A 115,343-nucleotide genomic window follows, 5' to 3' on the forward strand; every position below is an offset into this window, starting at 1 on the left:
GTCCAGCTTCAGACCGTGGGGTTTGGCCAGGCGATGGGAAATCAGGTGAAGTTTGAGGTATACCTCGGGCGTGCTGGATGCAGTGTCATCGGTTTCCAGCAGTGTCACCACCACAGGGCGGTGGCTGCCTGCTGCCTGCTTCGCGAGCCCGGCCTGATCATTCTGGCCGCTTTCTGCGAGGGCGGCCGATAGCTCGGATAACTGCGCGGCCGTAGCCTGAAACGCCTGATTGCCACCCTTGTAATCCAGTATATTACGCGCTGCCTCTGCCAGACTTGCCTCAGGCTTCAGCACCGGCTGCTGGTAGTATACTTCCAGCCATTCGCCCTGTTTGTTCTGGGTTCCGATACCAATTCCGAATGCAAAACTCATAGCCGGGGTTGCTCCTCAATCGTTAGATAAATATGGGTCTGTTTTTGATGGCAATTTGGTCTGCGGCAGGCTGCTTCAGAAGCGCTTTGCCCATTCGTCAGCGTTAAAACCCACCAGTATGTCATCGCTTTGTTCAACCACCGGCCGTTTGATAATGGACGGGTTATCGAGCATCACGTCATGGGCCGACTGGGGATTCATGGTATCACGAACCTCGTCGGGCAATTTGCGCCAGGTGGTGCCACGACGATTGAGTAACGTTTCCCATCCGACCGCGCGTTCCCAGCGTTCGAGCAATTCGGCGGTCAGGCCGTCTTTTTTGAAATCGTGGAAGTCATAGGCTACGCCGGACTCATCCAGCCATTGACGGGCTTTTTTCACGGTGTCGCAATTTTTGATGCCGTACAGTTTCATGACCGTTCAAACCCTTTCACAAACGTTACGATGCGGTGGGCGGCTTCGACACACTCTTCCAGCGGCGCCACCAGGGCCATTCTCACCCGGTTCTCGCCGGGGTTGTAGCCAGCTACCGAGCGTGAGAGATAACGCCCGGGGAGCACATGGACATTCTGTTGTGCGGACAGCTCCCTGGCGAAGGTTTCATCGTCTATACCCGGGGTTTCTGGCCAGAGATAAAAGCCTGCGTCCGGAAAATCCACGTTCATAACCTGCTGAAGAATGGGAACCACGGCCTCGAATTTTGCACGATAGGCTGCTCGATTTTCACGAACGTGGTCCTCGTCCTGCCAGGCAGCAATGCTGGCCAACTGATGCTGAACCGGCATAGCGGAGCCATGATAGGTGCGATAGCGCAGGTAGTCTTTCAAAATACCGGCGTCTCCGGCCACAAAACCGGAACGCATGCCAGGCAGGTTGCTGCGCTTGGACAGGCTATGAAAAACGATGCAGCGCGCGTAGTCGTCCCTGCCAAGGGCAGCGCAGGCCTGCAGCAGGCCCTCTGGCGGGCGGCTCTCGTCTGGATACAGTTCCGAGTAGCATTCATCGGAGGCGACCACGAAGTCGTGCCGGTCCGCGAGGTCGATCACTTGGGCCAGGGTTTCCCGGGAAATAACCGCGCCACTAGGATTGCCCGGTGAGCACAGAAACAGGATCTGACAGTCTTTCCAGACTGGTTCCGGCACAGCGCCAAAATCCGGCACGAAGCCATTGCTGCCGTCACAGGCAAGGTAATGAGGTGTTGCGCCGGCGAGCAGGGCGGCGCCTTCGTATATCTGATAAAACGGGTTAGGGCTGACGACAACCGCGGGTTTGGTGTTATCTATCAACGCCTGAACCAGCGAAAAGATGCCTTCGCGAGTGCCGTTCACCGGCACCACATGAGCTTCCGCTGTCAGTGTGCCAGCGGTCAGCTTGAAGCGACCTGTGGCCCAGTTTGCGATAGTCTCTCGCAGTTCGGGCATGCCGCCGGTGGTGGGGTAGTTCGCGAGCCGGTCGAGATTCTCCGCAATCACCTGTTTAACGAAAGCCGGTGACGGGTGCTTGGGTTCGCCAATACCCAGTGAAATCGCTGACAAATCTTGCCGCGGCACAACACCGGCTTTGAGTTTTGCCAGCTTCTCAAATGGATAGGGATGAAGGCGGGACAGATTCGGGTTCATTGGGTATCGTCCAGCATGGTGCATAAATCCTGTTGCAGTGCCTGGCAAATTGCCGGATCACTGATCGCGTCGCCGTGCTCGTCGGTAACAAAGAAGACGTCTTCCACGCGTTCGCCAAGGGTGGCGATTTTAGCATTGGTCAGCTTGACCCGGTGCTCGAGCAATACCCGGCCGACTCTCGCCAGCAGGCCGGGCCGATCCGGGGTGACGACCTCAATGACGGTGCGCTGGTTGTAGGTATCATTGGAGAGGGTCACCTCAGTCGGGAACGCAAAATGCTTCAGCTGTCTGGGCGTTCGCCGATGAATGATGTCCGGATAATCATCCGGATCATCCAGTTCCTCAATCAGTCGTTTTCGGACGCGGTCTTTGCGGTCTGGGTCATTGCCCAGAGGCTGGCCCTGTTCATCCAGCACCACATAGGCACTGATGGAGTAGGGGCCTTCGCTTGAACTGATGCGGGCGTCGACGATGTTCAGGTTCAGTTGCTCAAGCACTGCAGTCGTTGCGGCGAACAGTGCTACCCGGTCTTTGACGTAGATTATGATCTGGGAATAGCCGTCTGACGGCCCCCCTCTGGTGTCGCGGATCAGTACCAGAGGGTCCGGGTCATTGCCATGGCGAATGATCGCAGCCGTTTGCCAGGCGATATCAACGGTGGAGTCCTGCAGGAAGTATTCCTCATCCAGGGTGTCCCACACATTATCAATCTGCTCGTCGCTCATGTTCTGGGCATGCAGGATTTCCCGAGCCTCAGACTGGGTCGCACGGACCCACTCCTGGCGATCAACCGGTGTTTCGGTGCCACGACGCAAAGCCAGTTTGGTTTCGATGTAAAGCTGCCTCAGCAGCGATGCGCGCCAGGTGTTCCAGAGTTTTGGGTTGGTCGCGCTGATATCGCACACGGTCATCACGTAGAGGTAGTCCAGGTGCACATGACTGGGGACCGCACGGGCAAACTCGTGAATGATGTCCGGGTCTGAAATGTCCTTGCGTTGCGCCGTCATTGACATCAGCAGATGATTTTCCACCAGCCACGCAATCAGTTGGGTGTCGCGGGCGCTAAGGTGGTGACGCTTGCAGAACGCTTCAGCATCCACTGCCCCCAACTCCGAGTGGTCACCGCCTCGTCCCTTGGCCACGTCGTGATAAATACCGGCGATGTAGAGCACTTCCAGTTTCGGCAGGCGATGAATCAGGCGTGAAGCGAGCGGGAAGTCGTTGCGTGCTTCCTGGGTACCAAGCCGGACCATATTCCGGATCACCCGCAAGGTATGGGCGTCGACGGTGTATATATGGAACAGGTCGTATTGCATCTGCCCGATGATGTCGCCGAACTCGGGCAGGTAGCGACCCAGTACATTGTACTTCTTCATGTGCGACAGGGTCTGGTCCAGTTCATGGGGCGTTTTCAGCAACTCCATAAACAATGAGGTGACAGCCAGATCGGAGCGGAACGCGTCGTCAATGAGATGGCGGTGAGCCCGCAGCGAACGGATGGTCGTTGCCCGGATTCCCTTGATCTCCGGGTGCTGGGCCATCAACACAAAAATTTCCAGGATCGCATAGGGCGCGTAGGCGAAAACCTGATTATTGACCGCCTCTATATAGTTGTTGCGGGTCTGAAACCGCTTGTTCAGGGGACGGATGTCTTCCTGGCCTTCGGTGTCCAGAATCGCCTCGTCGTAATACTGAAGAATGACGTCGGCCAGCTCGGCGAGTGAGAGCACGGTGCGGTAATAGGCCTGCATCATCAGCTCAACACCGAGACGCTTGCCTTCATCCTTATATCCCAGCATTTGTGCCAGGGCGCGCTGATGATCGAACAGCAGGCGGTTTTCGTTCCGGTCAGCAATCAATTGCAGCCCGTAGCGAAGCTGCCAGAGAAAGGTCTCGCCCTGGAGCAAGATCTGGTATTCCTCTTCCGTCAGAATGCTGAAACGGGTGAGATCCGCAATGCTTTGCAGGCCAAAGTGGCGCTTGGTAATCCAGCCGATGGTCTGGATGTCTCTCAGTGCACCGGGCGAGCCTTTAACGTTAGGTTCCAGGTTATATTCGGTGTCGCCGTATTTCTGATGTCGCCGCTTCTGTTCTTCACGTTTGGCGATAAAGTAATCCCGGTCGGTGCTGACACTGTCACCGTAGACAGCTTCGCTCAGGGTCGCCCGAAGTTCATCAGGGCCTGCAATAGTGCGGGTTTCCAATAGATTGGTGAGGATAGTGACATCCTCACGGGCGGCCTGTTTGCTCTCTGCGATACTACGGACGCTGTGCCCGATATCGAGCCTTAAATCCCAAAGCAGGGTGACAAAGGCGCTCAGGTCTTCCTGCCAAACTTCGCGGACCCCGTCCCGGGTCAGGATCAGTAAGTCGATATCAGAATGGGGGTGCAGCTCTCCGCGGCCATAGCCACCCACCGCGACCAGCGAGATATCGCCCAACTCAGCAAACGGATATCGGGACCAGACCAAGCGCAATACCTGATCCACTGTGTCAGCCCGGCGACGCACCAAATCCCGCACGTCAGCCCCCTGCTTAAAGGCCTCTGCATCCGCGGTGTATGCCGCTTGCAGCAGTTCCCTTGCAGCTACAATGGGCGACAACTCACTGCGGATGCGGGACTCCAGGGCGGCTTCGGTCACTAGAACGACTCTTCTGAGCGTTTTGTCAGCACTTCATAGCCGTCTGCAGTTACAAGGATGGTGTGCTCCCACTGGGCAGACAATTTGTGATCCTTGGTGACTACCGTCCAGTCATCCGGCAACAATTTACAGTCTTTTTTGCCCTGGTTGATCATTGGCTCGATGGTGAAGGTCATGCCTTCTTTCAGTTCAAGACCGGTGCCGGGGCGACCGTAATGCATGACCTGAGGCTCCTCGTGGAAGACCCGGCCAATGCCGTGGCCGCAATACTCCCGGACCACGGAATATCGGTTCTTCTCGGCATGCTGTTGGATAACATGGCCGATATCGCCCAGGCGGGCACCGGGTTTGACTAACTCCATACCTTTATAGAGGCATTCCTGGGTAATGCGTACCAGTCGTTCCGCTGCGATCTTGGGCTCGCCGACCAAGAACATCTTGCTGGTGTCGCCGTGGTATTCATCTTTTATCACGGTCACATCAATGTTGAGAATGTCGCCGCTTTTGAGGGTTTTTTTCTCACTGGGGATGCCGTGACAGATAACATGGTTCACGGAAGTACAGATTGACTTCGGAAACCCCTTGTAGTTCAGCGGGGCCGGAATGGCCTGCTGGACATTGACAATGTAGTCGTGACAGATGCGGTCGAGTTCTTCTGTGGTCACGCCGACCTTCACATGCTCGCCAATCATCTCGAGCACCTCAGCGGCCAGGCGACCGGCAACGCGCATTTTCTCTATCTCTTCCGGGGTCTTGATCGATACCTGCATGGGAAATCCCGTTGACTTGAATCAGTCGCTCATTTTAGGGGGCAGGCGGCTGAGGTACAAGGACCATGTAGGTGGAGCCATAGGGATAGCCGGCAATGGGCGCACTGCTAAAAAATCTGGCGCTCACGCGGGCAAATATGGTATAAACGCGCCCGCCGAGCTGTGATCTTCCGGTCACGCTCAGGCAAATTCGCACATGCGTCGACACGTTGTCCCAGGGTGCCTGGTTTCCATTGAAGTGGAGAAAGGTTGGGGCAATTGGACGTGTGGAGGACTAACCCGAAGCTAAAAAGGTAAATATCATGGCTCAGGTAAATATGCGTGACCTGCTCAAGGCAGGTGCTCACTTCGGTCACCAGACCCGTTACTGGAACCCGAAAATGTCGAAGTTCATCTTCGGCGCCCGCAACAAGATTCACATCATCAACCTTGAACAGACCGTTCCTGCGTTTAACGACGCCCTGGATTTTGTTCAGAAGCTGGCTAACAGCAAGAACAAGGTTCTCTTCGTCGGCACCAAGCGTGCAGCAGCGAAAGTTATCAAGGAAGAAGCAGACCGTGCTGGCCAGCCTTATGTAAACCACCGCTGGCTGGGTGGCATGCTGACCAACTACAAAACGATTCGCCAGTCCATTCGTCGCTACCGTGAGCTGGAAGCTCAGAGCCAGGACGGTACCTTCGACAAGCTGACCAAGAAAGAAGCGCTCGAGCGTACCCGTGAAATGGACAAGCTTGAGCGCAGCATTGGCGGTATCAAGGATATGGGCGGCCTGCCTGACGCATTGTTCGTTATCGACGTTGACCACGAGCGGATCGCGATCAAGGAAGCCAACAAGCTGGGCATCCCGGTTATCGGTATTGTTGATACCAACAGTGATCCGGACGGTGTTGATTACGTTATCCCGGGCAATGACGATGCTATCCGCGCGATCCAGATCTACGTCAAAGCTGTGGCCGATACCTGCATTGAAGCATCAACTGCTGGCACCGGCGCTGATGAATTCGTTGAAGTCAGCGAAGACGTTGAAGGTGCAGCGCCTGCAGCCGAGTAAGGCTTGCGGCTTGATACTGCATTGAGCGTTGTTAGCTGATTCTGTTTCAGCGCCAGAGAGGGGGCTCAGGGGTATTCTCCGGTCCCCCTTTCTTTAAGCAGATAATCATTAAAGGTTGTGCTGGCTTCGCGCCGGTGCAGATTCCAGATTTCTGAAATAAGAGGATTGAACATGGCTGCAATTACCGCTGCAATGGTCAAAGAGCTGCGTGATCGTACCGGTCTTGGCATGATGGAGTGCAAAAAGGCACTGGTCGAGAGCGAAGGCGATGTCGACGCAGCAATCGAAAACATGCGTAAGTCTTCCGGTCTCAAGGCCGCCAAGAAAGCAGGCCGTACTGCCGCTGAAGGCGTTGCCCTGGTGAAAGTGTCTGATGACAATACCCGCGCATTCGTTCTTGAAGTGAACTCCGAGACTGACTTCGTTGCCCGTGACGACAACTTCATGGGCTTCGTGCGCGAAGTGCTGGACGTGGCTTTCAATAACGACGAGACCGATGTTGCCAAGCTGATGGCTGGCGACCTTGAAGGCAAGCGTGAAGCACTGGTCCAGAAAATCGGCGAAAACATCACCGTGCGTCGTGTTATCAAAGTCGAGGGCGCCGTTGTTGATGGCTACGTGCACAGCAACAACAAGATTGCCTCCGTGGTGGCTCTGACGGCTGGTGATTCCGAAGTTGCCCGTGATATCGCCATGCACGTCGCGGCGGTTAACCCGCGTGTCGCCCGTGGTGAAGATATGCCCCAGGAAGAAGTCGAGCAGGAAAAGGACATCATTCGAGCCCAGCCCGACATGGCTGGCAAGCCGCCGGAAATTGTCGAGAAGATGATGGCCGGTCGGATTGCCAAGTTCCTGAAGGAAATCAGCCTGGTTGACCAGCCGTTCGTCAAGAACCCGGAGCAGACCGTGGGCGCTCTCGTCAAGAGCAACGGCGGCGAGCTGTCCAGCTTCGTGCGTATTGAAGTTGGCGAAGGTATTGAGCGGGAAGAGGTGGATTTTGCAGCTGAGGTTGCAGCCGCAGCCGGTTCCAGCAAGTCCTGATCTGCCTGGTTGGCTGGTATTGCATCACTTTCTGCCAGCCAATATTGTCTGCCACGTGAGTTGGGGCTTCCCGGTTTTCGTGGCGGGCTCGTATCTGAGATAGCCCTTTTGCCGTGAGCAGGTTGAGGGGGATGTCAGATACCGGCCCGGCCTGACGGAGAGAGGTTTTCCCCGTTCGGCCTGCCCACTGAGTCATTGTCCGTCAGGACACCATGAACAAAGGGGACGCAGCATCATGCCAAAGCAGTCAGGAACCCAGCCCAGATACAAACGTGTTCTGCTCAAGCTCAGCGGTGAAGCGCTGATGGGAGAGCATGATTTCGGAATTGACCCCAAAGTACTTGACCGGATGGCGCTTGAAATTGGCGCATTGATCGGTATCGGCGTCCAGGTCGGCCTGGTCATCGGTGGCGGTAATCTGTTCCGGGGTGCCGCCCTGAATGCCGCAGGTATGGATCGGGTCACCGGAGACCATATGGGTATGCTGGCTACTGTGATGAACGGTCTGGCCATGCGGGACGCCCTTGAGCGATCCAATATTCGTACCCGTGTTATGTCGGCTATTCCCATGAGTGGTGTGGTTGAACATTATGACCGTCGCCGCGCTCTGCGTGACCTGAAAGACGGCGATGTGGTTATTTTCTGCGCTGGCACGGGCAACCCGTTCTTTACGACCGATTCTGCAGCATGCCTTCGCGGTATCGAAATAGAAGCGGATGTGGTACTGAAGGCAACCAAGGTAGACGGTGTATACTCAGCGGACCCGGTAAAAGATCCGTCGGCAGAAAAGTATGATCGCCTGACGTATGACGAGGTGCTGGATAAGAAGCTTGGCGTTATGGACCTGACCGCCATTTGCTTGTGTCGTGACCAGGGCATGCCAGTGCGCGTATTCAATATGAACAAACCCGGAGTTTTGACCCGCATCGTAGTCGGTGAAAATGAAGGCACCCTTATAGAGGGTGACGACAACCCCGAGAGCTGAGGTGCAAACAGGCACCCGGCAGCAACGTTGAGTGGACGAATCGAGGACATTGAAGTGATTGACGACATCAAGGCAGACGCCGAAAAGAAGATGAAAAAAAGCCTGGAAGCCCTGACATCGGCTTTCAACAAAATCCGTACCGGTCGGGCGCATCCGTCCATTCTTGACAGCGTTATGGTCAATTATTACGGGCAGGAGACGCCGCTCAAGCAGATTGCCAGCGTGAACGTTGAAGACAATCGTACCCTGGCGGTTTCAGCGTGGGAAAAGAACCTCATGCCGGTTATCGAGAAGGCCATCATGGCGTCGGATCTGGGTCTGAATCCGTCCAATAATGGCGACATTATCCGCATACCGATGCCCATGCTGACCGAAGAAACCCGTAAAGACATGGTCAAACAGGCCCGTGCGGATGCTGAGCATGGGAAAGTCAGCGTACGTAATGCCCGCCGTGACGCAAACAGTGATATTAAAGATCTGCTGAAAGAAAAAGAGATCACTGAAGACGACGAACGCAGCGCAGAGAGCGATATCCAGAAGCTGACGGATCGCCACATTGCGGAAATCGACAAAATGCTCAAAGCCAAGGAAGAGGACCTGATGGAGGTATAACCTCGCAGGTTGCTTTCGTTTATATATCAGCCGGTGGTTACAGAGCGTATTGGCTGATCAGGGGATGGCATGACGGAAAGTGTATCCGCCGAGGTCTCGGTTAATGCAGATAACCGGCCCAGGCACGTAGCAATTATTATGGATGGCAACAACCGGTGGGCGAAGTCCCATCGGTTAGCTGGGGTCGCTGGCCACAAGGCGGGCGTCAATTCCGTCAGGGCCGTGGTAGAAGCCTGCGCGCGCGAAGGTGTCGAGGTGCTGACCCTGTTCGCATTTTCCAGTGAGAACTGGCGCCGCCCGGAGGAAGAAGTCTCCGCGTTGATGAGGCTGTTTCTGTTTGCCCTCGAACGCGAGGTCAAGAAGCTTCATCGCAACAATATCCGTCTGCGAATCATTGGTGACCGTTCTGCCTTCAGCCCCACTCTGCAAGAGCGCATGGTGCAAGCCGAGGAGCTGACCCGAGACAATACCCTGATGACCCTGGTGATTGCCGCTAATTACGGTGGTCAGTGGGACATTACCCAGGCAACACGCCAGGTGGCGGCCAAAGTCCAGGCGGGTATCCTGACCCCTTCAGATATTACTGACGCCACCTTGCAAGCACATCTGTCCATTGGCGACCTTCCCATGCCTGACCTGATGATCCGAACAGCCGGTGAACAGCGCGTCAGCAATTTCCTGCTGTGGCACCTGGCTTATACCGAGCTGTATTTTTCCGACGTATACTGGCCAGATTTCCGCGAACCGCAGATGCTAGAGGCATTTCGGGCTTACGCTGGCCGACAGCGGCGGTTTGGTCAGACAGATGATCAGATCCAGAGCCGACGCGCCCAACAATAACGACAAGAAAGAGCGAAACCCTGTGCTCAAAATCCGCATCATTACTGCCCTGATTCTTGCCCCTCTTGCGATTGTGGGTATTTTCTTCCTGCCACCTTTAGGTTTTGCACTGTTTACCGGCGTCGTTATCTCCATCGGTGCCTGGGAATGGGCAAACATGGCCGGGCTCACCAGCCAGGCCGCACGGGTAGTCTACGGGGTGTTTGTGGCACTGGTACTCTATACCCTGATTCAGACAGCGGCGCTTAACGTGCTTTGGCTGGCTTTGGTATGGTGGCTAGCGTGCTTCTGGCTGATTTCCCGCTATCCCCGTAATACTGATCTCTGGCAGGCGGTGCCGCTTCGCGCGATTATGGGTTTGCTGGTCCTGGTGCCAGCCTGGGTGGGCCTTAATCACATGCGAACCGGGTCCTTTCAGTTCGGCGATGTATCAAATAATCTCTTGATGATTCTTTATGTGTTCTGTGTGGTGTGGGTGGCTGATATCGGAGCGTATTTCGCCGGTCGTGCGTTTGGCAAGGCGAAGCTGGCGCCTCTTGTCAGCCCTGGCAAATCCTGGGCAGGGGTGTGGGGTGGCCTGGTCGCTGTGGCAGCGTTGGCCGTTGTTGTCAGCTTACTGGTTGATGCCACCGTGCAGAACACGCTGCTACTATTGGTGGCCAGCCTTGTGACAGGAGCTGTGTCAGTGTTGGGAGACCTGCTGGAAAGCATGATGAAGCGTTTCCGCGGCATTAAGGACAGCAGTCAGCTGCTGCCTGGGCACGGTGGCATCATGGACCGCATTGACAGCCTTACCGCGGCCATTCCGGTTTTCGCATTGTTGGTCACCCAATTGGGTTGGCTGGCGGCAGGCAAGATTTGATGCGCCATTTAACCATTCTCGGAGCTACTGGCTCGATAGGCCTCAATACGCTTGATGTAGTTCGACGTCACCCGGATCGGTTTTCGGTCTATGCCCTGACGGCCAACGCCAGTGTCGGCGAGATGACGAACCTCTGTCTTGAATTTCGGCCCCGGGTTGCCGTGATGGCAGATAAGTCCGCGGCGGATGAGCTTACAAACGCGCTCTCTTCAGAAACCGATATTGAGGTGCGTGGCGGCAGTGATGCTCTGTGTGATGTGGCCGAGGCCTCCGGCGCCGATACCATTATGGCTGCCATCGTGGGTTCCGCTGGTTTGCCTCCGACGCTGGCAGCGGTAAGAGCAGGCAAGCGAGTGCTGCTTGCCAACAAGGAAGCTCTGGTCATGTCTGGCCAGCTCTTCATGGATGCGGTGGTCGAGTCCGGGGCTGAATTACTGCCTATCGACAGCGAGCACAACGCGATTTTTCAATGTCTTCCGCCCGCGACGGCCCGGGATGCCCGGGCCTCCGGAGTGCGCCGTATACTGCTGACGGCCTCCGGCGGGCCGTTCCGGACATACAGTGCTGAGGCCATGCGCCATGTTTCGCCGCAGCAGGCTTGTGCTCATCCGAACTGGTCGATGGGGCAGAAGATTTCGGTGGATTCAGCCACGCTGATGAACAAAGGCCTTGAGATGATTGAAGCCTGTTGGTTGTTCAATACACAACCTTCGGCTATCGAGGTGCATGTGCACCCCGAGAGCATCATTCATTCCATGGTAGAGTATCTTGACGGCTCCGTTCTGGCGCAGCTTGGCAGCCCGGATATGCGAACACCCATCGCCAATGGCCTGGCCTGGCCGGAGCGAATTGAGGCTGGTGTGGCTCCGCTGGATTTGTTTGCCTTGGGCAAGTTTCATTTTGAGCGGCCGGATCTCATACGCTTCCCCTGTCTGAGATTGGCCGCTGAAGCTTTTGAGGCGGGCGGTACGGCGCCAGCGGTGCTTAATGCCGCCAATGAGGAGGCGGTCGCAGCCTTTCTTGCCGGTAACCTGTGTTTTTCAGATATCGCCGTTATCATAGAGAAGACTCTGGCGGCCGTTGATGTGGTGCCAGCAGATGATTTTGACACCATTTTTGCCAAAGACCGGCAGGCGCGACTATTTGCCCTTAAACAGATCGAACAGGGCGTCGCCTGATATGAGAGTACTATTGAGAGCACTATGCAGCTGATTCAAACGATTCTTGCCCTGATTGTGACCCTTGGCATTCTGGTCACTATTCACGAGTTCGGCCATTTCTGGGTCGCTCGGCGCTGTGGGGTTAAGGTTCTCCGTTTTTCCGTCGGCTTTGGTAAACCTCTGTTTTCCTGGTATGACAGTAAAGGCACTGAATTTGCCGTGGCGGCCATTCCCCTCGGCGGTTACGTCAAAATGCTTGACGAACGGGAAGGACCCGTACCAGAAGATCAGCGTCATGAAGCTTTTACATCGAAACTGCCGAGCCGTCGTATCGCCATTGCAGCGGCTGGCCCCGCCGCGAACTTTATTTTCGCAATATTCGCCTACTGGCTCTTGGGTGTGGTCGGCTTTACCACGCTGGCTCCCGTGGTCGGAGAAGTCCGTGAAGATTCCATCGCCAGTCAGATGGGGTTGTCAGAAGGCATGGAAATCTATGCCATCGACGGTCATGAAGTGAATTCCTGGCGGGAAATCAACATGCGCCTGCTGGAGCGGGCCGGTGAGCATGGTGAGGTCGCTTTCAGTGTGGGAAACCAGGGTGCCCGGCAAGCCCTGACCGGTAATCTCGGTGGCTGGCGCCTGAGTGATGACAGCCCTAATCCCGTGGAGCTCTTTGGTCTGCAACCCTGGCGTCCGGCAGTGCCAGCCGTGCTGGGTGAAATCGTCAGTGGCGGCAGGGCTGAAGCGGCGGGTTTGCAGGAAGGAGATCGCGTCACAGCGGTCGATGGGGAACCGGTTGCGGACTGGTTCGCATTGGTGAAATACATTCAGGGAGCACCGGAACAAACCCTGACACTGTCTGTTTCCCGTCAGGATACAGTCATATCTGTCCCGGTCACGCCCGCCATACGCGAGGGTGAGAACGGCGAGTCTTCTGGCTTCGTGGGCGCCGGTGTCAGTCAGGTTGGCTGGCCCGATGATATGCTTCGCGATGTGAGCTACGGCCCTCTGGCGGCGATCCCTAATGCAATTTCTGAAACCTGGGCCGACACCCGTCTGACGTTTGTAGCTATACACAAGATGCTTACAGGCCTTTTGTCACCGTCAAATTTGAGTGGCCCTATCACGATTGCCCGGGTGGCAGAAGCGAGCGTGAGTTCGGGTTTTGAAGACTTTGTTCGCTTTCTAGCTTACCTGAGTGTGAGCCTGGGGGTGCTGAACCTGCTGCCAATACCGGTTCTTGACGGCGGCCATATTGTTTATTACACGATCGAAGCTATTCGCCGTAAGCCGCTCTCAGAGCAGGTTCAGGCCTTTGGTTTACGTATCGGCATGGCAATGATTCTCACTTTAATGGTGTTTGCTCTTTACAACGACCTGATGCGGTTGTGAGAATTGCCACCTTCCTACGCGCATTAACAGGCGAATTAACTGAATGAGACGTCCTCTGATAGGCATCGTGTTTGGCTTGCTGGCAACGGTTTGGGTTGTCCAGCCGGCCTCCGCCGATGAGTTTGTGGTTACCGACATAGAAGTGGAAGGCTTACAGCGGGTCTCCGCTGGTAGTGTGTTTTCCGCTTTTCCTGTTGATATTGGTGAATCGCTCAACGAACTGGAACTTGCCGACGCTATCCGAACACTATTCCGTACCGGCCTGTTTACCGACGTAGAAGCCAGTCGGGACGAGGGCGTGCTTATATTGGATGTGCGGGAGCGCCCCGCTATCAGCTCCATTGAAATTGAGGGCAACAAGGCTATCGATACCGATATGCTGACGGATGCGCTCAACAGTGCAGGTTTGCAGGAGGGGCAGGTATTTCGCCGGGCTACTCTTGAGCGCCTGGAACTTGAAATCCTGCGCTCGTACGTAGGCCAGGGTCGTTACAATGCCCGCGTCAAGGCGACAGCGGAAGATCTGCCGAGAAATCGTGTCGCCGTCCGGCTTGATATCAATGAAGGCGATGTCGCCGCCATCAAGCACATAAACATCATTGGCAACGACGCTTTCAGCGACGAAGAACTGCTTGACCTGTTCGAGTTGCAGACCAGCAGTCTTTGGGCCTCCCTGACAAATTCGGACAAATATGCCCGGGAGCGTCTGAGCGGAGATCTTGAAACTTTGCGCTCATATTATCTTGATCGCGGTTACCTTGATTTCAGTGTCGAATCCAGTCAGGTCTCAATTTCTCCGGACAAACGCCAAGTATTCATAGCGCTTGCGGTTAATGAAGGGCCTCAGTATACGATCTCCGACATCAATCTCCGTGGTGAACTGATTGTCGAGGAAGAAGAACTTCGAAAGCTGATACAGATCGAAGCAGGCGATATTTTCTCCCGTGGCCAGGTTACCAGCACATCTGAGCTGCTATCTCGTCGTCTTGGTAGTGAGGGCTACACCTTTGCCAATGTGAACGCGGTGCCGGAAACCGGTGCAGGCAATACTGCCTCGGTTACCTTCTTCGTAGAGCCTGGCAAGCGCGCCTATGTACGCCGCGTCAACTTCGAGGGCAATGTCTCAACTCGGGATGAAGTGCTTCGTCAGGAAATGACTCAAATGGAAGGCGGTGTAGCCTCCACGGATCGAATCGAGTTTTCCAAGACCCGGCTGGAGCGCCTCGGCTATTTCCAGACGGTGGATGTCGAAACCGTTCCCGTAGCGGGCACTGACGATATGGTCGACGTGAACTATTCCGTGGTCGAGCAGCCGACAGGCAGCCTGTCAGCGTCGGTCGGTTTCTCCCAGGTATCCGGTGTGATCCTCGGAGCCAATATCTCTGAGAACAACTTCTTTGGTAGCGGCAAGCGGGTATCCATCGGGGCCAATTTCAGCGATTCGATCAAGAGCGCCAACTTTTCCTACACCAATCCCTACTACACGGTTGATGGGGTCAGTCGTGGTTTCAGTCTGTTTGCCCGCGAAACCGACTTTGAAGAACAGGACATCTCGTCTTTCCTGTTAGATGAATATGGCGGCCGCCTGACATTCGGTTATCCTATCGACAACGTCACCCGATTGAATTTCGGGGTAGGGTACACGCTCTCCAAGATCAAGGCTGGCGCCTTTACCTCACTGGAGATACTCGATTTCATCGAGAATGAGGGCGACAGCTTTAACAACTACTTCCTCAATGGCTCCTGGCGTCGTAGCACGCTGAATCGGGGCGTGCTGCCGAGCGATGGCTATAGTCTCAGTCTTTCTGCAGACGTAGCGGTGCCGGGCAGTGATTTGACCTACTACAAGATCAACCAACGGGCAGAAATTTATCAGCCACTGAACGATAACCAGACCTGGGTACTCCGGGCCCGAGGTGATCTTGGCTTCGGAGGCGGCTACGGTGATCGCGATGTGATGCCGTTTTTTGAGCACTTTTTTGCGGGTGGTTACGGTTCTGTTCGTGGGTTCCGGGCGAATTCGCTTGGCCCGCTTGCGACCAACAGCCCGAATGATTTTTCCGACCCTGACCCGTTCGGGGGTAGTATCCTTACCGAGGGCAGTCTGGAGCTGATTTTCCCGACACCCTTTGCGGGCGATACCCGGTCCATGAGGACAGCGTTCTTCCTGGATGCTGGGCAGGTATTTGACCCGGAGAGGGATTTTGATCCTGATGTCGGTGAAGTCCGTTTCTCGGTCGGTATCGGCTTCCAGTGGATTACTGCAGTGGGCCCGCTGGCGTTCAGTCTGGCGCAGCCACTGAATGATAAGGGTGACGACGACACCCAGATATTCCAGTTCTCACTAGGTCAGAGTTTCTAGTTGCTATCAGGCGTACTGATTAACCAATAATTTTATAATAGGGAGATCCGAGCGATGAACAAACTGCGAATATTGGCTGCAATAATGACTATGTTATGTGTAACGCCAGCCTTTGCTGACACTCGTATTGGCGTGGTAGACCTTCGCCAGGCGTTATTCTCGTCAACCGATGCGCAAGCATTCAGTGCGCAGCTACAGAAAGATTTTGCTGACGAAGAGTCGAACGTTCGCACCGCTCAGGATAAAGCCAGGCAGCTTAAAGAGCGGCTCGAGAAAGACGGTGCGATGATGAACGAATCCGAGCGCGCGAAGCTTGGCTCAGAGTTTCAGGAAAAGGTGCAAGAATTCAACTTGCTCAAGCAGCGTCTCGACTCAACGGTAGCCGGTCGAAAACAGAACTTTTTGGAAAGTGCGCGACCAGAAGTGGATGCAGCGGTAAAGGAACTGCTTGAAGAAAACGATCTTGACCTCATTCTGCCGAGCGAAGCGGTTGTGTATGCGAAACCGGACATGGATCTGACGTCTGAGCTGCTAGAGAAACTGAATCAGTAATGATGTCCGGTGTCCAGGCGCTTCGTTTGATGTCTAGCCAGCCAGTATGAAAGGGAGCATTCAATGAAATCGAGTTCCTTTATGCTGGGAGATATCGCTAAAGCGCTCGGTGCTGAACTGCAGGGGGACCCCAGTACCGAGATTACCGGCCTGGCGACCCTTCAGGCGGCGCAGCAGGGGCAGCTGTCATTCCTTTCCAATCCGTCCTATGCCCGTTTCCTTTCCGATACCAAAGCGTCGGCCGTAATCGTCTCGCCAGCGATGGCGGAGCATTGTCCGACCAATGTCCTGTTACTGGCGAACCCTTATCTTGGCTATGCTCACCTCAGCCATTGGTTTGATCCGTCGCCGGTTAACGAACCAGGTATTCACCCAAGTGCAGTGGTCGATCCGTCGGCTTCGATACCTGAATCTGCTGCAATCGGTCCGCTGGTGGTTATTGAACAGGGTGTGGTTGTTGGTGAGCATGTGGTCATTGGCCCTGGGTCGGTGATTGGTGCTCGCTCTCGTATCGGCGATGGTTCTCATCTTCGTGCCCGGGTTACGTTGGCTCATGACATTGTGATGGGCGCCCGCTGCCATATTCTGAGCGGAGCGGTGATCGGCTCGGACGGCTTTGGTTTTGCCAATGAGAAAGGCGTCTGGCACCGTATTGCCCAGATTGGTCGAGTGGTGCTGGGAGATGATGTAGAAGTCGGAGCCAATACCACCATTGACCGGGGTGCGCTGGATGACACACTCATTGGTAACGGCGTCAAGCTGGATAATCTCATTCAGATCGCCCACAACGTCACCATCGGTGATCATTCGGCCATGGCTGCATTCGTTGGTATCGCGGGCAGTACCAAAATTGGCCGACACTGTGTATTCGGCGGTGCTTCTGGCGTAGCCGGTCATTTAGTGATCGGTGACCAGGTGCAACTTACTGGTATGACGCTGGTAACCGGGCACATTCCCGAGCCGGGCGTATATTCTTCTGGCACCAGTGCTGATACCAATAGGCAATGGCGTAAAAATGCAGTTCGTTTCCGTCAGCTTGATGCTTTGGCACGCAGGCTAAAAGAACTGGAAAAGAAAATAGAGGGCTGAGGCCAAACCTGATGATGTATATCGAAGAAATTATGGAATTTTTGCCACACCGCTACCCGTTTCTGTTGGTAGATCGGGTGCTGGAAGTGGAGAAAGGGAAGTCGATTGTCGGCTACAAAAACGTGTCGATTAACGAGGATTTCTTTAACGGGCATTTCCCGGGCAAGCCCATCATGCCGGGCGTTCTGATAGTAGAGGCTATGGCCCAGCTTTCGGGGATTCTCGGGTTTGTGACGGTTGACAGGAAGCCATCCGACGGCGTGATACACTATCTCGCTGGGTCCAGTAAGGTGCGGTTCAAACGCCCCGTAGTGCCCGGAGATCAGTTGATCCTCGAGTCCCGGTTTGTCTCCGGCAAGCACGGTATCTGGAAATTTGACTGCCGTGCCCTGGTAGATGACAAAGTAGCGTGTGTGGCAGAAGTGATGACCGCTGAGCGAGGCGTTTGATGGCGACACAAGACTGGTCGGGAGTCCATCCTCAGGCTATTGTTGACCCGTCTGCGAAGTTGGCAGACAACGTCACCGTGGGCCCCTGGAGCTACATTGGTGCGAATGTGGAAATTGGCGAGGGCACGGAAATCATGTCCCACGTCGTGATTAAAGGTCCGACCGTGATCGGACGGAATAATCGCATATTCCAGTTTTCGAGTGTTGGTGAGGAATGTCAGGACAAAAAATACGCGGGTGAACCGACCCGATTGATTATTGGCGATAACAACACCATCCGGGAAAGCTGCACGATTCATCGCGGCACCACCCAGGACCGTGGTGAAACCCGCATTGGCAGTGGCAATTTGCTAATGGCTTATGTGCATGTGGCTCACGACTGTGTGATTGGTAACAACACCATTCTGGCGAACTGCGCGACATTAGCTGGCCATGTGGAAGTGGGGGATTGGGCCATCCTGGGCGGTGGCACTATGGTTCACCAGTTCTGTCATATCGGTACGCACAGCATGAGTGCCGGTGGCAGCATTGTGCTGAAGGATATTCCCGCTTACGTTATGGCCAGTGGCCAGTCTGCATCGCCTCATGGCATTAACGTTGAAGGGCTCAAACGCCGTGGTTTTGGCAAAGAGTTCCTGCTTACCCTGCGTAGAGCCTACAAGGTTATTTACCGCCAGGGCCTGACGACCGAACAAGCCATGGAAGAACTTGAAAAGGCCTATGGCGACGTTGCTGACATTAAACCGTTGATCGACTCTCTCGGTAGAGCGGATCGGGGCATCGTCAGGTAGTGTCAGAATCCGAGCTGATTCCCGATGTTGTCAGCGACCGTAAGCTAACCATTGGTATTGTTGCTGGCGAAGCCTCCGGCGATATTCTGGGGGCCGGGCTAATCCGCTCACTCAGGCTGCGTTATCCCAACGCCCATTTCGCGGGTATTGGTGGGGAAGAAATGCAAGCTGAAGGCTTTCACTCCCTGGTTCCGATGGAGCGTCTCTCGGTGATGGGCCTGGTCGAGGTGCTGGGTCGCATTCGTGAACTGTTTGATATTCGCCATCGCTTACTGGAATACTTTCTGGCGACACCCCCCGCGGTCGTGATTGGCATTGACTCCCCGGATTTCACCCTTGGGTTGGAGCGCCGCTGCCGGGATACCGGCATCCCGACCGCCCATTACGTCAGCCCGTCAGTGTGGGCGTGGCGCCAGAAACGCATCTTCAAAATTGCCAAATCCGTTGATCTGATGCTCACTCTGTTTCCGTTCGAGGCCCGCTTTTACGAAGAGCATAACGTGCCGGTCGCGTTTGTCGGACATCCGTTGGCGGATCGCATTCCCCTTGAACCGGACACCCAGGCAGCGCGCCGGGCGCTTGAGCTCGACAACGAGGCACCGGTACTGGCGATACTGCCTGGCAGCCGACACGGAGAGATTGAACGTCTGGGTACTTTATTTCTGGAAACCGCCCGCTGGATCCAGACCCGACGTCCAGACCTTCAACTGGTGATTCCCTGCGTAAATCGCGAACGTCAGAAGCAGATCAGGGAACTGGTTGATACCCTTGCCGTAGAGTTGCCTGTCACTGTGGTGTTGGGCCGCTCGCGGGAAGTCATGTGTGCCGCGGATGTGGTATTGTTGGCTTCGGGTACGGCAACCCTCGAAGCCATGTTGCTTAAAAAGCCAATGGTAGTAGGGTACCGATTAACAGGAATCAGCCATGCCATCTTGTCGCGAATGATCAAAATCCCCCACATTGCCCTACCGAACCTGCTTGCCCGGGAAGCCCTGGTGCCAGAGCTTTTGCAGGACGACGCAAGGCCTGAAACATTAGGCGCCGCAGTGCTGGAGCGGCTAGAGGACAACGCTGAGCGAACGCGGCTTAAACTGGCTTTTACCGACCTGCATCATCAGTTGAGACAGAATGCCGATGAAAGGGCGGCTACTGCCATCAGCGAGCTGGTCGAGCGAAGGTTGGCGCAATGACCAGGAACACGCTAAAGACTACGAAGATCAAGACTGTGCTGCCGCCCTTTGTCAGTCGTTACCAGGGCTGGAAAGTAGCCGGTGTCGATGAGGTGGGTCGCGGACCTTTGGTGGGCGCCGTGGTAACGGCTGCGGTCATTCTGGACCCTGAGCGCCCGATCTCCGGGCTGGCGGATTCAAAGAAGCTCAGTGAGAAACGCCGAGAAGCCCTCTTCGACCAGATTATTGAACACGCAGCGGCCTGGAGCCTTGGTCGATGTGAAGCAGATGAAATTGACCGCCTGAACATCTTTCAGGCAACCATGGTGGCTATGAAGCGCGCGGTGTCGGGCCTTGCGATTGCACCCGAACATGTACTGGTGGATGGCAACCGCTGCCCCCGTTGGTCCTGGGCTTCAGAAGCTGTGGTTAAAGGGGACAGCCGGGTTGAAGCCATCAGCGCGGCTTCGATCATTGCCAAAGTCACCCGGGATCGTGAGATGTTGGCGCTCGAAGCGGAATACCCAGGCTACGGCTTTGCACAACACAAGGGTTATCCAACGCCCGTCCATCTGGCGGCGTTGCATGAACTGGGCGCCACGCCCCACCACCGACGATCTTTCCGGCCGGTGCAAGAGGTAATCGACCGCATGGAGATCAACCCAGGGTCAGTGGCTAAGGATTTAATCTTTTCTACCGATCTGTTTGCGGATAGTGATTGACAAAATCGCGGGCAATCCTTAGTATACGCGCACGTTGATCAGGGGCAATTTGAGAAGCCTCGGTAAACATCCAGTTTAGTAATAGTAAAAAGTTTGTTGCGGGGTGGAGCAGTCTGGTAGCTCGTCGGGCTCATAACCCGAAGGTCGTAGGTTCGAATCCTGCCCCCGCTACCATATTTGAGAAAGGCAGATCAGTTTACTGGTCTGCCTTTTTTGCGTTGGGGTCACGATAAGCGACAGTGGCGTTTTTGGTCTTCTCTGTGTCGTAATGGTTCACCCCGGCCATCGCAAACCCAGCCACATTAATGCTATCGACAAACCCGGTAGGGGGAGATAGCAATGGACGTTAAATTCGAACAGGCACTTCTGAATTATCCGCAACAACGGGCGAGTGCAGCTCGCCACCCAGACAGCGTCGACCAGTCTGATCGCCGCGTTCCCATTAACCTGCGCCAGTCTGGTCCGACCCCGGTGGAAATGCTGATTTCCACACGGGTCCGCAAGTCGCCTTACTGGCACCTTGCCTATGAGGCGGGCTGCTGGCGGGCCACCGTTTACAACCGTATGTATCACCCCAGAGGTTATGTCCGCCCGGAGGACGGCGGCGCCATGGTGGAGTATGAGTCTCTGATAAACGACGTCACCATGTGGAACGTGGCGGTTGAGCGCCAGATTCAGATCAAGGGGCCGGATGCCGAACGCTTCGTGAACTACGTGATTACCCGGGATGCCACCAAAATAAAACCCATGCGGGGCAAATACGTGATCCTGTGCAACGAGGATGGCGGCATTCTCAACGATCCAGTGCTCTTGCGGATTGCTGAGGATGAGTTCTGGTTCTCACTTTCCGACAGTGATCTGGAGCTCTGGCTCCGGGGCGTGAATATCGGTATGGGCTTCAACGTCAGTATCGCCGAGATCGATGTGGCCCCGGTACAGATTCAGGGGCCCAAGTCTGAAGCCCTGATGATTGACTTGTTCGGCGAGCGAGTGAAGGACATCCCCTTCTATGGACTGATGACCGGTCAGGTTGCCGGGCACGATGTTATCGTTTCCCAGACCGGGTTTACCGGTGAAAAAGGCTATGAAATTTACCTGAGGGAAGCGACAAAGTACGCCGAGGATCTCTGGTACACGGTGCTTGCGGCAGGCGAGCGCCACAACCTGCGGGTGATAGCCCCAGCGCACCATCGTCGGATTGCTGCTGGCATTCTCTCCTGGGGCCAGGACATGGATCAGGAAACGCTTCCGTTCCAGTGCAATCTGGCCTATCAGGTACCGCGCAATAAAGAGGCGGATTACGTCGGCAAGCAGTCCCTGGAGAAAGTGCGTGAGCAGCTTGACGCAGGTCATCCACCCTTTAGTCACATCATGGTAGGTATCCGCTTCGGCGGGGGCAAAGTGATCGATTACGCTAATGACTTCTGGCTGATTAGCGGACCTGACGGCGGGGACCCTCAGGGTTATGTCACCTCGCCCTGGTACTCTCCGGAACTGGAAACCAACATCGCACTCGCTTATGTGCCTTTTGAGCTGCGCAGTCTTGGCACCCGCCTTACCGTGCACCTACCGGCAGAGTATGTCGCTGCCGATGGCGCAACGGCGGTGGCCGCTGAAGTGGCAGAAGTGCCCTTCCGGGTGTCGGTGAATCCTAATGCCCGCGAGCGGGCCCGGGCAAAGGGTATCGATTTCGCTGACTAGCGAGGGGCATTGGTTTATGAATCTGGTGAACGAAACGAAAATGTTCGCTCCACATGACGATGAGGCGGACGCCCGCTTGCAGGCGTTGGTGCGTTCCGCTTCAGTTGAAGCGACCCCCCGCCAGATACTGGCACCGGACCACATGCTGGACCTGTTGCCGTTGGGTACCTCTGTGTATGTGCCGTTTCTGCCGAAAGGGCAGTTCGTGGAGACGTTGGCAGCCTGTCGGCATCTTCTGGATGCCGGTATGCAGCCGGTACCCCATGTGCCAGCCCGCATGGCGCAGAGCCGGGCGCAACTCCGGGACTGGCTGGTCGGGTTACAGGAGAGCGGTGTGGACCGACTATTGCTGATCGCCGGTGACAGTGATTCCATCGCTGGTCCCTTTCCCGATACGCTCGCGGTGCTTGAGTCCGGTCTTCTGGCTCAGTTCCGGTTTCATGGTATTGGTGTTGCTGCCCACCCGGACGGCCACCCCATGGCGGACCGGGCAACCCTGACTGAGGCTCTGGGTATCAAGCGGGAATACGCCCGCATCATCGCCACACGGCTATGGGTGGTTACCCAGTTCACCTTTGAGGCCCATGTGGTGACGGAATGGTTGCAAAGCCTGGGCGACATTCTGGAAGAGGTACCGGTATACATTGGGGTAGCAGGTCCGACCCGGGTGAAAGCCCTAATAGCATACGCAGTACAGTGCGGGGTGGGTACTTCGGCCCGCCTGATGCTGCGTCGCCCCGGTAGTGCAAAACTGCTGCGTGCCTGGACCCCTGACGACATGGTCCGGGCCCTCGTCCGGTATTGTCTGGACCATCCGGATACCTTACTCCGGGGTATTCACCTATTTCCATTTGGCGGCCTGCGCCAGTCTGCGCAATGGCTTCAGCAGTACAGCGGATCCCTGGCGGATCAGAGGGGGCAGTCCCATGAATCTTCGGTACAGTGAGCTAAAATACGCAACGCATGTTCCGGTCGGGTTTCTGCCGCCGGGATCGCCAGACATCGAGATTGCCCGGTCTGTTCAGCCCCTGTCCATCCTGTTGCTCGCCCAGCAGCGGTTCGGCCTGCCGCCCGAGAGTTTGGTACCCTTTGGCCATTATAAGGCCAAGCTGGATATGGCGTATGTGGACACGTCCGAGACCGCGCCTCGCGGCAAGCTGGTTCTCGTCACCGCCATCACTCCAACCCCGGCGGGTGAGGGCAAGACCACCACCAGCGTCGGGCTTAACGATGGCCTGAACCGTCTTGGTGTGCGCTCGTCCGTATGTTTGCGGGAACCGTCCCTGGGGCCCTGTTTCGGTATGAAGGGCGGCGCCGCTGGGGGTGGTCGAGCCCAGGTGATTCCAATGGAAGACATCAACCTGCATTTCAATGGGGACTTCCATGCCATCACCACGGCCCACAACCTGCTGGCGTCTCTGATCGACAATCATATCCATTGGGGTAATGAAACTGGCCTCGACCCGCGCTGCATAAGTTGGCGACGGGTCATGGATTTGACCGATCGCTCCCTGCGCAACCTGGTGTGTGGTCTTGGCGGCGCTGCCCACGGAGTTCCCCGGGAAACGGGCTTCGACATTACCGTCTCCTCCGAAATTATGGCCATTTTGTGTCTGGCAGACGGGCGTGCGGAGCTGAAACAACGGCTGGGTAACATTATCGTTGGGCGACGCACCGATATGACGCCGGTTACTGTTCGTGACCTTGGAATGGAAGGCTCGTTGACGGTGTTGCTGAAAGAGGCGTTGCAGCCGAACCTGGTGCAGAGCCTTGAACACAATCCGGTTTTTATCCACGGTGGCCCCTTTGCCAATATCGCCCATGGTTGCAGTTCCGTGACGGCTACCCGTGCCGCCCTGGCACTAAACGATGTGGTGGTTACCGAAGCCGGATTCGGGGCCGATCTAGGGGCGGAAAAGTTCATTGATATCAAATGCCGTCACACCGGTTTGAGGCCTGACGCGGCTGTGGTTGTCTGTACTATCCGCGCGCTCAAAATGCAGGGCGGCGTGCCCCGCAGCCAGCTTGCCGTGCCTGAATTGGCAGCGCTGCGTCAAGGCGCCGCCAACCTGGAGCGGCATATACGCAACCTGCAGCAATTTGGCCTGACCCCGGTAGTCTGCATCAACCGGTTTCCGGACGATACCGAAGAGGAGCTCGCGCTCGTGCAGTCCATCAGTGAGGAGCTGGGGGTCAGGGCTGTATCGGCAGACCACTGGGCAAGGGGGGGCGAGGGCGCCACCGAGCTAGCGCAAGCGGTTCTCGACCAGCTCGATAAGGGCACGCCGGTGATAAAATTGCTGTATGAGGACAGCATGCCGCTGGCCGACAAGATCCATACTGTCGCCACCCGGATATACCATGCCGGCAGTGTGGAGTTCACGCCATTGGCCAAACGACAGATCCAGGACTACGAGAGCCTGGGGTTCGGTCATCTACCGGTCTGTATTGCCAAGACTCAGTACAGTTTCTCTGCGGATGCGTCGCTTCGGGGCGCTCCCTCCGGTCATATGCTACCGGTGAGGGAAGTGAGACTGGCAGCTGGCGCCGGGTTTGTGGTTGCGGTGTGCGGTGACATCATGACCATGCCGGGCCTTCCGCGGCATCCCGCTGCACTGGATATTGCGCTGGATGAAAATGGCCTGGTGGTTGGATTAACCTGATGCGGTTTCTTCGCCTACGGCAGTGCTTTCACCGACGGCAATGCTTTCAAAAGTACCATAAGTCGGTTCGCCACGCGCCCGTCTGAGCGCCTGCAACGACGAGGAATTCAGACTCTGCATGGCGGCCGCCGGAGTGTCGGCCGGAGCGTCCGGTGTGCCGGCTGTTATGCGTTCGTATTTGGGTGCTCGTCCCATGGTTTTGCGGTAACAGCGGCTGAAATGAGTAGCCGAGACAAAGCCGCACATGGAAGCAATTTCCACGATCGAGCAGGAGGTTTGTTTGAGCAGCCGGCGGGCGCGGTTCAGGCGCACCCTGAGATAATATCGAGAGGGTGTACAGCCCAGGTGTTTCAGGAACAAACGTTCAAGCTGCCGACGTGAAATACCGGTCAGCGCTGCCAGCTCTTGCAGCTCAATGGGCTCCTCAATATTGGCTTCCATCAACTGGGCAGTCTCGGCGAGTTTGGGCTGGGCGCATACCAATTGTGGACGCATGGGCATGGGCTGTTGTTCGCGCTCTTCTCTCACCCGGTCACAGACAAACATGTGGGAAATCCCATTGCTCAGCTCCTGGCCATGTCGGCGAGCGAGGAAACTGAGCATCATGTGCATGGGTACGGTGCCGCCGGTGCAGGTCATCCGCTCCCGTCCTACAGTAAACAGCCGATTGTTGGACTGGACTCTGGGGAAACCTTCTTGCATCGCTTCGAGACATTCCCAGTGGGCACTGCAGGAATGGCCATCCAGCAGCCCCGCACTGGCCAGGACGTACGGCCCGGTGCAGACTGCCCCCAGCACCACATGCCTGCGATCCATTTGTTTCAGCCAGTTGACTTCCTTGCGGGAGAAACTATGAACGACATCTACGCCCGCGACGACAATGACCAGATCAAAAGTGTTTACGTCGTGGAGAGAGGCATCCGGCAGCAGGGTAATGCCGTCGCTGGCCCGGGCGGGTTCGCCCTCAGCGGTAAGCAGTTTCCAGGAGTAGAGTTCGGAGCCAGCCAGTTGGTTGGCCATCCGCAGGGGCTCAACGGCTGTCGCCAGCGCGATCAGGGTAAAGTTGTCGATCAGCAGAAATCCTACCCGGTAGGGCTGATGGGTCGGCCTGTTTGCATGCGTGTCTGTGCCATTGGTCACGATATCACCCCTCTGAGCCGCCTCCTTCTAAACATTAGTTCTTGTTCTTTGTTTGTTCAATAAGTGATCAGTTCCGATATGACCCATATGCGCCTTGTCAGGACTTGACGCGGTCATTGTCCGGGTCAAACAATGCCCGGTAGCCCACCGCCTCAATGCGAATGGCGTAATGCTCCTGGAAGTATTCCAGCGTCAGTTCCCGGCCTTCCTGAGCATACTCCACCGGGATGTATCCCAGCAGGATGACCTTGCCCACTGAAGGCCCCCAGGCCACGCTGGAGTTGTAGGATCGGCGTCCGTGGCTGTCTACCAGAACGTCGCCGGTTTGCGGGTCCAGAATGGGCCACTGACCTACCGGATAACGCAGCACGCCGTTGGCGTCGCGGTGGTCGGTCATGGTCATGGTACACAGGTATGCAGCCTGGCGAGTGCGCTCCCGTTGTTCCAGGTATGCAGCCTTGCCGTGGAAATCTGCTTCTTTGACCTTGGGCCGCTGCAATCCGGCTTCGTAAAGGTTGTATTCAGTTTCCAGGTCAACATTCTGCAGGCGCAGGCTCTTCTCCAGGCGCCGGGTGTTGGCGTAGGTCTCAATACCCACCGGGGTAACGCCCGCCTCGTAGAACAGGTCCCAGAGCCGTAGGCCATAACTGAACGGGAAGTAAAGCTCCCAGCCTTGTTCGCCCACGTAAGATATCCGGAACGCCCAGACCGAGATGCCCTGAATGTTGATCTCCCGGGCAGTGGCAAAGGAGAAGTTCTCCGCCGAAAGTTGCTCCGGGTCGGGGATGAATTGCGCCAGGGTTTCTCGCGCCTTCGGCCCCCAAAGCCCCAGGGTGGCCAACTCGTCGGTGCGGTCCTGTAAGCGGATATTGTCCAGGCCCTTGGCCTGGGCGATGCGTCTGATCCAGCAATGGTCCCGGTGGCCGGTGTCGCCGCCGCAGATCACGCGATAGTCTTTGTCGCCCAGCCGGATGATCGTCAGATCCGAGCGGATACCGCCGCGGGCATCGAGGAAGTGGGTGTAGACGCCTTTGCCGTGGGGAGTGGTGCCGCCAACTTTGGCCACCGAAAGGTATTCCAGCAGCGCTTCCGCGTCGGTGCCGGAGATATCGAAGATGGCGAAGTGGGAGAGGTTGATCATACCCACGGATTCACTCATCTCCAGCTGCTCGGCGTTGGAGACTTCCCAGAAATGCCGGGCGTCCCACTCATGTTCCCGTACCGGGATACGGTCGCGGTATTTCGCCAACAGGGTGGCCTCGTTGGCGGCATAGCCGTGGGCGCGTTCCCAGCCTGCGGCCTCCATGAAGTAGCCTCCTAGCTCGACTTCCCGCAGGTAGAACGGGCTGGTTCGCATTCTGCGACCCGTCATGTAGGGCTCCCGTGGATGAACCGCCGGGGTGTAGATTTTCTTGGCGGTTTCATAGCAGCGGTTATAGACATAGTCTGGCGTTTTCTGCAGTGGGTAGTGGCGGGCGATATCAATGCTGTGAGGGTCCATCTCCGGCGAGCCATGGGTCATCCAGTCCGCCAGTATCTTGCCCGCGCCGGGCCCATCCTTGACCCAAACCGCTTCGCAGAACCACAGGTTGCGCACTTCCGGGGATTCCCCCATCAGTGAGCCACCATCGGGTGTTACCGACAGCAGGCCGTTGAAGGAATGCTTTTCCTCCCAGCCCAGCTCGCCCAGGATCGGGGTCATTTCAATGGCCTTTTCGTAGGCGTCCATGACCTGATCCAGAGAAAGCTCCCGCATGGACGGCGACATCCGCGCTTCGCCGGGCTCGGCAATGGCGCCGGGGAACACCAGCCGTGGATTTTCGGCCTCGTAGTAGCCCCATTCAACACGGCCACCTTCGGGGGTGGTGGGGTCGCCGGTGTCCCGTACGTAGGCGGAGTTGCCCTGGTCGCGGAACAGCGGATAGACGATCTGCTTGCCGGTGCCGGCCAGTTCGTCGTAGGGGCCGAAAAATAGCAGGGGGTGCTCCAGTGGCATCAGCGGCAGAGGGGAGTTGGCGGTGTTGGCCATCAACGGGCCCCAGATGCCCATGGAGAGCACCACGTACTCGGTTTCAATGTAGCCCTTGGAGGTTTCCACGCCGCGCACCTTGCCATCCTGGACGTCGATACGAATGGCCGGCGTGTAGGCAAAGGCCTGCAGCTTGCCGGTGGCTACTGCTTCTTCCACCAGGTCGCCGGCCACTTTCTGGGAGCGGGGCACCACTAAACCGGCGTCCGGGTCCCACATGGCACCCTGGATCCGGGTTTCATCCAGTAGTGGAAACAGTTCCTTCGCCTGCTTGGGCGAAATCATGCTGACATTGGTGCCAAACGCTTTTCCGGAACCCACCTTGCGGCGGAGTTCGTCCATACGCTCGTCGTCATCAATTCGGGCCACCTCCATGCCACCGCATTTCACATAGTTGCCGCGCTTCTCATAGAACGCCTGGCTGTACTTGGTCGTGTAGATGTTCAACTTGTCATGGGAGGTGGTAAAGCAGAAGTCCGAGGCGTGGGAGGTGGAGCCGATGTCGGTGGGAATCGCGGACTTTTCCAGCCCTACGATGTCATCCCAGCCCTGCTCGATCAGGTGGTGGGCTACCGAGGACCCAACAATACCGCCCTGGCCAATGATTACGACTTTCGCACGTTTCGGTAGTTGTGCCATCTTGCGCCCCTATCTACACAATGAACGCCCGCTTGCTCCGGCTTGCCGGGCACGGCTTTGCTCTAATGTGGCGCTGATCGGGCACGGCTGATAAATCCAATACGACATCGAGCCGTCCAAAAACGGCACGGTTGCCAGCGGGAGTCAGCGGGCTTCATACCGCTGGCTTGCAACGGATCAGATCGTTCTGGATACTTTCGGCCAGACGGCTCATTCACATACTAAAAAAGGAAGCCACGTGCCGAAGTTTCTACATACCGCAGACTGGCAGATGGGGCGCGTGTTCAGCCGGTTCGACACCGATGACGGCGCAGCCTTGGCCGAAGCCCGGTACGCGAGCATCGAACGACTGGCGGAACTTGCGACCGAGCAGGGCTGTGACGCGGTATTGGTAGCGGGTGACGTGTTCGACGCCCAGATGGTGTCAGACCGGACCATACGGCGGGTGTTTAATGCCATGGTTGGTTTTACGGGCCCCTGGGTTCTGTTACCCGGCAACCATGATGCGGCGCTGGTGGAAAGTGTGTGGACCCGGGCGCAGCGACTTAAAGCTGTACCCACTAATGTTTTGCTGGCCCTTGAGAGCGGCATTCTTTCGTTGGCAGAGCAGGGCATCGCCGTTCTGGCAGCACCTTTAACCCAGCGGCATACCTACAGTGACCTGACCGAAGCTTTCGATGCCATGTTAACGCCTGCCGGCCTTATTCGCGTGGGGCTGGCCCATGGCAGCGTGCTGGGCATCTTGCCGGATGAAATCGATGCCACCAACCCCATTGCGCCAGACCGAGCCGAGCGGGCGAACCTGGATTACCTGGCTCTGGGCGACTGGCACGGAGTGAAAGAAGTGAACGAGCGCACCTGGTATAGCGGCACACCCGAGCCCGAGAGATTCCGTAATAACGAAGCAGGGTATGCGCTGGTGGTGGAGATTTCCGAGTCGGGCGCGCAACCCGGTGTGACTCGTCACGACACGGCAAAGTACCGCTGGCACCAATGGCGCGAGCAGCTTTCGGTGGCATCAGACCTCGATGAGTTGCTGAAACGTCTGGAGCAGCTGCCAGAAGACTCGGTGATCGATTGTCGCCTTGAGGGTACGATAACCCTGGCGAATGACCAGCGCCTGACGGAGGCCCTGTCTATCGCTGGGGCCCGGTACCGAAGCGTGTCGTGTGATCGCGCTGGTTTGCAACTGGAACCCACTGACGAAGACATTGCCGCCCTCCATGCCGACGGGTACCTGGGTGAAGCTATTAATGATCTGAGAGCCTTGCAAAGGGATGAGAGTCAAACCGAAGCGCGTGACGCTCTGGGCATTCTGGCCCGACTGCTAAAAAACAGGAGCGCGTATGGGGCCACCGATAAACCGCCTGGCCCTGCAGACCGTGGAACCGCAAACGGGCAGGCCGGCCAATGAAACTCCAATGCGTCCGCATCGAGCAGCTCCGTCAGTTCAGGAACAGTCTTGCCCTGGATAACCTGAAGCCGGGGATTAATCTTATTCATGGCCCCAACGAATCCGGTAAGAGCACCCTGGTACGGGCAATTCGCGCTGTATTCTTTGAACGTTATCGCTCCAATGCGGTTGAAGATCTGCGCCCTTGGGGAGATTCTGGCGCAGCTCCCACAGTGGAACTTACGTTTGAGCACGGTCAGCAGCAATGGCGACTGACGAAGCAGTTTCTCCAGCGTAAGCGCTGTGATCTTCAGATTGGATCAGACAGCTTCAGCGGTGAAGATGCGGAAGAAAAACTGGCAGACCTGCTGGGTTATCAGTTCGCCAGAAAAGGCGCCAGCAAAGCCGAACATTGGGGTATACCTGGCCTGCTGTGGGTGGAGCAAGGTACCGGGCAGGATATTGAACTCGCTGTTGGCAATGCCAGTGACCATTTGCAATCTGCCCTGAACAATCTGGTCGGCGAAGTCGCCAGCAGTGGCGGTGATGAGGTGATCCAAGCCATCGAACAGCAACGCGCCGAGTTGCTTACCGCCACGGGTAAACCGCGGGGCGATTACGCACAGCTGGACCGGAATCGGCAAAACCTGGAGGCCCAACTGCTCGAACTCAACGAGCGGATTGAGCGCTACCAGTCTCTGGTGGACCGATTGGGAACGCTGCGGGAGGCGCACAGGCTGGCCGAGCAAGAGCGTCCCTGGGACGAGGCCCGGAATAACCTGAAACTTGCTCAAGCTCGCTATCAGGAAATTGAGACGTTGCAGCTACAGCAACAGCGGGACCGCGAAACCCTCAGCAGTATCGAACAAAAGCTCGACCTGCTGATGCGCAACAGACAGCAGTTTCAGGACCAGCGGCTGAAACTCGACCACCGGCAAACCGACTATCAGAATGCCGAGCGCATTCTGGAGCAGGCGCAGTCTCTTACTCCAGCGTTGAAAGCTGTAGTCGAGGACACGCGCAAGCAATACGAGGTCGCCAGACAGGATGTCGATAAAGCCCGCCAACAGGACCTGCGCAAGCGCCTGGTGCGGGATCTGACCCAGCTTGAGAATGATCTCAAAGCACTGGAAACCAATGTCGTCAAAGCTACCGCGTATCAAGCACAACTCGATGAAGCCAGGCAAGCCAAACAGCAGAACTGGATCGACAAAACAGCCGTTCAACAGCTGCAGAAAATCCAGCGCGCCTTGGAAGAAGAATTAATCCGTTCCGAGGGCATTGCGACCCGGCTAAGCTGGCGTTTGGAGTCAGGTAAGAGCTTGCAACTGAATGGGAAAACCGTTGACGGAGAAGGGACCGAACAGCTTCTGAATGACAGCTTTCTGGAGATTCCCGGTGTTGGAGCCCTGGGCATCACCCCCGGCGGTGAAGACCTGGGTCGTGTTCGACGCCAGATAGAGCGCCACAGAAAAGATCTGCAGGATCAACTCGTCAGCCTGGGTGTCGACTCCCTGGCAGTAGGGGAGTCACGGCTGAATCGATATCAGGAAGCCAGCGCCCAGGTTGAACGGTTAGAGGAATTGGTCAAGTCCGTCGCACCCAACGGCATTAACCGCCTCAGCAGCCGACAGACCGAAGTCAGTTCAGAGCTGACCAACCGACGAAAGGACTTGCAGACCATGGTTGAGCCAGGGGTAAATGAAGCCCCTGAAAGTCTGCCGGTTGCCGAGGCAGATCTTGCCGGTGCCGACCAACGGTTGAATGATGCTGAACAGACTTTCCGTGAACATCAAACCGGAATTCTTAAAGCCAACCATGCCCGCGACAGCGCAAAACAGGAATGGGAGCAGCTCAAAGCAGAGCTCACAGGCCCTGAGCGACAGCGGCAACAAGGCGAGTTGGATCGGAGCATAACCGAGGAACAGCACCGCCAGCAGGTTCTGGAAAGCACATTAGTGCAGCGCAAGACTTCCATCGACGAAGCCCGGCCGGAGCTGTTAAAGCAGGATATGATCCGGTTCCAGGCCACCATTGAACAACTGGAAAGTGAACACAACGGCCGCGCCCTGGAAATCCGGGAATTGCGGGGTCGCCTGGAAGCCTGGGGTGCTGAAGGCCTGGAGGAGCAGCGTAACGAACAGGCTGCAGAGCTTGAACATGCGACTCGACGCTATAACGAATTGTACCGCCGCGCCCAGGCACTGGACCTGCTGCTCAATCTGTTGCAAACCAAGCGACAGGCATTGACCAAACGTCTGCAGGCACCGCTACAGAAACACCTGGACTACTACCTGAGCGTTCTGTTCCCACAGGCCAGGCTGGAGGTTAACGAAAAGCTCATTCCTGACACCTTCTCAAGAGGCAAAGAGCTCGGCCAGGTCACTGAACTCAGCTTCGGCGCCCGGGAGCAAATGGGTCTTATAAGCCGCCTGGCCTATGCAGACCTGTTAAAAGACGCGGGCAGGCCAACCCTCATTATGCTCGATGACACCCTCGTTCACAGCGACGCCGCTCGCCTGGTTGGCATGAAACGAATTCTCTTTGATGCCTCCCAGCGACACCAGATACTACTGTTCACTTGCCATCCAGATAACTGGCGGGATCTGGGAGTGGAGGCCCGAGATATGGAAGCCTTGAAAGCCAGGGCCAGGGCTACATGAATGGCTGGTAAGGAGCGTGCTTGCGTGAATTCGCGTGTGGTCAAAGCGCTTTTCGCCAATGTTTTACGCGAACCTGTTTTTTTATCGCCTCAATAATTTCGTCCAGCAGTTTGATCAATTCTTCGTTTGTCACTTCATCTGCGTCCTGATGTTCAGGATTCGGCAGGAAAACGTTCACGATGTCTTCTATAAAAGCATGGTTCCGGGTGGAGGCAAGGTCATCCAGAATCTGGTGGATAACGTCTGCCACAATGTCCCCTACGGCTTCTTCGAGCGTCTCCTGAATGGTTGGCCCAACCACCGGCAGGAAGCGAAGCCGGGAGAGCTCGGTATTCTGCTTCAGAGAATTATCCACGCGGTTCTCGAGATAACTGCGCAGAGCACCGCGGTTGGGCACGTACCCTTCTTCCGCGGCTTGCGCTACACGGGCAGATATCCAGTCAGAGATCATTTCCCGACGCGGGTAGAGGATTTTGTTCTGTATACGGTCGAACAGCGGTGAGCCCTGGTTGATTTCATTCTGGGCGCCGGACAACACCTTGATCACGATGCGATCCGAAAGCTCTTCCAAAAAAGCTTCGTAGTAGAAGTTGATGAATCGGAACACCCGGGTTTTAGTGACATCGATAATATTGTACTTGTGCAGCCGGTAGATAATTGAAATAACCCGTAACACCCGCAGGAAACGGAAGCCGCCGGTTGGGATGCAGCCCACCAGGTCGTACCAGTGAATGAACGGATAGAAATACCAACGTGCGTAAACCTTTGTGATGATAGCGCTGGTCCAGCGCACAACGAATTCGGTGAGGAAAATGCCCACAAAGATAAGATCGTAGAAGATGAAGTTCTTGTGGATCGGATCGTAGGCCTCTTTGAAGGGCCCCACATGGGCTCCGAGAAAATTCTGGATGGCCTCAAAACTGTAGATAGAATCAAAAATGATCAGTGCAAGATTGAAGATCAAAAGCCCAAGCATCAGAAAATCAATAATGAGCCACACCACCTGATGACTCGATTTAAGGTTTGCGCGATTGAGAGTGAACATCCAGGGCCTTATTGTCGTTCTCTTGGATTGATGAATCAGCTGCCATTTCAGACCTCTAGCCTAGCTCATTTCTGCTCCGCAAACGACTTGCCGGGCAACCTTCGGGCTATGATCAGGAATTGAGTCTGCCGCTACCGCTCTTGTTGAGACGTTGTGATGATCAAGTTGCCAGTCTGTTTTTACACTATTGGCGTAAAGTGCAAATGGCTCGGTCGGTCTGGTCAACAGCGCACCAAACTTGCCATGGATTAACCTGGCCGGTTACCGGTAAACTCAAACGCTCTCTATCACGGAGTCCCTAACGGTCCGCGTGCTTGATGATTATTTGTGGGTATTTTTTTCGTCGCTATTTTTGGTTACCCGGTGTTTTTTGGCTCAGTCTTCCCGTCATGGCGGCAGGGCAGGTCGAGGTGCGCGTTGAGGGTGACTTTCCTGCGCTACAACAAAACGCCGAGGCGTTCATTGGTGAGGTTGAGGGTCGCAGTGCCAGCAGCCTCCGCCGTTACGCCCCAACGGTGACTGAACAGGTCCGCCAGTCACTGAAGGCTCTGGGTTATTATCGTCCCCAGATTGACTGGCAACTGATCGACGACGAACTGCCACGGCTGGAACTAACCGTCGTGCCGGGGGAGCCGGTACGGATTAGTACCAGTGATATTCGCATCCTCGGGCCTGCAGCATCTGATAAAGAGTTTGGAGAATTGCAGACCACTCGTCTGAAAAAGGGCGAGATACTTAACCACTCCCACTACGAAAGCCTTAAATCCAGCATCCAGAATAGGGCCCTACGGCTTGGCTATTTCGAGGGCAACTTCACCGAACAGAAGCTGCAGGTAAATCCTGAAGAGGGCACCGTTGCTGTCGGACTGATATACGAAAGCGGTCCTCGTTATCGTCTCGGTGGAGTCCGGTTTGAAGAAGGGCACGGTTTTGAAGACCAGTTGCTTCAGCGTTTCGTGATTTTCGAGCCTGGCTCGCTCTATCACGCGGATAAACTGGCGAGGCTGAACGGTGATCTGTCAAATAGCGGTTATTTCTCGCAGGTTCTGGTTGATGCCCGACCCGACTCCGCTGCCGAGCGGGAAATTCCGGTGGTGGTCCGTCTGACTCGCCGTGATCCTCGCTCTGTGGCGGCGGGTATCGGTTTCTCAACGGATGTCGGGCCGCGATTACGGGGCACGTGGACTGAACACTGGACCAACCCGATGGGGCATCGCCGAGGGGCGGAGACCGAATTGTCTGCGCTACGGCAAAGCCTGAGTACCTGGTACGAGCTACCGCTCGATCCTCCGATGACTGATTCGATTCGGCTGACGGCGGGCTATCAGCGGGAAGATATCGAAGATGTGGAATCCGAGCGTCTGACCTTTGGTCAGCAATGGCAACACGCCCTCGATGACGGTTGGCAGCGGATACTTTCGGTACGTTGGGAAGGAGAACGGTATAAAATTGGCGAGGATGACAGAGAAACCAGTAATCTCCTGTTGCCAGGGGTCGGTTTTTCCAAGCTCAGCGCGGATTCGCCCCTCGACCCCTCTCGTGGATACCGTCTTCAGGTCGATGTTGTCGGGGCGCACAGAAGCGTACTTTCAGACGCCGATATCCTGCAGGTTACCGGATTGGCGAGGGGTCTGATTACGGTCGGGAATGGGCACCGGTTTTTAGGTCGTCTGCAGGTGGGAGGCATTGCTACAAACCAGTTTTCAGATGTGCCGCCCTCGCTTCGGTTTTTCGCCGGTGGCGATCAGAGTGTGCGGGGCTATGGTTATGAGACGCTGTCCCCGGAAGACGAGAACGGCGCCACGGTGGGTGGTCGCTATCTGATTGCGGCGGGTGTTGAGTACCAGTTTCCTTTGACTGACAGTTGGCGGTTGGCGGCCTTTGTGGATGAGGGCAACTCTGTGAATGATGTATCGGACCCTCTGGCCACCGGTGTGGGTGTAGGGGTTCGCTGGATCAGCCCGGTCGGGCCGATCCGGTTTGATGTTGCCAAGGGGCTGGACGATGAACTTGGCGGTGGGTGGCGTTTGCACTTCTCGATGGGGCCGGAACTATGAGCCGGAAACGTGTCATTGTGCGGAGGCTATTAATTGCCCTGGCGATTGTTATTCTGGTGCCTGTGCTGCTGGTCGCCGGGATATTGCTGGCACTACGGTCTGAAACAGGTACCGCCTGGGTCATTGAGCAGGTGCCAGGGTTGGAGGTTGACGCCGGACAAGGTTCGCTGTTTGGTGTCTGGCAGGCAGATTCATTGCGATGGCAGGGCTACGGCGTCCGGCTGGTGTTAGTCGCCCCCTATATCGACTGGTCTCCCGGGTGTTTATGGCGCAAAACGCTTTGTCTCGACACCCTTCGGGTGAGCGATATCGACGTCAAAACTCAACCCGGGGAGGACAGTGGAGAAAGTGCCGGTATTAACCTTCCTGCGGTAATTCTGCCGATTAATCTGGAGATCGGAAAGGTTGATCTCGGGTCTTTTAATCTCAATAACGGGCTGATCTGGGATACCTTGACCCTGAGCGCCAAAGCAGCGGGCGCAGATCTTGAGATAGAAGAGTTGTATGTGCGGCGGGACACGCTGAATGTCACAGTCTCCGGGCGCATTGATACCCGGGGTGACTGGCCGGTAGCGCTGAATGTACAGACTATGCTGCCGCCTCCGGAGGGCGAGAATTGGGACGTAGGCATGGTGCTCAGCGGCAGTGTCCGGGACCTCCTCGTGCGAGGCCAGAGCAGAGGTTATCTTGACGCGCGGTTTGACGGCGGGTTGGCCCCCCTGAATCCCGACCTGCCAGCACGTCTGAACCTGAGAGCCGAGGAATTCCTTGCGCTCGACAGCATACCTCCCACCCTGACTTTAAAAAACTGGCGGCTGGCTCTTGAAGGTAGTCTGGCCAATGGTTTCGATATTGATACCTCTGCATTGCTACCTGGCGCCCGTGGGGAAATTGACCTGGCTCTGAAAGGTCGGGTGACAACTGAACGGGCGACGGGCCTGACACTGACCTTGGCTGCACCTTACCATCGGGAAGGCGCAGCCAGCGAGTTAGCCGTAACGGGGACGGTGGATTGGTCAGGTCCATTAGAGGCGACCGCAGAGCTCGGTCTTCAATATTTCCCGTGGTATGACCTGCTCCCCGATCTGGAGCCCCTGCCGGTTAGTCTGAACACGCTTGACGCCCAGGCTACCTACATCGATGGCGACTACGAGGCCACTCTCTCTGCCGGGGTTGGTGGTCCTCTTGGAGATACGTCGTTGCAGGCTGACGTCAAAGGAGATCTGAAGCGTGTTCGGATAAATAACCTGATTGTAGACACCGGCGCCGGTGGCCTGAAAGGTGACGCAAAGGTCGCGTTTGCTGAACAGATCGCCTGGGATGCCCAGCTTGAACTCGATCAGTTGAACCCGGGTTACTGGGTGCCGGAACTGGAGGCCAGCCTGAGTGGCCCGGTTTCGACGGCTGGCCGACTGAATGAAGAGGGTTTTCCGGAGGCTACTGCGAACGTCGATATTTCGGGCAGTTGGCAATCCAATGACACTCGCATTCGGGGCGATCTGGAATCCGCCAACCAACAATGGAATGTCCGGGATCTGGAGGTCTCGGTAGGGGAAAATACGGTCAAGGGCTCCGGCCGATGGGCAGAGTCGTTGGCGGCGAGTGTCACCCTCGACTTGCCACGCTTGGGCGCCTTCATGCCAGGCTTGTCCGGCGCTCTGAAGGGCAACATTGAGGCCTCGGGACAGCCGGATAGCCCAGTTGGCACGGTTCAGTTAGAGGGGACCAAACTGGCGTGGGAGGAGTTGGTGACGATTGATTCCCTGGCTCTGAACGGTCAGTTGCAGGAAGGCCTGAAGGTCAATGGAGAGGTCGAAGTCCGGGGTCTCGAAGCCAGTGGCCAGACGGTTTTAGAACTGGAGGTTGACGTAACGGGTACCGTCGAAAATCACGACGTGCGCTTTGGAGCAACCACCGACGAACTGGCTGCCAGCCTGGGTTTTGCCGGCGGCTGGCAGGATGGCTGGGATGGCATGCTGGCCTCCGCACGTATCGAGCTGATACAACAGAATCAGACCTGGACGCTTGCTGATCCCGCCACCCTTGTGTATCAGTCGAGCGGTGAGCTCCGCATGGGTCAACACTGCTTCGAATGGCAAACGAGTTCCCTGTGTGCCAGTGAGCAGGTTCTGATGCCCATGCCGGAACTGAATTACAAGATCAGTCGGTTCCCCACCGCCGCCCTTGCCCAGTTGATGCCGGAAGGCTTGCGCTGGGACGCTGAAATCAACGGAGACGTCGTCCTGGTGATGGACGAGGCGGGTCCGGATGGTCGCATACATCTGGATGCCGGGCCGGGCACTGTCGAAGTGCTGGCGAGAGACGAATGGCAGTCCCTGCCATACGATGAGCTAACCACCTCCCTGGTTCTCAAACCCGAAAGTGCGGAGCTGGCACTTGCGCTGGCTGGCCCTGGCCTGGGCGGATTAACTCTGGAGATGGTTCTGGATCCGTCCCAGGAGTCGCTGCCGGTAGAGGGCCAATATAATCTCAGCAACCTGGACGTCTCATTGGCTGGCGCCTTCACGGAAATTGAGGAGATAGCCGGTGAGCTGAATGGCAAGGGTCGAATTGCAGGGCCGTTACTGAACCCTGAAGTGTTCGGTGAACTGATTCTTAGCCGTGGACGCATACTTGACCCCACGTTACCTCTTCCCCTGGAGGATATCGTCTTGAGCATGCAGTTAGCGGGTCGCGAAGCCGCTATCGAAGGCCGCTGGCGTAGCAACGAGCGTAGTGAAGGTACGCTTGACGGGAGCGTTGGCTGGTCGGCTTCACCCACGGTTGATTTGCGTATAACGGGTGATCGCCTACCTTTCAACTATGAGCCTTATGCACGGTTGGAAATGAATCCCGATATTACGCTGGCCTATGGAGAGGGTGCTCTCAGCGTGATCGGACAGGTGGATATTCCGCGAGGAACTATCGAGATCCGGGAATTGCCTGAGCAGGCGGTCTCGGTCTCCGAGGACGAGGTCATTGTGGGCAAAGAGGCCGAACAACCGGCTCCGCTTTCCCTGAACATGGACGTTACGGTCAATGTGGGGGAAGACCAGGTCAGTTTCGAAGGCTTCGGAGTCACGGGTAATCTGGCTGGTTCACTGACTATCGGCAATAACCTGGATACCCGTGGCGCTTTACAGTTGAATGACGGCCATTACGAAGCCTACGGTCAGAAACTGGATTTGCGCCGGGCGCGCCTGGTATTTGCCGGCCCGGTGTCGGAGCCTTATCTCGATATTGAGGCAGTGCGCATCGTGGATAATGTGACCGCTGGCCTCCGGCTCAGCGGCCCGGTTTCTGAGCCTCAGAGCGAAGTGTTCTCTGAGCCGCCCATGCCGCAGGGTGAAGCGTTGGCTTACCTCGTCTTCGGCCGGCCCCTGAGAAACAGCGGCGAGCAAGGCCAGGTGAGTCAGGCGGCTTTGTCGATGGGGCTTGCCCAAACCAGCGGATTCACCAGAAGCCTGGGTGAAGAAGTGGGTATTCAGAACTTCGTGCTGGAAACAGAGGGGTCGGGCGACTCGTCAGCGGTCGTAGCGAGTGGGTATCTGACGCAAGACTTGAGTATCCGCTATGGCGTCGGCGTGTTTGAGCCGGTGACCAAAGTGGCTCTGCGCTATGACCTGGGCCGGTATTTCTATGTGGAGGCAGCGAGCGGGCTCGCAGCCTCTCTGGATCTTTTCTATACTCGGGATTTCTGAGCAAACAGTCAGTCGAGCTCGAACGTAGCGCTAACACTGATCTGGATTTCTCTCGGGCCGACTTCGGAGACGGCACCCTTGTCGCTTCTGGTTTCAGCCATCATCATCGGTACCGGACGGCCACCGCCATTGACGTTGATGGTTTTGATTTCGCCGCAGGTTTTTTCAAGTTCCCCGGCAACAAATGCGCATCGCCCCCGGGCATCGGCGATGGCGCGGCCGAGTGCCTGTTGATGCAGGCCGTTCTCATCGGAATGGAAAAACTGATGCGCTCCGAGGTTGTATTCCATGCCGAGCTTCTGAGCGGCCGATATCAGCGGGTTCAACAGGGTCATATCCTTTATCACGAAGCTGACAGACTGAGACGCCACGGCTCGCTGTTCGGGCTTTTCATTGCGTTCACCGACCGGAAGGTTCCGGGTATAGAGCGTCAGGCTGGCGTCGCTGTAGTCTTCCATCCGGGCTTTATACTCGCTCACCGCTTCGTTCCAGGCGGTTATCTTTTCGTTGACGGCGCCTGTAGCCTTGTCCGCGCTTTTATGCTCGGACGCAGCGGTAAACTGCAGTCGGGCGCTGTCTGGCGTATACTTTACCGAGCCTTCGCCGGTAAGGCTGACTTCTCCGGCCAGCAGGATAGCTGGCAGTGCAAGAGCAACGGCGCCAATAAGGGCTGCGAAACGGCCAGTAAGGTTACAGGGCATATTTGAGTCTCCATGCTATTACACGATCAACAAGTTAGATTGACAGCCAGGGAACGGGATATTCTCCTCCGCCTGACCGGGTCTGATCCATCCTATGTGACAACCCGAAGCCAACTTAAAGCCTGGGTTGATCAGCATCTCCAGTCTCTGCCTCACGACGCCGACGAAATCCAGCAGATTAAAGCGGTACTTCGGCGCCACCTGCCGATTTAGGAGTTAATCAGAGGCTCCTTAGCATTTTTGACAGCAAGAGCGGCGTCCAAGAAACATTTGAAGAGGCGCCGGTGCAGCGGGTGATACAGCAAGTATTCCGGATGCCATTGCACGCCCATCAACCATTGCCCTTTCGTATTCTCGATAGCCTGTACAAATAAATCATTATCCACCGCCACCACCCGCAATTGGCGCCCCAGTTGTTTGATGGTCTGACTGTGAATGCGGTTAGCGCCAATACTGGGGCCCCTTATAATCTCCGCGATACGACTGTTCTGTACTACGCGCACCGTTTGCAATGGTAGCAACAAGGCGCGATGTCGCGTGTTGACCCGCAGCGGGGTGACGTTCTGGCAAAGCGAGCCTTTACGATAAATATTAATCAGCTGGGCGCCCCGACAAATGCCCAGCACCGGCAGCCCGAGCTGTTCAGCACTTTTTAGCAGCGCCATATCAGTCGTATCACGTTGGCTGTCGTAACGGGCTTTTATCTCAGGTTCCTGGCCGTATCGCTCAGGGTGTACATGGGTGCCACCAGACAGCACGAGACCGTCCAGCAAGCTGGCATCAATGGTAGATCCAGGCTTGATGTAGACTGTTCTTGCCCCGTAAAGCCGAAGCGCGAAACTGATCAAGCGATGACTGAGTCGAACCCGCGACGGCCCGCTGATGCCGATGGTCAGCTGCGGTAAGGTGCGCTCAGACATAGCCCTTGGATTCCAGCCAGCGGTGACAGTTTTCCGTCCAGCTACTGGTCAGATTGCGAAAACTCAGTTTGCGGCTGTCACGATAAAGACCGGTCAGCTCTTTCAGATCCGCCGCGTTGGCCACTAACTGCTCAAGTACGATCCAATCATTCCACACGCTTGAGAAGTGCCATTCGGGGTTGTCGATATCACAATCCGGCAAACGGTAGTGCAGGGTGGGTCGTGACTTGATGCGGCTGTCTTCAACATGCTCTCTGAGCAGCTCATCATCCAGATGTGAAAAGAGTGGCAGCAAGTCCAGTGCACGGTTACGGGTCGGGTTGGTGCGAAGATAATCGTTCATCAACTGCTGCTGGTCTGGTTCATAGTTATCGCTCAGCAGCAGATCAATATATTCACTGTCCCAGGGCTCTATATAATTAGTAAATTTACGGCTGATATCGAGCTGGTGCCGTGACTTGAGCCAGTCATAAAGTGCAGCAAAAGCTCTGAAATAATTCACCAGAGTGGTGGGCTTGAGGTCAGGTAGTTCCGGATTCAATTGCAGACCAAAGGCATAAACGATGGCCTCCCGACTACCCAGTGCGCCCGCCTCACGGAGTTCGTCACAAAGCGTCTCAATGGCCCCCAATTTGGTGAAAGGAATCGGTGGGCTCACAATTTCAAGCGGTACGATTTTCTCAGCGGCGGCGTCTATGATGTCCATGGCATGACCGCCGAGCTCCCTGATCGACTCCGGCAAACGGTTGTCTTTCAGGTCCAGTTCCTTGATCGGGTCCGAATCAAGTTCAATGGTGAAATCGCCGAGAGGAGTCTGTACCGAGCTGACGTAGCGTGACGTTTCCTTGGCTTCACCCTTCAATAATCTGGCAGTGAGTGCGACCAGCTTCTCATAGCTGAGACCGGAAATTTCAACTTCAACTCCGACCCTGCGTTCCTTGTTATCAGATGTTCGCAGGATATCGGGCATATGACAGGTACCTTTAGACGTCATTACGCTCTCCTTGAAAAGTAAAAATGCACACTACCATAGTCTTATGCGTCTGCGCTCTTGGTAGAAACACGAGGCCCAAGCCTGATTTGATTGAAGGGGTGGCTTTACACTGGATGAAACACTGTATATATTGTATTTACTGTATATAAAAACAGGGTTAAATATGATGAAGCTCACCGCTCGGCAGTCTCAGGTTCTGGACATTATTAAACGGTATCTGGAGGAAACCGGATATCCGCCCACCCGTGCCGAAATAGCTACCGAATTGGGTTTTCGTTCTGCCAATGCCGCTGAAGAGCATTTGCGCGCCCTCGCCCGAAAGGGCGCTATCGAGATGGTTCCCGGTGCCAGCCGTGGTATCAGGCTGCCAGAGTCGGAGGCTGATCTGGGGCTGCCTGTGATTGGCCAGGTCGCGGCGGGTAGCCCGATTCTTGCGCAGGAACACATTGAAGACCACTGCACGCTGCAACCGAACTTTTTCTCCCCTTCCGCTGATTACTTACTGCGGGTTCGGGGCATGAGTATGAAGGATATCGGCATACTTGATGGCGATCTGTTAGCGGTCCATAGCACTCAGGATGTCCACAACGGCCAGATCGTGGTGGCGCGTGTCGGGGAAGAGGTGACGGTTAAGCGTTATCGTCGGGAGGGCACCAAAGTGTTGCTGATCGCAGAGAACGAAGAATTTGAGCCAATTGTCGTTGATCTTCGCGAACAGGAATTATTTATTGAAGGTCTGGGTGTCGGTGTCATCCGGCGGTCTGATATGCATTGATGTGACGTAAGCGCTTACCACTGCAGGTGGTTTTTCAGGTAACAATAAGCATTTGATTTTGTGCTGCCGAAAGGCGAGTGAGGGTTAACATGGAACAACTTAGCTTTAATCAGAACCTGCCCTATGTTCAGGGCGTTGCCAGCAGAGCTGGCCAGCCTTCGGAGCCAAGAGTTATTGGCTCCGTCACAGTCGGGGCTGCAAAGTGGAGACAACACACGCCGGTAGCTCCGCAGCATAAAACCGAAACGGAGCAGGGCAAGGGCAACGTGACAGAGATTATCCTACCAGCAGGCCAGGTGGAGAATTTTCAGTTGTTGTTACCGATGCTGACTCAACTCAATCAGGAGCGCCGTTGGCTGGCATGGATTGATCCACCCCAAACCCTGGTGAGCAAATGGCAAACCATGCACGGTATCATCACTGGTGAAATTCTGGTGCTACGATCATCCGATGATTATCCGGCCCTTGAACTGGCCGAGCGGGCACTCGGTGCAGGCACCTGTCACGCGGTGGTCATGTGGACCAGCAAGCTTGGGCGCGGGTCTCTGGAGTCTCTTCAGGCGGCTTCTGCCAAGGGACGGAGCCACGGGGTTGTACTGAGGCAGCGTTAAGCTTCCCCAGTACCTCGCTCAGTGCAGTGTGTAGGAGCGTTGGCTCGGGTTGTGATCGGCATCGTCTTCATCCCAATCAAGATCATGGCCAACCGTACCCACTGCGTCGATACCCGCGGCAATCATGGCTTTTGCGACTGCCATTTCTTTATCTTCCATCATTTCCCTGGCTTCAGCGGAAAACGAAATGCGTACCAGCGGTGCTGCGTCATCGTCTATACGTCGCAAGGCGTAGTCACCGTCGGTTAGCTGAATAATCTCAAAAAAAGAAGCCGACATTTATCAAACCTTTGGTCAATCGAGCCTTGTGGCTCTTGTATGAATGGCTATGAGGTACGCCCTGCGGATGATGCTATTACCACTCGTCATGCCTTTCTGTCAGGGTCGTCAGGTACCGTTTCATGGCAGCCAATGAGTTCGCCAGAGACGTTGCACTCCGGTCTGGACCAGTATCAATGGCAACGGCAATAATGTTGTCCTCTGTAATCGTTTTCTTTTTGCTCGGCGGCTTGCCCTGGCTGGTTTCCAATTGGTCCAGATGATTCCACCAGCTCCCTGTCTGATGGGCAATGGCTTCAAGTTGAACCGTCTCGGGAGCCTCTTTGCCAATCAGCCCTTGTAACTCTTCCAGAGATTCTGGTCGGGCGGACTTGTGTTGGTAGTGCTGGGCGATTGCCGATAGCAGACTTTTCCTCGCCCTGAGCGTGAGTTCAATAGCTCCTTGCAGCGTCGCCTCACCAGTACCCCGATCGGGTGCTTGCTGTGAAATCTTGATAAGCGTTTCCGCCAAAAACAATTTTTGTGACGTTAGCGTGTGCCAATCGGAACTCATGGCGGATCCCGTTTTGAAAACTGTTGCCAGTTTATCAGATTTCCCAGACAAATTCCCTTGGAATCTCCACTCAAACGGTCCGTGTTTTCCCCGCCACAACACTGGGAGAGGTGCAGTGCCTTAGGAGAATTCAGGTTAGTGACTAAAGCCGCTATACTTCCCAGTAGATCCCTCAGTAGATCCATTCAGTTTCTTTTATCACATCACTGACTTTCAACGACAGGCAGAGATCTATGACCCAGGCACTGGAGCAACTGGATACACTCATTGACGAGCTGCGCCACGCGGTGACCATTGAAGACTGGGACTCGTTGGCGAGCCTCAACAACAGCGTTCGTCCGAAACTCGAATCTGTGATGGACGAATTGGATGCTGGCCGTCTCAGTCCGACACTGGTTCAGGAGCGCCTCGAAGACCTACGCCTTTTATGTGACGAAGGCGAAGCGGGGGCAACGAAAGCGAAGGCAAATATTCTGCAGTCTTTGAAAGGGGTCGCCAGCAGCCGCAAAGCCGCACGTACCTATCAGGATGTATCGGTTCGTCGTAACAAATAACAAAAAGCAAAAGTCATTAGACAGTTTTCCGCGCTTTTATCCATCTTTTACAATTTGTCGCAAATATGTGTCATTAAATTGACTCTCATCGCTATAGCGTCTTAAATACCGCACAAACCCTGCGCCATCCAGACTAAAGAGATCCAGAAGAATGCAGAACAACAACCCAGTGCTGGTCCTGAGCCGAAATGCAGAACGTGCCCGGGATATTGAAACTATTCTGGAGTTTATTGGGGAGGAGGGCGTGTTTTCCGGTAGTGCCGCTGAAGCGGTAATCCGGGACGCGGACAAGGAGCAGTTGGCCTTGTTGCAGGTGGCTATTCTCGACGGTCAGGATCCAGACGTTCTGGAGCGTATTGCCTCCGTGTGCGCAGTGGAAAAAGGTTTGCCGATTCTTCTGATCGGCGACCCCAATCTGAAGGGGCTCTCTGAGGAGGATGTTGAACGGGTTATTGCCCGCCTCGACTGGCCGTTCAACTACACCAAATTTATCGACTCGCTCTATCGTGCCCAGGTGTTCCGGGATCAATACGCGCGCTCCCGGGATCGTGGCCAGCAGCGGGGCGTGCAATTATTCCGGAGCCTCGTGGGCACCAGTCGAAGCGTTCAGCATGTGCGCCAATTGATGGAGCAGGTGGCGGACAAGGACGTCAGCGTCATGATTACCGGAGAATCCGGCACGGGTAAAGAGGTCGTCGCCCGCAACCTTCACTATCACTCCGCACGACGTGCCCGCCCGTTTGTACCGGTCAATTGCGGCGCGATTCCGGCGGAACTGCTTGAAAGTGAACTTTTCGGTCATGAGAAAGGGGCTTTCACCGGAGCGATCACCGCCCGGGTGGGGCGTTTCGAGCTGGCGGAGGGCGGCACCCTGTTTCTGGATGAGATTGGCGATATGCCGCTCAACATGCAGGTCAAAATCCTTCGGGTGTTACAAGAGAAAACCTACGAACGAGTGGGTAGTAACCGGACCCAGACCGCGGATGTCCGTGTGATAGCCGCCACCCACAAGCATCTTGAAGATATGATCAGCAGTGGCGAATTCCGGGAAGATTTGTACTACAGGCTCAATGTTTTTCCGATCGAGATGCCAGCGCTGCGGGAACGGGTAGAAGATATTCCGCTGCTGATCAATGAATTGATTTCCCGAATGGAAAAAGAAAAGCGCGGCTCCATCCGTCTGAATTCTGCCTGCATCATGAATCTCTGTCGCCATGACTGGCCGGGGAATGTGCGGGAATTGGCTAACCTCGTCGAGCGGTTAGCGATCATGCATCCTTACGGGGTGGTTGGCGTTCAGGAGTTACCCAAAAAGTTTCGCTATGTGGACGATATCGATGAGAATCGCCCGGTAGAAGATGTCGGCATGCCCTCGGGGGCACCGGGCTTGATTGGTCTGGATGCGCCAGCGTTGCTACCGGTTAACGGTATCGATCTGAAAGACTACCTGGGCAATCTCGAGAAGCAACTTATTCAACAGGCTCTTGATGAAGCGAGCGGAGTCGTTGCGCGCGCAGCGGAGAAGCTTCGTATTCGTCGCACCACGTTGGTGGAAAAAGTCCGTAAGTACGGCTTGCGGGAAGATGACCCAGAAGACGTCTGAGCTGACAGAAAATCGTCGCCTGACGGTTTTTGATTTTTATTAATAACTGATATATAAAGAAAAAACCCTCCTGGCACAGCTTTGGCATAGTGACCCCCATATGAATCTGAACGCGACGGCATACTGCCGCTGCACCTCAGGGGGCACTATGAATCAATTACAGTTTCTTGCGGATGCGCCATTGCGAAAGCCAGGGCAAACCGTTGAGTATGTCAACGCTACGGACAGCAATGCCGCTGCGGACGTCAATGACAAGGTCACGGCCCTGTTTCCGCATCAGGACAACGGCGAGACAGTGGGCACGGCCCTGGAACTGTTCAATCAGATGTCCCGTCAGATTACCGATTCCTACCGCACCCTTGAGTCCCGGGTTAACCAGTTGTCTGGCGAGCTGACGGCAGAAACCCGTCAACGTCAGCATGAACTTGAAGAAAAAGAGCGTCTCGCCGATCGGCTGACGACCTTGTTAGCCGTCATGCCTGCCGGCGTAGTGGTGTTGGATAGTCAAGGTGTGGTTAGCCAGTGTAATCCTGCAGCTGTAAACCTTTTGGGGGAGCCGTTGGATGGCGAACGCTGGGTCAGTGTGATCCAACGTTGCTTCGCCCCCCGTCGGGACGACGGCCACGAAGTGTCCCTGAAAGATGGTCGCCGCGTCAGCATTGAAATTCGCTCCATGGAGAACGAGCCGGGCCAGCTGATTCTGCTTACCGACCTGACAGATACCCGTCGTCTCCAATCGCAACTCGCCCACGCCCAACGCTTGTCGGCCATGGGCAAGATGGTAGCGTCTCTGGCGCATCAGATCCGCACACCCTTATCTGCAGCCATTCTCTATGGCGGTCATCTTTGCCAGACCGACCTGGAACCCGAACTGCGTGAACGTTGCGCCACCAAACTGATGTCCCGCCTGACCCACCTGGAACAGCAGGTGCGCGACATGCTGATCTTTGCCCGCGGCGAGACTCGGCTGGCAGAAGAGTTGTCGTCGGACATGCTCGTCCGTGGCCTGAAAGCGGCAACGGAAGGTCTTGGTAGCCAGGACAGCGTCAAGATAACGCTTACTGAGCCGGAGCGTGCAGTCTTCCTGATGTGTAATCGTGATGCCCTGGTCGGGGCCTGCATGAACCTCGTCAACAATGCCATGGAGGCCGGTGCGAACGATGTACAGCTCACCGTAGGAGCAGTGGGTCAATATCTGGAAATACAGGTGGAAGACAACGGGCCCGGCTTTAACGCCGACCAGGCCGACCATCTTGTAGAGGCATTTTATACGACCAAGTCCCACGGTACCGGCCTCGGTCTTGCGGTGGTTCAGGCAGTAGTCAAAGCACATAACGGCGAGTTTTCAATGGAGTCGCCAGCTTCCGGTGGCGCCCGTGCGACCATCCGGTTGCCGTTGGCGGGTGGTCGCCGGACTCATTCAGATTCGATCAGTCAGTAAACGGAGACATTTCATGGCCAGGGCTCAAATTCTCATTGTTGAAGACGACCGTGACCTGCGGGAAGCATTGGTAACCACACTGGAGTTGGCCAGGTTCCGGGTTCAGGAAGCGGATTCGGCCGAGCAGGCGATGGTGCGTCTGGCGGAAGAGTCCGTGGACATGATTGTCAGTGACGTCAACATGCCGGGGATGTCCGGCCATGAGTTGTTAGCGGAAGTGCAGCGGCATTATCCGGGTTTGCCAATGATGCTGATCACCGCCTATGGCCAGATCAGCCATGCGGTTTCTGCCATGCAGTCAGGCGCTATCGATTATCTGGTTAAGCCCTTCGAGCCTCAGGTTCTGGTAGAGGCTGTCAGCAAGGTCGTGGGTGGTACTCGTCAGAGTTGTACGGATGAGCCGGTCGCGGAAGACCCGATCAGCAAGCGGATGTTCCAGCTTGCCAGAAAAGTGGCAACCAGTGATTCCACCGTGATGATCTCGGGTGAAAGCGGCACGGGCAAAGAAGTTTTGGCACGGTTTATCCATCAGCAATCCACCAGAGCAGATCAGCCTTTTGTAGCGATCAACTGTGCTGCAATTCCCGAGAATATGTTGGAAGCGATATTGTTTGGTCATGAGAAGGGTGCCTTTACCGGTGCTCACGCCTCATCGCCTGGCAAGTTTGAACAGGCCAACGGTGGCACACTGCTGCTGGACGAAATTTCCGAAATGGACCTTAGTCTCCAGTCCAAGTTACTGCGAGTACTGCAGGAGCGTGAAGTGGAGCGGGTTGGTGGGCGTAAAGTTATCAAACTGGATGTGCGGGTGCTGGCCACCACTAACCGGGATCTTGCTGACTATGTACGTGAAGGCAAGTTCCGGGAAGACCTTTACTACCGTCTCAGTGTGTTCCCCATGCAATGGCGACCTTTGCGAGAGCGCCCCCTGGATATTCTGCCTTTAGCTAAAGCGTTGCTTAAACAGCATTGCCAGAAAATGAAGCTGACCGGTATCACCTTTGGCTCAGATGCCCGTCATGCTCTCATGGCCCACGCCTGGCCCGGCAATGTGCGGGAGCTGGATAACGCTATTCAGAGGGCGTTGGTATTGCACCAGGGCAACGTTATAGACGCGGCGGATATGTGTCTGAACAGCGGTTTGTCGGGTGTGGTTACCGAACCCACGGGCTTTCAGCCGGTGGTCCCACGCAATGGCGTGGCCGAACAGGACTATGAAGAAGCAGAAGCTGAACGGCCGGTGGCGTTAATGGAGGAGGATACTTCATCCCTCGGCAATGATCTGAGACAGAGGGAATTCCGGATCATCATCAACACGCTCCGTCACGAGCGAGGCCGCCGTAATCGCGCGGCCGAAAAACTCGGTATCAGCCCAAGAACGCTTCGCTACAAGCTGGCCCAGATGCGGGATGCCGGTATTGATCTGGATGCGGAACTGGCCTTGGCCTGAAGCTGCCAATTCCCTTGATCCCCTCGTGCGGCGCCTTTTGGCGCCGTCTTTTTTGGTGGGGAGGTGGCGTCAAGACTTCGGCGCAGCTGTTCTGAATTGATTCGGTAGTATGTTTAAGTCTATGTAATTTAAGTATTTATTTTATGTGGCCGAAAACTTGCTAACACTTCAGAGAACTTAACGATCCGCCGCGGTAGGTCAGGGTACCCACCCGAGACATTGCCACGTCTGAATACCAAAAACTGCACTCGCCGAGCCAAGTGGGTGTGCCAAGGGGGTTAACCATGGTTGAACGCGCCGACATTAACAGTGTTCTGTCAGACATACGCTCTCTGCGCTCTCAAATGCAACAAAATCAGCAGGTCGCGCAGGATAACTCTATCCGCGGCCGGATGGATGGGCCTGCACAGGTTGAACAGAGCAACGAAACCTCCGGCTTCAGTAATGTGCTGAAACAGGCGGTCGGGCAGGTCAATGAATTACAGCAAACGGCTGGCGACATGAGAACGGCTTACGAATTGGGGGATCCCAACATGGATATCACCCGAGTCATGATCGCCTCCCAGAAAGCGTCAGTTTCCTTCGAAGCCTTGACCCAGGTTCGTAACCGGGTGGTCAGGGCCTATGAAGACATTATGAACATGCCGGTTTGATAGCGGAGCTAAACCATGGCCAGTGTACCTGCACAAACCACTCGCAATGCCATGCCGGCAACAGATGACTCGGACGGTCTTGAAAGTCGGAACGATCTGGTTTTCGGCTTTAACCGGCTGACCTTGCTCCGTCAGATAGGTTTGATGGTCGGTCTGGCGGCCAGCGTTGCGCTAGGCGTAGCCGTTGTGCTCTGGGCGCAGGAACCGAACTATCAACCGGTGGTGGGAGACCTGTCCAGCTACAATCCCCAGGAAGTGACCGCCATTCTTGATCAAAGCGGCATCGAGTACCGCATGGACCCCCAGTCCGGCGCATTGATGGTGCCGTCTGAAAACGTCTATGACGCCCGACTAGCCTTGGCCGCACAGGGTGTTACGGATACCCAAACCATTGGTTATGAACTACTGGACCAGGATCGCGGGCTGGGAACCTCCCAATTCATGGAGACCATTAGCTACCGTCGTGGGCTCGAGGGCGAACTGGCGCGAACCATCGGTAGCATGCGCAGCGTAAAAGGTGCCCGGGTGCACCTGGCGATCCCTCAGCGATCCGTGTTTGTTCGCGATGCCCGCACACCGACAGCCTCAGTATTTCTTGAGGTATACGCCGGCCGCAGGCTGGAGCAGGAACAGATCGCCGCAATTATGAACCTGGTGGCTGGCAGCATTCCGGAAATGCAGAAAAGTAATGTCACTATCGTGGACCAGACTGGCAACTTGTTGACAGGCCAGGAAGAAGACAGCGGCCGCCAGCAGATGCAGGACCAGCAGGATTACCTGACCCGGGTTGAGCAGCGTCTGACCCAACGCATTGCTTCCATGATTGACCCGATTATCGGCGATGGCCGCTTTCGTGCGGAAGTCACGGCAGACCTGGATTTCTCGTCTGTGGAGCAGGCTGAAGAGCTGTTCAATCCGGATCAACAGGCCGTCCGCAGTGAGCGGGAAATGACTGATCAGCGAGGCACGGGTGCACTGGGTGGCATACCGGGCGCCTTGGCCAATCAGCCGCCTGCCGATCCTGTGGTCCCTGAGCAGGCCAATGGTGAGGACGGCGAACCGGTCGCAGCGCCCCCAGTGAATGTGCGTCGCGAGTCTACCCGCAACTATGAAATGGACCGCACCGTAAGTTATGTCCGGCAGGAACAGGGCCGTATCCAGCGTCTGACCGTGGCCGTGGCGGTCGATGATCGGAAAATGGTCGACCCAGCCACCGGAGAAGTGACCTATGAGCCCTGGACCGAACAGGCGCTGCAGCGGATGACCATGCTGATTCGCGATGCCGTGGGCTACTCTGCCGCTCGCGGTGATAGTGTAACGGTGATGAATACTCCCTTTGCTGTGCCAGAAACCATTGAATATCAGGAGCCAACATTTTGGGAGCAGCCATGGTTCTGGGACATGATGAAACAGGTGCTGGCTGGTCTGGTAATTCTGGTGCTGGTGCTAGGGTTGTTGCGCCCAACACTGAAAAGCCTCTCCGGTGGTGCGCGCCGTGACCGTGACGATGCTTTGGAAAGCGATGATTACGACGGGCTGGAAGGTTTAGGCGGAGGCGAGGCGATGAAGAACGCCATGGGTGGCAGTGATGATCTGTTGTTGCCCGGCGCCGCAGACGGCTATGATAGACACCTGAACGCATTAAAAGGTTTGATTGCCGAAGACCCGGGCCGGGTCGCACAGGTTATGCGCCAATGGGTGAATGTCGATGAGTGACGAAAACAAGCCGCCACAGATGGCAGAAACGCCCAGAAAGGTTCAGCGCAAGATTCCCCGGGTAGAGCAGGCCGCAATCCTCCTGATGTCACTGGGTGAATCAGATGCGGCCCAGATACTGAAACATATGGGTCCCAAGGAAGTTCAGCGTGTCGGTGTCGCCATGGCCCAGATGAAGGACGTCAGTAAAGACGACGTTACCTTTGTCATGGATCAGTTTGTCGACGCTGTCGGCGGCCAGACCGGTCTTGGGGTGGGTAACGACGATTATATCCGGGCAATGCTGACCCAGGCGCTGGGCGATGACAAAGCCGCCAGCTTGATTGACCGCATCCTGATTGGCGGTAATACCACCGGTCTGGATACGTTGAAATGGATGGAGCCCCGTGCGGTGGGCGATATCATCCGTTATGAGCACCCCCAGATTCAGGCGATCGTGATCTCCTACCTTGATCCTGATCAGTCCGCTGAGATACTTCGTACCCTTGATGAGAAAGTCCGACTTGACGTCATGATGCGGGTGGCCTCTCTGGAGAGCATCCAGCCTCAGGCCCTACAGGAACTCAACGACATCCTTGAGAAACAGTTTTCTGGCGGTTCGTCGGCAAAAACCAGCCGGATCGGGGGTATTAAACGTGCTGCAGATATTATGAACTTCATGGATCGCAGCATCGAAGGTAGCCTGATGGATTCCATCAAGGATATGGATCCGGATCTGGCCACCACGATAGAAGACCTGATGTTCGTATTTGACAACCTCAAGGACATTGATGATCGCGGCATCCAGGCGCTACTGCGCGAAGTGTCCTCGGATGTGCTGGTCATTGCTCTGAAAGGCTCCGACGACGGCGTCAAAGACAAGATATTCAAGAATATGTCGAAGCGTGCCGGTGAGTTGCTGCAGGATGATCTGGAGGCGAAGGGCCCGGTGCGTGTCAGCGAAGTGGAAAGTGCCCAGAAGGACATCATCACCATCGCCCGCCGCATGGCCGAAGCGGGTGAAATCACCCTCGGCGGTGCTGGCGAAGAAATGATGTGATGAAAGACCGCAGCCGCCTGGATCGCATTCCCAAGGAAGAACTTACCGCCTATGAAAAATGGGAACTTCCGTTGCTGGATCAGCAAGGCAACGAGGTAACCCGCGAGGAAGAACGCGATGTGAAACCCCTGACCGCCGGGGATATCGAAGCCATTCGGCAAGCTGGCTGGGAGGATGGTCACGCTGATGGGCGGGCGCACGGCATCAAGGAAGGTCACGTCGAAGGGGTCGCTCTGGGTCGCAAAGAAGGTCTGGAAGCGGGTCAGGCGGAAGGCCACAAGAAGGCACTCGAAACCTCCCGCTCAGAAGTCAACGCCAAACTGGCCAGACTGGAAAGTGTGATGGCAGAACTGCTCGATCCTATCCAACGCCATGAAGATGAACTCGAAACCGCCCTTGTCAATCTGACTACCGTGCTTGCCCGGGCGGTCATTTTCCGGGAGCTGTCGGTGGACTCGTCCCATATTGAAGCCATTGTTCGCCAAGCGATCGCGAGCCTGCCCTCCACCCGTGAGAACGTCAAAGTCCGGGTAAACCCGAAAGACAGTGAGTGGGTGCGGGAGGTTGCGGACCGTTTTGAGGCAGAAACCTCCATCATTGACGACAACACCATTCTGCCCGGCGGCTGCAAAGTCGAAACCCGGCACAGTCTGGTCGATTTCACCGTTGAAAAGCGTTTTCAGAAAGCTGTCCAGGGCATGCTGGACCAGCAGCTCTCAAGCGATCAGCCCGGCGACAGTGTCGAGATTGATGCCATGATGGGCGACCTGACCGATTTTCATCGCGAGGTTCTCTCTGAGCCTGGTGAGGCGCCAGACACTGCGTCAGAGCCAAGCCCCGCACCTGCACCGAAACCCGAACCACAGCCAGCATCAGCATCAGAGCAGGAACCTGAACCGGAACAAAACTCGGAACACGAACTGAATGATAAGGCATCGGGTGAGGAGGGTGATGATGAGCAGTCCCCTGGCTGAGCGCCTGCAACGCCTGACCGATTACCTCCCCCCCGAACTTGAGCCTGAACTGTCAGGCCGTCTTACCCGCATGGTGGGTCTCACACTTGAATGCGTTGGCTGCCCGATGGTGGTCGGCGACCGCTGCCTGATTCAAGGGCAGGGGGGCGGCACTGTCGAGGCCGAGGTTGTTGGTTTTGAGGATGACCGGGTTTACCTGATGCCGCTGACCGCCATCGAAGGTTTGCGCCCCGGCGCTCGCGTAGTGCCGTTGTCCGTCGCCAGCAGAGTTCCGGTGGGTCCTGAGCTGTTAGGCCGTGTTATCAATGGCACAGGCGACCCTCTTGATGGCCACGGCCCGCTCCGGGCTGAAGCCCAGGTGGCACTTGCCGGGGCAATTATTAACCCGTTGCACCGGGCGCCGGTGCGTCAGTCAATGGATGTCGGTATCCGGGCGATCAACGCCTTGATGACTGTTGGTCAGGGCCAGCGACTGGGGCTTTTTGCCGGTAGTGGCGTTGGCAAGAGCATGCTGCTGGGCATGATGACCCGCTTTACTGACGCCGATGTCACAGTGGTTGGCCTGATCGGGGAGCGGGGTCGCGAGGTAAAGGAATTCATCGAGGATATTCTTGGTGAAGAAGGGCTCTCACGGTCCGTGGTAGTGGCTTCACCGGCGGATGACTCCCCGTTGATGCGTCTTCGGGCCGCTATGCTGACTACCCGGATTGCAGAATACTTCCGGGATCAGGGCAAACGCGTGTTGCTCCTGATGGACTCACTCACCCGCTATGCCCAGGCCCAGCGGGAAATCGCATTGGCAGTTGGTGAGCCACCGGCCACCAAGGGTTATCCTCCTTCTGTGTTTGCCAAATTGCCCCAGCTGGTTGAGCGAACCGGTAACGGTAAGCCTGGCGGTGGCTCAATCACTGCCTTCTACACGGTACTCACCGAGGGTGATGACCAGCAGGATCCCATTGCCGACGCGGCGCGGGCGATCCTCGATGGCCACATCGTGCTATCCCGTCGCCTGGCGGAAGAGGGTCATTACCCCGCCATTGACGTGGAAGCCTCGGTCAGCCGGGTGATGCCGCAGGTTACAGACCCGGCCCATTTTGCCAACGCCCAGCGATTCAAGCAGGTGTATGCGCGTTATCAGCAGGCGCGGGACCTGATCAGTGTCGGCGCCTATGTCAAAGGCTCCGACCCTGAAACCGATTACGCAATCGACCATATTGATAACATGCGGGCCTTCCTGCGTCAGAATCTTGCTGAAAGCGCTCCGCTCACTACCAGTGTCGAACAGTTGGGTGCAGTGGTGCCGGATATCAAACCAGCCCGTGGCGGAAAGACTGAGTAATGCTGAGGTCCAGGAGACTCGAAGTCGTACTGGCGCTGGAACAACGCCGGGAAAGTGAGGCTCTTGAGCACATGACCCGCGCTCGGCAGCAGGTTCAGCAGCATCAACACAGGCTGGAGGAGCTACGCCAATACCAGGCAGACTACCGAACCCAGATGCGAAACAGCCAGCAGGGTGTCATTTCCGTCAGCCGACTCGAGGGCTGGCAGGCGTTTATCTCTCAACTTGACCAGGTCATCCAGCAACAGGAGAAGCAGGTCGCCCGATCCATGGAGGTGTTCGACAAGCGCCGCGAAGACTGGCGAGCGGCGTATGACCGCAGGCAGGGCATGGCGCGGCATATCGATGCCTGCCGGATGCAGGAACAACGGGCCACTGATTCCCGGGACCAGAAACAGCAGGATGAAGCGGCCGGGCGTGCCCACGCCAGAAGGCGTCTCAAGTCAAAATAAGGCAAAGCTTTATCAAATACCTGATGCAAATTATGTTTGCTCAGCTATCCTTTTAGTAATCATCGCGTGAAATGAAACGCAATCGCCGGACGAGATGAAAAGTAATCACTGTCTGAAACGAAATCCCGCCTTGCAGATGCCTGCTGACAAAATGGAGGATGCCGGATGGCGATCCAGACTAAGCGACACGAAGATGGCCGCACCCTGACCATAAAGATTGAGGGGCGTTTTGATTTCAGTACCCATCAGGCTTTCCGGGATGCCTACGAACATGGCGACCAGGAAGTCAGCCATTATGTGATCGATATGTGCGACACCAGCTACCTCGACAGTTCTGCGCTTGGCATGCTGTTGCTGTTACGGGATTACGCCGGAGGCGATTCGGCTCGCATCAGAATAGAGAACTGCAACAATGATGTCAGGCGAATACTGACAATTTCCAACTTTGAACAGCTGTTTGCCATCCGTTAGTTGCCCGTAAGGCTTTTTATGAAGCGCCACCAGGGAGATCATGTATGGAGGAACCTCTCCCCGAATCAGGCCCACTGCGAGTGCTGATTGCTGACGACAGCGACAGTGACCGATTGATTCTGCAAACCATGGTAAAACGGCAGGGCCACGAGGTGCGAGGCGTGGCGGATGGCGTGGAAGCCATCAGGGAATTTCGGAATTTCAAACCCCAGATTGTGCTGCTTGATGTCATGATGCCCCGCATGGACGGGATGGAAGCCGCGCAAGCTATCAAGGGCTTGGCCGGGGAGGTGCTGGTTCCGATTATCTTCCTGACCTCCTTGTCGGATGCCGGTGCGCTGGCGCGCTGCCTTGAGTCCGGCGGCGACGACTTCCTCTCCAAACCCTATAACCGCATCATTATTGAAGCGAAAATTAAGGCCTTCAACAGAATGCGGTTGATGCATCGAACCCTCAGCTACCAGCGGGACCTGATCCACGACCGTAATCGTCAGTTGCTGAGTGAACAGCAAGTGGCCAAGCGCGTGTTTGACAATGTCGCTCATACGGGCTGTCTTGATGCGTCCAATATCCGATACCACGCCTCGCCGATGTCCATTTTCAATGGCGATATCCTGTTTGCCTGTCCCCGACCGTCCGGAGGTATGCATATCCTGATCGGTGATTTCACCGGTCACGGTCTGCCAGCGGCCATCGGCGCCATGCCGGTCGCCGAAATATTCTACGGCATGACCAGCAAAGGCTTTGGTTGCGGGGATGTCCTGCGGGAGATTAACCAGAAACTCAAGCGTATCTTGCCCACCGGTATGTTCTGCTGTGCCGCGTTTATTGAAGCGGACTTTCACTTGCATTGCCTGCGAGTATGGAATGGCGGACTGCCAGATGGTTATCTGATCCGGCACAACGGCGAGCGCGTCGTGCTGGCATCTAACCATCTACCCCTCGGCGTGCTGTCCCCTGAGCGGTTTGCAGCCAACGTCGAGCACATTCGAACTGAGCCGGGCGATACTTTACTGATCGCTACGGACGGGATTCTGGAAGCCGAGAATTTGGAAGGTGAAATGTTCGGTGAAGCCCGTCTGCTCTCGCAACTGGATAAAGGTCGTGATGCACTGACACCCTTCGACGCCGTCATGAACGGGGTGCAGGGTTTTACCGGAGCACAGATGGTTCAGGATGATCTCACCGTCGTGACACTTGAAATGGTTGAGGAAGAAGAGTTGGCAGACTTGCCGAACCGTATTCCCCAGTCAGCCCTGCACGGGCCAGCCCATTGGTCCTGTGTTTATGAGATTGGTAATCAGACTTTAAGCCATTTCAATCCGTTGCCGTTGCTACTGCATATTTGTATGGAGGTTCCCGGCCTTCGACGTCGCAGTGGCGAGGTGTATACCCTGTTATCCGAGTTGTATACCAACGCCCTGGAGCACGGCATCCTTGAGCTCCCTTCGAGCTGGAAGAGTTCGCCCGAGGGCTTCGGGCATTACTATGCCGAGCGGGAACGTCGGCTGGCAGACAGCGAAGGGCATTACATCCGATTTACCCTGGACCACAAAACGACCCGGCGTGGAGGTGAATTACGCATCCTCTGCAAGGATTCGGGCACAGGCTTTGATTTCGCGGGGCTGGTATCGGCTCTGGAAAATGGCGAGCCCCAGGCTCGTTATGCTGGCCGTGGCCTGGTTTTATTAGAACAGCTCAGCCGTTCGCTGACCTTTAAAGAGCAAGGCAATCATATTGAAGTAGTCTATCATTGGGATTTTACTGAGGCACAGGCTCAGGATTGAGTCGAGCCCGAAAATCAGCACAGGGGAGTTGGTTATGAACGATAAGCCGCACCTGGATGAGGAAGCATTAGCTGAACTGCAGGATGTAATGGAAGATGAATTCGATGTGCTCATTCGAACGTATATCGCGGACTCCCGTGACAGGATTGAGGCACTGAAGTCAGCTCTGCAGAGCTCGGATGCGGATGCGTTCAAGAAATCTGCCCACAGTTTCAAGGGCAGTTGCATCAATATTGGAGCTCCCAGGTTGGGGGCATTGTGTTATGAAGCCGAGAAGGCAGGTAATGAACAGCAACTGGATGGCGCTGCTGTATTACTGGACACCATAGCGACAGAGTTCGAGACGATAAGTCGCATGCTGGAGCAAAGCCTCCAACATTGAACATCCACCACCTTGGCATCGGTTTTGCTCAGTTCAGATTAAACACACATCTGAGCCAGAAAGCGGCAAGAGGTTGCCATGCCAGGATCGGTACTACCCATAAGCCCGCCCCCCGACTTGCAGGGAGCGACGACAGAGAAGTCTCCATCTGCTAATCGAGAGGCTCCCGATAATCGTCAATACGAATCGGTTTCCCGCCAGGAGCAGCAACGGCTGGATCGCCGTGAGGCTGCCCGTGCAGCGACTCGTGCACAACAGGACCAGCGGGCCGAAGATCGCCGCGCTGACCGGTTACCGGCCGATAAATCTGCCGGGGTCGCAGGCACTGCGCAGGCGAAAACTTCCCCGGCAAAGCCTTCCGATAGAGACTTGCAAGCTGACCCTGCCAGTAGCGATGAGAATACCGTAGCCGCCGTTTCTTCCGTAGAGGACGACGCACCTGAAACGGATTTTGCAGATATCGTGCCACCCGCGGGGCTTGATAAGGCCTCGCTGGAGGTCGAGGCCTCAGACGCTGATCTGGTCTTCACTTTTGCTGATTTGCAGGCCCTGATAAGTGAGCGAGACGATTCACCAGTAGTGACCGGTCAGGGCGCGGTGCCTGGGTTGCCGGGTCTGACTGGTCAGACACCCTCTGCACCCGGCCTGATGGCAGGCGTGTTCGAAGGTATGCTGGGTGGCAAGGGTAATTCAACGACTGGCCAGGGCAGGTCTTCCGCCGAAACGACATTAAAACTGATGGAGAGTCTGGTCGGGCAATTGTCGGCAGAAGCGGGAAAGACGGCGGACACCGGATCGGCTATCGCCAGCCGTTTTCAGGGCAGTCTTGACCTTGCCTCGCAGTCGCTGACAGCGGCGGCAGGACAAAAGCCGCTGGAGGCCGCTATACCACTGCGAAGTTACACCACCAGTGTTGAGTTACCTGTTGGTCACGCTGAATGGGGTGACAAGCTGATGGGTAAGCTGGCCTGGCTGACGTCCCAGAACATGTCGATGGCTGAAATACATCTCACTCCGGCAGATATGGGGCCTATGGAGGTTCGTGTCCAGGTGCAGAATGACCAGGCGGCTGTCACCGTTCACACCACCAATTCGGCCGTCCGGGATCAACTGGAATTACACAGCCACCGACTCCGCGACATGCTTGGTGCCCAGGGTTTGGGGCTGGAGAGCTTCGACGTCTCAGATTCGTCAACGCGATCTGGCCAGGGACAGGGTGGCGATCAATCTGAAGATGTCCACGGCAATGGGGTGGTCAGCGTTCTGGATGACGATGAATTGCAGGAAGCACAGGGTGTGCTGGATCTGAGTTGGAAAGGTGAGCTGGATCTCTATGCCTGATTATCTGCCGGGCGCTGGCCCGGCGGATTTCCATTGCTGTTTCCTCGTTTATTGCTGTTCCCTCGTTTAAAGTACCCGCTGTCCTTGAAACCGCTTTGCCGAAGTCTAGGGTCGAGACTAAACTGTTGTTCTGAATCCTCGTTATCATCAAGCTGGCCCGCCCTTTGCATCAACTTGGTTAATCAGCGACACTGCTGACAAAATTCTGACAGAAGCGATTTATGGCTGAAAACAACGTTCCCGCTGAGGCGCCGAAAAAAGGCAAGCTAAAGCTTATTATTATGCTGGTACTTGTTGTCCTGCTGGCAATCGGCCTTTCCATTGCGGGCACCTTCTGGTTTCTTAGTAAGGATGATCCGGATACGCCGCCAGGCGATGCGGCGGAGGTTGTTGAAGTGTTCGCGCCGAACCAGTATCACGTTATCGAAAAGCCGCTGGTGGCCACCATTCAGGCGGAGAATCGCACCCGTTATGCCCAGATTTACCTGGCGTTTGAAGCCCAGGATGTGGCTCCGCTGGAGGCAACCAACACGCACCTGCCACTGTTGAGAAGCAGGCTTCTGAGTGTTCTTGGGGGCCAAAGTTTTAACGGTTTGCAGACTGTTGAGGGCCGGGACCAGCTTATTGCCGCCATGCTGGCGTCGGTTAACGGTGTGCTTGAGCAGGAAGGCGAGCCACCGGTATCGAATGTACTTTTCCTGAATTTCGTATTGCAGTGAACGACCCGATCCCGGGCTGACTTGATGGGCAGGTAGACGTATGCAGGATTTACTGTCACAGGACGAAATCGATGCCCTTCTACACGGTGTAGACGATGGCGATATCGACACCTATGACGATGTCGATGCTTCCGGTGTAAAAGACTATGACCTGGCAAGTCAGGACCGTATTGTGCGCGGTCGGATGCCGACGCTTGAAATGATCAATGAGCGTTTTGCCCGCTATACCCGCATCAGCCTGTTTAATCTGTTACGGCGCAATGCTGACGTCTCCACCGGCGGCGTTCAGATTATGAAGTTCGGTGAATATATTCACACGCTGTATGTCCCGACCAGCCTTAATCTTGTAAAAGTAAGGCCTCTGCGGGGCGCCGGACTGTTTATTCTGGACGCCAAACTGGTGTTCAAGCTGGTGGATAATTTCTTCGGTGGAGAAGGTCGACACGCCAAAATCGAGGGCCGTGAGTTCACCCCGACCGAGACCCGAATTGTTCAGATGGTACTCGATCAGGTCTTTCATGACATGAAGGAAGCCTGGCATGCGGTACTGAAAGTGGATTTTGAATACCTCAGCTCCGAGGTTAATCCTGCGATGGCCAACATCGTTAGCCCCAGCGAAGTGGTGGTGATCAGCACCTTCCATATCGAGCTTGATGGTGGCGGGGGCGAACTGCATATGGCGTTGCCGTATTCGATGATCGAGCCTATTCGTGATGTGCTGGACGCAGGTGTGCAGAGTGACATTGATGATGTGGACGAGCGCTGGGTAAATGCGCTCCAGGAAGATATAAAAGAGGTGAGCGTGCCGATCAATACCATGCTCTGCCGGCGACGGGTTTCCCTGCGTGAAGTGGCCAAGTTCAAGGCCGGGGATATTATCCCGGTTGAAATGCCGGATCTTCTGACCATCACCGCCAACGGTATTCCGGTATACAAGGCTACCTTGGGCACCCGCGACGGCAAGCTCGCACTCAAGATTGCCGGCCGGGCCAAGCAGCCCGTGGTGAAAAAACAACTGAAGGTAAGGTAGAACGCTATGGCTGACGACAAGAAAGATGAGCAAGAACTGAGCGAAGACGAAAAGCTCGCTGCCGAGTGGGAAGCTGCCATGGAGGAGTCCGGGGACACGGACGAAGAAGACCGCAATGATGAATGGGCCGCCGCGATGGAAGAGGCTGGTGAGACGTCCGGTGAAAAACCCGCAGTTGAAGATAAAAAGAAACAGGTAAAAACGGCTCCGATGGAGGAGTTTGAGGAAGCGGTAGGGGAAATGATTGGGGACGGCCCGGCGCCGGATCTTGACGTCATTCTTGATATCCCCGTGACCATTTCGATGGAAGTCGGAAATACCCAGATCCCCATTCGTAATCTCTTGCAGCTCAACCAGGGGTCAGTCATTGAACTCGACAGACTCGCCGGTGAACCGCTGGATGTTCTGGTGAATGGCACTCTCATTGCCCATGGCGAGGTCGTGATGGTGAACGAAAAATTCGGCATCCGGCTGACCGATGTGATGAGCCCGGGTGAGCGCATCAAGCGGCTGGCAAAGTGAACCTGTCTGTCATCGGGCCCCTCCGGTGGCCGCGGTTATATCAGGTAATGACGGGCATGATGGCATTAGCGGTGCCCGTACTCTGCGTGGCTGAGGAATCGGCCAGCGAGCCTGCAGGAAAACAGGCCACAGGTAGCGCCCCAGACACTCTGATCTCCATGGCAACGCTCGGTTTCGGGTTGCTGGCGGTGCTCGCTCTGATTATGGGCTGTGCCTGGCTGGTCCGTCGGATGAACGGGCTCACGGGTATGAACAGCAACGCCATGAAAGTGGTTTCTGTTCTGGCCCTGGGTACCCGTGAACGTATTGCCCTGGTAGAGGTTGGCGGCACCCAGATACTAGTGGGAATCACGCCTTCTTCCATTCGCACCCTGCACGTATTCGACGAGCCGGTGGTCAAGCCGGGGGAAGGCGGCAACACCGATTTTGCCAAACGTCTGCAAGGGCTGATGGGCCGTCAGTGGGCCTCGGATAAAACGCCATCAGATTCCACGGGAGGCAGCTCGTGAAGCGGCTTACTGGCCATTACAGCGTTTATTTTGTAGGCCTGATAGCCGTTTTATTGGCACCCTCGGCGCTGGCCGATATTCCCGGAATCCCGGCTATCCAGATGACTCCCGGGGAAGGCGAGGGTACCGAGGAATACTCGGTCACGTTGCAGATTCTGGCGTTGATGACAGCGCTTACCTTCCTGCCAGCCATGATGATGATGATGACATCTTTTACTCGCATCATCGTGGTGTTTGCCATCCTGCGTCAGGCGCTGGGTTTGCAGTCCACGCCTTCTAACCAGATTCTCCTTGGACTGACGCTGTTCCTGACCATTTTTATCATGAAACCGGTGCTGGAAGAGGTGAATGAGATAGCGCTGCAGCCGTATGTTCAGGAAGAAATCGGGCCACTGGAAGCGGTTGACCTGGCTAGCCAGCCGTTTCGGGAATTCATGCTGGGGCAGACTCGAGAGAGCGATCTCGCCCTGTTTATGCGGATAGCGGACGAGCCTCAATACGAGACTCCGGAGGACGTTTCGTTCTGGATACTGATGCCGGCATTTGTCACCAGCGAGCTGAAAACCGCATTTCAGATCGGGTTCATTCTATTTATTCCATTCCTGATCATCGACATGGTGGTGGCCAGCGTGCTGATGGCGATGGGTATGATGATGCTGTCCCCTATCATTATCTCACTGCCCTTCAAGATCATGTTGTTTGTACTGGTGGATGGCTGGGCGCTGATAATTGGCACCCTGGCCGCCAGTTACGGTATTTAGGGTGGTTTGCCCATGCGCCGTTTTCCGCTTCGAGGAGTCTGAGTTATGACACCGGAAACCGTTATCGACATTATGCGCGAGGCGCTCTGGATGATCGTCTTGTTGGCTGGGGTAATCATCATGCCGGGATTGGTGGTGGGGCTTGTGGTCAGCACTTTTCAAGCGGCCACCCAGATTAACGAGCAAACCTTGAGCTTTTTGCCGCGTCTGATAATAACGCTCCTGGTGATTATTTTTGCTGGCCCCTGGATGCTGACCAAGCTACTTGACCACGCTAATAACCTGATCACCAACATCCCTTTTCTGATCGGCTGATATCTCATGCCCTATGACGTCAGTGCGGATCTGATCGGGCAATGGGTAGGCCAGCATCTCTGGCCGCTATTTCGTATTGCCAGTTTCATGATGGTGATCCCGTTCATCGGTACGCAACTGGTACCTGCCAGAATCCGACTTGGGCTGGCGTTGCTGATCACTGTCCTTATTGTTCCTATGCTTGATGAGGTGCCCCAGGTAGAAGCCCTCAGCGCCGACGCCGTTATCATTACGTTGCAGCAGATTCTGATCGGCGTTGGGCTGGGGTTTGCCCTGACCGCGCTGTTCCAGCTGTTTGTCGTTACCGGCCAGATGATTGCCATGCAGATGGGTCTTGGCTTTGCGTCCATGGTGGACCCCGCGAATGGTGTCAGCGTGCCTGTGCTCTCACAGCTTTACTCAATATCAGTGACGTTGCTTTATCTGGCCATGAACGGCCACCTGGTTGCGTTTGAAGTATTTCTTGAGAGTTTTCGTACCTTGCCTATCGGTCTTGAGGGTCTTGGCCAGGCCGGGGTGTGGGATCTGGCTCACAGGATCAGCTGGGTCTTTGTATCGGCCATGTTGCTGGCTTTGCCTGCGGTAACCGCGGTGCTCATCGTCAATATTTCGTTCGGGGTGATGACCCGGGCAGCGCCCCAGATGAATATCTTCGCCCTGGGTTTTCCCATCGGTTTGATGTTTGGTTTGTTCTCCATTTGGGTATTGCAGGCCAATTTCCTGCCGCATTTTCAGCAGTATGCCGAAGAAACCTATGAGTTTATGCGCCAGTTGCAGGGGGTGCCCTGATGGCGGAAGAAAACGACAACAGTCAGGAAAAAACCGAAGAAGCCACTCCGCGACGTATTGAAAAATCTCGCGAGGAGGGCCAGACCGCCCGCTCCAAAGAGCTGGCAACCATGGCCGTGCTGCTGGCTGGCGCAGGTGGATTGCTGATGTTTGGCGCCGGTCTGGGTGCGTCTCTTGAAAACATCATGCGGGAAAATTTCGTCATTGAGCGCGCGGCGGTGTTCGATACTAACACCATGAGCCTGCTTTTGCTGGATTCTGCCCGGGAAGCTGCCGTTGCCCTGATGCCCCTGATGATTCTGTTATTCGTAGCGGCCATTCTTGGCCCCATTGGCATTGGTGGCATACTGTTTAGCGGCAAGGCGATTGCGCCAAAGCTGAACCGGATGGACCCGTTCAAAGGGCTTAAGCGGATGTTTTCGATGCGCTCGCTGATTGAGCTCGTCAAGGCCATCGCCAAAGTCACCCTGGTGATGATCATCGCCATCCTGATCCTCGATCTGCGTACAGCAGACTTGCTCAGTATCGCTGAAGAGCCAACCATTCCTGCAATGGAACATGTACTTTGGACTTTGGGCTGGAGTTTCTTTCTATTGGCCTGTGCGACCATCGTTATTGCTGTGATCGACGTGCCTTTTCAGATTTACGATCACCAGAAAAAACTGCGTATGACCAAACAGGAGGTCAAGGACGAATTCAAGGACAGCGAAGGCAAGCCGGAAGTAAAAGGTCGCATTCGCCAGCTACAACGGGAGATGGCTCAGCGCCGGATGATGCAAGACGTGCCAGGTGCCGACGTAGTCATTACCAATCCGACGCATTTTGCGGTCGCTTTGAAATATGATCAAAAAACCATGTCCGCGCCTGTAGTTGTGGCCAAGGGTGGGGACGAAGTGGCGTTCAAGATTATGGAGATTGCGAGGGAGCACAAGGTGGATATCCTTCGCACGCCTCCGTTGACCCGTGCGGTTTATCACAACACTGAGATCGGCGGCGAAATCCCTGATGGACTGTATATGGCGATTGCCCAGGTGTTGGCCTACCTGTTCCAGCTGCGCCAGTTCCGGCGCGGCCAGGGGCCGAAGCCCGGCATGCCGGACTTCCCAATTCCCGGTGACCTGCGCCGTGACGTCTGATGGCCTCCGGTCTGAATATTACTGACTGTTTTCAAGCCTTCAGAATGACTTGTCCAGAGCGTCCTCTTCCGTGGAGGCTTCTCCCCAGCCTGCATCTTTGCTGCCAGGCAGAATCAGATTCAAACCAATAGCGACAAGACCACAGAGTGCAATGCCCTCGACCTGGCCAATGGCCATACCACCAATACCAAACACCAGTGTAACCCCAGCAATCACCAGATTGCGGCGCTCCGAAAAATCCACCTGGTGCCGTATCAGGGTGTTCATTCCCACTACCGCGATAGAGCCGAACAGCAGACACAGGATACCGCCAATGACCGGAACTGGAATGGTTTGCAGAGCCGCGCCAAACTTGCCAACGAAGGCCAGGACAATAGCGATTACAGCGGCCCAGATCATGACCTTGGGGTTGAAGTTGCGGGTAAGCATCACCGCGCCGGTCACTTCCGAATAGGTGGTATTCGGAGGTCCACCCAACAGGGCAGCGGAGCTGGTGGCTATGCCGTCACCCAGCAGTGTGCGATGCAGGCCGGGTTTCTTGATGTAATTCTTGCCGGTGACATTCCCGATGGCCAGTACGTCCCCGATGTGCTCAATGGCGGGTGCAATCGCCACCGGAAGCATAAACAGGATAGCGGACCAACTGAAAGCGGGCGCCACAAAATTCGGGACTGAGAACCAGGCGGCTTGGGCAATAGCGCTGGTATCAACGATACCGGCAAAGGCGGAGAGCACATAGCCGACGCCAATCCCGAACATGATGGGTACCAGCCGGAACAGGCCTTTGGCCCAGACCGCCGCCAGGATAGTGACTAACAGTGAAATCATCGCGATGACAATGGCGGTAGTGTAGGGAACCAGTTCTGCGCTGCCATCCCCGGCCCGGCCGGACGCCATGTGAACCGCCACCGGTGCCAGGCTGAGACCGATGACCATAATCACCGGGCCAATGACGACCGGTGGCAGCAGGCGGTTGATGAAGCCCGTACCTTTAAGCCTGACGACGCCACTCAGCACCATATAAAGTACGCCCGCTGCCGCCAGGCCACCCAGGGTTTCTTCCAGGCCGAACTTGGCCTTGGCTGCAATAACCGGAGCGATGAATGCAAATGATGAGGCCAGGAAAACCGGCACCTGACCACCGGTGATGATATGAAAGATCAGCGTGCCAAGGCCCGCCGTGAACAAGGCCACATTGGGATCGAGCCCAGTGATCAGAGGCATCAGAACCAGTGCTCCGAAAGCCACCAGCAACATCTGCGAACCTGCCAGTGCCTGACGCCAGACGGCGCCCTCAGTAGGGTCCTGCATGCTTATATGTCCTTTTGTTTGGTGCCGAAAATCTTGTCACCGGCGTCGCCCAGGCCGGGCAGTATATAGCCCTTCTCGTTGAGGCGTTCGTCCACGGAGGCGGTATAGATGGAGACATCGGGGTGAGCATCCAGCACTTTCTTTATGCCTTCTGGAGCCGCCACCAGTATCAGCGCACGTATTTCGGTGCTGCCTGCTTTTTTCAGCAGCTCAATGGTCGAGATGAGTGAGCCGCCGGTCGCCAGCATCGGGTCCACAATGATGGCCATGCGCTGATCTAGCTCGCCCACCAACTTTTCCAGGTAGGTGCTGGCTTCCAGGGTTTCCTCATTCCGGACCTGGCCCACTACGCTTACGCGCGCCCCGGGAATAAGCGTAAGAACGCCTTCCAGCATGCCCATGCCCGCCCTGAGTATTGGCACGATGGTGACCTTTTTACCGGTGATACGTTCAACCTTCACTGGGCCAGCCCAACCCTGGATGGTTTCCTCTTGTAGCAGGAAATCCTTACTGGCCTCATAGGTCAACAGAGCACCAATTTCCTGGGCCAATTCCCGAAAGTTTTTGGTGCTGATATCGGCCCGGCGCATCAGGCCCAATTTATGGCGGATCAGGGGGTGTTTTACCTCGTGAATCGGCATGGCTCACCTATTTGTCAATCAGAAATGGACGCAAGGATACCGCATCTCCGGGTCGGCGTCAGGTGTTGGATGCGCAGGTGAGAGCAATTGATTCTGCTGTTAAGTCAGCCTGGTATGGTTCTTGCGATACCCAGGGGTACAGGGCGCTTTGGCGTCAAAAAACCGACCGGCAATTGATACAGAACGTACTGCGCGGAGAGCACCGGAAGATGGATCGAGCTTTAGTCTTCAACAATGTCAAATCCCTGACAGCCGGAAATCTGGGCATTCCCCTGATGCTGATGGCGCTGTTGGGAATGATGATACTCCCGATGCCAGCATTCCTGCTCGACGTGCTGTTCACCTTCAATATCACTCTGTCCATTGTCATTCTGCTGGTCTGTGTCTACGCCCTGCGTCCGATGGAGTTTGCCGCCTTTCCAACTGTTCTGCTGGTGGCGACATTGCTCCGGCTGGCACTGAACGTAGCGTCTACCCGAATAGTCCTGCTCAATGGCCATGAAGGGGGCGACGCCGCCGGTAAGGTGATCGAGTCGTTCGGTGAAGTTCTGATCGGCGGTAACTATGCGGTTGGCCTGGTGGTGTTTGCCATCTTGATGATCATCAACTTCCTGGTGGTAACCAAAGGTGCCGGCAGAGTGTCGGAAGTTAGCGCTCGGTTCACCCTGGATGCGATGCCAGGCAAGCAGATGGCCATCGACGCCGATCTCAACGCGGGTCTGATCAATCAGGATGAGGCCAAGTTCCGGCGCGCAGAGATTGCCCAGGAAGCGGATTTCTACGGTTCCATGGACGGTGCCAGCAAGTTTGTAAAAGGCGATGCGGTGGCCGGTCTGCTGATTCTCGCCATCAACATCTTTGGCGGTGTTGCCATTGGCATGCTTCAGCACGACCTGGCGTTTGGCGACGCCATGCGAAACTACGCCCTGCTGACCATCGGTGACGGTCTGGTTGCACAGATTCCCTCGCTCTTGCTCTCAACCTCAGCAGCAATCATGGTGACCCGGGTTACGTCCAGCCAGGATATGGGCGGCCAGATTCTGGAACAGATGTTTACCGCGCCCCGTGCGCTGGCTATCGCCGCCACCATATTGCTGATCCTCGGTCTGATTCCGGGCATGCCCCACGTGGCGTTTCTGGGCCTGGGCAGTCTGTCCGCTGGCCTGGCGTACTGGATCTGGAAAAAACAGCGGCAAACGGTAGAGGAAGACGATGTCTTCCCGGTTCGGAGCGGCTCCAAGCCTGTAACGCAAGGGCCTGAAACTCGCAACGGTGGGGATGCCAGCCAGGCCCTCCCTGCGCCCGGGGAAACCCGTGAACTGGGCTGGGATGACGTGTCGACAGTGGACATTGTAGGGCTGGAGGTAGGATACCGGTTGATTCCACTTGTCGATAAATCCCAGGGCGGGCAGTTGTTGACCCGTATCAAGGGGGTGCGGAAAAAATTGTCTCAGGATCTTGGTTTCCTGATGCCTTCCGTCCATATTCGCGACAATCTGGACCTGATGCCCAACGTGTATCGCATTACCCTGATGGGCGTCACCATTGCTGAAGCGGAGATTCATCCTGATCGGGAGCTGGCGATTGACCCGGGCCAGGTTTTCGGAAAAATTGACGGCATTGAGGGCAAGGACCCGGCCTTCGGCCTGGATGCCAGCTGGATAGAGCCGGAGAAAAAAGATCAGGCCCAAACCCTCGGCTACACCGTGGTGGATGCCAGTACGGTGGTGGCCACTCATCTTAACCAGATCCTGCAAAAACACGCCCACGAACTGCTCGGTCACGAAGAGGTACAGAAGTGGCTGGACCAGCTTGAAAAGCTGTCACCGAAGCTGGCGGAAGAGTTGGTGCCCACCACTCTCTCCATTAGCGTCTTGCTGAAGGTATTGCAAAACCTGCTGAGGGAAGAAGTTCCCATACGCGATATGCGATCGATTGCGGAGGCCATCGTCAATGTCCACCCCAAGAGCCAGGACGCCAAAGTACTGACCACTGCGGCTCGTCAGGCGTTGCGCAGAATGATTATCCAGAGTATCTGCGGCAACGAATCTGAAATTCCGGTGATCACACTGGACCCGGAGTTGGAACAGTTATTGCTGAAGTCCATGCAGCAGAGTCAACAATCCGGCGGTCACGATGACATCGGGCTGGTTTTGGAGCCAGGCATGGTAGAGAAACTTCAGCGGTCTCTTCAGGACACCGCGCAACGACAGGAAATGCTCGGCAAGCCCGCTATCTTGCTGGTTTCGGCGCCGCTCAGGCCGGTGCTGGCGAAATTTGCCAGTTTCGGCATTGAGCGTTTGCATGTGCTCTCTTACCAGGAAGTACCGGATAACAAACAAATTACGATTGTGGCGTCAGTCGGTCAGTAAGTGCCGGAGACATCGAGCAGGGGCGGCAGTTAACCACCGCCACCGGGAGGATGAAGCATTATGAAAGTAAAACGGTTTTTTGCGCCAACCATGGCTGAAGCACTCAAACGGGTCCGTGAAGACATGGGAGCGGACGCGGTCATCCTGTCCAATCGACGCGTGGATGGAGGAGTCGAAATTGTGACGGCCCTCGACTACGACGAAAATATGGCGCGTCAGCGTCTCGGCGATCGTGCTATCGAAGCCACTAATGGCTCCCGACTGGCCGAAATGCAGGCGGATCACCACCGTCGCCTTGAAGACGAATTGGGTCGTTCAAGAGATCGTATCCGCGGCGTTCGTGAACAGCGGGCCGCGGAAGGGCAGCGCTATCCGGACCCTTTAAGCGCGGTTGAGGTGCCATCCCGTTCTGCAGCAGAGGCGTTCCCGAATAATGCGTTAGCAGAAATGCGAGCGGAGATTACCTCGCTGCGGGACCTGATGACCACCCGAACCCCGGCAATAAAGGCTCCCCAGCCCACGGATGCTTCACAGCAACGGTTGGCTGAGCGCCTGGAAGAATTTGGCCTGACCCGGACCCTGGCGTCCGCGCTGTCAAAGAGCCATGGTAAGAGTCGTCTGGACGAGGGTTGGAAACAGGCACTGAAAACTCTGGCAGCCGGTGTCAAGACCACCAGAACCGAATGGCTGGAGCAGGGCGGTGTCTTTGCTTTGGTTGGCCCTACCGGCTCCGGCAAAACCACGACGATCGGCAAGATGGCCGCCCGCTACGTCTTGCGACATGGCGCCGACTCGCTTGCGCTGGTAACAACAGATCGCTATCGGGTGGCCGCACACGAGCAGTTATTCGTCTTTGGTCGCATTCTGAACGTTCCCGTCCGCGTAGTGGATGAAAGTCATTCATTGGATGCTATTCTTGAAGAGTTGTCGGATCGGCATCTGGTGCTGATTGATACCGCCGGCCTTACCCAATCCGATCGTGGATATCAGGAACAACTGCTAGAGTTGGCGCAAAGCCGTCACGGCATCAAGTCGCACCTGGTTGTATCGGCTACCAGCCAGGCGCGTATTATGAAATCCATGTGGCATTGCTATAAGATGGCTAAGCTCGCGGGTTGCGTTATTACCAAGATTGACGAAGCGTTAACCCTGGGTGAAGCGCTTGGCTTTGTCATGGAGACAAGCCTGCCGCTGGCTTACTACACTAATGGCCAGAAAATTCCCCAGGATCTGCATCACGCAGAAGCTATTCCGCTGGTGAGGCTGGCTGTAGAGCGTTTGAAAACAGTCCAGAAGGAGCTGGCCCTGGCAGAAGGTGCGTAATTAACAGGTCGTTTTACGTAACGATGAGGGGTCGGACTTAACGTGTCACAGAGACAAGAGTCAGTATGAGTAAACCACATCCGGTTCAGGTGATTGCAGTCACTGGTGGGAAGGGCGGCGTCGGCAAGAGCAACGTTTCAGTCAATCTCGCTATTGCACTTTCTCAGATGGGGCGTCGGGTCGTCGTGCTGGATGCCGACCTCGGGCTGGCCAACATTGATGTATTGCTCGGCATTACTTCCAACAGAAACCTGGCGGACGTATTGGCCGGTGAGTGTGACTTGCGTGACGTGTTGGTTGATGGTCCGGGCGGAATCAAAATCGTACCAGCCTCATCGGGTACCCAACGGATGACTCAGTTGACGCCTATGGAGCACGCGGGGCTCATCAACGCCTTCAGCGATATCGGTGACCAGATTGACGTGCTGATTATCGACACCGCTGCCGGTATCTCGGAGTCAGTGGTCAGTTTTCTGCGGGCTTCCCAGGAACTGTTGTTTGTGGTTTGTGATGAACCGACCTCTATCACCGACGCCTACGCGTTGATCAAGTTGATGAACCGGGATTACGGCGTCAGTCGCTTCCGGATTCTGGCTAATCAAGTCCGCAACGAGCAAGAGGGAAAGCACCTGTTCGGCAAACTCACCCGGGTTACCGAGCGCTTCCTGGATGTAGCGCTGCAATACGTGGGCATGGTGCCTTACGATGAGTCGGTCAAGAAAGCCGTCCAGCGCCAGCGTGCAGTGATGGAGGTTTATCCAAGGGCCAAGGCCTCCCTGGCCATAAAAGCGCTGGCAGAAAAAGTCGATAGCTGGCCATTGCCCTCATCGCCACGGGGCCACCTCGAATTCTTCGTTGAACGCCTTGTAGAGGCCTGACTGGATACATGACGTTGGCGAAACGCCTGGGAATCTATAACAAAACTGGCGCCCGACAAGCTGATGAGCTTGTCGAAACTCATGCTCCGCTGGTGAAAAAAATTGCGTTGCACCTGTTGGCGCGTCTTCCCGCCTCAGTGCAGCTGGACGACCTTATGCAGGCCGGAATGATAGGCCTTCTCGAAGCTGCCAATAAATTCCAGTCTGACAAAGGCGCCTCGTTCGAAACCTACGCCGGTATTCGTATTCGCGGTTCCATCGTGGACGAAATTCGCAAAGGGGACTGGGTTCCCCGATCGGTACACCGAAATGCCCGCCGGGTGGCCAATGCGATCAAGGTCGTTGAGGACCGTACCGGGTGCGAGGCACAGGACGCTAACGTCGCGGAAGAGCTCGACATGTCACTCAGCGAATACCATGCCTGTTTGAACGATGCCAGCAGCGGCAAACTTTTTAGTCTTGATGAGCTCAATGAATCCGGCGAGCTGCCGATAGAAGAACAGGAGGCGTCGGATAATCCCCTCAATGGCATCACTTCTGACGCGTTTCGCAAAAGCCTGGCGGAGGCCATCGGTGAGCTACCCGAGCGGGAAAAACTGGTCCTGAGTCTGTACTACCAGGAGGAGCTCAACCTGAAGGAAATTGGCGCAGTGATCGGCGTCAGTGAGAGCCGGGTCAGCCAGATTCATACCCAGGCGGCGATGCGGCTGCGGGCCCGATTATCGGACTGGTCCACCACCACGGCCTGAGATCTGTAGTTTTTGGTAACCGCGGCTTTACAACGGCGCGGCAGACAAGACAATAAGCGGTGTAATTCTGGCAGGCGGCTAGACTGGCAAAACGGTCAGCGTCCTGAGTGACAGGGCCATGAATTGATCTCAATTCCGGGCTTTATTTACTGGAGGTCCCTTTGGACAAAAACATGAAAATCCTGATTGTGGACGATTTTTCCACGATGCGCAGGATCATCAAAAACCTGTTACGTGATCTCGGCTTCACCAACACCGATGAAGCCGACGATGGCAACACCGCATTGCCGATGCTCAAAAGTGGCAAGTACGATTTTCTGGTTACGGATTGGAATATGCCCGGTATGTCGGGCATTGACCTTCTCAAAGAGGTCCGGGCCGACGAGAGTCTGAAAACCTTGCCGGTGCTGATGGTGACTGCAGAAGCCAAGCGAGACCAGATTGTGGCAGCTGCCCAGGCAGGTGTTAACGGTTATGTGGTCAAACCATTCACCGCGGCTGTGCTCAAAGAAAAGATCGAAAAGATCTTCGAACGCATTCAGTAAACGGGGTCGGACTCGCTCTTATGAGCAAAATTAAAAAGAACCATGCAAGTCTTGACCCCGAGGTAACCGAAAAACTTCGCAGTCAGGCCACCGAGCTGATGAACCAGGTGAATGCCGGCGATTACGGCAAGGCCATGGCCATGATCAGTGATCTGAGCGAAGTCCGGGACCAAAGCCTCTACCGGGAGGTAGGTCGCCTTACCCGCAGCCTGCATGAAGCCATCCGGAACTTTCAGATAGACCCCCAGAATCAGGAGCAGCAGGAAGCATTGTCAATGATGGCAGATGCGTCCGACCGTCTGGAATACGTGGTCCAGATGACCAGCAAGGCGGCCAACCGCACCATGGACCTGGTTGAAGATGCTATGCCAAGAGTGACCGCCATGCGCGATCAGACAAAATCGCTGAGAGAGGACTGGCAGCGATTGCGCCGCAGGGAGATTGCGCCGGCAGAATTCCGTGAGCTTTATGTTCGGATTGACCAGTTCTTTGCCACCACGGCCGATGACACCGACGTCATATATAGCAGTCTCTCTGAAATATTGCTGGCCCAGGATTTTCAGGATCTGACCGGCCAGGTGATCCAGAAAGTCACCACGCTGGTTAAAGAGGTTGAAGAACACCTGCTCAGCCTGGTGGTGATGGCAGGTCACGTAGACCAGATGACTGGCACGGTGCATGAGCTTTCGAAGCAAGAAGAAACCTCCCCAGAGAAAGGAGAGGGCCCACAAATGCGAGCTGCAGAGCGCGCAGACGTAGTTTCCGGACAGGACGATGTAGACGACCTGCTGTCCAGTCTCGGATTTTAAGGTGAGGGTGTTGCATGTCATTTGACGCTGATGAAGAGATCCTTCAGGATTTTTTGGTAGAGGCTGGAGAGATACTCGAGAAGTTGTCAGAGCAACTGGTAGATCTGGAACAGAACCCGGACGACAGTAATCTTCTGAATGCCATATTCAGGGGCTTTCATACCGTTAAGGGTGGGGCCGGTTTCCTGCAGTTGGAAGCGTTGGTTAACTGCTGCCACTCTGCCGAAAACGTGTTCGACACCCTGCGCAATCACAAACGTCGGGTCGACTCTGAACTGATGGATGTGGTGCTGGAAACTCTGGACTACGTCAACGTCATGTTTGACCAGGTCCGCAATAAGGAAGAGCTTACGTTCGCTCCGCCAGAGCTTATCCGCGCACTCGATGGTTTTGCATTACCCGCATCGCAAACGCCTGTTGAAAACACCGGTTCGCAGGTTTCGTCCCAGGCTGATGGGGCTGCTGAATCTGACGAGCATGGCGATATCACCGATGATGAATTCGAGGAATTGCTCAACGCCCTTGATGATGGAGATGCCAGTGCCGCACCCTCGTCGGTCGTTTCACAAGACACTCCTGCCAGCGACAGCGACGAAATTACTGACGATGAATTTGAGGCCCTGCTGGACAACCTGCACGGAAAGGGAAAGTTTTCCGGGCCGGTAGAGACGTCGTCCTCCCAGCACCACCCAACTGAACAGCCCGAATCGGGCGCTACGGGTGATAACGAAAACGTCAGCGGAGATAATTTTATCACCGATGACGAGTTCGAGAACCTGCTGGATCAACTTCACGGCAAAGGTAAGAGTCCTACGAAAGATGCTGACGCGCCTGCGGCAAAGCCCGAGGCAGAAGGCCAACCAGAGCCCGTCAAACCACCTCCGCAGCCAGAGAACGCAGCCGAAAGTGATAAACCGGGGGTGGCGTCGCCTGCAATGCCGGCAAGGGATTCATCCGCAGCGGCAGAAACCACCGTGCGAGTGGACACCAAGCGTCTTGATGACATCATGAACATGGTGGGTGAGTTGGTGCTGGTCCGCAATCGCTTGCAGCGTTTGGGCTCGAACAGTGAAGACGAGCACATGCAAAAAGCGGTTTCCAACCTTGATGTGGTCACCACCGATTTGCAGGCTGCGGTAATGCAGACTCGTATGCAGCCCATCAAAAAGGTGTTTGGTCGCTTCCCGAGAGTTGTTCGGGATCTCGCCCGAAGTCTGAAAAAAGAAATCAATCTCGAGATGCACGGTGAAGACACCGATCTCGACAAGAATCTGGTGGAAGCGCTCTCTGACCCGCTGGTCCACCTGGTACGTAACTCAGTCGACCACGGGATTGAAGGGCCGGACGTGCGGGAAAAAGCCGGCAAGCCGCGTGTTGGCCTGGTGATACTGTCAGCGGAGCAGGAAGGTGATCATATCCTGTTAGTCATCGAAGATGACGGCGCAGGTATGGACCCGGAAGCCCTCCGACGTAAGGCCGTGGAGAAAGGGATTTACGACAAGGAGGCGGCAGATCGCCTCACCAGGACGGAGTGCTACAACCTGATTTTCGCCGCCGGGTTCTCTACCAAAGAACAGATTTCCGACGTCTCCGGTCGTGGCGTCGGCATGGATGTGGTGAAAACCAAGATCGGCCAGCTCAATGGCATGATTAATGTTGAGTCGGAGCTTGGCAAAGGCTCCCGTATCGTCATCAAGGTACCGCTTACGCTGGCGATTATGCCAACGCTGATGATTATGCTGGGAGATCAGTCGTTCGCGTTGCCGCTGGTAAACGTGGTGGAAATTTTCCACCTGGATCTCAGCAAGAAAAACATTGTGGATGGGCGAGAGTGTATTGTGGTCCGGGACAAAGTGTTCCCGTTGTTTCATATCAAGCATTGGCTGGTCAAAGGCGCCGCCGGGTCGCCCCCTCCAACGAACGGCCATGTGGTGATTGTTGCGATGGGAACCAAGCGCGTCGGTTTTGTGGTAGACCAGTTGGTTGGGCAGGAAGAAGTCGTCATCAAGCCATTGGGCCGTGCGTTGCAAGGCACGCCAGGCATGGCCGGGGCGACCATAACCGGGGACGGCAGGATCGCCCTGATCCTTGATGTTCCAACCCTGCTTCAGCATTACGGGTAGTCCCGATAACGGTCGAACCCAATAAAGGAGACATGCATGGCAGTTTCTGTTCTGGTCGTTGATGATTCAGGTTTTTTTCGCAAGCGACTGACTGAAATTTTGAATGCCTCTGATGGTATCCAGGTTATCGGTGTGGCCTCGAATGGGCGTGAAGGAGTCGAGATGGCCGAGAAACTGCGGCCTGATGTGATCACCATGGATTATGAAATGCCGGTTATGGATGGCATTTCAGCGGTTCGCGAAATTATGAGAACCCGTCCAGTGCCGGTGCTGATGTTTTCGTCCCTGACCTATGACGGCGCCCGGGTTACCCTCGATGCGTTGGAAGCGGGGGCTGTCGATTTTCTACCCAAGAATTTCGAAGATATTGCAAAGGATAGCAGCGAGCTGCAGAAGATCCTTCGAAACCGAATTCTGGACGTTGCCCGTAGTCGTCCAAACAGCGGCCGGCCCGCAACCGCTCCGGCGCCAGCATCAATTCCGCCGCAAACACCCCGCGCAAAGCCTGAGCCCTCTGTCGCCACAAACGCGCCGGTGCCCAGTCAATCCGACGCCCCCCGCCCAGCGGCACCGACGTCAGAACCACCTGCTCGCTCAAGTCATCGTAAGACACCCACCCGGCACTACGATGTTGTGGGCATTGGTACCTCTACCGGCGGCCCAATCGCCTTGCAGAAAGTGCTTGTGATGTTGCCAGCCAATTTCCCGGCGCCCCTGGTGCTCGTTCAGCACATGCCTGCCAGCTTTACACCGGCATTTGCAGATCGACTCAACAAGCTTTGCCAAATCGAGGTCCGGGAAGCCGTGGAGGGCGATATGCTGAAGCCGGGGCTGGCGTTGCTGGCGCCCGGAGGCAAACAGATGATGATCGAGAGCCGTGGGGGTCAGGGGCGGGTGCGTATTCTTCCCGGAGACGAGCGGCTCAATTATAAGCCCTGTGCGGACGTCACGTTTGGCTCCCTGGCCCGCAGTTTTCCCGGTAAGACCCTTGGCGTCATATTGACGGGGATGGGCGCAGACGGCAAAGAAGGCTGCCGGATGATGAAGGAATCCGGCTCTGTAGTGTGGTCCCAGGATGAAAAAACCTCGGTTATTTACGGCATGCCTATGGCCGTAGCCAAAGCCGGGCTCACTGATGAAGTGCTTCCCCTGCAGGAAATCGGCAAACGGCTGGTTGAAGGCGTCAGCTGATGGATATTCTGAGCCTGCTCGGAATTATTCTGGCATTCGTCGCCATTCTGGGCGGTAATTTGCTGGAAGGTGGTGCCCTGAGCTCTCTCTTTAACGGTCCTGCCGCCCTCATCGTCATTGGGGGTACCTTGGCTGCTACCTCGCTCCAGACGTCCTGGCCGGTACTTCGTTGCGCGTTTGCCCAGGTTCGCTGGGTGTTCCTGCCGCCCTACGTAGGCCTTGAGGATGGTATTGGCAAGGTGATTGATTGGAGTGTCAAAGCCCGGAAACAGGGTTTGCTGGGTCTGGAAGGTCTGGCAGAGAGAGAGCCCGAGCGGTTTGCGAGAAAGGGCCTGCAACTGCTGGTAGATGGCGCAGAGCCAGAGTCGATACGCGGTATCATGGAGGTAGATCTGGACTCCAGGGAACAGCGGGACCTTGATGCCGCCCGGGTATTTGAGGCCATGGGCGGCTATTCACCCACCATCGGTATTATCGGCGCGGTCATGGGGCTGATCCAGGTGATGACCAATCTTGAAGACCCGGCCAGTCTTGGTAGTGGTATTGCCACAGCCTTTGTCGCCACTATTTATGGCGTTGCACTGGCCAATCTGTTGTTCTTTCCCATCGCCAACAAACTTCGTGGTCTGGTCAGGGTTCGTTCTCGCTATGAAGACATGATGATTGACGGCCTGATTGCCATCGCAGAAGGGGAAAATCCACGCTCCATCGAGTTGCGTCTGCGAGGTTTCCTGCACTGATGTCCCTGAGGCACCAGTAACGGAACGAGCAGGAGGAGGCATCATGCGACGTCGGCGACAAAATGAAGACGACCCCCACAACCAGGAGCGCTGGCTGATTTCCTATGCGGATTTCATCACGCTGTTGTTCGCCTTTTTTGTCGTGATGTATTCCGTCTCCTCTGTCAACGAAGGCAAATACAAAGTGCTTTCGGAAACCCTTACCGGGGTATTCAATGCGCCTCAACGGTCAGTGAATCCCATCGAAGCAGGGGAGGCAACCCCGACCAGCCGGTCGGGTCAGGGCGCCGACGTTATCCCGCCGCCGGTCACTGAAGCGCCCCGCAACCGTGAATCCAGTCAACAAGCCAGAAGCGCTGCTCTCAGAGTGATGGCCGATCAGCTTGCCCTGGAGTTTGATGAATTTATCGAGCAGGGGGTAGTGACCCTCGAAACCAGTGATGAGTGGATCGAGCTTAGCTTAAGAAACAGCCTGCTGTTTGGAAGCGGAGATGCAGAACCTCACTTCGATTCGTTTACAGTATTGGAAACCATAGCCGGGGTGCTTGAAAATCGCGATAACGCTGTGCGGGTTGAAGGCTTTACCGATGACCGTCCGATCCGGACACAGGCTTTCCCCTCTAACTGGGAGCTCTCTACTGCGAGGGCAGCAGCGGTGGTGCGGATGCTGGCAATGGAAGGTATTGAACCCGCTCGCATGGCGGCCATCGGTTACGGCGAATTTCAGCCGGTTGCCCGCAATGACACCGATGAAGGCCGTAGTCGGAATCGTAGGGTGGTGCTGTTGATATCCCGGGACGCCAGCATTCGGGGCGCCATGCGGTAGCCAGGCGCTGGAAGGCGTCGAAGCTGGCACGGATTCTGTATTTATCTGAATTTAGTGCTGAAGCCGGGCAATAGTTTGCCGTCGGAGTATCAAGTTAATGTCAGCCGCGCCGATACAGTAAAACAGGGTGCGTCATCAGTCGGAGAGTCAGTGTGCGAATCTGGGCAGTAGCCAATCAGAAAGGTGGCGTCGGTAAAACAACGACCGTGGTTACGCTCGGCGGGCTTTTGGCGGCCCGTGGCAAGCGTGTGCTGGTGGTGGATCTGGACCCTCATGGCTCGCTCACGAGCTGGTTCGGCCATGATCCTGATAGTCTTCAACACAGCGTCTTCGATTTGTTTCAGCACCAGGGCAAGGTTCCCGATGGTTTACCGGCTCAGCTGGTCACAGAGACTCCCTGTACGGGCCTCTCGCTTCTGCCAGCGAGTACTGCACTGGCGACGCTGGAGCGTCGAATGGTTGGCGTAGAAGGGATGGGTTTGATAATTTCCCGGGCGCTGGCGCAGCTTTGGGATGATTTTGACTATGTGCTACTGGATAACACACCATCACTTGGCGTCTTGATGGTCAATGCCCTGGCCGCTGCTCAGCATCTTGTGGTCCCCGTGCAGACGGAGTTTCTGGCAATTAAAGGGCTGGAAAGGATGCTGCACACCCTTGAAATGATTATGCGTTCCCAGAAAAGCCAGTTGACGTACACCATCGTGCCAACGCTCTTTGACCGGCGTACTCAAGCGTCCCTTAAAAGTCTCAATACACTCCGCAAGAGTTATCCGGATACCTTGTGGCGTTTTGCCATTCCGGTTGACACTAAATTCCGGGACGCCAGCCAGGCCGGTGTCGTGCCCTCCTCGTTTGACAACGAAACCCATGGGGTAAGGGCCTACCGGCGGTTGCTGGATGATCTCATAGAGAGCACCAGTACGTCGGGGAGTCAGTGATGATGCAGGTCAGAATTTTGACGCCCGCCGGTACCATGCCGCCAGAACGCGGACTCAAGCGGGTGGCCGGATAATGAGTTCAGCCACTGATACCCAATTTGCCAGTCCGACTACGGCGTTGGCCAGCTATCTTGATGAACTGCTTCAAACAGCCACCAGTAGCGCGCTGGAAACTGGCGACTCTGGGGCAGAACCGGTTCGCAACGAATCTCGGGCTGCGCCCCCAGCTCCAGTGATCGCAGCGCCCGTGGCGCGTGTGAGGGTCGAATCCAAAGTGTCGCCTGAGCCGGTTGCAGAACCTGTCAAAACACCGGAGGTTGGACCGGCGAGCACCGCATACCCGGCTCAGCGCACTGAAGAGCCGCCAGCAGAGTCACCGCCGCTGGAACGCCCACCCTGGTCCCAAAAGCCCTTTGAGTGTCTGATTTTCCGGGTTGCCGGGTTGCAACTGGCAGTACCGCTGGTGTTACTGGGGGCTATCCACAGGATCGAAAGCAAAGTGAAACCAATACCCGGGCGGCCGCCATGGTATATGGGCATGCTTCCGGACCGTGATCAGAACCTCCGGATCGTGGATACTGCTGAGTGGATCATGGCCGGGAGGGTGCCAGCGGGAGCCCGGGAGGGTTATCGTTTTGTCATTCGTCTGGATAACAGCGAATGGGCATTGGCCTGTGACGAGGTTGCGCAATCTTTTACGCTGGATCCGGAAGAGGTGCGTTGGCGTTCTGCCCGGAGTAAGCGGCCCTGGTTGGCGGGGACAGTGATCAAGCATATGTGCGCCCTGATCGACGTCGGCACTATGGCCTCCCTGTTGGCCCGTGCAGAAAACGAGCAGCGCTTGGCGCTCGAGTAAAGGTTTTATGTTTGCCGGATGTTCCGCTTTCAAGGTCTGAGAGGGAAGGACTGGCACGGTTTGTGCCCTTAACTGATAGTGAGGGCACTGTTGATGGTTTTTTGACGATCAGGTTGTCCGGTTCGGGCAGCCTGCCTAGGAGACAGTGCGATATGGCAGCCCAGAGCGGACAGAAGAATCAGAGCCAGGACGATCAGGTACTTCAGTATGTGACTTTCCGGCTTGACGACGAAACCTATGGTATCGGCGTCATGCAGATTCAGGAAGTATTGAGGTACACCGAAATAGCGCCGGTCCCCGGCGCTCCGGATTACGTTCTTGGCATTATTAACCTGCGCGGCAACGTCGTTACGGTCATTGATACCCGCCGTCGGTTCGGACTTGCCGACCAGGAAGTCACTGACGCCACGCGGATCGTGGTGATGGAATCCTCCAATCAAGTTATGGGTATTCTGGTGGATTCTGTGGCCGAAGTGGTTTACCTGAAGTCCAGTGAAATTGAAATAGCACCGAATGTGGGTAACGAGGAAAGCGCAAAATTTATCCAGGGCGTGTGCAACAAGAACGGCGAACTCATCATTCTGGTTGAGTTCGACAAGATGCTGACAGACCACGAATGGGCTGAGATGGCATCACTCTGATCGGAAATAGCGGTATCGGACAGGGTGAACATAATGGCAGCCAGCCAATGGTCAGAGTGATGAGGAAACCCGATCATGATGGATTTGACAACGCTGGCCCCCTGGGCGCTGACCACCGGTGCACTGGTTTTACTGTTCATTCAATCCGTGGTGGCGCGTCGACAGGTTGGCCAGCTCAAGGGCCAGTTAAAGGAGCGTTGCGACGCCCTTGGTCGTGAAATTCATGCCACTGGCAGTGGCAGTATGGGTGTCGGCCACCGGGTAGTGGCCTGCGAGCGACAACTCCATGAACTGCGTGGTCTGATGGACGAAATGCGCCAGAACGATCCGCTCAGGGTGTCCTATGACGAGGCCTCCCGGCTGGTTGACCTGGGTGCCGATATTGATGACCTGATGAACACCTGCGGGATTTCACGGCCCGAAGCGGAACTGGTTGCGGCCTTGAAAAATCGTCGGGCCGCCTGACCGGTTACAGGGTTCAGCTATCTGTTGAATTTGCCCCCGCGTCCGCGGGGGTTTTCCCTTGCAGGTTGAAGGCAAATGCCAGAATTTCAGCAATCACCCGATACAGGGTGTCCGGTATTTCCTCATCCAACTCCAGTCGCGCCAGGATTGTGGCCAGCTCCGGGTTTTCATAAAGTGGGACGCCATGTTCCCTGGCAATCCGGATAATTTCGTCTGCAATGTCATCAAGCCCGCTCGCAGCCACGGTCGGCGCACGGGTGCCATCATATTTGAGCGCTACTGCAGTCTGTCGAAGGGCGTCGTGGGCATCAGTCATAGGCGTTATCTTCTGCGGCTAATGAGTCGGTTTGGGGGTCAGGCACGGGTATCCACCAAACGTTGCTCCAGTTTCGTGGTGGCGCCCTGGGGGCTGCCACGACGGCATTCCAGATCGACCACTTCCAATCCGAGGTCTGTCAGACGAGTGCGCAGCTCGGTCAGTTCAGTCTGAACCTGCCTGAGGGTGTCTTGCTGCTCCGCCCATACCCGTGCCGACACCTGCATGTCCCGAAGTGATACTTCAAAGTAAACCGGGCCAGAAGCATCCAGATCGAGGGCCAGGGAGAAGCGCCATTCCGCTACCGGCGATGTCGGTCGAGAATTGGGGCTGTCCCTGTCCTCGGCGGAGTAATGTTCCAGACGAAGCTGGGCGATTCTGGGCTCGTTCTGAGGCGTTACCCACGGCAATTCGATCAGCCAGGTAGACGGCGCAGGCGCTTCGGCAGTACCCCGATTGGTGAGCATCTGACTATGGAGCTGATTCACCGATATACGGTTCAGCATGCCAGCCAGCAACCGTAACATCTGCCCGACAGTAACCGGTTCGGTTTGCGACGTTGGCGGCGGGGTGGATAATGGATTCGGAAATTGCAACGGAGCCTGCACCAGTTCATGACTGGCGAGCGGCGTGAAACGATTGAATTGCTCAGCGCCAGCATTTTGCTGGGCTAACAGCGCGGTGACGACTCTGGTCAGGGCAAGTTTCAGATCGGGCAGGGTGGTATCTGGCGCCCTTGCCAGGCGGGATTCCGCGAACAGGCCGCTTTCGCTGATCCAGGCCTTTACCTGAGACGCCAGACTGCCTGGTGTCTGAGAACTGCTAGAGCCGGAGGTGGCGACGCTGGCGACAGGGCCCGCATTGATCGAGCCTGCCTTCATGCCTGGTGAAAAAGAATCGCTGGTGGGCAGACGGCTGACAAGTTGTTGAATCGCTGCCTGGGCGTTGATGGAAAGCGGCTGGGCCGGAGCCATCGGGGTGGTTGCTTTAGCGCCGATCGAGACCGCCGTCATCAACTGACTGAGGCCGGTATCAAGTCTTTGTTGCCAGGGCAGACGCTGAGCCAGAGCCTGCGCAATGCGGGACTCCATAGGTGGGGCCAGCTTGGACATTAACTGAAGTTCGTTACCGGCCCGCATCACCTTAATCAAGTCGCCGACCTCGAGTTTGGCTTCGCCCTGGGCGGGCTGAACCAGCAAGTTGCGTCCCCGGAGCTCCAGTAACAAACTGTCTGCCTGACCCTGTTGGTTAGTCAGAACCTGGGCCACCCGGGCCATTACCGCCTGGCGGTTTTCGAGTTGCAGCCGGTCAAGCAACGCGCCCGTGGATAGCGAGGGCTCATGTCGTTGGCCGGAACTGACGGACGAACCCTCGCCTTTAGCAGTACGGGGTGTTTCGGAGGGCTGTGGTGACTGGCCGCTATCGGGGACTTTCATACCACTCCTTAGCCCACGGATGTGTTCGAAAAATCGGTCGCCTGAGCTGAAACACAACTCCGGCGGTTCCAGACAGTAATTTTGTCACAGTTTCGTTATAATACTGCCCGCCGGAGGCTGCTGTCCTCCCCCGTACCCGGTGGTTTAATGCCGGGAGACCGTTATTCCTGAGCCACGCCAGGTCTTGTCAGTGTTTGGGGCCCCGATGTCAGAGCCACTAAAGTCCGCTCCCTTGCTTCAGGCGATTGGCTTGTCATGCGAGCGTGACGACAGACTTTTGTTCCAGAGTCTTGATTTCTCTATAGTGCCCGGCTCCCTGACCCGTGTCGAGGGGGCCAATGGCTCTGGCAAGACCACCTTGTTGCGTATCCTGGCAGGACTTCACGATGGTTTTGAAGGACAGGTGCTTTGGCAGGGCCAGCCTCTTATCGCCGACCGCGAAACATTTTTGCGGAATCTGCTGTTCATGGGTCACCGGCCCGGAGTCAAGCCTTTGCTTACGCCGTTGGAAAATCTCCGGTTTCTCATTTCCGGCCGCCAGAGAGTGACCGATGATCAGCTTTCAGAAGCGCTCTCAAGGGCAGGCCTTGCCGGTTTTGAAGATGTTTCCTGTCAGCACCTCTCGGCCGGTCAAACCCGCCGGGTTGCGCTCGCCCGGTTGCTGCTGTCCGATGAGCCACTGTGGATACTGGACGAAGCGTTTACCGCGATTGATCAACAGGGTGTTGAGGGTCTGGAGCAACTGTTGGTGAATCGCGCCGCCATGGGGGGTGCGATTATCCTGACCACACACCATGAACCCGAATTGCCGGGTATGGATCGTCTTTGTTTGGGGCAGGGAGGTGGTCGTGAATTCTGAAGCCCGGCCGATTATTCGACCGCTGCCGCACTCGACCCCCTTACTTCCCGCTATGTGGGCCGTATTGAAGCGTGATTTAAAGGTCAATTTCCGGCAGCTTCAGGACACCCTGAACCCACTGCTGTTTTTTGTCATGGTGGTGTCCCTGTTTCCTTTAGGGGTTAGCCCGGAAGTAGCGTTTCTTGAGATGGCCGGAGCCGGTATCCTTTGGGTGGCAGCCTTGCTGTCTACGTTGTTGTCCCTTGATCACCTGTACCGACATGATTTCGACGATGGCACGCTTGAGCAACTGGCCCTGCAGCCCCAGCCACTCTATTGGCTGGTGCTTGCGAAAACTTTGGCGCACTGGCTAGTGACCGGTTTGCCACTGGTGCTACTGGCCCCGATGCTGGGCGTGATGGTACATCTGGATGGGAACTCTGCAGCAATTCTGTGTCTAACGTTGCTGGTCGGAACTCCGGTATTGAGTTTTATCGGTTCCATAGGTGCCGCGCTGACTCTGGGGTTGAGGTCAGGCGGGGTACTGTTGTCATTATTGATTATCCCGCTGTATATACCGGTGCTTATTTTCGGCACGGGGACCGTGACCGCTGCGGCAGAGGGCGCCCCGGTGGGCGGTTATCTGGCCCTGATGGGTGCATTTCTGGTGTTGGCCATGACGCTGGCACCGTTTGCGTCGGCGGCCGCCTTGCGGATCAGTCTGTCCAATAATTGAGATTACGTTGAGAAAGGTATTCGCCTGATGTGGCAATTTTTTCACAAGCTGGGGTCACCCAAGTGGTTCTACGGCATTGCTGGTCGCTGGATGCCCTGGTTGCTCTGGAGCGGCCTGGCACTTGCTTTGGCAGGGATTGTCTGGGGGCTGGCGTTCGCCCCGAAAGATTATCTGCAGGGCAACAGTTACCGGATTATCTTTATTCACGTACCGTCTGCGTTCCTGGCGCAGTCGGTTTATATCATGATGGCGTCCGCAGCTGTTGTAACGCTGGTGTGGCGAATGAAGCTGGCGGATGTTTTTGTAAAGTCGGTTGCGCCGGTGGGTGCGGTCCTGACTTTTCTGGCGTTGTTTACGGGGGCCGTCTGGGGCAAGCCAACCTGGGGAACCTGGTGGATATGGGACGCCCGGCTGACGTCGATGCTGATCCTGTTGTTTCTCTACTTCGGCGTGATGGCCCTCGGTTCAGCGATTTCCGATGAGAAGTCTTCCGCCCGTGCGGTCGCGGTGCTGGTACTGGTCGGGGTGGTGAATATTCCGATCATCAAATACTCGGTGGAATGGTGGAACACGCTGCATCAGCCTGCCACCTTCAAGCTGACTGAAAAACCCAGCATGCCGATTGAAATGTGGTTGCCGCTTGTACTGGTGGTGCTGGGGCTCTATTTACTGTTTGGCTGGCTGGCCTTTGTCAGGATGCAGACCGAAATTCTTTATCGCGAACGCAAAACCCACTGGGTCAAAACGTTGATTCAGTCGGAAGGAGTTGTCTAACCATGGCGTTTGATTCCTTTCAGGCTTTTATGGTGATGGACGGTCACGGGCCCTATGTCTGGGCTTGTTATGCCGCATTTTTCCTGTTGCTGGGCGGGCTGGTCGCGTGGTCTTTCAGTCAGCGTCGTCGGCTTGAATCCGACCAGCGACGTCAGTTGAAACTGGAGGCCCGAAACCGTCAACAGGGAGAACCTGATGGCAGGTCCCGGCGTAAAACCTCTGAATTCAACCCGTTAAATTAACATCGTAACCGATCTGTCTGAGTGGATTATGCACCCGAAAAGAAAGAAACGATTAACGCTGATTTTGTTTTTGATGGCTGGGCTAAGTGTCGCTATTGGCCTTACGACTTACGCATTGAGACAAAATATAAGTCTGTTCTACGACCCTAGTCAGATCGCCGCCGGTGAGGCGCCGGGGGATGTACGTATCCGGGCGGGAGGTATGGTGGAAGAAGGCTCTGTAAAGCGCGATCCGGAGTCTCTGCGAGTGACCTTTAGAGTAACGGATTTCGAGTCTTCGGTGACCATGGAATATACCGGCATTCTGCCCGATCTGTTCGCCGAAGGGCAGGGTGTGGTGGCAACTGGCAGGCTTAATGAAAACCGGCTCTTCGTGGCAGACCAGGTGCTGGCGAAGCATGATGAGAACTATATGCCGCCGGAGGTCATGGAGTCCCTGGAAAAAGCAGCAGCTCGGGCTGAGAAGAACACAGCCCAGACTTTGCCCGAGTACTGAGCCAGACTAGCGTTTTAATCCAGATCCCCTGGGGAGAATTTAATGTTTCCGGAGTTCGGACAGTTTTCGCTGATACTTTCGCTGCTGCTGGCTATTTTGTTGGCGACCATACCCCTGGCCGGCTCACTTGCCGGTCGTGTCAGTCTGCAGGCCTTTGCGAGACCGCTGGCGGCTGGTCAGTTTGTGTTCGTCGCTATTTCGTTCGCGGTATTGACCTATGCGTTCATGGTAGATGATTTTTCGGTGGCCTACGTTGCCAACAACAGTAACAGCTTGCTGCCCTGGTACTACAAGTTCAGTGCAGTCTGGGGTGCCCACGAAGGGTCCTTGCTGCTCTGGATATTGATCCTTGCGGGTTGGACGCTTGCCGTCGCGATTTTCAGTCGGCGTCTGCCTACGGTGATGACATCCCAGGTATTGTCGGTTATGGGTATGATCAGCGTCGGTTTTCTGCTGTTTATTCTGATGACCTCCAATCCCTTTGAGCGTATTCTCCCCAACGTACCAACCGATGGTGCGGATTTGAACCCGCTGCTCCAGGACTTCGGACTGATCGTGCACCCGCCCATGCTCTATATGGGATATGTGGGTTTCTCCGTCGCCTTCGCCTTCGCCATCGCTGCTCTGATTAACGGCCGGCTCGACGCTGCCTGGGCCCGTTGGTCACGCCCGTGGACGACCGTGGCCTGGGCTTTTCTGTCGGTCGGCATAGCGCTGGGTAGCTGGTGGGCCTATTACGAACTTGGCTGGGGCGGCTGGTGGTTCTGGGATCCGGTCGAAAACGCGTCTTTGTTGCCTTGGATTGCAGGTACGGCGCTGATGCACTCGCTGGCCGTGACCGAGAAACGTGGGGTGTTCAAGAGTTGGACAGTGCTGTTGGCTATACTGACCTTTTCACTCAGCCTGTTGGGTGCCTTCCTCGTGCGCTCGGGTGTGTTGACGTCCGTGCACGCGTTCGCCTCTGATCCCACTCGGGGCCAGTTTCTGTTGGCTCTGCTGGCTATTACCATTGTATCGAGCCTGATACTTTATGCTTTTCGTGCGCCGGTAGTGCACAGCCGTATTCGTTACGGCTCTGCTTCCCGTGAAATATTCCTGCTGCTCAATAATGTGCTTTTGATTGCTGCGATGCTGCTGGTGTTGGTAGGCACGTTGTATCCGTTAATTCTGGACTATCTCGACATGGGACGGCTGTCCATTGGGGAGCCGTTTTACAACCTGACTTTCTCACCGGTGGCGATTGCGGTGGGCCTGCTGCTGGGTGCGGGTATCTTTTCCCGCTGGAAGAAAACCGACGGTGGCTGGCTCGGGCGGAAACTGCTCTGGCCAGCGACAGTGAGCCTTATTATCGCGGTGCTGGTGCCGCTGTGGATGGGTAGGTTCGAGCCCTGGGCGTTCGCAGGCTGCTTCTCTGCTGCCTGGATCGTGACAGCTACCGCCCGTGACCTCTGGGATAAATCAGCGTCCAGGCAAGGTCGGTTACATGGCCTTCGGCGCCAGTCTCGGAGCTACTATGGCATGGTCCTCGGGCACCTGGGGCTGGCGATAACCATGGCGGGCGCAACGGTGGTGTCGAATTACGGGGTCGAACGCGATGTTCGGATGTCGCCGGGAGATACGGCTCAGATCGAGAATATCGACTTCACGTTTGTACAGATCGGCGAACGCCAAGGCGCCAATTTCACGGCCGAAACCGCGCAAGTCGATATCTCCCGTGATGGTCGCAACATAGCCACGCTTTATCCGGAGAAGCGCCAGTACACTGTGCAGCGAAGCATCATGACTGAGGCCGGCATTGATGCTGGATTGACCAGGGATCTGTTTGTGGCGCTTGGGGAGCAGGTGGGTAATGACGCTTGGGCGATGCGGATCCAATACAAGCCGTTGATTCGGTGGATCTGGCTCGGGTCCCTGTTTATGGCAGCGGGGGGGATTCTGGCTATTGCAGACCGGAGATACCGCATCCGGGAAAAGCTTCCCGCTAGCCGTGCAGCGAGGACACCCGAACCAGGCGCTGGTAACGCTGTTCCAGAGGCCACGTCATGAAGCGACTGTTGCTGTTTATCCCCGTAGTGTTGGCCATTACGCTGGGCGTGGTGATGTATTCGGGTATAGGAAAAGATCCCATGCACTTGGATTCAGCCCTGATCGGTAAACCGGTCCCGGCGTTCGAGCTTGCCCAACTGGAAAACCCGGACGTAATGCTCCGCAACGATGTCTTCAGCGGTCAGGTTTCCTTACTGAATGTCTGGGGTACCTGGTGTCCTGCCTGTCGCGACGAGCACTCTGATCTGGTCTGGCTGGCGGAGGAGAAAGGCGTTCACATTATCGGCCTCAATTACAAAGACAACCGGGAACAGGCGCTGGAGTGGCTTCAGACTCTGGGAAATCCTTACAGCGTTAACCTGTTTGATCCGTCCGGCCGCCTCGGGTTCGATCTGGGGGTTTATGGTGCCCCGGAAACCTACGTAGTGGATGCCGACGGCATTGTACGCTACCGACATGTGGGGGTTGTTAACGAAAAAGTCTGGAATGAGACCCTGGAACCACTCCTCCAAAAATTCAGTCGGGAGGGTTGATTGCCATGATTCGTCTGTTAACACTCGCACTGATGTTGACCGTTTCCGGGCTTGTCTTTGGCGCTACCAGTGACGTGTATCCGCTGGAGTCTGAGGCCGACCGGGAACGCTTTCGCGACTTGACCAAAGAGTTGCGTTGCCCGAAGTGCCAGAATCAGAACATCGCCGACTCCAATGCGCCGATTGCCGAAGATATGAAGAACGAGGTTTATCGAATGGTGCGCGAAGGGGCTACGGATGAAGAAGTGTTTGAGGCCCTGGTCGGTCGCTTTGGAGAGTTTGTGCGTTACCGCCCGCAACTGGAACCCCGCACCGTGATGCTCTGGGCAACGCCTGCCATTGTCGTCTTTGGTGGCGTGCTGATTGTCATTGGCGTTGTGGTCCGCTCCCGCCGCAATACCGAGGGTGCTTCTGCCCTGACGGATGACCAACGACTGCGCGCAGAGAAGATACTTCGAGCTGATGGCGCGGATACCACCGGTGATGCTGGCCCAAGAACCTGATAGCTCTGGCCCCGGTTTTGCTCCCGGTAGAAATTGCTGAACGACACTTACTTCATTGACAACGGGATCGCCGTGTTATGACGACCACCTTCTGGCTTGCTGCGACCGCACTGATGGGTCTGGCTTTGGCTTTTATTCTGTTTCCCCTGTTTTTTAACCGGCCCCAGGCGCGCGCGGAAACCGATCTTCGGAACCAGAATCTGCTGGCCTACAGAGGCCGTATGGCTGAGCTGGAAGCAGAGCACAAGGCTGGCATTCTGGATGATGAAAATTACCGTCAATTGCGGGACGAGCTTGCAGGCAGCCTACTGGATGATGTGTCAGATGAGCCAGCAGCAGCGGCTACCGAGAAGGCAGGCTCCCGGCGTACCGGGGCCTGGATTATCGCCTTGGGCAGCGTGGTTCTTATCCCGGCGCTGGCGGTATATCTATACCAGCACTGGGGCGCAATGGACGATGTCGAACAGTGGGTGGCGATGAAAGAGATGTCGTCCGAAGAGGACCGGGCCGGACAAATGAATCGCCTGTCCGCACAACTGCGGGAACGTCTCGAGGAAAGCCCTGATAACCCGGAGGGCTGGGCCATGCTGGGGCGGACATACATGAGTCTGGAACGCTATCCGGACGCCGCATGGGCCTTTGAACGGCTTGCCGAGCAAACCTCGGAGTCTCCCGGGCAAGCTGCGACCGCGCTCGGGCTTGCCGCTCAGGCCCGCTTTTTCGAAAGCAGGGGCGACATGAATGCCACCGTGTCAGCCGCCATTGAAGCAGCCCGTGCGATCAATCCGGATGAGGTTAACGCCCTCGGTTTGCTGGGCATTCATGCCTTTGAGCAAAAGCAGTTCGAAGACGCGATTGGTTACTGGGAGCGCATCGCAGAAGTGGCCCCGAATCATCCACAGTTGCCCTCAATCAGGCAAGGTGTTGCAGAGGCTTACCAGCGACTCGGCCGAGAGGCGCCCGCCCCTGTTGTCGGTGAAGCGGAAGCGGTATCGGAGCGAGGGGTTACGGTGCGAATCGAACTCAGTCCGGCATTCAATGGTCAGGTGCCGGATGATACCACGCTGTTTATATATGCCCGGCGGCCAGGTGAGCGGTCGGCACCGCTTGCGGTCGCTCGAAGCACTGCCGGTGAGTTACCCCTGGAGCTGCGTCTAACCGATGCGATGTCGATGACGCCGACAGCCACAATATCCGATGCCGAGGAAGTGGTGATTGCTGCCCGGCTGTCACCTGCCGCTACCGCCATGCCGCGCCCGGGTGATTGGCAAGGTGCTCTTGACGCACCGGTGGCCGTTACGAACACGGCCGGTGGCGAGCCCGTCGAACTGTTGATTGACAAGCAACTGCGTTAACGGACGCCGGGGTTCAGGCCGTCGGGATAAAACGGCGGCAGGTCCCCGTCCCCCTGCCTTTTCGTCTCCGTCTGTCTCCTCAGTTGGGCAAGCCGGGAAACCAGTTCCCGACCGTCCCAGGGTGAAGATTCGTGCTGCTGTCTTGCTCCGAACAGGCGGCTTTCAAGGTGGTTAACCTGGGCTTTTAGTTCGGGGTCGCCAGCCTTGCGCAGGACATCCGATGTACTGCTGAATACTTCCCCGGGATAGCGTGCTGTCATCCAGCGAGGCAACAGGTCCAGCGTCTCTGCGTGGCCTTTGTCAGCGGCGTGAACAAGGGCCTCGAAGAGGTCCTTCTCTGCTTCGACAGTGGAGTTCTGAGCACCGCGCTTGCCCGAGACGGTCCGCTTGCCTTGTCGCCGCCAAAGCAGCAACGTAACGGCCCATCCGACTGCCAGCACGGCGGTAATCCAGGGCCAGTAATGACGCTGGTTGGCCTCCGGGCCATCTGGTGAGGGCGTGGCGACTTCGGTTTCAACAGCGTTGACCGGCGGCGGCGACTGCGGCGTTGACTGACTACCGGCAGCCGGTAATACCGTCAGCGTGCGTGCGGGAATGACCGCGACCCGCTCCTGGTCGGTCTCGGTATCCCACCAGGGCACGCGCACCTCTGGCAAGGTATAAGTGCCGGCTTGAACGCCCACGAGCGCCGTGGTTTGAGTGAGGGTCCCGGTGAGGGTCTCATTACTGACTGTGGTTTCGGTTTCCGGTTGTTCGGGATAACTGCGCAAGCCGTCTGGAATCGTCGGTGTCAGTGGTGGCAGGGCGTTCGCTGGTAGCCCCTCTGCTTTCAGGGTGATGGTTTGCGTCAAGCTCTGGCCAACGCTGACTTCACTAATGTTATCCAGCCCGCGCTCGTCCAGCGTGAGCGCGCTGGCAGGTAGCCAGACATCTCCACCGAACTGATCCGGTGGTGCGCTGACCGGAATGTCGAAAAGCCGGGTGCTATCACGCAGGAACACCAACTGGCCCCGATTACTTCGGGTTTGTCCCTCAAACCGGATCGGGTCAATGGATAGAGATCCCGGAGTTTGGGGGTAGATGGCGTACCGACGTTCAACAACCCGGTAGCGCTGGCCATCGCGGAAGCGGCTGTACTCACTTTGTTTGCCCAGGGATTCGATAATGGCGTCGGGATGTTCAGGTTCTGTCAGGTCACCGCGAATCAGGTTGCCGGTGAAAAACAGCCTGACGGTGAGTACCAGTTGCTCCTGAACGTACACCTGGTCCTTGTCGGCTGCCAGTTCGATAAACGCATCCCGGGGTTCCCCGGTTTCATCGCCCGCGTTGCCTGCCTGAACCGTGATCGTAATCGGCTCGGAACGGGCGTCGTTAAAATTCAGTGGTGGAATAGTCAGTGCGCCGGTTCGACGGGGGGCCAGTTGATAGGTCCAAGTGATCTCGGCGTGGGTATCACCGTTGATGTTGCGCACGCTGTATTTCTGGTTCTGCCCGAGAATCTCGAAGTCTTTTTCAAGGGCCTCGATATCAGGTGCTGGCAATTCCAGACTGCCCAGGTTAAACAGGCTGTCGAGGTTGATAGACAGTTCCATGTCACCTACCACGGTGAGGGTCAGGGCCTCGTTTTCGTGTAGGCTCAGGCGGTCCGGTTCCACGCGTAACGTCTGTTGTGCCATCACCTGTGTTGCAAGGATCGACACCAGAGCTATAACCATTATGAGTCGGGCTACCATGGAGTATCACTCTCGCTGGGTTGGGTATCACGTTCCCGGTATTGTTGCAGAAATTTGCGCCGCAATAATCCACCCGGATCATCCGGAATGCGCCTGAGCCAGCGTTCCTGGCCCTGGGACAAGGGCGATGGCTTCAGTTCTGCAGGAGCTGAAGTTTCGCTTTTTGGGTTATTCCTTTCGGTCTCGCTGCTTGCCGCGGATTGAGGCTCAACTGACTCTGAGGGTTTATCTTCCGCCTCGCTTTCGCCCGCTCCCTGGCCAGCCTCGGTTTCTCCACCTTGTTGACTCTGATCTGACTCATTGCCTTCCCCGGTGGGTTGTTCACCGTCGGGTTTGCTCTGGCCTCCTGACTCCTCAGAGGGGTTTCGCTGGTCGCTTTCCGAGTTTTCGCTGGCGCTGTTTTCTCCGCTTTGTTGCTGGTTATTTTGCTGTTCCTGCTGCTGTTGATCCAGCAACTGCTTCACAAGTTCGAGGTTGTGACTGGCATCTTCATGTGCTGGCCGGGTTTTCAAAATCTGCTCGTAGGAAGCAATGGCTGCCTCCAGTTCGCCAGCCCGGGCCAATGCATTGCCCCGGTTATAGGCGGCGTCAGGAGAGTCAGATTTACTGAAGGTACTGGCGGCGGATCCGTAATCACCCGCGCGATATTGTGCACTGCCTCGCCAATCAGGAGGGTCAAGTTGCTCGGCTGCCTGCTTGGGATCCTGTTCTATTAAGGCTTCTGCCCGTTGATCCGGGCGGGACCAGAGATCATCCCAACCAAACGCCATTGCCGGGCTGGGAGCCATCGGGGCAACCACCAGCACCAGTATCAGTAAAGCACCGCGCCGCCAGCACACGAGAAACAGAGGCATCGCCAACCAGAGCAACCAATAGCCGTCGTCCTGCCAGCGGCTGACAGAGAGATCCCGTTCACTGGCCTGCCAGTCGTCGCTGTCTACCGCACGGAGGTCCAGGGCATGCAGATCCCGGCTGTCGAAGGTCAGGCGGTGACTCTTGCCCCCGGTCCGCTCTGCTACCCAAGCCAGCGCGTCAGGGTCAGCCTGCGTGATCACCACCTCACCGTTATCCCGGATAAAACCGCGCTTGGGTAGCGGTATGGGGCCACCTTCGGGGGTACCTACCACGATAGTGCTGAGATTGAAGTTGCTACCCGCCAACGTGTCGCGTATCGCGTATTGATGCTCTGCCTGGACATCGTCACTGATCAGCAGAATTCGACCGGCGCCAGGCGCTCCTTGCTCGAGTAGGGATTTGGCCAGCGCAATTCCGAGGTCAGGGCGGTTGCCCGCGGCAGGCATAATCAGAGGATCCAGTACGCCAAGAAGACCCTGGACGGTGTCGTTATCATCGGTCAACGGCGTCACAACATGGGCATCTGCTGCATAGACTACCAGCCCTGTAAAGGCACCTTCCCGTTCTTTGAGTAAATCCTGGATCTTACGCTTGGCCAGGGTCAGACGGTCAGGCTCTACGTCGGTGGCGAGCATCGAAAGGGACAGATCGAGAACGATAACGAGGCTGTCGTTCTGCTGCTGCAATGGCGTCGGAGCCTCTCTCCAGGCGGGCCCGGAAAGGGTAATCGCCATTAGGATCAATGCCAGGGAGAGCATCACCAGAGGGGACTGTCCTGGCTTCTTTATCGTGCCGGTTTGACTGATTAGCGGCCTCAGGAGCGCCTCCGGCATGACTTTGAGCCAGCCGTTCTGCCCCTGCCGCGCGTGCCGGATAATCACCGGAATCAGTGGTATAGCAAGCAGTATCAGCAGCCAGAATGGGCGCAGGAAATGAAACTCAGACACTCACCACCTCCTTACGACCAGCCCTCAGGCGAAGCAACTGCAACATTGCCCACAGCGAGAGTGCCAACCCGGCTGGCCATACGTAAAGCTCCTTTACGGGCCGATAGCGTTGGCCTTCAAGTTCGATTGTTTCGAGCTGATTAATGCTTTCGTAGATCAGTTCCAGCTCCGGCAGGCTGCGAGCTCTGAAATAGTGTCCACCGGTCTGCTCGGCAATGCGGGTGAGCAAGGCTTCGTCAAGATCACGGGAAGGGTTGATCCGACGTGACCCCAATAAGCCGCTTTGAACCATGGATTCAGCACCTATGCCAATGGTGTAGAAACGGACACCCGCTGCTTTGGCAATTTCGGTGGCTTTATCCGGGGTTACTTCTCCAGCGGTGTTGGCACCGTCGGTTAACAGGATCACGACCCGTTGTTGTTGCGGGCGGTCCCTTAGTCGTTTGACCGCAAGCCCCATGGCATCACCAATCGCTGTCGCCCGTCCGGCCATGCCGATACCGGCTTCATCGAGCAACGTCTGAATAGTCTTATGATCGAATGACAGCGGCGCCTGAATGTAGGGCTGCGTGCCAAACAACAGCAGCCCCAGGCGATCACCAGAGCGTTGTTCGATAAAGTCTGAGACCACACGTTTCACGGCTTGCAGCCGGTTAATACCGCGACCATTAATCACCATGTCCTGCTCATCCATGCTGGGGGAAATGTCCACTGCCAGCAGCAAGTCACGGCCGGTAACGGGCACATCAACCGGTTCCCCAACATGTTGTGGGCGCGCCAGGGCCACCACCAGCAGTAACCAGGCCATCATCAGAAGCAGAGTTTGCCACCAGGGGACTGCGTTGCCGGACTTGCTGACGCCGGGCAGGTCCTGAAGCCAGTGCCCCACCGGTATGACCGGCGCCTCGACCCGGGCATTGGCCTGGCGTTTAAAGCCAATGAGGAGTGGAAGCAATGCAATCAGCAATAACCAGGGATAAGCAAGGTTCAGCATCGTTGTGCCTCGAGCCAGCGCCTTGCTGCTGAGATGGCCTGCTGTGGGTTGCTTTCGGGATTCGGCCGCCAGCAACTGTCCACCAGCGAACGAAACCGTGCTTGATCATCGGCTGTCTGCCTGGGGGACGTCTCCGTCAGGAAACTCACCCAGGCCTCCCCGGACAGGCTCTCTGGACGTCGCTGGGGGAATTTTACCCGGGCTGCTCTTTTCAGTAGCCGATTCAATTCGTTGAACCACCGGGGGTCAGGCTGTTTGTGAGCGGCCAATGTTGTCAGTTCTGCCAGTGCTGTCTTTAACCAGCGATTACGGCGGTGTTTGCGGCGCACTACCACGACCACCCAGACCGCCAGCCCGAGCACCAGCGCAAACAAAACCCACCAGCCGGGCGCCGGTGGCCAGAAGCCACCGGGGTCTGGCAGGTGGATGTCCCTGAGTGCGCTGAGAGGATCCTGTTCCATATCGTTTGTTCCGGTTACCCGATCCGGCCACGGGGGCCAAGGATCAGTCTTAACGTCTGGGCGGGATCGTCTCCTGTGCTGACGACCTGATCAAGCACTCCTGCCATCCTGAAACATCGCTCAACCGATTGTTCGTGGGCCTTTACCCGGGCCCGGAATGCGTCCTGAAATCGTCGATCCGCGCCATTGAACCAAACCGGGCCCTCGGGCCCCGCTACTGCAAATTGACCGCTGGCGGGTAGCTTTTGTTCCAGTGGATCGATAATTCTCAGAGTGCTGACACTGTTATGGCGACTCAGAGCGCCCAGTAATCTTGAGGTTTCATCGGTCAGGGTCAGAAAATCACTCAGCACGAAGATACGGCTTCCGGTATGGGCAACCCGACGAGCTTCCTGAAGTGCGACATCAAGATTATGGGACCGCTCACTCTGAACGCTCGCCTGGGTGGAAGGCGAGTGCTGAAAGCGGGCGAGGGCATCCAGCAGCTGGAGCACCGCTTTCTTGCGGCGGGCGGGCCGCTGCACTATAAAGCCTTGCTCCGAGAAAACGATACCTCCGACCTGATCACCGGCGGACAGTGCCAGCCAGGCAAGAATGCCTGCCAACTGAGCGCAACGGACCTGCTTGTAGGCCCCCTGGCTGCCGAAGAACAGCGTAGGCCCCAGGTCACAGATCAACAGCACGGGCCGCTCGCGCTCTTCTTCATAGAGCTTGGTGTGTGGGCTCTGGCGCCTGGCGGTGACGCGCCAGTCAATACTTCGGATGTCGTCCCCGGGCTGGTACAGGCGCACCTCGGCGAACGCCATGCCGCGGCCCCGCTGGGGGGATCGCTGTAGACCGACCTGGCGGGTGCGGACCGGTCTGGCACCGGGTAGGCGCAGCGCTCTGGCATCAGCCTGGAGGCGGATTAATCCGGGCAGTCCGATCTGGATCGCGGTGTCATCGGGTTCGATCATGGCGTCAGGTCATCCTCAAGCGGATACCGGCACACAATCAATAAGCCGTTGGATAATCCCATCCGGTGTCATGCCCTCGGCTTCCGCTTCGAATGTCAGCAGTAAGCGATGCCGGAACACGTCAAAGGCAATGGCTCGCACGTCATCAGGACTGACAAAGTCGCGCCCATTCAACCAGGCCAGGGCCCTGGCGCAGCGATCCAGCGCTATGGTGCCCCGGGGGCTGGCGCCAAACGCCATCCAGCGGCCCAGTTCGGGGTCCAGTTTGCTGGCATCGCGGCTGGCTAACACCAACGCGAGTAAATACTCTTCCACCGGCTCTGCCATGAAAATTTCACTGATCGCCTGCCGGGCTTCAAACACCTGCTCCGCAGTCACTTTGACGGCGGCTTCGGGCTGGCCTTGCCGGTAGTCATTCCGGGCCAGGTGAAGGATATCACGCTCTGCGCCGGCGGAAGGGTAGTCGATGGTTACATGCATCAGAAAGCGGTCAAGCTGGGCTTCGGGTAACGGGTAGGTGCCCTCCTGCTCAATCGGGTTCTGGGTCGCCATCACCATGAACAGACGGTCAAGCGGAAAGGTTCGCATGCCAACACTGACTTGTCGCTCCCCCATGGCTTCCAGCAGGGCAGACTGAACTTTGGCCGGTGCGCGGTTGATTTCGTCTGCTAACACCAGGTTATGAAAAATCGGCCCTTTCTGGAAATCGAACTGGCCGGTTTCCGGTCGGTAGATCTCGCTGCCGGTGACGTCAGAGGGTAACAGGTCGGGGGTAAATTGGATTCGATGAAAGTCTCCCTCCAGATGATCGGCAAGGGCTTTGACAGCTGTGGTTTTTGCAAGGCCCGGCGCGCCTTCCACCAGCAGGTGGCCGTCGGCCAGCAGGGCAATCAGCAAACGCTCAACCAATTTTTCCTGACCAATTATCCGTTTCGCTAACTGAGCTTTTAGTTCACCAAACGTATGCTGTAGGGACATTGGTAAATACTGCTCCTGAATGAGATTCTGTTGTAAGTAATTTCCGACCCAGTTTTTGTGTCAGAGGGACAAAAATCAAGGGTTTGACTATGCTTGTCTCAAAGTACCTGCGTATAGCGTGGCCAATGTAACTTGAAGGAAGACTCATAGGGCCTGCGGCGACCGGAATAATATCCCAGCCTGCCTGACTATTACGATTATTTCACAGAGATCGAGGATGACTATGAATGCGCTGACAGTGGCCAGCAAGGACCAGTTTTTTGAGCAGCTGGCGGAAGCATTTGGCCAGAAGATCGAGAAAACCGAAGCCAGGAAAATCAGCGATTTTGCGGTTCAGCATTTTACCCATCTTCCATTGGACGAGCTTTTGAGTCGTCGCTTTTCCGATGTCTATGGTTCTGTACTGGCCGCCTGGCAGTTTATCCAGAAGCGCCGGGCGGATGAGACGCCGGTTTCGGTGTTCAATGCCGACCTGGAGAGTGACGGCTGGCAATCGACTCACTCCGTGATCTTCATTCTCCATCCGGATATACCGTTTCTGATCGATTCGATTCGCATTGCCATTAATCATCTGGAGATCGGTACTCACACCATCTACCACTCCATTCTACCGATTGAGCGGGACCGCTCCGGCAAAATCAAGAAGCTGTATCCTGGTAATAGCAAGTCCTCCAAGGCTTCGCCTGAAGCCTTGATTGTGATGGAAATTGACCGCCACAGCGACAACAAGGATCTGAAACACCTGGAGGAAGTGCTCCAGGAAGTACTTCATGAGGTCCGGATAGCGGTAGCAGATTTCCCCGTTATGAAGGGCAAAGCCGACGATATTGTTAAAGAACTGAATGAGTCCAAGGCTAAAATCGACGAAGAAGATGTTTCCGAAGCGCTCAAGTTCGTGGACTGGCTGCAAGAGAACAACTTTACCTTTCTGGGTTATGACGAATACGATTTTGTGAAAGCCAAACAGGGCATCCTGGTGCGGCGGGTGGCCGGTTCGGAGCTGGGTATTCTCCGGGTCAACAACGAACGGCCTGATAAGGTCCGGCTGGACGAGCTTCCCAAGCGTACACGTCAGGAAATGACGCGCACTGATGAAGTCTTCATTTTTGCAAAGTCCGCTCAGCGGTCTCGGGTCCACCGGCCAGCTTATCCGGATTACATCGCGGTCAAGAAATTCAATGAAAAAGGCGAGGTGGTTGGCGAGCGGCGCTTCCTCGGCCTCTATACAGCCCGGGTTTATCACGAGCGGCCGGATCAGATTCCGTTGTTGCGCAGAAAAGTGCGTGCGGTGCTGGAACGTTCGGGTTTTATTGAAGACGATTATGCCGGTAAGGCCCTGGATCAGATTCTGGCGGTGTATCCCCGGGATGAGCTGTTCCAGATTGACTCGGAAGAACTGTTCCATACCGCCCTGGATATCCTCTACATTCAGGAACGCCGGAAAATTCGTCTCTTCATGCGCGAAGACGTCTATGGCCAGTTCGTGACGTGTCTGGCATTTTTCCCCCGCGACATTTACAACACCGAGCTGCGCTTGAAGGTCGAGCGCGTATTGGTAAGCAAGCTCGCGGCAGAAGATATCGAATTTGTGACGCACTTTTCCGAGTCGGTTCTGGCCCGGGTGCAGTTTACTATTCGCGTGCCTCAGGCCGAGAATCGTCAGCTGCCGGTGGCCGAAATTCAGGAGCAGGTGATCGAGCTGGCCCAATCCTGGCGTGACGGATTGGAAGAGGCTCTGCATGAGAGCTTTGGCGAGGAGCGGGGCAACGATACTCTGCGGTTGTACGAAACCGCATTCCCGGCCAGCTACAAGGAAATATTCTCCCCCCGGCGGGCCGCCATTGATCTGGAACACATCACTGAGGTAGTGCGTACTGATCGGCTCGCCATGAGCTTTTATCGGGCGCTGGAAGAAGATGAAAACACCCTTCACTTCAAGTTATTTCATCAGGATGAGCAGCTGCCTCTGTCAGATGTAATGCCGATTTTCGATAACCTCGGGTTCCGCGTTATTGGCGAGCACCCATTTGAAGTCAAAGACCGAAACGGTAAAGCAGTCTGGATCCACGATTTCTCGCTGCAGGCATCCAGCGGTGAGATTATCGATATTCACCGCATCAAACCGATCTTTGAAGAACTGTTCCAGCGGGTCTGGTACGGCGAGGCGGAAAACGACAGTTTCAACCGGCTTGTGCTGGCCTCTTACCTGAGCTGGAGGCAAATAGCTGTTTTGCGTACTTATGCCAGATATATGCGGCAGATTCGCATTTCCAACAGCCAGACGTTTATCTCCAATACACTGGTGAACCACGTGTCATTCGCGCGTTTGCTGCTCGATTTTTTCGAGGCCCGTTTCAATCCGGCCCGCGCAAGAAGCGAAGGCAAGAGCCGGGCGGCCCAGCAAAAACTTGAAATCGAATTTAATGCCAGCCTGGACGATGTTGATAATCTCAGCGAAGACAGGGTATTGCGGCTTTATCTGGAATTGATGCAGGCAACCCTGCGAACCAACTATTATCAGCCGGATATCAAGGGCGAGGCGAAGCCCTATATCAGTCTCAAGTTTGATCCGGCCAGTATCCCGGAAATGCCGCTTCCCAAACCGATGTTTGAAATATTTGTCTACTCACCGCGGGTGGAAGGTGTGCACTTGCGTGGTGGTCGGGTCGCCAGGGGCGGTCTGAGATGGTCAGATCGTTTCGAAGACTATCGCACGGAGATCCTCGGTCTGGTCAAGGCCCAGCAGGTCAAGAATGCGGTTATTGTTCCGGTTGGGGCAAAGGGCGGTTTCGTGGCCAAGCGGCTGCCTGATGGCTCCGACCGTGAAGCTTTCCAGAAGGAGGGTATTGCCGCTTATAAGACCTTTATCTGCGGCTTGCTGGATATCACCGATAATCTGGTGGAGGGATTGATCAAGCCACCAGAGAGTGTGGTTCGTCACGACGACGATGATCATTATCTGGTAGTGGCGGCCGACAAGGGCACGGCGACTTTCTCCGACATCGCCAACGGGCTATCCGCCGAGTACGGCTTCTGGATGGGGGATGCATTCGCCTCCGGCGGCAGCAACGGGTATGACCACAAAAAGATGGGTATCACCGCGAAAGGTGCTTGGGTGTCGGTGGAGCGGCACTTCCGTGAGTTGGGCATCAACCCGGCCAAGGATGAATTCTCGGTGATTGGCGTCGGCGATATGGCTGGTGACGTCTTCGGTAATGGCTTACTGCGCTCCGACAAAGCGCGCCTGGTGGCGGCGTTCAACCATTTGCACATCTTCATCGACCCGACACCGGACCCGGCCAAAAGCTTTGCTGAAAGGCAGCGGATGTTTGATTTACCGCGTTCTTCATGGTCGGACTACAACAGTGACCTGATCTCTGCTGGTGGTGGCGTTTTCAGCCGCAGTGCCAAGTCAATCCCGGTCAGTGCGGAGATGAAAAAATTATTGGGCATCAAGTCCGACCGAGTGCCTCCGAATATGCTGATTTCCCATATCCTCAAGTCCCAGGCGGACCTGATGTGGTTTGGAGGTATCGGAACCTATGTCAAAGCTTCCAGCGAGTCCCACGGGGATGTCGGGGACAAGGCCAACGACGGCTTGCGTATTGACGGCAAGGATCTGCGCTGCAGGGTGCTCGGGGAAGGGGCGAACCTCGGGATTACCCAGCTCGGTCGCATTGACTACGCGCTGGCTGGTGGGCGCCTGAATACGGACTTCATCGATAACGCTGGCGGGGTTGATTGCTCTGATCACGAAGTCAATATGAAAATTCTGCTTAATCGGGTGGTGGCTTCCGGGGATCTCACTGAAAAGCAGCGCAATATTATGCTGGAGCAAATGACGGACGATGTGTCCGAGCTCGTACTCGAGAACAATTACCGTCAGACCCAGGCCATCAGTATCGCCAGTGTTGATGCCGCTACTCGCATCGAAGAGTACCGGCGCTTGATGAATACCTTTGAAAACGAGGGCAAGCTTAATCGGCAACTGGAATTCCTGCCTGACGAGGAAATATTGGCCGAGCGTAAGCTGAAAAAACAGGGGCTCACACGACCGGAATTGTCCGTCCTGATCTCTTACGTGAAAGGCGATCTGAAACAGGTCCTGATCGCCAGCGACCTGCCTGATGATCCAAGTCTTGCAGGAGAGATTCACAAGGTATTTCCCGAGGCACTGAACAAGAAGTTTGCTGCTGAGTTGAATGACCATCAGTTGCGTCGCGAAATCATTGCTACCCAGGTTGCCAATGACATGGTCAATCACATGGGTATTACCTTTGTGGAACGCCTGTCCCAGTCGACCGGGGCCTCGTCCCCTGCCATTGCCCTGGCGTGGATCATCGCGAGGGAGGTATTCCGGCTGGACGTCTGGTGGGAGAAAATCGAGGCACTTGATTACAAGGTACCGGCGCAACTGCAAATCCAGTTAATGAATGATTTGATGAGGCTGGTACGACGGGCGGTGCGATGGTTGCTGCGGAATCGCCGCAGTGAGCTCAATGTTCAGTCCCATATGGATCGTTTCGTGGACAGTATTGGCCGTATCACCGCCAATCTTCCGGATTATCTTGGCGCTCAGGCTGAGGCCGAGTGGCAGAAGCATTACGACGATATGCGCGAGAAAAACGTGCCTGATGATCTCGCTGCGGTGGTTTCAGGAACCTCGTATCTGTACTCGGCGCTGGGTATCATTGAAGCCCATGAAGCCACGGGAATGCCGCTGAAGACGGTTGCGAACCTTTACTACACTTTGGGTGAGCGGCTGGAACTAAACTGGTTTGCGAATGCCATCGCCAAGCTGACACCCAACTCCCACTGGCAAGCACTGGCACGGGAGAGTTTCCGGGAAGATCTCGATTGGCAACAGCGCGCCTTGACCTCGGGGGTGCTCAAACTCGCAGATAACACAAGCGATGTAGACGCCTGCGTCGAGAGCTGGATGGATCAGTACGAGCCGATGATTCTACGCTGGAAATCAATGTTGTCAGAGCTTCGTGGAGTTCGCGAGCCGGAATACGCCATGTTCTCAGTAGCACTTCGCGAACTTTTGGATCTGGCTCAGAGCACGCTTCATAACCCGTTGATTCTGCCTGAGCCCGTATTGCAGTGATTCGCAACATGAGATGACTGTGCCCGCCCGGAGATCAGGAATCGGGCGGGCGATATTTTTTTCAGGCCGGTATAATACTGTCGGCTTTTCCAGTCTTTTTCTATTTCAGGTATCTGTCCTATGCGAGTACTGAAGCATCTGCTTGAGAAAAATGAAAATTGGGCTGCGGGTATCAAACAGCAGGACCCCGACTTTTTTAAACGTCTTTCCAATCAACAGTCTCCCGAATATCTCTGGATTGGCTGTGCGGATAGCAGGGTGCCAGCCAACCAAATTGTTGATTTGTTGCCGGGGGAATTATTTGTTCACCGGAACGTGGCCAACGTGGTGGTGCACACAGACTTCAATTGCCTGTCGGTTTTGCAGTTTGCGGTCGATGTGCTCAAGGTAAAGCACATTATAGTGGTCGGGCATTATGGCTGTGGCGGTGTTAAAGCCGCCCTCACAAACAGCGGTTTTGGATTGCTCAGCAACTGGCTGCGTCACGTGCAGGATGTGCGCGACAAACATGCCAGTGTGCTGAATGCGCTGCCGTCTGACAGTGATAGGGCTGACCGTTTATGTGAGTTGAATGTGGTTGAACAGGTTGGGCATGTGTGTCAGAACACTATCGTTCAGGAGGCTTGGGCAAGGGGCCAGCCACTCTCAGTGCATGGCTGGGTATACGATGTTGCTGATGGCCTGTTGCGTGATTTCGGCCTGTGTATCACCAGCGAAGCAGAGCGCCAGCCGGTACAGGAAGCTGCGCTCGCCGAATTGATCGCGCGACCAGTGCGAGCTGGCCTGACAAAGGGATAGCGCCAGCGGATGTCCTCATTAAACAACGTTCAGGAGGCTTTACTCCGTAATCGCCACCTCGTACACGGTCGTCTGGCGCTAGTAGGGGTTCGCGATGCGGCCCTGTTAAACCATTGGCCTGCTGGCGGGCTGGCAATAACCGAACATTTTGGCGCTTTTGAGCGGTTGCAGCAGGTCACCGGTTGGGTGAGTGTATTTGGCGCTCCGGCCAAAGGTGAGGTACCGGAGCCTTGCAACACCGCAGTCGTGTTTCTGCCGAAGGCCCGGGAAGAACTGACGTTTCGTTTGAAATTGGCAGCCTCACTGCTAGTCCCGGGAGGGCACTTGCTGCTTATTGGCGAGAAACGGGAGGGTATTGCAGGCGCGGTCAAACAGCTAAAACTTGTAGCGCCGGACTCGGAGAAGGTGGATAGTGCGCGCCATTGTCAGGTCTGGCTGGGTAAACCGGAGCAGCATGATACAGACTTCAGTGAGGCTGCATGGGTTGGCTGGCACACGATTGAAGCTGCGGGCGTTTCCCTGGAAGTTGCTGGTTTGCCCGGTATATTCAGTGATGGACGACTGGATGAGGGAACAGCATTGTTGTTGGCCTCGCTGGATACCGTCGCGCCGAGTGGGCCGGTGCTGGATTTTGCCTGTGGGGCAGGGGTAATCGGCGCCTGGATGCAAAAGCGCTGGGGCGTCGCGGTTGACGGTGTCGATGTGCAGGCCCAGGCGGTAACCTGTGCTGGTCTGACTTATGACCGGGCGAAGTCCTCCGGGAATATTTTGCCGTCTGATGGCCTCGACGCTGTTACGGCTCGCTACCGGACGATTATAACCAATCCGCCTTTTCATTCCGGTGTCGCTACCGACACCTCAATGACCGAAAACTTTCTCAAGCAAGCAGCACGACATTTGAATCCTGGCGGCGAACTGCGTTTGGTCGCCAATGGTTTTTTACCTTATCCGCGTTTAATTAAACAATACATCGGCAATTGCCGGGTGCTGGTTAAAACCCCCCGTTTTTCGGTTTATAGCGCCCATCGTCATTGAGCGGTGCACTGTGTGTAACATCGTCGATAATTTTCTGAATAAAAAAAAGCCCCTGGGGTCAGGGGCAAAGAACGTCATGCTACCAACCTGGCAAGCACAACCTGAAATCAATCCTTGCTGGCAAGGCGAGTTCACGAACCGATTCGCTCAATCGCCGCCATCTGTCACGCACGATAGAGTTAATTTCTAGAATATTCAGCCTAGAATGGCGACATTCTCTGAAAAGCACTGTCTTCACGGGTTTACTGATGTGAAAACGAACGAGCTTGAACTATTCGGAAGGGCCCTGAAACTGGGTCGTCCGGGTGCGCCAGACCGTCAGCTGAAACCCTGGGATTCGGCGGATGAGCAGTTGATTTCGGTCGCCACGTCCGCTGTGCGTGATGGTCAGCGCGTATTGGTGATCGACGACAATTTTGGGGCGCTCACCCTGGCGCTTGGGGAATACAGGCCCGATGTGTTGGCTGACAGTGCTGTTGCGCACGCCGCCATTACCGAGAATGCGGCTGCTAACCAGTTGCCAACGGTCAATCTGTTCAGCTGGCTGAACCCTCCGCAAGGTGAATACGATCTGGCTGTCATGCGCATTCCCCGGCAAGTGGCATACCTGACCTATATTCTGCGCTGGCTCAATTCGGCTTTGAGTCCACAAGGAATCCTGATTGCCGGGGGTATGGTCAAGCATTTGCCTGCTCGAAGTGCAGAGGTATTTAATGGTCTGGTTAATACAGAACAGGTATATCCAGCCAGGAAAAAATCACGAATAGTGAGTTGTCGACCGGGTAGTTGCGGCCTTGAAGGTTGGCCTGACCTTTGGCGCGGCTACACGTTGCCGGACTGTGACCTTGTCGTTGAGTCGTTGCCAGCGGTCTTCGCCCGGGATCGCCTTGATATCGGCACCCGCCTGCTGTTGTCCCATGTCTCTGAGCATGTCGCTGAACTTCCCGAGGGTGCCCGGGTACTCGATCTCGCTTGCGGTAACGGTGTTCTTGGTTTTGCGGCGCTGGAAACAAAGCCTGGCGTCGACCTGACCTTTACCGATGTGTCGAGTCAGGCGGCTGCCAGCGTGGCCCGAATAATTGCAGAAAATTCGTTTGGTCATAATACGCAGCTGCATTTTACTGACGGCATTCCAGCGGAGGCCGGGCTTTTTGACCTGATCCTGTTCAATCCGCCGTTCCACGAGGGTGGCGTTGTTGGTGATCATATTGCGTTGCGGCTATTTGGCCAGGCCAGCCGGCACCTGAAGCCGGGAGGTAAGCTGCTGATAGTCGGCAACCGGCATTTGGGTTACCACCGCAGCCTGCGGCGCTTCTTTCCGGTGGTTACCCAACTGGATGCGAACCCGAAATTCGTGGTGTTAATGGCCGCGTTTCAGGCTTTTCGCTGGTCGTAACCCATACGGGCCAGCGTATCGACAATGGTTTGAGTCTGACTGTCGATTTCGATATTAATCCGGTCGCCGACCTGGACATCGGAGAACGTGGTAGCCCGCAGGGTTTCTGGAATCAGGTAGATGTTAAAGGTGTCATCAGTGACTTCGCCGATAGTCAGACTGGCGCCGTTGATGGCGATATAGCCTTTGGGGAAGATGTACCGCATCCAGGGCAAAGGCACTCGTAAGTAAAGCACGCAGTTATTTTCCGGCAGCTCAATCGCCTCCACAGTCGCTGTGGTATGAATGTGGCCGGATAAAAGGTGCCCACCGATCTCGTCTCCAATGCGGGCGGCCCGCTCGAAATTAATCGCGCTGCCGGTCTGAAGGTCGCCCAATGTCGTTAGTCGCAGAGTTTCTTGCATCGCATCGAAGCTCAGACAATCGTTAGTCTGGCCGGTTACCGTCAGGCAGGTGCCATTGAGTGCTACCGAGGCACCAATTGTAATATTGTCCAGGTGTTCTGGCGGAAATCTCACGTGAAAGGTGGTCAGGCCCGGGCGGGCTTCCAGCGACTCGACGTGTGCTATGCCCTGGACGATGCCTGTAAACATGCTTACTCCTCGGTTGATGATGTGCTACCAAAGCTTTTTGATCCGAACTGAGTCGTAGTGATTTTAAAGCGACCAAAACGATCAAAAGTGATCTGACGGCAATTCGACGGCTCAAGAATAACCCTCGCACCTGCAGGTGCCAAGTTGGTCGATAGATTGAGTTCAAGAAAAACTGTTAACGGGCGATACACTACCTAATAGTGGGCGCCAAATTTGATCATTTTTGGTTTCCGGGATACGACACGCACTTGGACCAAAACATGGCGCAAGGCAACGACAGCCAAACCAGCCAAACCCTTACCTCGGAAAGAGAGCCCCAACTGCGTCCTGGGCGGCGGGCCGATCCGGCTCCGCTAGCCGAAATTTCCGGTGCATTGCCTTCGACCGATACCCATGAAGTCATTGACGAGTCGGAAAATGAGAGTCGGGCGGCCGATCTCGACTCTGATAGTGTAGAGCCAATAACGGATGTTCTCTCCGAGAAAGTTATGGCTGAGACCCGTCAGCGCCATCTACGTCGTCTGCTGAAGCAATGTGAAAGGGTTCTGTTGCTGGACTTCTCAGTGCTCGCGATGCAGGACTGGCCCGATAACTTTACCTTGGTGGAGGCTCGTCGCCGCCGGGACATCTGGTTATTTTGCGCCACCCTGGCCGCACTGGTTTTTTTAAGTGGTATGACCGGATTTGTGCCCGCATGGATTGCAGGGGGCGGTTTTGGCATTTTTGTCTTGATCGTCATCGCGGGTATTCCGACCGTGCGGCGACTTTACGCCTCTCGACCTTCCTATCTGGAGTTGCTGATACGTCGCCAGAGCCTGATGAAAGATGCCCGTAAGCATGTGATGCACCTTGAGGGCGAGGTGGGGCTGTTATGGCAATGTGCCCAGATGGCCGAGTTTAATTCCCCGCTTAAATCCATTCGCTTCAGTGGCCTGGTGCGGTTGTCTGAGCAGCGCGTTCTGGCCCGCTCGCTGGTCAAACGCGAGCATATGCGCCTTTACCTGATTTACCTGCTTGAGGCCGAGAAGGCTTACGATCGTCTGCAGCATGCGTATTTTGAAGGGCACCAAGGTGCGATTGACAGAGGATGGCAATCAGTCGCCGGGGCTTCCGATGTCCGAGATTAAAGCCGAACCTGAGACTTTTTGCGGATTGCACATATTCGGACGCTGCATTTAAATAGGGCATCAGTAAGCATCATTCTTGACATTACTACCGGTCAAACGTATGTTTCAAACAGGTGTTTGGCAACTTGGATGGTAGTTCAGATGGCGCAATCCGATACGGTTGATCGTATTCTCGACGCAGCGGAAGTGTTGTTCGCCGAACGGGGATTTTCCGAGACCTCACTTCGCATGATTACCAGCAAGGCCAGTGTCAATCTGGCGGCAGTGAACTACCACTTTGGCTCCAAAAACGCCCTGATACATGCAGTGTTTGCGCGTTTTCTGACTCCGTTTTCACAAACCCTGGAGCAGGCGTTTGATGATCTTGAGCGGCGCTGCAATGGTAAGCCGCCCACCCTGGACCAGACTCTGCGCGCTTTGACAGAAAGCGCCGTGTGCATGCCCCAGCGAAATGACCGTGGAATTTCTATCTTTATGAGGCTGCTGGGGCTGGCGTACACACAGTCCCAAGGGCATCTGCGCAAGTTTCTGGAGCAGGAATACAGTCACCCGTTCGGTCGTTTTATGCGATTGTTAAAAGAGGCGACGCCGCAGCTTACAGCGGTGGAGCGTTACTGGCGTATTCAGTTCATGCTCGGGGCCACGGCGTTCACGATGTCCAGTAGTGATGCGTTGAGGGATATTCTCCAGAACAAATTGGGTGTTGAGACCACCGTGCAGGAAATTGTTGCTCGTTTGGTGCCTTTCCTGGCGGCCGGTATGCAGGCCACCGACCCAATGCAAGTGGCTGTTAGCAAACCCTCGGTTGCCTGAATTCCGCCGGTCAGTTACGCTCTTGTTCGCACAACACCGGTCACGCAACGAGAGCTGCAGTCATGCTAACCGACGCCGCGTATTTCCCCTGTATTGAAGTAGACCTTGAAGCGCAGACACTGCAATTATTTCAAGCGTCTGAGGCAACGCCTCTTGTTTACCCTGTTTCGTCAGCGCAAAAAGGCCCTGGCGAACGTCAGGATTCCGGCTGTACGCCCCTTGGCAAGCATTATATCCGCGCCTGCATTGGCTCCGGTTTGCCTATGGGTACTGTCTTCGTGGCGCGACGTCCGACCGGTGAGGTTTACTCTGCTGACCTTGCTCGCCGGCACCCCCAACGTGACTGGATATTGACCCGCGTGCTCTGGTTGTGTGGCCGGGAGACTGGGCGTAATCGGGGTGACGGTGTCGACAGCTTCCGCCGTTTTATCTACATCCACGGGACCCCGGATACCGAACCCATGGGGGAGCCAAGATCACATGGTTGCATCCGCATGCGAAACACGGATGTGCTCGATCTGTTCGACCGAGTGACTACCGGTGTGCCGGTGAATATCGTTGCCAGCCGCTTCGACGCCGCCTGACCCGCCAGTCTAATTAAGATCTGAGGACGCCAATGAACGACCAATTACCGGCATTGCTGACAGAGTGGATTTCTAACTGGAGCGTTTTGTCAGAGGGCATGCGAGCTGGTATCGGTATCTTTGCCCTGGTGCTGATGACGGCGTTAGTCGCGTTCATTGCGAGCAGGGTGATTTTCCGGCTGGAGAAAAAATGCCGGGGCACCACCAACCTCTGGGACGATGCCTTTCTGCACGCGGTGCGTAAACCTGCCATTGCGTTTGTCTGGCTTCAGGGCGTGTTCTGGGCTGCCGAAATTGCATACGGGTATTCCGAAGCGGAAGTGTTCTCCTACAATAACAAGGTGCTTGAGTTTGGTTTCATCTGGCTGATGGTATGGACCCTGCTGGGCGTGGTCAAAGAGGCCGAAAAGATCCTGGCGTCGCCGGTCAAGATGAAAAAGCCGATGGACTACACTACGGTTAACGCCATCAGCAAGCTTATTCGGGCTGTGGTGCTGGTTACTGCGGCGCTGATCGCGATGCAATCCCTTGGCTACAGTATTTCCGGTTTGCTCGCTCTGGGTGGTATGGGCGGTATAGCCATCGGTTTTGCCGCCAAGGATCTACTCGCCAACTTTTTCGGCGGTTTTGTGATTCACATGGACCGGCCTTTCAAGGTAGGAGATTGGGTTCGCTCACCGGACCGGAACATCGAGGGTACTGTCGAGCAAATTGGCTGGCGGATTACGACCGTGCGAACCTTTGACAAACGGCCACTGTACATACCGAACTCAATCTTCACCAATGTTGCTGTCGAGAATCCTTCTCGGATGACCAATCGCCGGATATCAGAGACCATTGGTATCCGGTATGCCGATGTCAGTCAGATGGCAACCATTGTGGATGATATCCGTGAAATGCTGGAATCTCATGAGGACATTGATACCGATCAGACTCTGATCGTCAACTTCCTCAGTTTCAATACGTCATCGTTGGACATCATGGTTTACACCTTTACCAAAACCACAAACTGGGTCGAGTTTCATAAAGTGAAACAGGATGTACTGCTCAAGATCAGTGACATCATAGAAGGCTTTGATGCAGAGGTGGCCTTCCCGACCCGGACTCTGCATTTACCCGATGGTGTGCGGGTAGCATCGAAGAACGCAGGCCGGGCAGGTACAGAAGGCGATCAGTCCGAAGACCAGGAGGAGGCGCGAGCTGCCCCTGAAGAGACTCCATCTGTAACGGATTCGTCAGCGTCCGTTCACAGTGAACACGGTGCCGGAGAGGCAGATTAATGGCTATTGAAACCTCATCAAAAGGTAGGCTCGTTGGTATTATCGGCGGTACTGGGCTGACTACCCTGGCAGGGCTGGAAATCAACGACGAGAAGGTTATTGAGACGCCCTGGGGTATGCCTTCAGCGCCGCTGGTGCTCGGGAGCCTTCAGGGTCAACCGGTGGTGTTTCTGGCCAGGCACGGACATCCACACAGCATCCCGCCCCACCAGGTCAATTATCGGGCAAATATGTGGGCGCTCCAGCAAGCTGGCGTAAACACTGTTATTGGGGTCAATGCGGTGGGAGGCATCCATCCGGGTATGGTGCCAGCGCATATTGTAATCCCCGATCAGCTTATCGATTACACCTGGGGACGAGGGCATACTTTTTTTGAAGCAGGGGCCGAGGGCGTTACCCACATAGATTTTACTTTTCCCTATACCGACGTGGTCCGTCGCGCGCTTATTGAGGCCGCCAGAGCGCTGGGCCTGGCCCATTCCGATGTTGGCGTCTACGCTGCAACCCAGGGGCCCAGGCTGGAAACCGCTGCAGAAGTCCTGAGACTCGAGCGGGATGGCTGCGATATCGTTGGTATGACCGGTATGCCGGAGGCGGCTTTGGCGGCTGAGCTAAATATGAGCTACGGCTGTCTGGGGCTGGTGGTGAACTGGGCCGCTGGCAAATCTGCCCACATCATCACGATGGCAGAGATTGAGGCGGCCATTGATCAGGGCATGGCCGGAGTTAAAGCAGTTCTTGGCCGGACAGTCAGTTCACTGGCGCACTAGAGCTCTCGTCATTTTCAATCTTTTTAAAGAGGATCAAAACGCCAAGGGTCGGGGAATCCATAAAGTGAATTTCCTCACTGCGCATCCGTCGCGTTTCGCGAATCCAGGTGACCAACTCCTTGCGAGTCTCTTTTGGCATTATATTGGCCGCTACCGCATCGTTTTCCAGCACTCCGCCAACTCGCGGAATACTGCCTAACCCTGTTGTATCTGGGGCGTTAGCGGGAGCAGTGTCTGGCGAGGCGTTGTCGGCCGCCTGATTACCGTTGGCCTGCTGTCCGGGCTGCGCTTGCGTAAGATCCTCAGGGTCAGGCTGCCAATGGTTCAGCTCTGCAGACACGTGAAGAAAGCGCACCCGTTCAATTTGGATGGTGCCTTCAATTTCCCGATGGCCGGCTTCTTCAAGCCAGTCGCCGACTTCAATTCGCATAGGCTCGCCCTGGTAATCCGGCGGGAAGGATTCATACCAACCGGCGCTTGCCAAGACACGGTAACGACCGCTTTGCTCCAGGCGTTGAGCAGCATTATTCAGGGACAGCTGGCTTCTGGGTACCAGTTTCAGGTCACTCCGGCGTTGGCCGTCCTGACCAACCACCCAGAGCTGCATTTCAGCGTCTGCAACCGGCGGGTGGCGGCTTGCCATCTGCTCTTCAATCGAATCGTTGGCAGTCTTGCGTTCGAGTAGCACGATTTCCGCCCGATAGGCGTTATTGTCTTGTGCAAAGGCCGGAGCCGAGATCAACAAGACGGCCAGAAGGGCGCTGAGGATCTGACTGGGGTTCAGTAAGCCGAAGAATCGCAAAGGTGTTCTCCAAATATAAGGCGCCCTGTGTGCTGGAAGCCAGCAACGCTATGGCGGTATTTTCGATATACGCGGGCTGGCATGTCAGTTTGGCGCCAGTTGCCCCAGCATGTTTGCAACGCCGTCGAGTTTACCATCGGTAGACGTATCCTTCAGCCGGAACCTGAAGCTGTTTGCACCCTCAAGTCGATATTGATCTGGTGCTTGTTGCACTTTTTTAACCAGTATCAGCGGGTCTACCGGTGTGGCGCTGCCGAATTCCAGCCGTGCCCACTCTTTCCCGGCGTCTATTTTCGTGATGCCGAGACTTTCTGCCTGCAACCGCAGTTCGGCCTGGCGCATCATATTCTTGGCTGGCACTGGCAACAGCCCAAAGCGATCAATCATTTCTACCTGAAGTTCTTTTAATGCGTCTTTGGAGTCGACACTCGCAATGCGTTTGTAGAGCATCAGGCGGTTATGGACATCGGGCAGATAATCATCAGGGATGAGCGCAGGAATACGCAGGTTGATTTCGGTGCCATGACTTAGCGGCAGTTCAGCGTTCGGCGTTCTGCCCTCGCGGATGGCGGCCACGGCCTCATCCAGCAACTGCATATAGAGTGTAAAGCCAATGCTTTCAATCTGCCCGCTTTGCTCCTCGCCCAGCAGTTCCCCCGCGCCTCGTATTTCCAAATCATGGGTGGCCAGCATAAAGCCGGCTCCTAAGTCCTGGGCCTCTGAAATTGCCTCTAGACGCTTTTTGGCATCGGAGGTAATCGTTTTCGGTGGCGGGGTAAGCAGGTAAGCGTAGGCCTGATGGTGGGAACGCCCGACTCGGCCACGGAGCTGATGCAACTGTGCCAGGCCAAATTTGTCCGCGCGCTCAATGATGATCGTATTGGCGCTGGGAATGTCGATGCCGGTTTCGATGATGGTGGTACAGACCAGCACGTTGAAGCGTTTGTGGTAGAAGTCCGACATGATCTGTTCCAGTTCGCGCTCCCGCATCTGGCCATGGGCGACCCCGATTCGGGCCTCTGGAATGAGTCGGCGAAGATCTTCGGCGGTTTTCTGTATCGTGTTCACCTCGTTGTGTAGAAAATACACCTGCCCGCCCCGGAGAATCTCCCGGAGGATGGCCTCTTTCACCATGGGCTCTTCCCGCTGTCGTACAAATGTCTTGACGGACAATCGACGGGCTGGGGGAGTGGCAATGATCGACAGATCCCGCAGATGCCCCATCGCCATATTCAGGGTTCTCGGAATCGGTGTTGCCGTTAAGGTGAGCAGGTCCACTTCAGCTCGCAAGGCCTTGAATTTTTCTTTCTGCTGAACCCCGAAGCGATGCTCTTCATCGATAATAACAAGTCCGAGATTCTTGAACGAAACATCACCTTGAATCAGCTTGTGGGTGCCGATCACAATATCCGCCTTGCCTTCGTGGATGCGTCCCAGTGCTGTTTTCGTCTGAGCGGGGCTACGGAAACGACTTAATAGTTCCACCGTGACCGCGGTGTCTGAAAAGCGGTCCCGGAAAGACTCATAGTGCTGTTGAGCCAACAATGTGGTGGGTACCAGAACGGCAACCTGTTTACCAGAAAAGGTAGCAATAAAGGCTGCTCGCATGGCGACCTCGGTCTTGCCAAACCCGACATCGCCACAAACCAGGCGGTCCATTGGGCGCTCGCCGATCATATCGTCGATGACGGCTTCGATGGCTGCTTGCTGGTCGGGGGTTTCCTCGAACGGGAAGCCCGCGGCAAAGGCTCGATAGGCTTCCTCCGGATTGTCGAATTGAAAGCCCTCACGGGCATCACGGCGGGCGTAGACATCCAGTAGCTCGGCGGCGGTATCGCGAATTTTCTCCAGCGCTTTCTGTTTTGATTGACTCCAGCGCTCAGTGCCAAGCTTATGTAGTGGGGCATGTTCCGTGTCGCTGCCGGCATAACGGGAAATCAGATGCAGGCTGGAGACTGGAACGTACAGTTTCGAGCCGCTGGCGTATTCGAGCATCAGAAATTCGGCAGCCTCGCCCTCGACGGTAATGGTCTCAAGGCCGCGATAGCGCCCGACGCCGTGATCAATATGCACAACCGGGGCACCGAGGCGCAGTTCTGACAGGTCCCGGTAACCGGAATCATTCAGTTCAGTCGGTTTGTCCCGGCGGCGGCGCTGCAGAACCCGCTCCCCGAATAGCGCGGTCTCGGTGATCAGCGCGAGACTGTGTTCGGTAAGCAGCAGCCCTTCCTCCATAGGTGCGATAGTGATTCCGAGTGCACAGTCCGGGGTATCCCGGAAGGCCTGCCAATCGTCAACCGTCCGGACCTGGAGCCGATTTTCCTGCAGGCTTTCGATCAGGGCCTCACGACGGCCGGAAGATTCGGCGCATATCAGCACCCGTCCGGTGAATTGACTGATAAAGCTGCGCAGGCGGCCCGCAGGATCGCTTGCTCGGCCATCCATGGAGACATCTGGTAGAGCAGCCACCTTGCACGGAATCTCTCGTGCGCCAGCCGCATCCGGGGCCTGTTTGCAGGGCGTCACCCGGGGAAAATGCTTCAGAAGACCGAAAAGCTCTTCTTTTAAGAGAAACAGCTGGCCGGGCGCGAGAATCGGTCTGAAGCGGTCATGGCGCCGATCCTCGTAGCGGTTAGCAGTGTCAGCCTGGAACTGATCAATTGCGGTGTCGAGCTCTGGCTCAGTAAACAGCTGGGTCTCGCCGGGTAGGTAGTCGAACAGGGTCGCTGTATGGTCAAAGAACAGCGGCAGGTAGTATTCCACCCCGGGAGGTGTGATGCCATGGGAGACATCCTGATAGATCGGCGCGTCTTTGTCTGCATTCGGGAAGTGCTCGAACCAGCGATTGCGAAAGCCGGAGCGGGCTTCCTTATGCCAGGGAAATTCATTGGCGGGTAGCAGTTCAATCCGTTCTATGCGGTCAATGGAGCGTTGGGTTTCCGGATCAAAGGTACGCAGGGTCTCGATTTCGTCATCGAACAGATCAATTCGGTAAGGCATTGAAGCGCCCATGGGGAAAATATCCAGTATCGCACCCCGGACAGCATACTCCCCGTGTTCGTAGACATTGTCCGCATGGCGGTAGCCGGCGGACTCA

The 115,343-nt window shown here is 55.9% G+C and carries 105 protein-coding genes and 1 tRNA gene (2 of these 106 running past the window's edge); 80 read left to right on the forward strand and 26 right to left on the reverse strand.

What is annotated here, in order from left to right:
* The 5 genes from dapD to map all read right to left on the reverse strand — a co-directional run.
* Positions 1-372 carry the 5' portion of a 2,3,4,5-tetrahydropyridine-2,6-dicarboxylate N-succinyltransferase gene (gene dapD, locus WEB64_RS02940; protein WP_368061868.1) on the reverse strand. Its footprint begins 657 nt before the window's first position, so 372 of the gene's 1,029 nt are visible here — the first part of the coding sequence; it begins with the start codon at positions 370-372; its stop codon lies beyond the left edge, outside the window.
* 75 nt (positions 373-447) lie between these two features.
* Entirely contained in the window at positions 448-786 is a 339-nt protein-coding gene (locus WEB64_RS02945) for an ArsC family reductase (protein ID WP_368061867.1), read from the reverse strand.
* Positions 783-1,991 (reverse strand): succinyldiaminopimelate transaminase, encoded by a 1,209-nt coding sequence (dapC, locus tag WEB64_RS02950; protein ID WP_368061866.1) that lies wholly within the window; start codon positions 1,989-1,991, stop codon positions 783-785. The genes WEB64_RS02945 and dapC overlap by 4 nt, the downstream gene beginning before the upstream one ends.
* On the reverse strand, positions 1,988-4,633 hold the full coding sequence (locus WEB64_RS02955) for a [protein-PII] uridylyltransferase (RefSeq protein ID WP_368061865.1): 2,646 nt from the start codon (positions 4,631-4,633) through the stop codon (positions 1,988-1,990). Before WEB64_RS02955 ends, dapC begins: the two co-directional genes overlap by 4 nt.
* Positions 4,633-5,403, reverse strand: a complete 771-nt coding sequence (gene map / locus WEB64_RS02960) for a type I methionyl aminopeptidase (protein WP_368061864.1) — start codon at positions 5,401-5,403, stop codon at positions 4,633-4,635. The genes WEB64_RS02955 and map overlap by 1 nt, the downstream gene beginning before the upstream one ends.
* A 302-nt stretch (positions 5,404-5,705) precedes the next feature.
* Here map and rpsB point away from each other — a divergent pair, with 302 nt between their 5' ends.
* From rpsB to WEB64_RS03055, 19 genes are all read left to right on the forward strand, one after another.
* On the forward strand, positions 5,706-6,455 hold the full coding sequence (rpsB, locus tag WEB64_RS02965; protein WP_368061863.1) for a 30S ribosomal protein S2: 750 nt from the start codon (positions 5,706-5,708) through the stop codon (positions 6,453-6,455).
* A 171-nt stretch (positions 6,456-6,626) separates the two neighbouring features.
* Positions 6,627-7,496, forward strand: coding sequence for a translation elongation factor Ts (tsf, locus tag WEB64_RS02970; RefSeq protein WP_368061862.1), 870 nt, complete (start codon positions 6,627-6,629; stop codon positions 7,494-7,496).
* Positions 7,497-7,731: 235 nt separating this feature from the next.
* A complete protein-coding gene (gene pyrH / locus WEB64_RS02975) occupies positions 7,732-8,481 on the forward strand; it encodes a UMP kinase (protein WP_368061861.1) in 750 nt (249 codons plus the stop codon).
* 54 nt (positions 8,482-8,535) lie between these two features.
* Positions 8,536-9,093, forward strand: a complete 558-nt coding sequence (gene frr / locus WEB64_RS02980; protein ID WP_368062258.1) for a ribosome recycling factor — start codon at positions 8,536-8,538, stop codon at positions 9,091-9,093.
* A 69-nt stretch (positions 9,094-9,162) separates the two neighbouring features.
* Positions 9,163-9,933: a polyprenyl diphosphate synthase gene (uppS, locus tag WEB64_RS02985; protein ID WP_368061860.1), complete on the forward strand. Its 771-nt coding sequence runs from the start codon at positions 9,163-9,165 to the stop codon at positions 9,931-9,933.
* A 22-nt stretch (positions 9,934-9,955) separates the two neighbouring features.
* Complete coding sequence (locus tag WEB64_RS02990; RefSeq protein ID WP_368062257.1) at positions 9,956-10,795, forward strand: phosphatidate cytidylyltransferase; 840 nt, start codon at positions 9,956-9,958, stop codon at positions 10,793-10,795.
* Positions 10,795-11,973 carry a 1-deoxy-D-xylulose-5-phosphate reductoisomerase gene (gene ispC / locus WEB64_RS02995; RefSeq protein WP_368061859.1) on the forward strand — a complete coding sequence of 393 codons (1,179 nt, stop codon included), beginning with the start codon at positions 10,795-10,797 and terminating at the stop codon, positions 11,971-11,973. Before WEB64_RS02990 ends, ispC begins: the two co-directional genes overlap by 1 nt.
* Positions 11,974-11,997: 24 nt before the next feature.
* Complete coding sequence (gene rseP / locus WEB64_RS03000; protein WP_368061858.1) at positions 11,998-13,347, forward strand: RIP metalloprotease RseP; 1,350 nt, start codon at positions 11,998-12,000, stop codon at positions 13,345-13,347.
* 43 nt (positions 13,348-13,390) lie between these two features.
* Positions 13,391-15,709, forward strand: a complete 2,319-nt coding sequence (bamA, locus tag WEB64_RS03005; RefSeq protein WP_368061857.1) for an outer membrane protein assembly factor BamA — start codon at positions 13,391-13,393, stop codon at positions 15,707-15,709.
* A 54-nt stretch (positions 15,710-15,763) separates the two neighbouring features.
* Positions 15,764-16,261, forward strand: a complete 498-nt coding sequence (locus WEB64_RS03010; protein ID WP_368061856.1) for an OmpH family outer membrane protein — start codon at positions 15,764-15,766, stop codon at positions 16,259-16,261.
* A gap of 63 nt (positions 16,262-16,324) precedes the next feature.
* On the forward strand, positions 16,325-17,350 hold the full coding sequence (lpxD, locus tag WEB64_RS03015) for a UDP-3-O-(3-hydroxymyristoyl)glucosamine N-acyltransferase (protein WP_368061855.1): 1,026 nt from the start codon (positions 16,325-16,327) through the stop codon (positions 17,348-17,350).
* Positions 17,351-17,361: 11 nt separating this feature from the next.
* A complete protein-coding gene (gene fabZ / locus WEB64_RS03020) occupies positions 17,362-17,799 on the forward strand; it encodes a 3-hydroxyacyl-ACP dehydratase FabZ (protein WP_368061854.1) in 438 nt (145 codons plus the stop codon).
* Complete coding sequence (gene lpxA / locus WEB64_RS03025) at positions 17,799-18,590, forward strand: acyl-ACP--UDP-N-acetylglucosamine O-acyltransferase (protein WP_368061853.1); 792 nt, start codon at positions 17,799-17,801, stop codon at positions 18,588-18,590. The genes fabZ and lpxA overlap by 1 nt, the downstream gene beginning before the upstream one ends.
* Positions 18,590-19,780, forward strand: a complete 1,191-nt coding sequence (gene lpxB / locus WEB64_RS03030; protein WP_368061852.1) for a lipid-A-disaccharide synthase — start codon at positions 18,590-18,592, stop codon at positions 19,778-19,780. Before lpxA ends, lpxB begins: the two co-directional genes overlap by 1 nt.
* Positions 19,777-20,481, forward strand: a complete 705-nt coding sequence (gene rnhB, locus WEB64_RS03035; RefSeq protein ID WP_368061851.1) for a ribonuclease HII — start codon at positions 19,777-19,779, stop codon at positions 20,479-20,481. Before lpxB ends, rnhB begins: the two co-directional genes overlap by 4 nt.
* Positions 20,482-20,578: 97 nt before the next feature.
* Positions 20,579-20,655: transfer RNA gene (locus tag WEB64_RS03040), tRNA-Met, on the forward strand.
* A gap of 165 nt (positions 20,656-20,820) precedes the next feature.
* A complete protein-coding gene (locus WEB64_RS03045; protein ID WP_368061850.1) occupies positions 20,821-22,182 on the forward strand; it encodes a glycine cleavage T C-terminal barrel domain-containing protein in 1,362 nt (453 codons plus the stop codon).
* A gap of 40 nt (positions 22,183-22,222) precedes the next feature.
* Entirely contained in the window at positions 22,223-23,128 is a 906-nt protein-coding gene (locus WEB64_RS03050) for a methylenetetrahydrofolate reductase (RefSeq protein ID WP_368061849.1), read from the forward strand.
* Positions 23,109-24,845: a formate--tetrahydrofolate ligase gene (locus WEB64_RS03055; protein ID WP_368061848.1), complete on the forward strand. Its 1,737-nt coding sequence runs from the start codon at positions 23,109-23,111 to the stop codon at positions 24,843-24,845. Before WEB64_RS03050 ends, WEB64_RS03055 begins: the two co-directional genes overlap by 20 nt.
* Here WEB64_RS03055 and WEB64_RS03060 read toward each other — a convergent pair.
* Entirely contained in the window at positions 24,837-25,985 is a 1,149-nt protein-coding gene (locus tag WEB64_RS03060; protein WP_368061847.1) for a GlxA family transcriptional regulator, read from the reverse strand. The genes WEB64_RS03055 and WEB64_RS03060 overlap by 9 nt on opposite strands.
* Before the next feature lie 97 nt (positions 25,986-26,082).
* On the reverse strand, positions 26,083-28,653 hold the full coding sequence (locus WEB64_RS03065; RefSeq protein WP_368061846.1) for an FAD-dependent oxidoreductase: 2,571 nt from the start codon (positions 28,651-28,653) through the stop codon (positions 26,083-26,085).
* A gap of 238 nt (positions 28,654-28,891) precedes the next feature.
* Between WEB64_RS03065 and WEB64_RS03070 the strand changes: the two genes are divergently transcribed.
* Together WEB64_RS03070 and WEB64_RS03075 are read left to right on the forward strand one after the other, a co-directional pair.
* A complete protein-coding gene (locus tag WEB64_RS03070; RefSeq protein ID WP_368061845.1) occupies positions 28,892-30,067 on the forward strand; it encodes an exonuclease SbcCD subunit D in 1,176 nt (391 codons plus the stop codon).
* Entirely contained in the window at positions 30,064-32,709 is a 2,646-nt protein-coding gene (locus WEB64_RS03075) for an AAA family ATPase (RefSeq protein ID WP_368061844.1), read from the forward strand. Before WEB64_RS03070 ends, WEB64_RS03075 begins: the two co-directional genes overlap by 4 nt.
* Before the next feature lie 40 nt (positions 32,710-32,749).
* On the opposite strand, the gene WEB64_RS03080 is transcribed toward WEB64_RS03075, so the two are convergent.
* Positions 32,750-33,754 (reverse strand): hypothetical protein, encoded by a 1,005-nt coding sequence (locus tag WEB64_RS03080; protein WP_368061843.1) that lies wholly within the window; start codon positions 33,752-33,754, stop codon positions 32,750-32,752.
* A 389-nt stretch (positions 33,755-34,143) separates the two neighbouring features.
* Here WEB64_RS03080 and WEB64_RS03085 point away from each other — a divergent pair, with 389 nt between their 5' ends.
* A complete protein-coding gene (locus WEB64_RS03085; protein WP_368061842.1) occupies positions 34,144-35,811 on the forward strand; it encodes an autotransporter assembly complex family protein in 1,668 nt (555 codons plus the stop codon).
* Complete coding sequence (locus WEB64_RS03090) at positions 35,808-39,512, forward strand: translocation/assembly module TamB domain-containing protein (RefSeq protein WP_368061841.1); 3,705 nt, start codon at positions 35,808-35,810, stop codon at positions 39,510-39,512. The genes WEB64_RS03085 and WEB64_RS03090 overlap by 4 nt, the downstream gene beginning before the upstream one ends.
* Before the next feature lie 8 nt (positions 39,513-39,520).
* Here the strand turns inward: WEB64_RS03090 and WEB64_RS03095 are convergent, their stop codons facing one another.
* Positions 39,521-40,213 carry an SIMPL domain-containing protein gene (locus WEB64_RS03095; RefSeq protein WP_368061839.1) on the reverse strand — a complete coding sequence of 231 codons (693 nt, stop codon included), beginning with the start codon at positions 40,211-40,213 and terminating at the stop codon, positions 39,521-39,523.
* Between the two features lie 12 nt (positions 40,214-40,225).
* Between WEB64_RS03095 and WEB64_RS03100 the strand changes: the two genes are divergently transcribed.
* Positions 40,226-40,426 (forward strand): hypothetical protein, encoded by a 201-nt coding sequence (locus WEB64_RS03100; RefSeq protein WP_368065516.1) that lies wholly within the window; start codon positions 40,226-40,228, stop codon positions 40,424-40,426.
* Here WEB64_RS03100 and WEB64_RS03105 read toward each other — a convergent pair.
* Entirely contained in the window at positions 40,423-41,133 is a 711-nt protein-coding gene (locus WEB64_RS03105) for a gamma-glutamyl-gamma-aminobutyrate hydrolase family protein (RefSeq protein ID WP_368061838.1), read from the reverse strand. The genes WEB64_RS03100 and WEB64_RS03105 overlap by 4 nt on opposite strands.
* On the reverse strand, positions 41,126-42,127 hold the full coding sequence (locus WEB64_RS03110; RefSeq protein WP_368061837.1) for an amidoligase family protein: 1,002 nt from the start codon (positions 42,125-42,127) through the stop codon (positions 41,126-41,128). Before WEB64_RS03110 ends, WEB64_RS03105 begins: the two co-directional genes overlap by 8 nt.
* 163 nt (positions 42,128-42,290) lie before the next feature.
* Between WEB64_RS03110 and lexA the strand changes: the two genes are divergently transcribed.
* Positions 42,291-42,902, forward strand: coding sequence for a transcriptional repressor LexA (gene lexA, locus WEB64_RS03115; RefSeq protein WP_368061836.1), 612 nt, complete (start codon positions 42,291-42,293; stop codon positions 42,900-42,902).
* Between the two features lie 89 nt (positions 42,903-42,991).
* Positions 42,992-43,513 (forward strand): cell division inhibitor SulA, encoded by a 522-nt coding sequence (locus WEB64_RS03120; RefSeq protein ID WP_368061835.1) that lies wholly within the window; start codon positions 42,992-42,994, stop codon positions 43,511-43,513.
* An 18-nt stretch (positions 43,514-43,531) separates the two neighbouring features.
* Here the strand turns inward: WEB64_RS03120 and WEB64_RS03125 are convergent, their stop codons facing one another.
* Together WEB64_RS03125 and WEB64_RS03130 are read right to left on the reverse strand one after the other, a co-directional pair.
* Complete coding sequence (locus tag WEB64_RS03125; protein ID WP_368061834.1) at positions 43,532-43,792, reverse strand: hypothetical protein; 261 nt, start codon at positions 43,790-43,792, stop codon at positions 43,532-43,534.
* Between the two features lie 76 nt (positions 43,793-43,868).
* On the reverse strand, positions 43,869-44,345 hold the full coding sequence (locus WEB64_RS03130; protein ID WP_368061833.1) for a DUF6586 family protein: 477 nt from the start codon (positions 44,343-44,345) through the stop codon (positions 43,869-43,871).
* A gap of 233 nt (positions 44,346-44,578) precedes the next feature.
* Between WEB64_RS03130 and WEB64_RS03135 the strand changes: the two genes are divergently transcribed.
* The 22 genes from WEB64_RS03135 to flhB all read left to right on the forward strand — a co-directional run bounded on the left by WEB64_RS03135 (position 44,579) and on the right by flhB (position 65,328).
* On the forward strand, positions 44,579-44,899 hold the full coding sequence (locus WEB64_RS03135) for an SOS cell division inhibitor (protein WP_368061832.1): 321 nt from the start codon (positions 44,579-44,581) through the stop codon (positions 44,897-44,899).
* 151 nt (positions 44,900-45,050) lie between these two features.
* Positions 45,051-46,502 (forward strand): sigma-54 dependent transcriptional regulator, encoded by a 1,452-nt coding sequence (locus tag WEB64_RS03140; RefSeq protein ID WP_368061831.1) that lies wholly within the window; start codon positions 45,051-45,053, stop codon positions 46,500-46,502.
* A 148-nt stretch (positions 46,503-46,650) separates the two neighbouring features.
* Positions 46,651-47,943 carry a PAS domain-containing sensor histidine kinase gene (locus tag WEB64_RS03145; RefSeq protein WP_368061830.1) on the forward strand — a complete coding sequence of 431 codons (1,293 nt, stop codon included), beginning with the start codon at positions 46,651-46,653 and terminating at the stop codon, positions 47,941-47,943.
* A gap of 13 nt (positions 47,944-47,956) precedes the next feature.
* Positions 47,957-49,393 carry a sigma-54-dependent transcriptional regulator gene (locus tag WEB64_RS03150; protein WP_368061829.1) on the forward strand — a complete coding sequence of 479 codons (1,437 nt, stop codon included), beginning with the start codon at positions 47,957-47,959 and terminating at the stop codon, positions 49,391-49,393.
* A 284-nt stretch (positions 49,394-49,677) separates the two neighbouring features.
* Complete coding sequence (gene fliE / locus WEB64_RS03155) at positions 49,678-50,046, forward strand: flagellar hook-basal body complex protein FliE (RefSeq protein WP_368061828.1); 369 nt, start codon at positions 49,678-49,680, stop codon at positions 50,044-50,046.
* A 15-nt stretch (positions 50,047-50,061) separates the two neighbouring features.
* A complete protein-coding gene (gene fliF / locus WEB64_RS03160) occupies positions 50,062-51,762 on the forward strand; it encodes a flagellar basal-body MS-ring/collar protein FliF (protein ID WP_368061827.1) in 1,701 nt (566 codons plus the stop codon).
* A gap of 19 nt (positions 51,763-51,781) precedes the next feature.
* A complete protein-coding gene (fliG, locus tag WEB64_RS03165) occupies positions 51,782-52,801 on the forward strand; it encodes a flagellar motor switch protein FliG (protein WP_368062256.1) in 1,020 nt (339 codons plus the stop codon).
* Positions 52,801-53,775 (forward strand): FliH/SctL family protein, encoded by a 975-nt coding sequence (locus WEB64_RS03170; RefSeq protein WP_368061826.1) that lies wholly within the window; start codon positions 52,801-52,803, stop codon positions 53,773-53,775. Before fliG ends, WEB64_RS03170 begins: the two co-directional genes overlap by 1 nt.
* Entirely contained in the window at positions 53,756-55,114 is a 1,359-nt protein-coding gene (fliI, locus tag WEB64_RS03175; protein WP_368061825.1) for a flagellar protein export ATPase FliI, read from the forward strand. Before WEB64_RS03170 ends, fliI begins: the two co-directional genes overlap by 20 nt.
* Positions 55,114-55,566 (forward strand): flagellar export protein FliJ, encoded by a 453-nt coding sequence (fliJ, locus tag WEB64_RS03180; protein ID WP_368061824.1) that lies wholly within the window; start codon positions 55,114-55,116, stop codon positions 55,564-55,566. Before fliI ends, fliJ begins: the two co-directional genes overlap by 1 nt.
* 165 nt (positions 55,567-55,731) lie before the next feature.
* Positions 55,732-56,037 carry an STAS domain-containing protein gene (locus tag WEB64_RS03185; RefSeq protein WP_368061823.1) on the forward strand — a complete coding sequence of 102 codons (306 nt, stop codon included), beginning with the start codon at positions 55,732-55,734 and terminating at the stop codon, positions 56,035-56,037.
* A 44-nt stretch (positions 56,038-56,081) separates the two neighbouring features.
* Positions 56,082-57,824 (forward strand): SpoIIE family protein phosphatase, encoded by a 1,743-nt coding sequence (locus tag WEB64_RS03190; protein ID WP_368061822.1) that lies wholly within the window; start codon positions 56,082-56,084, stop codon positions 57,822-57,824.
* Positions 57,825-57,858: 34 nt separating this feature from the next.
* Positions 57,859-58,206 carry an Hpt domain-containing protein gene (locus WEB64_RS03195; protein ID WP_368061821.1) on the forward strand — a complete coding sequence of 116 codons (348 nt, stop codon included), beginning with the start codon at positions 57,859-57,861 and terminating at the stop codon, positions 58,204-58,206.
* Positions 58,207-58,284: 78 nt separating this feature from the next.
* Positions 58,285-59,547 (forward strand): flagellar hook-length control protein FliK, encoded by a 1,263-nt coding sequence (locus WEB64_RS03200; RefSeq protein WP_368061820.1) that lies wholly within the window; start codon positions 58,285-58,287, stop codon positions 59,545-59,547.
* A gap of 221 nt (positions 59,548-59,768) precedes the next feature.
* The gene (gene fliL / locus WEB64_RS03205; protein WP_368061819.1) at positions 59,769-60,266 is read left to right on the forward strand and encodes a flagellar basal body-associated protein FliL; all 498 of its coding nucleotides are present in this window, start codon (positions 59,769-59,771) and stop codon (positions 60,264-60,266) included.
* Positions 60,267-60,306: 40 nt separating this feature from the next.
* Positions 60,307-61,296, forward strand: coding sequence for a flagellar motor switch protein FliM (gene fliM, locus WEB64_RS03210; protein ID WP_368061818.1), 990 nt, complete (start codon positions 60,307-60,309; stop codon positions 61,294-61,296).
* A 6-nt stretch (positions 61,297-61,302) separates the two neighbouring features.
* A complete protein-coding gene (gene fliN, locus WEB64_RS03215) occupies positions 61,303-61,818 on the forward strand; it encodes a flagellar motor switch protein FliN (RefSeq protein ID WP_368061817.1) in 516 nt (171 codons plus the stop codon).
* Positions 61,819-61,877: 59 nt separating this feature from the next.
* Positions 61,878-62,327: a flagellar biosynthetic protein FliO gene (gene fliO, locus WEB64_RS03220; protein WP_368062255.1), complete on the forward strand. Its 450-nt coding sequence runs from the start codon at positions 61,878-61,880 to the stop codon at positions 62,325-62,327.
* Positions 62,328-62,365: 38 nt separating this feature from the next.
* Positions 62,366-63,088 carry a flagellar type III secretion system pore protein FliP gene (gene fliP, locus WEB64_RS03225; RefSeq protein WP_368062254.1) on the forward strand — a complete coding sequence of 241 codons (723 nt, stop codon included), beginning with the start codon at positions 62,366-62,368 and terminating at the stop codon, positions 63,086-63,088.
* A 45-nt stretch (positions 63,089-63,133) separates the two neighbouring features.
* Entirely contained in the window at positions 63,134-63,403 is a 270-nt protein-coding gene (fliQ, locus tag WEB64_RS03230; protein ID WP_368061816.1) for a flagellar biosynthesis protein FliQ, read from the forward strand.
* A gap of 6 nt (positions 63,404-63,409) precedes the next feature.
* Positions 63,410-64,192, forward strand: coding sequence for a flagellar biosynthetic protein FliR (fliR, locus tag WEB64_RS03235; protein ID WP_368061815.1), 783 nt, complete (start codon positions 63,410-63,412; stop codon positions 64,190-64,192).
* Positions 64,192-65,328: a flagellar biosynthesis protein FlhB gene (gene flhB, locus WEB64_RS03240; RefSeq protein ID WP_368061814.1), complete on the forward strand. Its 1,137-nt coding sequence runs from the start codon at positions 64,192-64,194 to the stop codon at positions 65,326-65,328. Before fliR ends, flhB begins: the two co-directional genes overlap by 1 nt.
* A 39-nt stretch (positions 65,329-65,367) precedes the next feature.
* On the opposite strand, the gene WEB64_RS03245 is transcribed toward flhB, so the two are convergent.
* Both WEB64_RS03245 and upp read right to left on the reverse strand, forming a co-directional pair.
* Positions 65,368-66,639 carry a uracil-xanthine permease family protein gene (locus WEB64_RS03245; protein ID WP_368061813.1) on the reverse strand — a complete coding sequence of 424 codons (1,272 nt, stop codon included), beginning with the start codon at positions 66,637-66,639 and terminating at the stop codon, positions 65,368-65,370.
* A 2-nt stretch (positions 66,640-66,641) separates the two neighbouring features.
* Positions 66,642-67,280, reverse strand: coding sequence for a uracil phosphoribosyltransferase (gene upp, locus WEB64_RS03250; RefSeq protein ID WP_368061812.1), 639 nt, complete (start codon positions 67,278-67,280; stop codon positions 66,642-66,644).
* 209 nt (positions 67,281-67,489) lie between these two features.
* On the opposite strand from upp, the gene flhA reads away from it, so the two are divergent.
* The 14 genes from flhA to WEB64_RS03320 all read left to right on the forward strand — a co-directional run bounded on the left by flhA (position 67,490) and on the right by WEB64_RS03320 (position 81,739).
* Positions 67,490-69,652, forward strand: coding sequence for a flagellar biosynthesis protein FlhA (gene flhA, locus WEB64_RS03255; protein ID WP_368061811.1), 2,163 nt, complete (start codon positions 67,490-67,492; stop codon positions 69,650-69,652).
* 60 nt (positions 69,653-69,712) lie between these two features.
* Entirely contained in the window at positions 69,713-70,975 is a 1,263-nt protein-coding gene (gene flhF / locus WEB64_RS03260; RefSeq protein WP_368061810.1) for a flagellar biosynthesis protein FlhF, read from the forward strand.
* A 65-nt stretch (positions 70,976-71,040) separates the two neighbouring features.
* Positions 71,041-71,853, forward strand: coding sequence for a MinD/ParA family protein (locus WEB64_RS03265; RefSeq protein ID WP_368061809.1), 813 nt, complete (start codon positions 71,041-71,043; stop codon positions 71,851-71,853).
* Positions 71,854-71,861: 8 nt separating this feature from the next.
* Positions 71,862-72,602, forward strand: a complete 741-nt coding sequence (locus WEB64_RS03270) for an RNA polymerase sigma factor FliA (RefSeq protein ID WP_368061808.1) — start codon at positions 71,862-71,864, stop codon at positions 72,600-72,602.
* Between the two features lie 161 nt (positions 72,603-72,763).
* Positions 72,764-73,147 carry a chemotaxis response regulator CheY gene (gene cheY, locus WEB64_RS03275; protein WP_368061807.1) on the forward strand — a complete coding sequence of 128 codons (384 nt, stop codon included), beginning with the start codon at positions 72,764-72,766 and terminating at the stop codon, positions 73,145-73,147.
* A 20-nt stretch (positions 73,148-73,167) separates the two neighbouring features.
* Positions 73,168-73,956 carry a protein phosphatase CheZ gene (locus WEB64_RS03280; RefSeq protein WP_368061806.1) on the forward strand — a complete coding sequence of 263 codons (789 nt, stop codon included), beginning with the start codon at positions 73,168-73,170 and terminating at the stop codon, positions 73,954-73,956.
* A 14-nt stretch (positions 73,957-73,970) separates the two neighbouring features.
* Positions 73,971-76,079 (forward strand): chemotaxis protein CheW, encoded by a 2,109-nt coding sequence (locus WEB64_RS03285; protein WP_368061805.1) that lies wholly within the window; start codon positions 73,971-73,973, stop codon positions 76,077-76,079.
* 36 nt (positions 76,080-76,115) lie between these two features.
* Positions 76,116-77,270 carry a chemotaxis response regulator protein-glutamate methylesterase gene (locus WEB64_RS03290; protein ID WP_368061804.1) on the forward strand — a complete coding sequence of 385 codons (1,155 nt, stop codon included), beginning with the start codon at positions 76,116-76,118 and terminating at the stop codon, positions 77,268-77,270.
* Complete coding sequence (locus tag WEB64_RS03295) at positions 77,270-78,010, forward strand: flagellar motor protein (RefSeq protein WP_368061803.1); 741 nt, start codon at positions 77,270-77,272, stop codon at positions 78,008-78,010. The genes WEB64_RS03290 and WEB64_RS03295 overlap by 1 nt, the downstream gene beginning before the upstream one ends.
* A gap of 43 nt (positions 78,011-78,053) precedes the next feature.
* Positions 78,054-78,836, forward strand: a complete 783-nt coding sequence (gene motD / locus WEB64_RS03300; RefSeq protein WP_368061802.1) for a flagellar motor protein MotD — start codon at positions 78,054-78,056, stop codon at positions 78,834-78,836.
* Positions 78,837-78,988: 152 nt separating this feature from the next.
* Positions 78,989-79,777, forward strand: coding sequence for a ParA family protein (locus tag WEB64_RS03305; protein ID WP_368061801.1), 789 nt, complete (start codon positions 78,989-78,991; stop codon positions 79,775-79,777).
* A gap of 73 nt (positions 79,778-79,850) precedes the next feature.
* The gene (locus tag WEB64_RS03310) at positions 79,851-80,633 is read left to right on the forward strand and encodes a chemotaxis protein CheW (protein WP_368061800.1); all 783 of its coding nucleotides are present in this window, start codon (positions 79,851-79,853) and stop codon (positions 80,631-80,633) included.
* 152 nt (positions 80,634-80,785) lie between these two features.
* Positions 80,786-81,274 (forward strand): chemotaxis protein CheW, encoded by a 489-nt coding sequence (locus WEB64_RS03315; protein WP_368061799.1) that lies wholly within the window; start codon positions 80,786-80,788, stop codon positions 81,272-81,274.
* A gap of 75 nt (positions 81,275-81,349) precedes the next feature.
* Positions 81,350-81,739, forward strand: coding sequence for a DUF2802 domain-containing protein (locus WEB64_RS03320; RefSeq protein WP_368061798.1), 390 nt, complete (start codon positions 81,350-81,352; stop codon positions 81,737-81,739).
* Positions 81,740-81,752: 13 nt separating this feature from the next.
* Here WEB64_RS03320 and WEB64_RS03325 read toward each other — a convergent pair whose 3' ends face one another.
* Both WEB64_RS03325 and WEB64_RS03330 read right to left on the reverse strand, forming a co-directional pair.
* On the reverse strand, positions 81,753-82,055 hold the full coding sequence (locus WEB64_RS03325) for an EscU/YscU/HrcU family type III secretion system export apparatus switch protein (RefSeq protein ID WP_368061797.1): 303 nt from the start codon (positions 82,053-82,055) through the stop codon (positions 81,753-81,755).
* A gap of 38 nt (positions 82,056-82,093) precedes the next feature.
* Entirely contained in the window at positions 82,094-83,491 is a 1,398-nt protein-coding gene (locus WEB64_RS03330) for a flagellar hook-length control protein FliK (RefSeq protein WP_368061796.1), read from the reverse strand.
* Between the two features lie 205 nt (positions 83,492-83,696).
* Between WEB64_RS03330 and ccmA the strand changes: the two genes are divergently transcribed.
* The 9 genes from ccmA to ccmI all read left to right on the forward strand — a co-directional run bounded on the left by ccmA (position 83,697) and on the right by ccmI (position 91,014).
* On the forward strand, positions 83,697-84,350 hold the full coding sequence (gene ccmA / locus WEB64_RS03335; RefSeq protein ID WP_368061795.1) for a cytochrome c biogenesis heme-transporting ATPase CcmA: 654 nt from the start codon (positions 83,697-83,699) through the stop codon (positions 84,348-84,350).
* Positions 84,351-84,402: 52 nt separating this feature from the next.
* Positions 84,403-85,065, forward strand: a complete 663-nt coding sequence (gene ccmB, locus WEB64_RS03340; protein ID WP_368062253.1) for a heme exporter protein CcmB — start codon at positions 84,403-84,405, stop codon at positions 85,063-85,065.
* Between the two features lie 27 nt (positions 85,066-85,092).
* Complete coding sequence (ccmC, locus tag WEB64_RS03345) at positions 85,093-85,839, forward strand: heme ABC transporter permease CcmC (RefSeq protein ID WP_368061794.1); 747 nt, start codon at positions 85,093-85,095, stop codon at positions 85,837-85,839.
* A 2-nt stretch (positions 85,840-85,841) separates the two neighbouring features.
* The gene (ccmD, locus tag WEB64_RS03350; RefSeq protein ID WP_368061793.1) at positions 85,842-86,081 is read left to right on the forward strand and encodes a heme exporter protein CcmD; all 240 of its coding nucleotides are present in this window, start codon (positions 85,842-85,844) and stop codon (positions 86,079-86,081) included.
* A 28-nt stretch (positions 86,082-86,109) separates the two neighbouring features.
* Positions 86,110-86,577 carry a cytochrome c maturation protein CcmE gene (gene ccmE, locus WEB64_RS03355; protein WP_368061792.1) on the forward strand — a complete coding sequence of 156 codons (468 nt, stop codon included), beginning with the start codon at positions 86,110-86,112 and terminating at the stop codon, positions 86,575-86,577.
* 42 nt (positions 86,578-86,619) lie between these two features.
* On the forward strand, positions 86,620-88,623 hold the full coding sequence (locus WEB64_RS03360; protein ID WP_368061791.1) for a heme lyase CcmF/NrfE family subunit: 2,004 nt from the start codon (positions 86,620-86,622) through the stop codon (positions 88,621-88,623).
* On the forward strand, positions 88,620-89,156 hold the full coding sequence (locus WEB64_RS03365; protein ID WP_368061790.1) for a DsbE family thiol:disulfide interchange protein: 537 nt from the start codon (positions 88,620-88,622) through the stop codon (positions 89,154-89,156). The genes WEB64_RS03360 and WEB64_RS03365 overlap by 4 nt, the downstream gene beginning before the upstream one ends.
* A 5-nt stretch (positions 89,157-89,161) precedes the next feature.
* Complete coding sequence (locus tag WEB64_RS03370; RefSeq protein WP_368061789.1) at positions 89,162-89,659, forward strand: cytochrome c-type biogenesis protein; 498 nt, start codon at positions 89,162-89,164, stop codon at positions 89,657-89,659.
* A 77-nt stretch (positions 89,660-89,736) separates the two neighbouring features.
* Entirely contained in the window at positions 89,737-91,014 is a 1,278-nt protein-coding gene (gene ccmI, locus WEB64_RS03375; protein ID WP_368061788.1) for a c-type cytochrome biogenesis protein CcmI, read from the forward strand.
* Here ccmI and WEB64_RS03380 read toward each other — a convergent pair.
* From WEB64_RS03380 to WEB64_RS03405, 6 genes are read right to left on the reverse strand one after another with little or no spacing between them, the layout of a single operon-like run.
* Complete coding sequence (locus WEB64_RS03380; RefSeq protein WP_368061787.1) at positions 91,011-92,747, reverse strand: BatD family protein; 1,737 nt, start codon at positions 92,745-92,747, stop codon at positions 91,011-91,013. The genes ccmI and WEB64_RS03380 overlap by 4 nt on opposite strands.
* A complete protein-coding gene (locus WEB64_RS03385; protein WP_368061786.1) occupies positions 92,741-94,549 on the reverse strand; it encodes a VWA domain-containing protein in 1,809 nt (602 codons plus the stop codon). The genes WEB64_RS03380 and WEB64_RS03385 overlap by 7 nt, the downstream gene beginning before the upstream one ends.
* A complete protein-coding gene (locus WEB64_RS03390; protein WP_368061785.1) occupies positions 94,542-95,543 on the reverse strand; it encodes a VWA domain-containing protein in 1,002 nt (333 codons plus the stop codon). The genes WEB64_RS03385 and WEB64_RS03390 overlap by 8 nt, the downstream gene beginning before the upstream one ends.
* Positions 95,537-96,004 (reverse strand): DUF4381 domain-containing protein, encoded by a 468-nt coding sequence (locus tag WEB64_RS03395; protein WP_368061784.1) that lies wholly within the window; start codon positions 96,002-96,004, stop codon positions 95,537-95,539. The genes WEB64_RS03390 and WEB64_RS03395 overlap by 7 nt, the downstream gene beginning before the upstream one ends.
* A gap of 14 nt (positions 96,005-96,018) precedes the next feature.
* The gene (locus tag WEB64_RS03400; RefSeq protein WP_368061783.1) at positions 96,019-96,960 is read right to left on the reverse strand and encodes a DUF58 domain-containing protein; all 942 of its coding nucleotides are present in this window, start codon (positions 96,958-96,960) and stop codon (positions 96,019-96,021) included.
* Positions 96,961-96,975: 15 nt separating this feature from the next.
* Positions 96,976-97,938 carry an AAA family ATPase gene (locus tag WEB64_RS03405; RefSeq protein ID WP_368061782.1) on the reverse strand — a complete coding sequence of 321 codons (963 nt, stop codon included), beginning with the start codon at positions 97,936-97,938 and terminating at the stop codon, positions 96,976-96,978.
* Positions 97,939-98,161: 223 nt separating this feature from the next.
* Here WEB64_RS03405 and WEB64_RS03410 point away from each other — a divergent pair, with 223 nt between their 5' ends.
* The 4 genes from WEB64_RS03410 (at position 98,162) to WEB64_RS03425 (ending at position 106,277) form a co-directional block, all read left to right on the forward strand.
* Positions 98,162-103,048: an NAD-glutamate dehydrogenase gene (locus WEB64_RS03410; protein ID WP_368062252.1), complete on the forward strand. Its 4,887-nt coding sequence runs from the start codon at positions 98,162-98,164 to the stop codon at positions 103,046-103,048.
* A 120-nt stretch (positions 103,049-103,168) separates the two neighbouring features.
* Positions 103,169-103,846 (forward strand): carbonate dehydratase, encoded by a 678-nt coding sequence (gene can / locus WEB64_RS03415; RefSeq protein WP_368061781.1) that lies wholly within the window; start codon positions 103,169-103,171, stop codon positions 103,844-103,846.
* Between the two features lie 9 nt (positions 103,847-103,855).
* On the forward strand, positions 103,856-104,881 hold the full coding sequence (locus tag WEB64_RS03420) for a methyltransferase (RefSeq protein WP_368061780.1): 1,026 nt from the start codon (positions 103,856-103,858) through the stop codon (positions 104,879-104,881).
* A gap of 250 nt (positions 104,882-105,131) precedes the next feature.
* Positions 105,132-106,277 (forward strand): class I SAM-dependent methyltransferase, encoded by a 1,146-nt coding sequence (locus tag WEB64_RS03425; protein WP_368061779.1) that lies wholly within the window; start codon positions 105,132-105,134, stop codon positions 106,275-106,277.
* Here WEB64_RS03425 and WEB64_RS03430 read toward each other — a convergent pair.
* On the reverse strand, positions 106,256-106,870 hold the full coding sequence (locus WEB64_RS03430) for a riboflavin synthase subunit alpha (protein WP_368061778.1): 615 nt from the start codon (positions 106,868-106,870) through the stop codon (positions 106,256-106,258). The two genes, WEB64_RS03425 and WEB64_RS03430, sit on opposite strands and share 22 nt — an antisense overlap.
* Positions 106,871-107,130: 260 nt before the next feature.
* Between WEB64_RS03430 and WEB64_RS03435 the strand changes: the two genes are divergently transcribed.
* The 5 genes from WEB64_RS03435 (at position 107,131) to WEB64_RS03455 (ending at position 111,444) form a co-directional block, all read left to right on the forward strand.
* Positions 107,131-107,997: a hypothetical protein gene (locus WEB64_RS03435; RefSeq protein ID WP_368061777.1), complete on the forward strand. Its 867-nt coding sequence runs from the start codon at positions 107,131-107,133 to the stop codon at positions 107,995-107,997.
* A gap of 141 nt (positions 107,998-108,138) precedes the next feature.
* On the forward strand, positions 108,139-108,810 hold the full coding sequence (locus WEB64_RS03440) for a TetR/AcrR family transcriptional regulator (protein ID WP_368061776.1): 672 nt from the start codon (positions 108,139-108,141) through the stop codon (positions 108,808-108,810).
* 62 nt (positions 108,811-108,872) lie between these two features.
* Positions 108,873-109,394, forward strand: a complete 522-nt coding sequence (locus tag WEB64_RS03445) for a L,D-transpeptidase family protein (RefSeq protein WP_368061775.1) — start codon at positions 108,873-108,875, stop codon at positions 109,392-109,394.
* Positions 109,395-109,426: 32 nt separating this feature from the next.
* Positions 109,427-110,674 carry a mechanosensitive ion channel family protein gene (locus WEB64_RS03450; RefSeq protein ID WP_368061774.1) on the forward strand — a complete coding sequence of 416 codons (1,248 nt, stop codon included), beginning with the start codon at positions 109,427-109,429 and terminating at the stop codon, positions 110,672-110,674.
* Positions 110,674-111,444: an S-methyl-5'-thioinosine phosphorylase gene (locus WEB64_RS03455; protein WP_368061773.1), complete on the forward strand. Its 771-nt coding sequence runs from the start codon at positions 110,674-110,676 to the stop codon at positions 111,442-111,444. Before WEB64_RS03450 ends, WEB64_RS03455 begins: the two co-directional genes overlap by 1 nt.
* Here the strand turns inward: WEB64_RS03455 and WEB64_RS03460 are convergent.
* Together WEB64_RS03460 and mfd are read right to left on the reverse strand one after the other, a co-directional pair.
* Positions 111,425-112,246 carry a CsiV family protein gene (locus tag WEB64_RS03460; RefSeq protein ID WP_368061772.1) on the reverse strand — a complete coding sequence of 274 codons (822 nt, stop codon included), beginning with the start codon at positions 112,244-112,246 and terminating at the stop codon, positions 111,425-111,427. The two genes, WEB64_RS03455 and WEB64_RS03460, sit on opposite strands and share 20 nt — an antisense overlap.
* 84 nt (positions 112,247-112,330) lie before the next feature.
* Positions 112,331-115,343: the 3' portion of a transcription-repair coupling factor gene (gene mfd / locus WEB64_RS03465; protein WP_368062251.1), read on the reverse strand. Its footprint extends 479 nt past the window's final position; 3,013 of the gene's 3,492 nt are visible here — the last part of the coding sequence; its start codon lies off the right edge, out of view — the gene reads right to left on this strand; its stop codon occupies positions 112,331-112,333.

The sequence above is a fragment of the Marinobacter sp. genome (assembly GCF_040882185.1).
Classification (GTDB): Bacteria; Pseudomonadota; Gammaproteobacteria; order Pseudomonadales; family Oleiphilaceae; genus Marinobacter.

What these genes read in the sequence shown, in the direction of transcription:
- WEB64_RS02945 (WP_368061867.1), bottom strand. Translation starts at nt 786, where the DNA reads ATGAAACTGTACGGCATCAAAAATTGCGACACCGTGAAAAAAGCCCGT.
- dapC (WP_368061866.1), bottom strand. Translation starts at nt 1,991, where the DNA reads ATGAACCCGAATCTGTCCCGCCTTCATCCCTATCCATTTGAGAAGCTG.
- map (WP_368061864.1), bottom strand. Translation starts at nt 5,403, where the DNA reads ATGCAGGTATCGATCAAGACCCCGGAAGAGATAGAGAAAATGCGCGTT.
- rpsB (WP_368061863.1), top strand. Translation starts at nt 5,706, where the DNA reads ATGGCTCAGGTAAATATGCGTGACCTGCTCAAGGCAGGTGCTCACTTC.
- tsf (WP_368061862.1), top strand. Translation starts at nt 6,627, where the DNA reads ATGGCTGCAATTACCGCTGCAATGGTCAAAGAGCTGCGTGATCGTACC.
- pyrH (WP_368061861.1), top strand. Translation starts at nt 7,732, where the DNA reads ATGCCAAAGCAGTCAGGAACCCAGCCCAGATACAAACGTGTTCTGCTC.
- uppS (WP_368061860.1), top strand. Translation starts at nt 9,163, where the DNA reads ATGACGGAAAGTGTATCCGCCGAGGTCTCGGTTAATGCAGATAACCGG.
- ispC (WP_368061859.1), top strand. Translation starts at nt 10,795, where the DNA reads ATGCGCCATTTAACCATTCTCGGAGCTACTGGCTCGATAGGCCTCAAT.
- rseP (WP_368061858.1), top strand. Translation starts at nt 11,998, where the DNA reads ATGCAGCTGATTCAAACGATTCTTGCCCTGATTGTGACCCTTGGCATT.
- bamA (WP_368061857.1), top strand. Translation starts at nt 13,391, where the DNA reads ATGAGACGTCCTCTGATAGGCATCGTGTTTGGCTTGCTGGCAACGGTT.
- WEB64_RS03010 (WP_368061856.1), top strand. Translation starts at nt 15,764, where the DNA reads ATGAACAAACTGCGAATATTGGCTGCAATAATGACTATGTTATGTGTA.
- lpxD (WP_368061855.1), top strand. Translation starts at nt 16,325, where the DNA reads ATGAAATCGAGTTCCTTTATGCTGGGAGATATCGCTAAAGCGCTCGGT.
- fabZ (WP_368061854.1), top strand. Translation starts at nt 17,362, where the DNA reads ATGATGTATATCGAAGAAATTATGGAATTTTTGCCACACCGCTACCCG.
- lpxA (WP_368061853.1), top strand. Translation starts at nt 17,799, where the DNA reads ATGGCGACACAAGACTGGTCGGGAGTCCATCCTCAGGCTATTGTTGAC.
- rnhB (WP_368061851.1), top strand. Translation starts at nt 19,777, where the DNA reads ATGACCAGGAACACGCTAAAGACTACGAAGATCAAGACTGTGCTGCCG.
- WEB64_RS03045 (WP_368061850.1), top strand. Translation starts at nt 20,821, where the DNA reads ATGGACGTTAAATTCGAACAGGCACTTCTGAATTATCCGCAACAACGG.
- WEB64_RS03050 (WP_368061849.1), top strand. Translation starts at nt 22,223, where the DNA reads ATGTTCGCTCCACATGACGATGAGGCGGACGCCCGCTTGCAGGCGTTG.
- WEB64_RS03055 (WP_368061848.1), top strand. Translation starts at nt 23,109, where the DNA reads ATGAATCTTCGGTACAGTGAGCTAAAATACGCAACGCATGTTCCGGTC.
- WEB64_RS03065 (WP_368061846.1), bottom strand. Translation starts at nt 28,653, where the DNA reads ATGGCACAACTACCGAAACGTGCGAAAGTCGTAATCATTGGCCAGGGC.
- WEB64_RS03075 (WP_368061844.1), top strand. Translation starts at nt 30,064, where the DNA reads ATGAAACTCCAATGCGTCCGCATCGAGCAGCTCCGTCAGTTCAGGAAC.
- WEB64_RS03080 (WP_368061843.1), bottom strand. Translation starts at nt 33,754, where the DNA reads ATGTTCACTCTCAATCGCGCAAACCTTAAATCGAGTCATCAGGTGGTG.
- WEB64_RS03085 (WP_368061842.1), top strand. Translation starts at nt 34,144, where the DNA reads ATGGCGGCAGGGCAGGTCGAGGTGCGCGTTGAGGGTGACTTTCCTGCG.
- WEB64_RS03090 (WP_368061841.1), top strand. Translation starts at nt 35,808, where the DNA reads ATGAGCCGGAAACGTGTCATTGTGCGGAGGCTATTAATTGCCCTGGCG.
- WEB64_RS03095 (WP_368061839.1), bottom strand. Translation starts at nt 40,213, where the DNA reads ATGCCCTGTAACCTTACTGGCCGTTTCGCAGCCCTTATTGGCGCCGTT.
- WEB64_RS03100 (WP_368065516.1), top strand. Translation starts at nt 40,226, where the DNA reads ATGCTATTACACGATCAACAAGTTAGATTGACAGCCAGGGAACGGGAT.
- WEB64_RS03105 (WP_368061838.1), bottom strand. Translation starts at nt 41,133, where the DNA reads ATGTCTGAGCGCACCTTACCGCAGCTGACCATCGGCATCAGCGGGCCG.
- WEB64_RS03110 (WP_368061837.1), bottom strand. Translation starts at nt 42,127, where the DNA reads ATGACGTCTAAAGGTACCTGTCATATGCCCGATATCCTGCGAACATCT.
- lexA (WP_368061836.1), top strand. Translation starts at nt 42,291, where the DNA reads ATGATGAAGCTCACCGCTCGGCAGTCTCAGGTTCTGGACATTATTAAA.
- WEB64_RS03120 (WP_368061835.1), top strand. Translation starts at nt 42,992, where the DNA reads ATGGAACAACTTAGCTTTAATCAGAACCTGCCCTATGTTCAGGGCGTT.
- WEB64_RS03125 (WP_368061834.1), bottom strand. Translation starts at nt 43,792, where the DNA reads ATGTCGGCTTCTTTTTTTGAGATTATTCAGCTAACCGACGGTGACTAC.
- WEB64_RS03130 (WP_368061833.1), bottom strand. Translation starts at nt 44,345, where the DNA reads ATGAGTTCCGATTGGCACACGCTAACGTCACAAAAATTGTTTTTGGCG.
- WEB64_RS03135 (WP_368061832.1), top strand. Translation starts at nt 44,579, where the DNA reads ATGACCCAGGCACTGGAGCAACTGGATACACTCATTGACGAGCTGCGC.
- WEB64_RS03140 (WP_368061831.1), top strand. Translation starts at nt 45,051, where the DNA reads ATGCAGAACAACAACCCAGTGCTGGTCCTGAGCCGAAATGCAGAACGT.
- WEB64_RS03145 (WP_368061830.1), top strand. Translation starts at nt 46,651, where the DNA reads ATGAATCAATTACAGTTTCTTGCGGATGCGCCATTGCGAAAGCCAGGG.
- WEB64_RS03150 (WP_368061829.1), top strand. Translation starts at nt 47,957, where the DNA reads ATGGCCAGGGCTCAAATTCTCATTGTTGAAGACGACCGTGACCTGCGG.
- fliE (WP_368061828.1), top strand. Translation starts at nt 49,678, where the DNA reads ATGGTTGAACGCGCCGACATTAACAGTGTTCTGTCAGACATACGCTCT.
- fliF (WP_368061827.1), top strand. Translation starts at nt 50,062, where the DNA reads ATGGCCAGTGTACCTGCACAAACCACTCGCAATGCCATGCCGGCAACA.
- fliG (WP_368062256.1), top strand. Translation starts at nt 51,782, where the DNA reads ATGGCAGAAACGCCCAGAAAGGTTCAGCGCAAGATTCCCCGGGTAGAG.
- WEB64_RS03170 (WP_368061826.1), top strand. Translation starts at nt 52,801, where the DNA reads ATGAAAGACCGCAGCCGCCTGGATCGCATTCCCAAGGAAGAACTTACC.
- fliI (WP_368061825.1), top strand. Translation starts at nt 53,756, where the DNA reads ATGAGCAGTCCCCTGGCTGAGCGCCTGCAACGCCTGACCGATTACCTC.
- fliJ (WP_368061824.1), top strand. Translation starts at nt 55,114, where the DNA reads ATGCTGAGGTCCAGGAGACTCGAAGTCGTACTGGCGCTGGAACAACGC.
- WEB64_RS03185 (WP_368061823.1), top strand. Translation starts at nt 55,732, where the DNA reads ATGGCGATCCAGACTAAGCGACACGAAGATGGCCGCACCCTGACCATA.
- WEB64_RS03190 (WP_368061822.1), top strand. Translation starts at nt 56,082, where the DNA reads ATGGAGGAACCTCTCCCCGAATCAGGCCCACTGCGAGTGCTGATTGCT.
- WEB64_RS03195 (WP_368061821.1), top strand. Translation starts at nt 57,859, where the DNA reads ATGAACGATAAGCCGCACCTGGATGAGGAAGCATTAGCTGAACTGCAG.
- WEB64_RS03200 (WP_368061820.1), top strand. Translation starts at nt 58,285, where the DNA reads ATGCCAGGATCGGTACTACCCATAAGCCCGCCCCCCGACTTGCAGGGA.
- fliL (WP_368061819.1), top strand. Translation starts at nt 59,769, where the DNA reads ATGGCTGAAAACAACGTTCCCGCTGAGGCGCCGAAAAAAGGCAAGCTA.
- fliM (WP_368061818.1), top strand. Translation starts at nt 60,307, where the DNA reads ATGCAGGATTTACTGTCACAGGACGAAATCGATGCCCTTCTACACGGT.
- fliN (WP_368061817.1), top strand. Translation starts at nt 61,303, where the DNA reads ATGGCTGACGACAAGAAAGATGAGCAAGAACTGAGCGAAGACGAAAAG.
- fliO (WP_368062255.1), top strand. Translation starts at nt 61,878, where the DNA reads ATGGCATTAGCGGTGCCCGTACTCTGCGTGGCTGAGGAATCGGCCAGC.
- fliQ (WP_368061816.1), top strand. Translation starts at nt 63,134, where the DNA reads ATGACACCGGAAACCGTTATCGACATTATGCGCGAGGCGCTCTGGATG.
- fliR (WP_368061815.1), top strand. Translation starts at nt 63,410, where the DNA reads ATGCCCTATGACGTCAGTGCGGATCTGATCGGGCAATGGGTAGGCCAG.
- flhB (WP_368061814.1), top strand. Translation starts at nt 64,192, where the DNA reads ATGGCGGAAGAAAACGACAACAGTCAGGAAAAAACCGAAGAAGCCACT.
- WEB64_RS03245 (WP_368061813.1), bottom strand. Translation starts at nt 66,639, where the DNA reads ATGCAGGACCCTACTGAGGGCGCCGTCTGGCGTCAGGCACTGGCAGGT.
- upp (WP_368061812.1), bottom strand. Translation starts at nt 67,280, where the DNA reads ATGCCGATTCACGAGGTAAAACACCCCCTGATCCGCCATAAATTGGGC.
- flhA (WP_368061811.1), top strand. Translation starts at nt 67,490, where the DNA reads ATGGATCGAGCTTTAGTCTTCAACAATGTCAAATCCCTGACAGCCGGA.
- flhF (WP_368061810.1), top strand. Translation starts at nt 69,713, where the DNA reads ATGAAAGTAAAACGGTTTTTTGCGCCAACCATGGCTGAAGCACTCAAA.
- WEB64_RS03265 (WP_368061809.1), top strand. Translation starts at nt 71,041, where the DNA reads ATGAGTAAACCACATCCGGTTCAGGTGATTGCAGTCACTGGTGGGAAG.
- WEB64_RS03270 (WP_368061808.1), top strand. Translation starts at nt 71,862, where the DNA reads ATGACGTTGGCGAAACGCCTGGGAATCTATAACAAAACTGGCGCCCGA.
- WEB64_RS03280 (WP_368061806.1), top strand. Translation starts at nt 73,168, where the DNA reads ATGAGCAAAATTAAAAAGAACCATGCAAGTCTTGACCCCGAGGTAACC.
- WEB64_RS03285 (WP_368061805.1), top strand. Translation starts at nt 73,971, where the DNA reads ATGTCATTTGACGCTGATGAAGAGATCCTTCAGGATTTTTTGGTAGAG.
- WEB64_RS03290 (WP_368061804.1), top strand. Translation starts at nt 76,116, where the DNA reads ATGGCAGTTTCTGTTCTGGTCGTTGATGATTCAGGTTTTTTTCGCAAG.
- WEB64_RS03295 (WP_368061803.1), top strand. Translation starts at nt 77,270, where the DNA reads ATGGATATTCTGAGCCTGCTCGGAATTATTCTGGCATTCGTCGCCATT.
- motD (WP_368061802.1), top strand. Translation starts at nt 78,054, where the DNA reads ATGCGACGTCGGCGACAAAATGAAGACGACCCCCACAACCAGGAGCGC.
- WEB64_RS03310 (WP_368061800.1), top strand. Translation starts at nt 79,851, where the DNA reads ATGAGTTCAGCCACTGATACCCAATTTGCCAGTCCGACTACGGCGTTG.
- WEB64_RS03315 (WP_368061799.1), top strand. Translation starts at nt 80,786, where the DNA reads ATGGCAGCCCAGAGCGGACAGAAGAATCAGAGCCAGGACGATCAGGTA.
- WEB64_RS03320 (WP_368061798.1), top strand. Translation starts at nt 81,350, where the DNA reads ATGATGGATTTGACAACGCTGGCCCCCTGGGCGCTGACCACCGGTGCA.
- WEB64_RS03325 (WP_368061797.1), bottom strand. Translation starts at nt 82,055, where the DNA reads ATGACTGATGCCCACGACGCCCTTCGACAGACTGCAGTAGCGCTCAAA.
- WEB64_RS03330 (WP_368061796.1), bottom strand. Translation starts at nt 83,491, where the DNA reads ATGAAAGTCCCCGATAGCGGCCAGTCACCACAGCCCTCCGAAACACCC.
- ccmA (WP_368061795.1), top strand. Translation starts at nt 83,697, where the DNA reads ATGTCAGAGCCACTAAAGTCCGCTCCCTTGCTTCAGGCGATTGGCTTG.
- ccmB (WP_368062253.1), top strand. Translation starts at nt 84,403, where the DNA reads ATGTGGGCCGTATTGAAGCGTGATTTAAAGGTCAATTTCCGGCAGCTT.
- ccmC (WP_368061794.1), top strand. Translation starts at nt 85,093, where the DNA reads ATGTGGCAATTTTTTCACAAGCTGGGGTCACCCAAGTGGTTCTACGGC.
- ccmD (WP_368061793.1), top strand. Translation starts at nt 85,842, where the DNA reads ATGGCGTTTGATTCCTTTCAGGCTTTTATGGTGATGGACGGTCACGGG.
- ccmE (WP_368061792.1), top strand. Translation starts at nt 86,110, where the DNA reads ATGCACCCGAAAAGAAAGAAACGATTAACGCTGATTTTGTTTTTGATG.
- WEB64_RS03360 (WP_368061791.1), top strand. Translation starts at nt 86,620, where the DNA reads ATGTTTCCGGAGTTCGGACAGTTTTCGCTGATACTTTCGCTGCTGCTG.
- WEB64_RS03365 (WP_368061790.1), top strand. Translation starts at nt 88,620, where the DNA reads ATGAAGCGACTGTTGCTGTTTATCCCCGTAGTGTTGGCCATTACGCTG.
- WEB64_RS03370 (WP_368061789.1), top strand. Translation starts at nt 89,162, where the DNA reads ATGATTCGTCTGTTAACACTCGCACTGATGTTGACCGTTTCCGGGCTT.
- ccmI (WP_368061788.1), top strand. Translation starts at nt 89,737, where the DNA reads ATGACGACCACCTTCTGGCTTGCTGCGACCGCACTGATGGGTCTGGCT.
- WEB64_RS03380 (WP_368061787.1), bottom strand. Translation starts at nt 92,747, where the DNA reads ATGGTAGCCCGACTCATAATGGTTATAGCTCTGGTGTCGATCCTTGCA.
- WEB64_RS03390 (WP_368061785.1), bottom strand. Translation starts at nt 95,543, where the DNA reads ATGCTGAACCTTGCTTATCCCTGGTTATTGCTGATTGCATTGCTTCCA.
- WEB64_RS03395 (WP_368061784.1), bottom strand. Translation starts at nt 96,004, where the DNA reads ATGGAACAGGATCCTCTCAGCGCACTCAGGGACATCCACCTGCCAGAC.
- WEB64_RS03400 (WP_368061783.1), bottom strand. Translation starts at nt 96,960, where the DNA reads ATGATCGAACCCGATGACACCGCGATCCAGATCGGACTGCCCGGATTA.
- WEB64_RS03405 (WP_368061782.1), bottom strand. Translation starts at nt 97,938, where the DNA reads ATGTCCCTACAGCATACGTTTGGTGAACTAAAAGCTCAGTTAGCGAAA.
- WEB64_RS03410 (WP_368062252.1), top strand. Translation starts at nt 98,162, where the DNA reads ATGAATGCGCTGACAGTGGCCAGCAAGGACCAGTTTTTTGAGCAGCTG.
- can (WP_368061781.1), top strand. Translation starts at nt 103,169, where the DNA reads ATGCGAGTACTGAAGCATCTGCTTGAGAAAAATGAAAATTGGGCTGCG.
- WEB64_RS03420 (WP_368061780.1), top strand. Translation starts at nt 103,856, where the DNA reads ATGTCCTCATTAAACAACGTTCAGGAGGCTTTACTCCGTAATCGCCAC.
- WEB64_RS03430 (WP_368061778.1), bottom strand. Translation starts at nt 106,870, where the DNA reads ATGTTTACAGGCATCGTCCAGGGCATAGCACACGTCGAGTCGCTGGAA.
- WEB64_RS03435 (WP_368061777.1), top strand. Translation starts at nt 107,131, where the DNA reads ATGGCGCAAGGCAACGACAGCCAAACCAGCCAAACCCTTACCTCGGAA.
- WEB64_RS03440 (WP_368061776.1), top strand. Translation starts at nt 108,139, where the DNA reads ATGGCGCAATCCGATACGGTTGATCGTATTCTCGACGCAGCGGAAGTG.
- WEB64_RS03445 (WP_368061775.1), top strand. Translation starts at nt 108,873, where the DNA reads ATGCTAACCGACGCCGCGTATTTCCCCTGTATTGAAGTAGACCTTGAA.
- WEB64_RS03450 (WP_368061774.1), top strand. Translation starts at nt 109,427, where the DNA reads ATGAACGACCAATTACCGGCATTGCTGACAGAGTGGATTTCTAACTGG.
- WEB64_RS03455 (WP_368061773.1), top strand. Translation starts at nt 110,674, where the DNA reads ATGGCTATTGAAACCTCATCAAAAGGTAGGCTCGTTGGTATTATCGGC.